At 48.6% G+C, this 115,343-nt stretch carries 106 protein-coding genes and 1 tRNA gene (1 of these 107 running past the window's edge); 87 read left to right on the top strand and 20 right to left on the bottom strand.

All coding sequences use genetic code 11. The features are described from left to right. Positions 1-53: 53 nt before the first annotated feature. The 6 genes from C0068_RS09140 (at position 54) to C0068_RS09115 (ending at position 7,750) form a co-directional block, all read left to right on the top strand. Positions 54-2,528 carry a TonB-dependent receptor gene (locus C0068_RS09140; protein ID WP_103684178.1) on the top strand — a complete coding sequence of 825 codons (2,475 nt, stop codon included), beginning with the start codon at positions 54-56 and terminating at the stop codon, positions 2,526-2,528. Between the two features lie 97 nt (positions 2,529-2,625). After that, on the top strand, positions 2,626-3,291 hold the full coding sequence (locus C0068_RS09135; protein WP_103684177.1) for an SRPBCC family protein: 666 nt from the start codon (positions 2,626-2,628) through the stop codon (positions 3,289-3,291). A 209-nt stretch (positions 3,292-3,500) separates the two neighbouring features. After that, positions 3,501-4,358 (top strand): metal-dependent hydrolase, encoded by an 858-nt coding sequence (locus tag C0068_RS09130; RefSeq protein WP_103684176.1) that lies wholly within the window; start codon positions 3,501-3,503, stop codon positions 4,356-4,358. After that, entirely contained in the window at positions 4,355-5,356 is a 1,002-nt protein-coding gene (locus C0068_RS09125) for an alpha/beta fold hydrolase (RefSeq protein WP_103684175.1), read from the top strand. Before C0068_RS09130 ends, C0068_RS09125 begins: the two co-directional genes overlap by 4 nt. 3 nt (positions 5,357-5,359) lie before the next feature. After that, entirely contained in the window at positions 5,360-6,895 is a 1,536-nt protein-coding gene (locus C0068_RS09120) for a flavin-containing monooxygenase (RefSeq protein WP_103684174.1), read from the top strand. Between the two features lie 12 nt (positions 6,896-6,907). Further along, positions 6,908-7,750 (top strand): SDR family NAD(P)-dependent oxidoreductase, encoded by an 843-nt coding sequence (locus C0068_RS09115; RefSeq protein ID WP_233208779.1) that lies wholly within the window; start codon positions 6,908-6,910, stop codon positions 7,748-7,750. Positions 7,751-7,781: 31 nt separating this feature from the next. Here C0068_RS09115 and ygfZ read toward each other — a convergent pair whose 3' ends face one another. Beyond that, positions 7,782-8,825: a CAF17-like 4Fe-4S cluster assembly/insertion protein YgfZ gene (gene ygfZ, locus C0068_RS09110; RefSeq protein WP_103684173.1), complete on the bottom strand. Its 1,044-nt coding sequence runs from the start codon at positions 8,823-8,825 to the stop codon at positions 7,782-7,784. 149 nt (positions 8,826-8,974) lie between these two features. Between ygfZ and C0068_RS09105 the strand changes: the two genes are divergently transcribed. Beyond that, entirely contained in the window at positions 8,975-9,235 is a 261-nt protein-coding gene (locus C0068_RS09105; RefSeq protein WP_103684205.1) for an FAD assembly factor SdhE, read from the top strand. Continuing rightward, complete coding sequence (locus tag C0068_RS09100) at positions 9,198-9,650, top strand: protein YgfX (RefSeq protein ID WP_332908288.1); 453 nt, start codon at positions 9,198-9,200, stop codon at positions 9,648-9,650. Before C0068_RS09105 ends, C0068_RS09100 begins: the two co-directional genes overlap by 38 nt. Here C0068_RS09100 and nadB read toward each other — a convergent pair. Then, complete coding sequence (nadB, locus tag C0068_RS09095; protein ID WP_103684171.1) at positions 9,647-11,242, bottom strand: L-aspartate oxidase; 1,596 nt, start codon at positions 11,240-11,242, stop codon at positions 9,647-9,649. The genes C0068_RS09100 and nadB overlap by 4 nt on opposite strands. A gap of 216 nt (positions 11,243-11,458) precedes the next feature. Here nadB and rpoE point away from each other — a divergent pair, with 216 nt between their 5' ends. The 10 genes from rpoE (at position 11,459) to recO (ending at position 19,736) form a co-directional block, all read left to right on the top strand. Further along, complete coding sequence (rpoE, locus tag C0068_RS09090; protein ID WP_103684170.1) at positions 11,459-12,055, top strand: RNA polymerase sigma factor RpoE; 597 nt, start codon at positions 11,459-11,461, stop codon at positions 12,053-12,055. Beyond that, on the top strand, positions 12,052-12,630 hold the full coding sequence (locus tag C0068_RS09085) for a sigma-E factor negative regulatory protein (protein WP_103684169.1): 579 nt from the start codon (positions 12,052-12,054) through the stop codon (positions 12,628-12,630). The genes rpoE and C0068_RS09085 overlap by 4 nt, the downstream gene beginning before the upstream one ends. A gap of 1 nt (position 12,631) precedes the next feature. Continuing rightward, positions 12,632-13,549 carry a MucB/RseB C-terminal domain-containing protein gene (locus tag C0068_RS09080; protein ID WP_158249960.1) on the top strand — a complete coding sequence of 306 codons (918 nt, stop codon included), beginning with the start codon at positions 12,632-12,634 and terminating at the stop codon, positions 13,547-13,549. Further along, positions 13,546-14,037, top strand: a complete 492-nt coding sequence (locus C0068_RS09075; protein WP_158249959.1) for a SoxR reducing system RseC family protein — start codon at positions 13,546-13,548, stop codon at positions 14,035-14,037. The genes C0068_RS09080 and C0068_RS09075 overlap by 4 nt, the downstream gene beginning before the upstream one ends. Before the next feature lie 89 nt (positions 14,038-14,126). Continuing rightward, the gene (gene lepA / locus C0068_RS09070) at positions 14,127-15,926 is read left to right on the top strand and encodes a translation elongation factor 4 (RefSeq protein WP_103684166.1); all 1,800 of its coding nucleotides are present in this window, start codon (positions 14,127-14,129) and stop codon (positions 15,924-15,926) included. Positions 15,927-15,941: 15 nt separating this feature from the next. Beyond that, on the top strand, positions 15,942-16,997 hold the full coding sequence (gene lepB, locus C0068_RS09065; RefSeq protein WP_103684165.1) for a signal peptidase I: 1,056 nt from the start codon (positions 15,942-15,944) through the stop codon (positions 16,995-16,997). 15 nt (positions 16,998-17,012) lie between these two features. Next, entirely contained in the window at positions 17,013-17,390 is a 378-nt protein-coding gene (locus C0068_RS09060) for a DUF4845 domain-containing protein (protein ID WP_103684164.1), read from the top strand. 2 nt (positions 17,391-17,392) lie between these two features. After that, positions 17,393-18,070, top strand: coding sequence for a ribonuclease III (gene rnc, locus C0068_RS09055; protein ID WP_103684163.1), 678 nt, complete (start codon positions 17,393-17,395; stop codon positions 18,068-18,070). Continuing rightward, positions 18,067-18,987, top strand: a complete 921-nt coding sequence (gene era / locus C0068_RS09050) for a GTPase Era (RefSeq protein ID WP_103684162.1) — start codon at positions 18,067-18,069, stop codon at positions 18,985-18,987. The genes rnc and era overlap by 4 nt, the downstream gene beginning before the upstream one ends. 2 nt (positions 18,988-18,989) lie before the next feature. Beyond that, the gene (gene recO, locus C0068_RS09045) at positions 18,990-19,736 is read left to right on the top strand and encodes a DNA repair protein RecO (RefSeq protein ID WP_103684161.1); all 747 of its coding nucleotides are present in this window, start codon (positions 18,990-18,992) and stop codon (positions 19,734-19,736) included. Positions 19,737-19,752: 16 nt separating this feature from the next. On the opposite strand, the gene C0068_RS09040 is transcribed toward recO, so the two are convergent. Next, the gene (locus tag C0068_RS09040) at positions 19,753-22,356 is read right to left on the bottom strand and encodes an ATP-binding protein (protein WP_158249958.1); all 2,604 of its coding nucleotides are present in this window, start codon (positions 22,354-22,356) and stop codon (positions 19,753-19,755) included. Between the two features lie 213 nt (positions 22,357-22,569). On the opposite strand from C0068_RS09040, the gene cysM reads away from it, so the two are divergent. From cysM to mazG, 3 genes are read left to right on the top strand one after another with little or no spacing between them, the layout of a single operon-like run. After that, positions 22,570-23,463 (top strand): cysteine synthase CysM, encoded by an 894-nt coding sequence (gene cysM, locus C0068_RS09035; RefSeq protein WP_103684159.1) that lies wholly within the window; start codon positions 22,570-22,572, stop codon positions 23,461-23,463. Between the two features lie 56 nt (positions 23,464-23,519). Beyond that, positions 23,520-25,754, top strand: coding sequence for a GTP diphosphokinase (relA, locus tag C0068_RS09030; RefSeq protein ID WP_103684158.1), 2,235 nt, complete (start codon positions 23,520-23,522; stop codon positions 25,752-25,754). Beyond that, positions 25,755-26,564, top strand: a complete 810-nt coding sequence (gene mazG / locus C0068_RS09025) for a nucleoside triphosphate pyrophosphohydrolase (RefSeq protein WP_103684157.1) — start codon at positions 25,755-25,757, stop codon at positions 26,562-26,564. Positions 26,565-26,600: 36 nt separating this feature from the next. Here the strand turns inward: mazG and C0068_RS09020 are convergent, their stop codons facing one another. Further along, complete coding sequence (locus tag C0068_RS09020) at positions 26,601-26,936, bottom strand: type 1 pili tip component (protein ID WP_103684156.1); 336 nt, start codon at positions 26,934-26,936, stop codon at positions 26,601-26,603. Between the two features lie 413 nt (positions 26,937-27,349). Here C0068_RS09020 and adk point away from each other — a divergent pair, with 413 nt between their 5' ends. The 3 genes from adk (at position 27,350) to C0068_RS19525 (ending at position 30,081) form a co-directional block, all read left to right on the top strand. Beyond that, positions 27,350-27,997: an adenylate kinase gene (adk, locus tag C0068_RS09015; RefSeq protein WP_103684155.1), complete on the top strand. Its 648-nt coding sequence runs from the start codon at positions 27,350-27,352 to the stop codon at positions 27,995-27,997. Between the two features lie 103 nt (positions 27,998-28,100). Beyond that, entirely contained in the window at positions 28,101-29,099 is a 999-nt protein-coding gene (hemH, locus tag C0068_RS09010) for a ferrochelatase (protein ID WP_103684154.1), read from the top strand. Positions 29,100-29,205: 106 nt separating this feature from the next. After that, on the top strand, positions 29,206-30,081 hold the full coding sequence (locus tag C0068_RS19525; RefSeq protein WP_158249957.1) for a hypothetical protein: 876 nt from the start codon (positions 29,206-29,208) through the stop codon (positions 30,079-30,081). A 57-nt stretch (positions 30,082-30,138) separates the two neighbouring features. Here the strand turns inward: C0068_RS19525 and mobA are convergent, their stop codons facing one another. Beyond that, positions 30,139-30,729: a molybdenum cofactor guanylyltransferase MobA gene (gene mobA / locus C0068_RS09000; protein WP_103684153.1), complete on the bottom strand. Its 591-nt coding sequence runs from the start codon at positions 30,727-30,729 to the stop codon at positions 30,139-30,141. A gap of 113 nt (positions 30,730-30,842) precedes the next feature. Here mobA and tsaB point away from each other — a divergent pair, with 113 nt between their 5' ends. From tsaB to C0068_RS08980, 4 genes are read left to right on the top strand one after another with little or no spacing between them, the layout of a single operon-like run. After that, on the top strand, positions 30,843-31,526 hold the full coding sequence (tsaB, locus tag C0068_RS08995) for a tRNA (adenosine(37)-N6)-threonylcarbamoyltransferase complex dimerization subunit type 1 TsaB (RefSeq protein WP_158249956.1): 684 nt from the start codon (positions 30,843-30,845) through the stop codon (positions 31,524-31,526). Between the two features lie 24 nt (positions 31,527-31,550). Then, positions 31,551-32,351 (top strand): undecaprenyl-diphosphate phosphatase, encoded by an 801-nt coding sequence (locus tag C0068_RS08990; RefSeq protein ID WP_103684151.1) that lies wholly within the window; start codon positions 31,551-31,553, stop codon positions 32,349-32,351. A 12-nt stretch (positions 32,352-32,363) separates the two neighbouring features. Continuing rightward, positions 32,364-33,266: an NAD(P)-dependent oxidoreductase gene (locus tag C0068_RS08985; RefSeq protein WP_103684150.1), complete on the top strand. Its 903-nt coding sequence runs from the start codon at positions 32,364-32,366 to the stop codon at positions 33,264-33,266. After that, positions 33,259-34,560: a M18 family aminopeptidase gene (locus tag C0068_RS08980; RefSeq protein ID WP_103684149.1), complete on the top strand. Its 1,302-nt coding sequence runs from the start codon at positions 33,259-33,261 to the stop codon at positions 34,558-34,560. Before C0068_RS08985 ends, C0068_RS08980 begins: the two co-directional genes overlap by 8 nt. A gap of 42 nt (positions 34,561-34,602) precedes the next feature. Here the strand turns inward: C0068_RS08980 and C0068_RS08975 are convergent, their stop codons facing one another. Then, positions 34,603-35,397, bottom strand: coding sequence for an enoyl-CoA hydratase/isomerase family protein (locus C0068_RS08975; RefSeq protein ID WP_103684148.1), 795 nt, complete (start codon positions 35,395-35,397; stop codon positions 34,603-34,605). 103 nt (positions 35,398-35,500) lie between these two features. Here C0068_RS08975 and C0068_RS08970 point away from each other — a divergent pair, with 103 nt between their 5' ends. Together C0068_RS08970 and C0068_RS08965 are read left to right on the top strand one after the other, a co-directional pair. Next, positions 35,501-36,598: a tRNA-queuosine alpha-mannosyltransferase domain-containing protein gene (locus C0068_RS08970; RefSeq protein WP_103684147.1), complete on the top strand. Its 1,098-nt coding sequence runs from the start codon at positions 35,501-35,503 to the stop codon at positions 36,596-36,598. A 112-nt stretch (positions 36,599-36,710) separates the two neighbouring features. Beyond that, the gene (locus C0068_RS08965; protein ID WP_103684146.1) at positions 36,711-37,715 is read left to right on the top strand and encodes a tryptophan--tRNA ligase; all 1,005 of its coding nucleotides are present in this window, start codon (positions 36,711-36,713) and stop codon (positions 37,713-37,715) included. Between the two features lie 5 nt (positions 37,716-37,720). On the opposite strand, the gene C0068_RS08960 is transcribed toward C0068_RS08965, so the two are convergent. From C0068_RS08960 to C0068_RS08945, 4 genes are all read right to left on the bottom strand, one after another. Further along, complete coding sequence (locus tag C0068_RS08960; protein ID WP_103684145.1) at positions 37,721-38,005, bottom strand: hypothetical protein; 285 nt, start codon at positions 38,003-38,005, stop codon at positions 37,721-37,723. 137 nt (positions 38,006-38,142) lie between these two features. Further along, a complete protein-coding gene (locus C0068_RS08955; RefSeq protein ID WP_103684144.1) occupies positions 38,143-40,188 on the bottom strand; it encodes a TonB-dependent receptor in 2,046 nt (681 codons plus the stop codon). A 13-nt stretch (positions 40,189-40,201) separates the two neighbouring features. Further along, positions 40,202-40,810: a PaaI family thioesterase gene (locus C0068_RS08950; RefSeq protein WP_103684143.1), complete on the bottom strand. Its 609-nt coding sequence runs from the start codon at positions 40,808-40,810 to the stop codon at positions 40,202-40,204. A 161-nt stretch (positions 40,811-40,971) separates the two neighbouring features. Beyond that, a tRNA-Leu gene (locus C0068_RS08945) sits at positions 40,972-41,058 on the bottom strand. A 162-nt stretch (positions 41,059-41,220) separates the two neighbouring features. On the opposite strand from C0068_RS08945, the gene queA reads away from it, so the two are divergent. Genes queA through C0068_RS08920 form a run of 5 tightly spaced genes read left to right on the top strand, consistent with a single transcriptional unit; the run spans position 41,221 to position 44,461 of the window. Further along, on the top strand, positions 41,221-42,285 hold the full coding sequence (gene queA / locus C0068_RS08940; RefSeq protein ID WP_103684204.1) for a tRNA preQ1(34) S-adenosylmethionine ribosyltransferase-isomerase QueA: 1,065 nt from the start codon (positions 41,221-41,223) through the stop codon (positions 42,283-42,285). An 11-nt stretch (positions 42,286-42,296) separates the two neighbouring features. After that, a complete protein-coding gene (tgt, locus tag C0068_RS08935; RefSeq protein ID WP_434061419.1) occupies positions 42,297-43,406 on the top strand; it encodes a tRNA guanosine(34) transglycosylase Tgt in 1,110 nt (369 codons plus the stop codon). Beyond that, on the top strand, positions 43,399-43,710 hold the full coding sequence (locus tag C0068_RS08930; protein ID WP_103684141.1) for a YqfO family protein: 312 nt from the start codon (positions 43,399-43,401) through the stop codon (positions 43,708-43,710). Before tgt ends, C0068_RS08930 begins: the two co-directional genes overlap by 8 nt. 29 nt (positions 43,711-43,739) lie before the next feature. Next, complete coding sequence (locus C0068_RS08925; RefSeq protein WP_103684140.1) at positions 43,740-44,270, top strand: gamma carbonic anhydrase family protein; 531 nt, start codon at positions 43,740-43,742, stop codon at positions 44,268-44,270. Then, the gene (locus C0068_RS08920; protein ID WP_103684139.1) at positions 44,267-44,461 is read left to right on the top strand and encodes a DUF1289 domain-containing protein; all 195 of its coding nucleotides are present in this window, start codon (positions 44,267-44,269) and stop codon (positions 44,459-44,461) included. The genes C0068_RS08925 and C0068_RS08920 overlap by 4 nt, the downstream gene beginning before the upstream one ends. A gap of 18 nt (positions 44,462-44,479) precedes the next feature. Here C0068_RS08920 and C0068_RS08915 read toward each other — a convergent pair whose 3' ends face one another. Then, on the bottom strand, positions 44,480-45,748 hold the full coding sequence (locus tag C0068_RS08915; protein WP_103684138.1) for an HlyC/CorC family transporter: 1,269 nt from the start codon (positions 45,746-45,748) through the stop codon (positions 44,480-44,482). 74 nt (positions 45,749-45,822) lie between these two features. Next, positions 45,823-46,620 (bottom strand): cytochrome C assembly family protein, encoded by a 798-nt coding sequence (locus C0068_RS08910; RefSeq protein WP_103684137.1) that lies wholly within the window; start codon positions 46,618-46,620, stop codon positions 45,823-45,825. Positions 46,621-46,822: 202 nt separating this feature from the next. On the opposite strand from C0068_RS08910, the gene ffh reads away from it, so the two are divergent. The 12 genes from ffh to C0068_RS08850 all read left to right on the top strand — a co-directional run bounded on the left by ffh (position 46,823) and on the right by C0068_RS08850 (position 57,720). Beyond that, entirely contained in the window at positions 46,823-48,196 is a 1,374-nt protein-coding gene (gene ffh, locus C0068_RS08905; RefSeq protein WP_103684136.1) for a signal recognition particle protein, read from the top strand. 307 nt (positions 48,197-48,503) lie between these two features. Beyond that, positions 48,504-48,755: a 30S ribosomal protein S16 gene (rpsP, locus tag C0068_RS08900; protein WP_103684135.1), complete on the top strand. Its 252-nt coding sequence runs from the start codon at positions 48,504-48,506 to the stop codon at positions 48,753-48,755. Beyond that, positions 48,756-49,301 carry a ribosome maturation factor RimM gene (gene rimM, locus C0068_RS08895; RefSeq protein WP_103684134.1) on the top strand — a complete coding sequence of 182 codons (546 nt, stop codon included), beginning with the start codon at positions 48,756-48,758 and terminating at the stop codon, positions 49,299-49,301. A 25-nt stretch (positions 49,302-49,326) separates the two neighbouring features. Beyond that, a complete protein-coding gene (trmD, locus tag C0068_RS08890) occupies positions 49,327-50,067 on the top strand; it encodes a tRNA (guanosine(37)-N1)-methyltransferase TrmD (RefSeq protein ID WP_103684133.1) in 741 nt (246 codons plus the stop codon). A gap of 48 nt (positions 50,068-50,115) precedes the next feature. Then, complete coding sequence (rplS, locus tag C0068_RS08885; protein WP_103684132.1) at positions 50,116-50,478, top strand: 50S ribosomal protein L19; 363 nt, start codon at positions 50,116-50,118, stop codon at positions 50,476-50,478. 307 nt (positions 50,479-50,785) lie between these two features. Next, entirely contained in the window at positions 50,786-51,550 is a 765-nt protein-coding gene (locus C0068_RS08880) for a DsbC family protein (RefSeq protein WP_158249955.1), read from the top strand. Between the two features lie 257 nt (positions 51,551-51,807). Then, complete coding sequence (locus C0068_RS08875; protein WP_103684130.1) at positions 51,808-52,953, top strand: acyl-CoA dehydrogenase family protein; 1,146 nt, start codon at positions 51,808-51,810, stop codon at positions 52,951-52,953. Positions 52,954-52,989: 36 nt separating this feature from the next. After that, the gene (locus C0068_RS08870; RefSeq protein ID WP_103684129.1) at positions 52,990-53,763 is read left to right on the top strand and encodes an SDR family NAD(P)-dependent oxidoreductase; all 774 of its coding nucleotides are present in this window, start codon (positions 52,990-52,992) and stop codon (positions 53,761-53,763) included. Positions 53,764-53,835: 72 nt separating this feature from the next. Then, positions 53,836-54,618 (top strand): enoyl-CoA hydratase/isomerase family protein, encoded by a 783-nt coding sequence (locus C0068_RS08865; protein WP_103684128.1) that lies wholly within the window; start codon positions 53,836-53,838, stop codon positions 54,616-54,618. 57 nt (positions 54,619-54,675) lie between these two features. After that, positions 54,676-55,440 carry a crotonase/enoyl-CoA hydratase family protein gene (locus C0068_RS08860; protein WP_103684127.1) on the top strand — a complete coding sequence of 255 codons (765 nt, stop codon included), beginning with the start codon at positions 54,676-54,678 and terminating at the stop codon, positions 55,438-55,440. Between the two features lie 32 nt (positions 55,441-55,472). Next, positions 55,473-56,708: an acetyl-CoA C-acetyltransferase gene (locus C0068_RS08855; protein WP_103684126.1), complete on the top strand. Its 1,236-nt coding sequence runs from the start codon at positions 55,473-55,475 to the stop codon at positions 56,706-56,708. A gap of 28 nt (positions 56,709-56,736) precedes the next feature. Next, positions 56,737-57,720, top strand: a complete 984-nt coding sequence (locus C0068_RS08850; RefSeq protein ID WP_103684125.1) for an NAD(P)H-dependent flavin oxidoreductase — start codon at positions 56,737-56,739, stop codon at positions 57,718-57,720. Between the two features lie 123 nt (positions 57,721-57,843). Here C0068_RS08850 and C0068_RS08845 read toward each other — a convergent pair whose 3' ends face one another. Continuing rightward, positions 57,844-59,142: a PepSY-associated TM helix domain-containing protein gene (locus C0068_RS08845; protein ID WP_103684124.1), complete on the bottom strand. Its 1,299-nt coding sequence runs from the start codon at positions 59,140-59,142 to the stop codon at positions 57,844-57,846. Positions 59,143-59,272: 130 nt separating this feature from the next. Next, entirely contained in the window at positions 59,273-61,360 is a 2,088-nt protein-coding gene (locus C0068_RS08840) for a TonB-dependent siderophore receptor (protein WP_103684203.1), read from the bottom strand. Between the two features lie 347 nt (positions 61,361-61,707). On the opposite strand from C0068_RS08840, the gene C0068_RS08835 reads away from it, so the two are divergent. From C0068_RS08835 to C0068_RS08810, 6 genes are all read left to right on the top strand, one after another. Continuing rightward, positions 61,708-63,015 carry a homoserine dehydrogenase gene (locus C0068_RS08835; RefSeq protein ID WP_103684123.1) on the top strand — a complete coding sequence of 436 codons (1,308 nt, stop codon included), beginning with the start codon at positions 61,708-61,710 and terminating at the stop codon, positions 63,013-63,015. A gap of 136 nt (positions 63,016-63,151) precedes the next feature. Continuing rightward, positions 63,152-64,549: a threonine synthase gene (gene thrC, locus C0068_RS08830; protein WP_103684122.1), complete on the top strand. Its 1,398-nt coding sequence runs from the start codon at positions 63,152-63,154 to the stop codon at positions 64,547-64,549. Continuing rightward, entirely contained in the window at positions 64,476-66,299 is a 1,824-nt protein-coding gene (gene recJ, locus C0068_RS08825; protein ID WP_233208778.1) for a single-stranded-DNA-specific exonuclease RecJ, read from the top strand. The genes thrC and recJ overlap by 74 nt, the downstream gene beginning before the upstream one ends. 121 nt (positions 66,300-66,420) lie before the next feature. Continuing rightward, positions 66,421-67,519, top strand: a protein-coding gene (prfB, locus tag C0068_RS08820) for a peptide chain release factor 2 (RefSeq protein WP_103684121.1) whose coding sequence is annotated in 2 segments (ribosomal slippage) — positions 66,421-66,495 and positions 66,497-67,519 — 1,098 coding nt in all. Because the reading frame shifts where the segments join, the coding sequence is not laid out codon by codon here. A 163-nt stretch (positions 67,520-67,682) separates the two neighbouring features. Continuing rightward, positions 67,683-69,179, top strand: coding sequence for a lysine--tRNA ligase (gene lysS, locus C0068_RS08815; protein ID WP_103684120.1), 1,497 nt, complete (start codon positions 67,683-67,685; stop codon positions 69,177-69,179). A gap of 156 nt (positions 69,180-69,335) precedes the next feature. Then, positions 69,336-69,989, top strand: coding sequence for a Crp/Fnr family transcriptional regulator (locus C0068_RS08810; protein WP_103684119.1), 654 nt, complete (start codon positions 69,336-69,338; stop codon positions 69,987-69,989). Positions 69,990-70,129: 140 nt separating this feature from the next. On the opposite strand, the gene xseA is transcribed toward C0068_RS08810, so the two are convergent. Continuing rightward, positions 70,130-71,473 carry an exodeoxyribonuclease VII large subunit gene (xseA, locus tag C0068_RS08805; RefSeq protein WP_103684118.1) on the bottom strand — a complete coding sequence of 448 codons (1,344 nt, stop codon included), beginning with the start codon at positions 71,471-71,473 and terminating at the stop codon, positions 70,130-70,132. A gap of 109 nt (positions 71,474-71,582) precedes the next feature. On the opposite strand from xseA, the gene guaB reads away from it, so the two are divergent. From guaB to C0068_RS08780, 5 genes are all read left to right on the top strand, one after another. Further along, entirely contained in the window at positions 71,583-73,049 is a 1,467-nt protein-coding gene (guaB, locus tag C0068_RS08800; protein ID WP_103684117.1) for an IMP dehydrogenase, read from the top strand. 103 nt (positions 73,050-73,152) lie between these two features. Beyond that, positions 73,153-74,736, top strand: a complete 1,584-nt coding sequence (gene guaA / locus C0068_RS08795) for a glutamine-hydrolyzing GMP synthase (RefSeq protein ID WP_199176141.1) — start codon at positions 73,153-73,155, stop codon at positions 74,734-74,736. 641 nt (positions 74,737-75,377) lie between these two features. Further along, entirely contained in the window at positions 75,378-76,133 is a 756-nt protein-coding gene (locus tag C0068_RS08790; protein WP_146047866.1) for a hypothetical protein, read from the top strand. A 445-nt stretch (positions 76,134-76,578) separates the two neighbouring features. Next, positions 76,579-77,676 (top strand): hypothetical protein, encoded by a 1,098-nt coding sequence (locus tag C0068_RS08785; protein WP_146047865.1) that lies wholly within the window; start codon positions 76,579-76,581, stop codon positions 77,674-77,676. Between the two features lie 682 nt (positions 77,677-78,358). Then, positions 78,359-79,087 (top strand): methyltransferase domain-containing protein, encoded by a 729-nt coding sequence (locus tag C0068_RS08780; protein WP_103684114.1) that lies wholly within the window; start codon positions 78,359-78,361, stop codon positions 79,085-79,087. Between the two features lie 216 nt (positions 79,088-79,303). Here C0068_RS08780 and C0068_RS08775 read toward each other — a convergent pair whose 3' ends face one another. After that, positions 79,304-81,547, bottom strand: a complete 2,244-nt coding sequence (locus tag C0068_RS08775) for a TonB-dependent receptor (protein WP_269844893.1) — start codon at positions 81,545-81,547, stop codon at positions 79,304-79,306. Positions 81,548-82,022: 475 nt separating this feature from the next. On the opposite strand from C0068_RS08775, the gene C0068_RS08770 reads away from it, so the two are divergent. From C0068_RS08770 to tadA, 5 genes are all read left to right on the top strand, one after another. After that, the gene (locus C0068_RS08770) at positions 82,023-82,514 is read left to right on the top strand and encodes a hypothetical protein (protein WP_103684112.1); all 492 of its coding nucleotides are present in this window, start codon (positions 82,023-82,025) and stop codon (positions 82,512-82,514) included. Between the two features lie 483 nt (positions 82,515-82,997). Continuing rightward, on the top strand, positions 82,998-83,744 hold the full coding sequence (locus tag C0068_RS08765; RefSeq protein WP_103684111.1) for a nuclear transport factor 2 family protein: 747 nt from the start codon (positions 82,998-83,000) through the stop codon (positions 83,742-83,744). Between the two features lie 625 nt (positions 83,745-84,369). Beyond that, positions 84,370-85,242 (top strand): metal-dependent hydrolase, encoded by an 873-nt coding sequence (locus tag C0068_RS08760; RefSeq protein ID WP_103684110.1) that lies wholly within the window; start codon positions 84,370-84,372, stop codon positions 85,240-85,242. Between the two features lie 75 nt (positions 85,243-85,317). After that, complete coding sequence (locus C0068_RS08755; protein ID WP_103684109.1) at positions 85,318-86,151, top strand: hypothetical protein; 834 nt, start codon at positions 85,318-85,320, stop codon at positions 86,149-86,151. A gap of 262 nt (positions 86,152-86,413) precedes the next feature. Further along, positions 86,414-86,899: a tRNA adenosine(34) deaminase TadA gene (tadA, locus tag C0068_RS08750; RefSeq protein WP_103684108.1), complete on the top strand. Its 486-nt coding sequence runs from the start codon at positions 86,414-86,416 to the stop codon at positions 86,897-86,899. Positions 86,900-86,922: 23 nt separating this feature from the next. On the opposite strand, the gene mltF is transcribed toward tadA, so the two are convergent. Next, the gene (mltF, locus tag C0068_RS08745) at positions 86,923-88,383 is read right to left on the bottom strand and encodes a membrane-bound lytic murein transglycosylase MltF (RefSeq protein WP_158249953.1); all 1,461 of its coding nucleotides are present in this window, start codon (positions 88,381-88,383) and stop codon (positions 86,923-86,925) included. Between the two features lie 141 nt (positions 88,384-88,524). Between mltF and purL the strand changes: the two genes are divergently transcribed. From purL to secF, 3 genes are all read left to right on the top strand, one after another. After that, on the top strand, positions 88,525-92,412 hold the full coding sequence (gene purL / locus C0068_RS08740; protein ID WP_103684106.1) for a phosphoribosylformylglycinamidine synthase: 3,888 nt from the start codon (positions 88,525-88,527) through the stop codon (positions 92,410-92,412). 135 nt (positions 92,413-92,547) lie between these two features. Continuing rightward, positions 92,548-94,419 (top strand): protein translocase subunit SecD, encoded by a 1,872-nt coding sequence (gene secD / locus C0068_RS08735; protein WP_103684105.1) that lies wholly within the window; start codon positions 92,548-92,550, stop codon positions 94,417-94,419. A 9-nt stretch (positions 94,420-94,428) separates the two neighbouring features. Continuing rightward, positions 94,429-95,352, top strand: coding sequence for a protein translocase subunit SecF (gene secF / locus C0068_RS08730; RefSeq protein ID WP_103684104.1), 924 nt, complete (start codon positions 94,429-94,431; stop codon positions 95,350-95,352). Positions 95,353-95,393: 41 nt separating this feature from the next. On the opposite strand, the gene C0068_RS08725 is transcribed toward secF, so the two are convergent. Continuing rightward, positions 95,394-96,197: an inositol monophosphatase family protein gene (locus C0068_RS08725; RefSeq protein WP_103684103.1), complete on the bottom strand. Its 804-nt coding sequence runs from the start codon at positions 96,195-96,197 to the stop codon at positions 95,394-95,396. 188 nt (positions 96,198-96,385) lie between these two features. Between C0068_RS08725 and pyrG the strand changes: the two genes are divergently transcribed. From pyrG to rpoS, 11 genes are all read left to right on the top strand, one after another. Next, on the top strand, positions 96,386-98,008 hold the full coding sequence (pyrG, locus tag C0068_RS08720) for a CTP synthase (RefSeq protein WP_103684102.1): 1,623 nt from the start codon (positions 96,386-96,388) through the stop codon (positions 98,006-98,008). Between the two features lie 35 nt (positions 98,009-98,043). Beyond that, complete coding sequence (gene kdsA, locus C0068_RS08715; RefSeq protein ID WP_103684101.1) at positions 98,044-98,895, top strand: 3-deoxy-8-phosphooctulonate synthase; 852 nt, start codon at positions 98,044-98,046, stop codon at positions 98,893-98,895. 33 nt (positions 98,896-98,928) lie between these two features. After that, positions 98,929-100,212, top strand: coding sequence for a phosphopyruvate hydratase (gene eno / locus C0068_RS08710; RefSeq protein WP_103684100.1), 1,284 nt, complete (start codon positions 98,929-98,931; stop codon positions 100,210-100,212). Between the two features lie 114 nt (positions 100,213-100,326). Next, complete coding sequence (locus C0068_RS08705) at positions 100,327-100,605, top strand: septum formation initiator family protein (protein WP_103684099.1); 279 nt, start codon at positions 100,327-100,329, stop codon at positions 100,603-100,605. Between the two features lie 44 nt (positions 100,606-100,649). After that, a complete protein-coding gene (gene ispD, locus C0068_RS08700; protein ID WP_103684098.1) occupies positions 100,650-101,360 on the top strand; it encodes a 2-C-methyl-D-erythritol 4-phosphate cytidylyltransferase in 711 nt (236 codons plus the stop codon). Positions 101,361-101,365: 5 nt separating this feature from the next. Next, entirely contained in the window at positions 101,366-101,848 is a 483-nt protein-coding gene (gene ispF / locus C0068_RS08695; protein WP_103684200.1) for a 2-C-methyl-D-erythritol 2,4-cyclodiphosphate synthase, read from the top strand. After that, the gene (gene truD / locus C0068_RS08690; RefSeq protein ID WP_103684097.1) at positions 101,838-102,848 is read left to right on the top strand and encodes a tRNA pseudouridine(13) synthase TruD; all 1,011 of its coding nucleotides are present in this window, start codon (positions 101,838-101,840) and stop codon (positions 102,846-102,848) included. The genes ispF and truD overlap by 11 nt, the downstream gene beginning before the upstream one ends. Positions 102,849-102,915: 67 nt before the next feature. Further along, positions 102,916-103,557, top strand: a complete 642-nt coding sequence (locus tag C0068_RS08685) for a protein-L-isoaspartate(D-aspartate) O-methyltransferase (protein ID WP_103684096.1) — start codon at positions 102,916-102,918, stop codon at positions 103,555-103,557. Between the two features lie 42 nt (positions 103,558-103,599). Beyond that, positions 103,600-104,502, top strand: a complete 903-nt coding sequence (locus C0068_RS08680) for a DUF368 domain-containing protein (RefSeq protein WP_103684095.1) — start codon at positions 103,600-103,602, stop codon at positions 104,500-104,502. Between the two features lie 214 nt (positions 104,503-104,716). Continuing rightward, positions 104,717-105,499 (top strand): peptidoglycan DD-metalloendopeptidase family protein, encoded by a 783-nt coding sequence (locus C0068_RS08675; RefSeq protein ID WP_233208777.1) that lies wholly within the window; start codon positions 104,717-104,719, stop codon positions 105,497-105,499. Positions 105,500-105,575: 76 nt separating this feature from the next. Continuing rightward, the gene (rpoS, locus tag C0068_RS08670; RefSeq protein WP_103684094.1) at positions 105,576-106,568 is read left to right on the top strand and encodes an RNA polymerase sigma factor RpoS; all 993 of its coding nucleotides are present in this window, start codon (positions 105,576-105,578) and stop codon (positions 106,566-106,568) included. 75 nt (positions 106,569-106,643) lie between these two features. Here rpoS and fdxA read toward each other — a convergent pair whose 3' ends face one another. Further along, positions 106,644-106,967, bottom strand: coding sequence for a ferredoxin FdxA (gene fdxA / locus C0068_RS08665; RefSeq protein ID WP_103684093.1), 324 nt, complete (start codon positions 106,965-106,967; stop codon positions 106,644-106,646). Positions 106,968-107,279: 312 nt separating this feature from the next. Between fdxA and C0068_RS08660 the strand changes: the two genes are divergently transcribed. The 6 genes from C0068_RS08660 to C0068_RS08635 all read left to right on the top strand — a co-directional run bounded on the left by C0068_RS08660 (position 107,280) and on the right by C0068_RS08635 (position 111,837). Further along, on the top strand, positions 107,280-107,639 hold the full coding sequence (locus tag C0068_RS08660; RefSeq protein ID WP_103684092.1) for a response regulator: 360 nt from the start codon (positions 107,280-107,282) through the stop codon (positions 107,637-107,639). 14 nt (positions 107,640-107,653) lie between these two features. Next, positions 107,654-109,726 (top strand): chemotaxis protein CheA, encoded by a 2,073-nt coding sequence (locus C0068_RS08655; protein ID WP_199176140.1) that lies wholly within the window; start codon positions 107,654-107,656, stop codon positions 109,724-109,726. 18 nt (positions 109,727-109,744) lie between these two features. Then, complete coding sequence (locus tag C0068_RS08650) at positions 109,745-110,257, top strand: chemotaxis protein CheW (protein WP_103684091.1); 513 nt, start codon at positions 109,745-109,747, stop codon at positions 110,255-110,257. A gap of 6 nt (positions 110,258-110,263) precedes the next feature. Next, complete coding sequence (locus tag C0068_RS08645; RefSeq protein ID WP_103684090.1) at positions 110,264-110,722, top strand: STAS domain-containing protein; 459 nt, start codon at positions 110,264-110,266, stop codon at positions 110,720-110,722. 104 nt (positions 110,723-110,826) lie between these two features. After that, on the top strand, positions 110,827-111,219 hold the full coding sequence (locus C0068_RS08640) for a hypothetical protein (protein WP_103684089.1): 393 nt from the start codon (positions 110,827-110,829) through the stop codon (positions 111,217-111,219). Between the two features lie 30 nt (positions 111,220-111,249). Further along, complete coding sequence (locus tag C0068_RS08635; RefSeq protein WP_103684088.1) at positions 111,250-111,837, top strand: chemoreceptor glutamine deamidase CheD; 588 nt, start codon at positions 111,250-111,252, stop codon at positions 111,835-111,837. Positions 111,838-111,880: 43 nt separating this feature from the next. Here C0068_RS08635 and C0068_RS08630 read toward each other — a convergent pair whose 3' ends face one another. Next, entirely contained in the window at positions 111,881-112,735 is an 855-nt protein-coding gene (locus tag C0068_RS08630; RefSeq protein ID WP_158249952.1) for an HDOD domain-containing protein, read from the bottom strand. 185 nt (positions 112,736-112,920) lie between these two features. Between C0068_RS08630 and C0068_RS08625 the strand changes: the two genes are divergently transcribed. The 4 genes in view from C0068_RS08625 to C0068_RS08610 are tightly spaced (at most 41 nt apart) and all read left to right on the top strand, a layout consistent with a single transcriptional unit that may run on beyond the window. After that, positions 112,921-113,280 (top strand): response regulator, encoded by a 360-nt coding sequence (locus tag C0068_RS08625; protein WP_103684086.1) that lies wholly within the window; start codon positions 112,921-112,923, stop codon positions 113,278-113,280. A 31-nt stretch (positions 113,281-113,311) separates the two neighbouring features. Continuing rightward, a complete protein-coding gene (locus tag C0068_RS08620) occupies positions 113,312-113,773 on the top strand; it encodes a hypothetical protein (RefSeq protein ID WP_146047864.1) in 462 nt (153 codons plus the stop codon). A 41-nt stretch (positions 113,774-113,814) separates the two neighbouring features. Next, entirely contained in the window at positions 113,815-114,654 is an 840-nt protein-coding gene (locus tag C0068_RS08615; protein WP_103684084.1) for a CheR family methyltransferase, read from the top strand. A gap of 30 nt (positions 114,655-114,684) precedes the next feature. Beyond that, positions 114,685-115,343, top strand: the 5' portion of a protein-coding gene (locus C0068_RS08610; RefSeq protein WP_103684083.1) for a methyl-accepting chemotaxis protein. 2,098 nt of this gene lie beyond the right edge of the window; the window shows 659 of its 2,757 coding nt (coding positions 1-659); its start codon is at positions 114,685-114,687; its stop codon lies beyond the right edge, outside the window.

Genomic DNA, 115,343 nt, shown 5'->3' with positions numbered 1-115,343 from the left:
TGTTACATAGTGGTGTGTAGTATAACAATAAAATTGATAGCAGGTCTTGAATTATGGGTAGTCGCAATACGTCCGTCTCTTTTTGTTTGTTGGCCATGACTTTGGTGCCAGCGGGGGCTATTGCCGCCGTTTTAGAGGAGGTGGTGGTCACGGCCCAGCATCGAACTCAAAGTCTCCAAGATGTTCCGGTTTCGGTTAGCGCCATAGGTGGCGAGAAAATGATGGAAGCGGGTATCAACCGCATGGAGGATCTTCAGGCCTATGTACCCAATCTCACGGTAACCGAGAGCGGTATCAGTACGGATATTTTCATTCGCGGTATTGGTACCGGAATGAATCAGGGGTTTGAGCAATCCGTGGGCATGTATGTGGACGGCATTTATTATGGCCGCGCTCAGCTCGCAAGAGCACCATTTCTGGATTTAGCTCGAGTAGAGGTTCTGCGGGGCCCGCAAAATATTTTGCATGGAAAAAATAGTATTGCCGGTGCGGTGAATTTGATTACGGCTAATCCATCGGATTATTTCGAGGCCTTGTTTTCTACGTTGTATGAGCCTAAGTATGACGAGAAAGTTGCCGATATTATGTTGTCTGGCCCTGTTACCGATAACTTAGGTTTGCGATTCTCTGCCCGTCTGAGGGAGTATGGCGGTTTTGTTGAAAATATCTTTTTAGATCGCGATGAACCTCAATATGATCAGGCGACTTTTAGATTAAAAGCGGCTTGGGAAATTGATGATAAAACGACGCTGCTAGCTAAAATTGAAACAGGTAAGTTCGATAGTTTGGGACGTCAGGCTGAAATTGTTAATGACGAGCCTTCAACTTCAAGTGTGTTTTTGTTTACCGGTAAAACGGAAGCAGAGATTTTGAATAACACCCAATTTCCTGGGGTGGTAGACGTCAATATCGACGATTCGGTTTTAAATAATTATCAAGATTTTAAACGCACGTCTAATGGTGATTATAGTAATAACGACACCTTAAATTTGACCGCGAATTTAACTCGCGTTACGGATAGTGGGCATGAATTCACAGCGATAACTGGGTTTTTGCAATACACCTACAGCGACCTGTGTGACTGCGATGCGACTGCCGCAGAATTGTTTAAATTGGCATTGGGGGAAGATTACACCCAGTACAGCCAAGAGCTTCGTTGGGTGTCGCCGGCAGATCAGGATATTGAATATATTGGTGGTCTTTACTTCCAGCGCAATGAACTCGATTTCCGTGACAAGCTAATTCAAGACTCAGCAACGGTTGTGCAGCTGCTCAATGCAGCTGACCTTATGGAGGCGGGCGCGCGAGGTGATATCGATCCACTTCAGTTAAGTGGTACCCCTGAAGAGGTGCTTGGTGTTGGTGATGCAGGTAATGCGGTGGCGAATATTACTGCGCCCCGTAAATTTTTAAGTACCTCCAATATATTTTCTGCGTTTTTACAAACCACTTTCCATTTTGGCGACAGCCTTCGTTTGACCTTAGGTGGACGCGGAACCCTTGAGCAAAAGACCGGTAGTCGTAAACTTGAGTTTGCCGATCTAGACGGCAATATTCTGCCAATAGGTGAGGTAGATACAGTTTCTGCGATCACCTTCTCTGCCGAGCGCCACGATCTCAAAGGGAAGAGAACCGAGAAATCCTTCTCGCCACTGCTGAATATTCAGTGGGATTATTCCGACGAGGGCATGGCTTATTTTACCGCGACCAAAGGTGTTAAAGCGGGTGGTTTCGATGCCCGTTCTAATATGTCGCCAAGCACAGACCCTACGCCGCGAAATCCAAATGCACTGATTGCCAACCAACAGGTCTTGGTGGGTACATTTGAGTACGAAGAAGAAGAGGCCACCAGCTTAGAGCTAGGTTTGAAAACGGGACTCTTAGACGGCGCAGCCGAATTCAATATCGCCGCGTTTTATACCCAGTATAACGATCTTCAAATTAGTCTTTTTGATGGCACCCTCGGCTTTAATGTAGGTAATGCGAAAGAAGCCATTACCATGGGTATTGAGATGGATGGCCGTTGGCAGCTTACTGACTATCTCAGCATTGGCGGCGCGCTAGCGATACTTGATTTTGAGTTTACTGATTTTAAAAATGGTCAGTGTCAGCAGGATCAAGTTCCCACCTCGGAGGACGGTTTGTACTGTGATTACACCGGCATGAGTAATCAGTATGTGGCGGATTGGTCGGGCACCTTTCTTGTTGGTTATGTGCGTCCTATTAGCCCCACAATGGGTATCGGTATGGGCTTGGATTTCGTATTTACCGATAATTACAACCCTTCTTCCAACCTCGATCCACGGGTTGAACAAGATGCCTTTGTTAAAGTGAATGGTCGTATTGGTATTGGTCCCATCGATAAGCAGTGGGAATTGGCACTGGTCGGCAAAAACTTAACTGACAAAGTGGTTGTGGTGTATGCGGCTGATACCCCGCTGTCCAAGACTATTTTTGGCGCCACAAGCCATACCGCCTTTGTAGAACCACCGCGTTCGATTGCGATGCAATTTACTTACCGTATGTGATGTTGCTGTTTATGCAAATAAACCCGCTGTTTGCTGATGTTGCAAATGGCGGCATGCTGAACAATCTAATCTGTTTGATTTAAAAGGCTGGGGCGATATGAAAAAGCTAGTAGGTCAATGCTTGCTGCTACTTGCATTTATGGCAATGAGTTTGTCGCTGGTGGCTGCTGAATGGCGGCTGGAGAAGGATGACGACGGTATTCAGGTTTTCACACGAGCGGTTGAGGGTTCTGACTACCGAGCGTTTCGCGGTGAAACCCTTATAAATGCAGAGCTGAATCAATTGATGGCGGTATTAGATGATACCGAGGGCTTTGTGCATTGGATGTTTAAGTGCAAAAGTCCAAAGTTACTTTATAAAGCGAGTTTATTGGATCGCTACCAGTATTTGATTAATGACTTCCCGTGGCCTGCGGCTGATCGGGAATTGATTTTGCGTAATGAAATCTCACAAGATCCCGTCAGTCGTATTACCACTGTAAAGCTCACCGGCGTTGATATTGATTCACTGCCAGCCAATGCTAAAGCAGCGATGCCTCCAAAAGTGGAGGCGGTGCGAGTAGAAGAGCTTGAGGGCTTTTTCGAGTTAAGCCCCATTAGCGATACCCAAACCAAGGTGGTTTTTCAATTGCACTTAAATCCAGTGGGTTCGCTGCCCTCTGGCTTAGTGAATGCCATGATTGTTGATAATCCATTCGAAACCTTAAAAGCGCTACGTAAGCGCGCTGCTTTACCCGAATACGCTAACTTCAACCCCTTCTGATTGGGGCGGGTATGGCCTTCCCACCATAAGCCGCTGATGGCGCGTATAAGGCCAGTTCTATTTAAAGAAATCTGGCTTGGCGTAGTGATTTTCTGTGAATGACCTAACTCTAAGAAAGGTGTTCGAATTTACTTGACATTATTTGATGTCACGCTTAGTGTGACATTAAGTGATGTTACATAATAAAATGATTCATAAAGGAGTGCTTTATGAAAACGATAGTCCAGCCAGTACGCCGTAATCTTGAATTCCATTTGCCAAAAGATCGCATAGGTGATTGGCATGCAGGTGGTGCTCACATTAGTCATTTCTTTAATGCTTTGTCGATATTCTTCCCAGACGGTGAGCGCTTCTTTATTGATAGTGTGCGTCACTATCGAGATCGCATTCATGACCCCGAGTTAAAAGAGTCGGTGAGAGGATTTATTGGCCAAGAGGCAATGCACGGTAGAGAGCATGAAGAGTATAACGACGCCTTGGTCGCAAAGGGGCTGCCTGCAGACCGCTACGGCCGTATTGTCATCCGCTTACTGAAATTTCTTACGCGAATTACGCCAAAATCCATGCAGTTAGCCACCACAATTGCATTGGAGCATTTGACGGCGATTCTAGCCAATATGGTGTTAAGCGAGCCGCGCAGTTTAGAGGGCGCTGAGCCACGTTACGCCGCTATATGGAAGTGGCATGCGCTGGAGGAAACAGAACATAAGGCCGTCGCTTACGATGTCTATCAGCAGGTGTTGGGTGGTGGCTTGCTAGGGTATTTGCATCGTTGTGTGGCACTGCTTGCCGCGACATTTATCTTTTGGATGATGGTTATCCCATTTCATATTGGTTTAGTTCGCCGTGAAGGCCAACTCTTCAATATTCGAGGCTGGTTCAAAGTGGCAAACTTTTTATGGGGATCTCCGGGTGCATTGCGTCGAGTGATTCCTGATTGGTTGGATTACTTTAAGCCGGGTTTCCATCCATGGGATCACGACAACGCGCATTATTTAGCAGAGCTTGACACTCTTGCTGAAGAAGTGGGTGCCTACGATGGGCAGGCCGCGGGTGCAATGGCATGAATAGCGTGAGTGGCGTCGCAAGGATAAATGATGCAATTTTGGCTGAGCTTGACGACATGCGTGCGCGTTATATGGCGACACCATTGGCGAATATTGATCACAGCAAACTAGCGAAGTGGCGGCCCAAATTTACTTTATGGCGATGCTTACAGCCGTTGATGGAAATACAAGTTGGCTTGAAGCGTCGAGTTGAGCAAGTCGGTGACCACAAAATTTGCTACTGGGCGGGCGGTAATAGTGCTGGGCCGGTGTTGGTGCTGCTGCATGGCTTTGGTTCAAGCAAAGAGAATTGGAGCTTTTTGGCGGCAAAATTGCGCCGCGATTACTACCTGCTCATTCCTGATTTGGCGGGGTTTGGCGATAGTGACTTTAATCCAGATGCGGATTACCGAATGGCTGCGCAAGCAGATCGCATTGCGCAGTGGTTGAAGCAGCTTGGTGTAGAAAAGGCCCACGTAGCCGGCAGTTCAATGGGGGGAGCAATAGCCGCACAACTTGCATCGCGTCACGCCCAATTGGTTGACACTCTGTGCCTAATGAATGCTGCGGGTGTGCCAGGTAGGCATTTAACGCAAATGGAGAGTGGGATAGCAGCTGGCGTAAATTATCTTGCTCCTACACGGGCTAGGGATACCTATTTAGTTTTCGCTATAGCCTTGCATAGACGGCAAAGAATGCTTGGCATGTTGTTAGGCTTTTTTATGGCTGGCGTTATGAGTCATCGTAAAGTAGTAAACGATTTTATATTTTCGCAATTAATAGATTCCTTAAAAGATACTTATTTAAACCTTGGCGCGATTAATGCGCCGACTTTGGTGTTGTGGGGGGATTCTGATCAAGTGTTAGATGTGAGCTGTGCTGATCAATTTTGCGAACAAATTAGTGGCGCAAAGGCAATGATTTTACCGTCGGTAGGTCATTTACCTATGCTCGAAGCCCCGACTTTAACTGCGCGAGTCTTGGGTGACTTTTGGCGTGCCGGAACGAGAGTGATATAGACGATGGGTAAAGAAAAAAATAATAGCAAAGAGCAAGGCGCGATTGACGAGGTTGCCATTATTGGCGCTGGATTCGGAGGTTTAGGTGTTGCCATTCGTATGCAGCAGCAGGGGCTTAATGATTTTGTGGTTTATGAAAAAGCAAGCGATGTTGGTGGGGTGTGGCGTGATAATGTCTACCCTGGAGCGGCTTGCGATGTGCCGTCGCATTTGTATTCTTTTTCCTTTGAAGCAAATCCAGATTGGGGCAGAACCTTTGGCCCGCAGGAGGAAATCCATCGCTATTTGCGACACTGTACAGACAAATACAATTTACGCGACAAAATAAGGTTCAATACCTCGCTCAGCTCTATGGCATTTTGTGAGCAGAGTGGCGTTTGGAAGCTGGCATTTGCTGACGGTAGCACGCGACAGGCGCGTGCGGTTGTGATGGCCATTGGGGCATTGAATATTCCCCAGTATCCAGAAATTACCGGTATCGACAGCTTTACCGGCAAGGTGATGCACACAGCGGAATGGGACCAAAATTATACGCTTGATGGCAAGCGCGTAGCGGTTATTGGCACCGGAGCAAGTGCTATCCAAGTTATTCCATCTATTCAACCTCAGGTAAAAGCGCTTAATGTATTTCAGCGTACGCCGCCTTGGGTGCTACCAAAACATGATAAGGCGCAAAGCCCTCGTCTCCAGCGGCTGTATAAGCGTCGACCATTTATTCAGCAAACAGTACGTCGTTTTCAATATGTAATGATGGAGAGCTTGGTGCCTGCGTTTATGTGGGACAGTTTTCTCACCCGTATTGGTGAGTCGATGGGATGTCGCTATTTGCGCAAGGTGGTGAGGGATCCGGTTTTACAGAGAAAATTGTCGCCCAATTATGCGATGGGTTGTAAGCGCGTTTTATTGTCAGACGATTATTATCCTGCTTTGACAAAAAGTAATGTGAATGTTTGTGTCGAGGGCATCGATAAGATTGATGGTTCGGCGATATGCACTAGCGATGGTCAGCGCCATGAAGTAGATGCGATTATTTTAGCGACGGGTTTTAAAGTCCCGGTTTCCGGTGCGCCAATTCCCATTCGCGGTGTGGGCGGTCGTTTGCTTGAAAAAGACTGGGCTATTGGTAGTGAAGCATATAAAGGTATTGCGGTTTCAGGCTATCCGAACATGATGTATGTCATGGGGCCAAATACCGGGCCCGGAAATACCTCGGTTATTTTCTATATCGAGTCGCAAATTAATTATATTTTGAAATATTTAAAGACGCTGCGGAAAAATCAGAACAAATACTTCGATTTAAAACCGATGGTTCAGCGTGAGTTTAATGCTGACATACAAGAGCGTTTTAAAGGCACCACGTGGACATCGGGCTGTAATAGCTGGTATTTAACCAAAGACGGTAAAAATACTACTTTGTGGCCGAGTTTCTCTTGGCAGTACCGTCTAACAACACGACATTTTTCCGCCGCCGAATACGAGCTCGTTAGTATTTCTAGTCAGGCGCCGACATATGAAAGCAACGTCGCTACAGCGAGTTGATGATAGGGGTAAATGGTGAAAAATTTTAATAATAAGGTCATTGCCGTTACGGGTGCCGGTTCGGGTATTGGTAGAGCCTTGGTAATCGGTTTGCGGGCGGCTGGTGCTCGGGTAGCTGCGTCAGACATCGTCGAAGCAAACTTGCAGGTTTTGCGTGAATATGGCGATGAATCGGAATTATTTTTAGCAAAATTAGATGTTAGCGACAATGCTGCAATGAAGGCGTGGGCAGCTTCCGTAAAGGCGCATTTTGGGGTGGTCGATGGCGTGATTAATAATGCGGGTGTGGCGCTCAGTTGTCACGCCGGTGATCAGCCGCGAGAGCAAATGGAGTGGGTGTTCGGGGTAAATTATTGGGGTGTGATTAATGGCGTCGAGGCATTTTTACCCGAATTACTTACGCGCCCTGAGGCTTGCGTGGTAAATATTTCGTCTTTGTTTGGTTTGATGTCGGTGCCCTCGCAGTCCTCCTACAATGCCACGAAATTCGCGGTAAGAGGGTATTCCGAATCACTGCGTCAGGATCTACGCGATACCAATGTAAAAGTAGTTACCGTGCACCCAGGGGGGATAAAAACCAATATTGCGAATAATGGCCGCCACCTAAATTCGATAACGGGTAATGCCGCCGACGTGGAGAAAACCGCCGACTTATTTAACAGTATTGCAGTTACCACACCGAAAAAAGCCGCTGCAGTGATCATGCGAGGAATGCGAAAGTCTAAGCCGAGGGTGCTTATTGGCGGCGACGCAGTATTACTGGATATAGTTCAGCGCCTATTCCCTAGCTGCTACGACCGCATATTGGTGCCGCTCATGAATGCCGGTACGCGAATGGTACTAAAGCGGATATAAGGCGCGCGCAGCGCATCAGGCTGCGCCAGGCTTATTCTTTGTTCGGTATGGAGTAGGGCAGTTCCAGAATTTCTAACATCGCCGTGTCGTTAGCAAAGTGAATATTATTGCTTGCCACGGCGTCTTCGGTAAGTACGGCTAGCAGCTCGGTCTCGCCATTTTGGCTGACTGCAGATACCAGATTGCCGATACTCTGTGAATCTTCTCCACTGAATAACTCCGCACCCGGAGATTGAGTAAATGCGTCATTACCATTTGCAATGCGTGCGCGGTACAGGCGGCGTTTTAGCTTGCCGCGATACTGCATGCGTGCAACAATTTCCTGCCCCGTGTAACAGCCTTTATTAAAGCTGACACCGCCAATAACTTGGTAATTTAGCATTTGAGGAATAAAGCTGTCTTGGGTGTTGGCGCAGACTTCGCCAAGACCGGCGGCAATGTTTTGAGCCTCCCAATAGCTTGAGTCAACGGCGATGGCTTGGCTGCTGAGTTTGCTCCACAAGTCAATTGCGGCGTCTGTTGGCACCCAGCATTCAAATCGTTCAGCGCTGTCGTCCATCTGCACCACAACGATTTGGCCGTCACTTGCTTGCATCATTTTTCCGGCGGGTGCGATACCTGTATGTTGCTGAATATGTTCTTTGGCGCGTTTGCCGAACACGCCAATTGCGATGAATTCTGCAGTTGCATCGCGAATTTTGGCTTTCGAAAAGACAATGTATTTGGCCAGCGTGGAGCAGGCTGATTCTGCGGTATCGGCGCGGAGTCTGAGTAGTACCGCTTCGCTGCTGCGCATACCGGCGATAAAACTCATCACCATGCGACCTTTAATATTGCAGTAGCTTCCTAGCGCCGCGCGCTCGGTATCTATGTTGCGCCAATCACAGGTGGTCTGCCCCTGTAAAAACTTGCTGCTGTCGGGGCCTTCAATGGCGAGAAATCCGTATTGGCCTAGCGCGCTGATATTACAGTCGCCCAGGGCTTGGCTGGGGTTGCTGCCGTTTGTCCAATATTGTCCCGCCGTGTGGCTGCTCTCAGCATATTGAGTGCGTAGAAATTCCCAAAATGTATTCATAGATTCTCAGCAGTATAGGTATTGCGGTTGTGCGCTAGTTTGACTGGGTACTCGTACAAATTTGTTGCGGTGTGATTGCCGCCGATAGCCGTTATAATACGCTTTTTTGTGGCCGCTTAATGCAGGCTACCGTTACGAAGTGGAAAATAATGGTTTCGGAAAACGAGTTCAAGCGTATTTGCTGGGCCTGCCGTCGCGGCATGCTGGAGTTAGACTTGGTGATGGTGCCCTATGTGGAGGGGCGGTTCAGAGATTTAGATGCGGACAATCAGCAGCGCTTTATTAGCTTACTGGAATGCGAGGATACGGATTTGTTTTCTTGGTTTCTTGGCCGGAATCTTCCTGAAGACCCCGATCTGGCGATAATCGTTGATGACATCAACACGTTCACCAAAACCCCTAGACCTTAAGTTTCGTCGCTCACGGCTGTTGTGCGGCTATTTTGTGGCTGTGCACAGCCTTGCGGTGCTGAGCTTGTATTTATTTGTGCCGACGCTAGTTGCCGCCCTTATGACGGTGCCACTTATTCTAAGCGCGGGCTTTTATATTTTTCGCGATGTTTTCTATTTACACCATAGCTCGCTGGCGCATATCGCTTTTGCCGAGAATCGCTGGCGGGTTTTTCTCAGCGAGATAGGGTATTCCTCCGCACCGGAAGTTCAGCCGCTGGAGTGCTTAGACTCGGTGGTATTGCCTTTCGGTGTTGTCTTACGTTTTAGACTTCTCGGTGGTCGGAAGAGATCGGTGTTCGTATTTCCAGATCATCTGAATGCAAACGAATACCGAAAACTTCGTCAAATCGCCAATTTTGCTAGCGCCACCTAAGTGTGGCGATGCCTGTGGAAGTTGTCCGGTATTAGGATTGTGTCTTCGGCGGTTTCGGATTGCTCAGGGTAATCCAGCGTGTAATGAAGGCCTCGGCTTTCGGTGCGCTGTAGGGCCGAGCGGATAATCAGTTCGGCGACCATCGCCAAATTTCGTAATTCTAATAAGTCATTGCTGACTTTGTAGTTGGAGTAGTACTCGTCTATTTCCTGTTGGAGCAAAGCTGCTCTATTTAGGGCGCGCTGCAGGCGCTTATTGGTGCGAACAATACCTACATAGTCCCACATAAAACGTCGTAATTCGTCCCAGTTATGAGAAATTACGACGTCTTCATCGGAGTCTGTGACTTGCGATTCATCCCAGGGAAGCGCTATTTGCGGCGAGGGCAGCTCAGCTAGGCGCTTGCGAATATCCGCTGCCGCCGAGGTGCCATAAACAAAGCACTCTAGCAAAGAATTGCTCGCGAGGCGGTTAGCGCCGTGCAGCCCTGTAAATGACGTTTCGCCAATGGCGTATAGCCCTGGAATATCGGTTTGGCCGTATTGATCTACCATCACTCCGCCGCAGGTGTAGTGCGCGGCAGGTACAACGGGGATGGCTTCGCGGCTTATGTCTATCCCCAGTTCAAGGCAGCGGGCCTTGATGGTGGGGAAGTGCTCTAGCAAAAAATCCGGTGACTTATGACTGATGTCTAGGTAGACACAATCACTGCCGATGCGCTTCATTTCATGGTCTATGGCGCGGGCAACTACATCCCGTGGCGCGAGTTCGCCGCGTTCATCGTAGCGGAACATAAAACGCTCACCGGTGGCGGAAATCAGTCGACCGCCTTCGCCGCGAATAGCCTCAGTAATGAGAAATGATTTTGCTTTGGGGTGGTAAAGGCAGGTGGGGTGGAATTGGTTGAATTCCATATTGGCTACTCGGCAGCCCGCACGCCAAGCCATTGCAATCCCGTCACCACTGGCGCCATCGGGGTTGCTGGTATACAAATAGGCCTTGTTAGCACCACCAGTTGCTAACACAATTGCTTTTGCGTGGAACAATTCGACATGGCCGCTGTCTCTGTTCAGCACGTAAGCACCGTGACAGCGATGCTGTGCAATAATTAAGTCCACGGCGACGTGTCGCGTAAAGATTTCGATATTGGGATTTTCTTTAGCGCGATTGGTGAGGGTTTCAGACACCTCGCGGCCAGTGGCGTCGGCGGCGTGAATAATACGGCGCTGGCTGTGTCCGCCTTCACGGGTTAGGTGAAAGGCGTCGCTGCTTTGCTCGTAGCGACTGAATTGGACCCCCTGCGACAGCAGCCATTTTATGCTGTCGCTACTGTTTTTAACGGTAAAGCGCACGCTATCTTCGTGGCAAAGCTGGGCTCCTGCAGCTAGAGTATCTGCAACGTGGGCGTCTACGGTGTCGCCGTCGTGAAGCACCGCTGCAATACCACCTTGTGCCCAATAGGTGGAGCCCGCATTGAGTTCGCCCTTGCTGATTACAGCAATGCGCGCACTGTCGGCCAGTTGCAGCGCTAAAGTGAGACCTGCGGCGCCGCTGCCTATCACCAGAACATCGTGTGAATGGTAGTGGGTCATGTTGTTATTTGCTCCTGCCGCAGTGCAGCTATAATATGCCGCTCGGGATATAAATTGGCGCAAAGTATACTGATAGAAAGTCGCCTTACCAATATTTGCCTGTGTAACCATCGCATTAAGCGGCGGATATGCTGAAAAGGGATACGATGAGAGAACTTCTTTTAGCCGTGGTGGTCTATTCAACAGATGCTGCCGAATGGCTTGCGGTGAGGCAATATGGCCGAGCCTAAACAGACGGATCAGCAGCTGGTTGAACGGGTTCAAAAGGGCGATAAGCGCGCATTTGACCTACTCGTTCTAAAGTATCAGCACAAAATATTCGGCTTGATTTCACGTTATGTGAAAGATAATGACGAAATTCAGGATGTGGCGCAGGAGGCGTTTGTAAAGGCCTACCGAGCCCTACCTAAATTTCGCGGTGATAGTGCGTTTTATACGTGGCTTTACCGGATTGCGATTAATACGGCTAAGAATTACCTTGTAGCGCGTAATCGTCGTCCACCTGGCGTAGATGTTGATGTAGCCGATGCAGAATATTTTGAGGGTCCCTCGGGTCTGAAAGATATAGAAACGCCGGAAAATCAGCTTTACGGTGAGGAGCTGAAGAAAGTTGTACAGGATGCCATTAGAGCGTTACCAGAGGATTTGCGTTCTGCATTGAGTCTGCGTGAGTTTGATGGTCTGAGTTATGAAGATATTGCATCGGTAATGGATTGTCCGGTCGGTACGGTTCGGTCGCGTATTTTTCGCGCCCGAGAGGCAGTCGATCTGCGAGTTAAAGCCCAGATAAGTGGCGAAGAGGTGGAAGTATGAACGATACCGTCAGAGAATCTCTCTCAGCATTGATGGATGGTGAAGCCAGCGAGCTTGAGCTTCGGCGTATTCTAAGTGCTGACGAGAAGGCAATTCGTACCGAATGGGCAGATTTGCACCGCTCGCAGGAATTGCTCAAGAACGAAAGCAATCCGTTTATCGGTTGGGATATTTCGTCACGAGTTATGGCTGAAATTGCTGACGACGAGTTAGTGAATAGCGGCGGAACGGGCTGGAAACAGGCTGTGTCTGGGCTGGCTATTGCTGCAAGCGTTGCTGCGGTGGTGGTTATCGGCTCTATGGGCGGCAATATGTTTGGTGGCTCACCGCAGATGGTGGCAGAAAACAATGGCGTGAGTGGCCGTGTTTATCCTGCGCAAGCATCGGCGGCTGTGGGTGGGGTTGCGGTAAGCGCCCAGGCGCAGGCGTCACCGGCTGGCCCTTTGCTGAATAATGATGCCGAGGCTCGCAAGCGCTTTGAAGCATATTTGCGCAAGCACACGGATCGCGCGGCGTTTAATAATGGTCAGGGTATGGTGTCTTATGCCCGCGTGGTATCGCAGGAGTCTGAATAGCGTGCTCGTTCGCCTTGCATCTACGGCGCTGGCGGCGGCACTAGTTAGCGCGCCAGCCGCTAGTATCGAGTCGGGTAGTGAATTGCTTAATAGGATGACTCATAGTCATCGCGAGCTGAATTACCGCGCCATTGTGACCTATCAGTTAGGTGAGCAGCTTAGTAGTTATCGGATTACCCATACTGTTCACGACGGTAAGGAGTTCGAGGCGCTTGAGTCGCTAGATGGCGATCACCAAGATTTGGTACACCACGGGCATGATATAAATTGTGTCCACCCCGGTCCGCAGTTGATACGTCTATTTAATGCCGAGGAAGAGCAAGGTTTCTACCGCTACTACGATGTGGATATCGTAGGAGAAGATAGAGTTGCGGGGCGTGATGCAGTTACCTTGTCGATCAAACCGAGGGATGTCTACCGCCTTGGCTATAAATTATCTTTAGATAATGAAACCGGTCTGTTGCTGCGCTCAGATATTGTGAATCAGCAGGGCAAGGTTTTAGAGCGGTTTCAATACGCAATGTTAGATTTAAATATCCCTGATGATGAGTTACTCGTCGAAGGGGCTATCGAGGTAGAGCACAAAGACGTGTCGCTCGATAATCCAGCTACCACTCAGCTTCGAGTATGGCGCCCCGACTGGATTCCGGCGGGCTTTACTCCCTTAAAAGATACGGACGACGGTAGTGCTGCAATAAGTTATACCGATGGCCTTGCTGTGATGTCGGTGTTTGTTGAACCCCTTGTCACTGCAGATTCCGGTGCGGTAGCCGTTACCGAAGGTGGTATGCGGCGTGGCGCGTCGGTGAGTTATACCGTTGCCTTTCCCGATAATGGGATGTTTGCGACAGTGGTGGGTGAGGTGCCCATGCTAACTGCTAAGCAGGTGGCAAAATCATTAAGCTGGGACCAACGGTGATTACTGAAACTGGGCGCGTTGTGGGTGTTGAGGACAATGCGCTGTGGGTTGAAACAATTCGTCGTAGTACCTGCGGTAGCTGTTCTGCTCAAAAAGGCTGCGGCCAAGGTCTTATGAATAAAGCCACTGACGGTCGTCGCAATCAATTGCGGGTCTTACTCGGTTCTCAATCTGCAGAAAACTTCCACATAAACGATGAAGTCGAGATTAGTATTCCTGAGCGGGCGCTGATCGGCGGCGCCATGATGGTGTATTTACTGCCCTTAATCACGATGATTGTCGGTATGGGTGCGGCTTCGCAATACGCCGTAGGCGATGTGGCCGCGGCTGTTGGTGCGCTGCTTGGCTTTATGCTTGGCATGGCATTGGTGCGCTTACACGCGGCTTACATTCAAAATAAACCTGCTTTCCAGGCCACGGTTGTGGCTAAATCCCCGTCAGCTTTGATTAATTCCATTGCGATTAACGCTGCACCGTATTCTGAGTGAGTCTATTCATAGCCTAGAGCTGTGGCTTTGCGATACAATCGCGCCTCTGAAATTTCATCATTTTTGTTTCTCTGAGGTATAAGCCGAGCGTGTCCAGTCTCGATTTGATTCGCAATTTCTCGATAATTGCCCATATAGATCACGGTAAATCTACTCTTGCTGACCGTTTCATCCAAACCTGTGGTGGTTTGACTGAGCGTGAAATGTCGGCTCAGGTATTAGATTCGATGGATATCGAGCGCGAGCGCGGTATTACCATCAAGGCCCAGTCGGTCACGCTGAACTACACTGCCCTTGATGGTAAGACCTATCAGCTCAACTTTATTGATACCCCAGGTCACGTTGACTTTTCTTACGAAGTATCGCGCTCCCTTGCGGCCTGTGAAGGCGCATTGTTGGTGGTCGATGCGGCGCAGGGTGTAGAGGCGCAGTCGGTCGCGAATTGCTACACCGCAATAGAGCAGGGCTTGGAAGTGCTGCCTATTCTAAACAAAATGGATTTGCCGCAGGCAGATCCGGACAAGGTAAAGCATGAGATTGAAGAGATCATTGGTGTCGATGCCAGCGAGGCGGTTGCCGTATCGGCGAAGTCGGGCATGGGTATTATCGATGCGCTAGAGCATTTGGTTGCTAAAATTCCGCCGCCAGTAGGTGACCCTGATGCGCCTCTACAGGCCCTAATTATTGATTCATGGTTCGATAATTACCAGGGCGTTGTGTCACTAGTGCGGGTTAAACATGGCACATTGAAGCGCGGTGAAAAAATAATCACCAAATCTCTTGGCAAAGCCCAAGTCGTGGATGTGGTGGGTATCTTTACGCCAAAGCAAACCGCAACGGGAATTTTGCGAGCCGGTGAGGTGGGTTTTGTTATAGCCGGTATCAAAGATATTCACGGCGCCCCCGTCGGGGATACCTTTACCCATGCTGCTACCCCAACGGTTGAGTCCTTGCCCGGTTTTAAAAAGGTAAAACCACAGGTCTATGCTGGCTTGTTTACGGTGTCTACCGAGGATTACGAAGATTTTCGTGACGCGCTTAGTAAGTTGACCTTGAATGACGCCTCCCTGTTTTATGAGCCAGAAAGCTCTGATGCTTTGGGTTTTGGTTTTCGCTGTGGTTTCCTTGGCACCTTGCATATGGAAATCATTCAGGAGCGCTTGGAGCGCGAGTACGATCTTGATTTAATTACTACCGCGCCAACGGTTATCTACGAAGTATTGAAGAAGAATGGTCAAATAGTGATGGTCGACAACCCATCATCTATGCCGGACCTCGGAGAGGTTGAAGAAACCCGCGAGCCGATTGCCAAGGTAAATATTTTGGTGCCGCAGGAGCACTTGGGCAATGTCATCAGTCTTTGTGCGGAAAAGCGTGGTATTCAAAAGGACATGCAATTCCTAGGGCAGCAGGTGTCGCTGAATTGGGAAATTCCCATGAGCGAGGTTGTGTTAGACTTTTTTGATAGGCTAAAGTCTGTGAGCCGTGGTTTTGCGTCGCTAGACTACAGTTTTGATCGTTTTGAAGCGGCCAATCTAGTGAAGCTGGATGTATTAATAAACGGCGATCGAGTTGATGCTTTGGCGCTTATTGTGCATCGCGATGTGGCGCAAAGTCGCGGGCGGCAATTAGTCGATAAAATGCAGGAGCTTATTCCTCGGCAAATGTTTGATGTCGCAATTCAGGCGGCAATTGGTGGCCATGTTATTGCAAGGCAAACCGTTAAGGCATTGCGGAAAAACGTGACGGCCAAATGTTACGGTGGCGACGTGTCGCGTAAGCGCAAATTATTAGAAAAACAAAAAGCCGGTAAGAAACGCATGAAGCAAGTGGGTAATGTAGAAATTCCGCAAACTGCGTTTTTGGCTGTACTTAAAATTGATAGCTAAGGGATAAATAGCCGCATGGTGAATTTAATTCTGTTGGTGGTTGCGGCTGTTTCATTAGTCGTTTGGCTGGTTCAAGAGGTCAAAGGCCGCCGCCAAATACAGCAGGCTTTGCAGTGGTGTGCTGAAAAACGGACCGCTAGTGATGCAATAACGCTTCGCCAACAGGTTGTGCCCGGCTGGTTAGAATGGACTTATCGTCTGGTTGTATTCGCGTGGTTCATCTGGATTGCCAGCGTTGTGTTGATTAAGGATGGCGACTTTGCGCTAGCCTTGGTAGTTCTTACGATTATCGCGGGTATTATTGGCGGGATTGATCGCTTTGTGTTTGAAAAAGCGCGGCAAGCCTATGTGAGCGCCGGCAATGTAGCGGTCTACATCACTTATTTTGTGAAACAAGATCAAGAGACACTAAAAAATGAATTTGGTGGAATGCTGCCGATAGCTGAGAACGCGCGGTCTTTTTTCCCCGTTTTATTGGTTGTTTTAGTGCTGCGTTCATTCGTGATTGAACCCTTTCAAATTCCCTCAGCATCCATGGTCCCTAGCTTAGAAGTTGGTGACTATATATTGGTAAACAAATTCAACTATGGCCTGCGTTTACCCGTTGTCGGCACCAAAATACTTGAAGTCGGTGAGCCTGAGCGGGGCGACGTGATGGTGTTTTTCCCACCTAACGATAGCCGCTATTTTATAAAGCGGGTGATCGGGCTGCCTGGGGACGAGATCCGCTACATCAATAAGCAGCTCTACGTAAACGGTGAAATCGTTCAGCAATCTTTGATCGCAGAGGTGCCGCCTCTGCAGCCGGTTACACAGGTTTTAAGCGAGCAGTTGGGCGCGGTTAATCATTTGGTACATCACGACAAGCGAATTTATCGCGGTGACTTTGTCACCAAGGTTGATGCTGGTCATTATTTTATGATGGGTGATAATCGGGACAACAGCAGTGATAGCCGAGTTTGGGGACAGGTTCCTGAAGAGAATATAGTGGGACAGGCATTTGCTATTTGGATGCACTGGCATTCATTTAGTGACCTGCCAAGCTTTAATAGAGTCGGTCGTATTCGCTAGCGATAGGGCATAAAGATGAAAACAAAAGCAACACAGACTGGTATGGGAATGCTTCCAACGCTTGTGGTAGTTGGTGTCGTCATTGTATTTGCGACCATCGCCGTAAAGCTAATGCCAATATATGTTGATTATTGGACGCTGACGCGGGTTTTAAACGATGTGGTTGAGGAAGAGCGCAGCGATGATCCAACGCCGGCGGGGATCCGCAATGCTTTGTCTAACCGTTTTATCACCAACCGCATTGAGGCGATTTCGCTGCGTGATATTAAAATTAGCAGCGATAAAAAAGGTGTTGTTATTGATGCCCGCTACGAAAAAAGAACCCCAATAATGTTTAACATCGATGCGGTGGTTCGTTTTGAAGAAGCCGTATTTGTGGTTCCTCGGAGTTGAATTTGAAAACCCCTGACGAGCTATGTCAGAAGCTTGGCTACCAATTTAAGGATGAGTCATTGTTAGCAATGGCCATTACCCATCGCAGTTTTAGTGCAAACAATAATGAACGTATTGAGTTTTTGGGCGATTCGCTACTCAATATGATTATTGCGGAAGCGCTATATAAGCGATTCCCCAATTTGAGAGAAGGGGAATTAAGTAGAATTAGAGCATTACTTGTTAGCGGCAAGACCTTAGCTGAGTTGGCTAACGAGTTTAATCTTGGCGTATTTTTACGGCTTGGGGCTGGTGAAAAGAACACTGGTGGCCATCGCCGCAATTCAACCCTTGCCGATGCCGTAGAGGCGCTAATAGGCGCGATATATCTAGAATCAGGCTTTGATGTTTGTCGAGAGCGGGTGCTGTCTTGGTTCGAAGCTCGAATTGCGGTGCTCAATCCTGAATCAAGTCATAAAGATGCCAAAACGCGCTTACAAGAGTTTTTGCAGGCACGAAAATTACCCTTACCTGATTACCAGTTGCTAGATACTGAAGGCGCTGACCATCAACAAACTTTTATAGTGAGCTGTTCTGTGTCCTTGCTGAAATCAACAATATCCGCTTCCGGCAGTAGTCGTCGGAAGGCTGAGCAAGCCGCCGCTGAGAAAGTGCTAATTGCCCTAAAGGATACGGAATGAAAACGAACGAGCCAATTGATATGGATACACAGCGCTGCGGGTTTGTCGCTATCGTCGGTCGCCCAAATGTAGGTAAATCAACTTTGTTGAATCACATTCTGGGGCAGAAGATAAGCATTACCTCACGCAAGCCCCAGACTACTCGCCATCAAGTGCTGGGAATAAAAACCGAGGGTAATAATCAATTTATTTATGTTGATACACCCGGTCTCCATGTAAAGGAAGAAAATGCCCTGAATCGCTATATGAACCGTGCGGCGAGTTCGGCTATGAAAGACGTCGACTTGGTATTGTTTGTGGTCGATAGAGACCGCTGGACGGATGACGATGAGCTGGTGCTACGCAATCTTAAAAATGCTCGCTGCCCGATAGTTTTGGTTATAAATAAAGTCGATCGCCTCGATGATAAGGGACAGATTCTTCCCCTTATTGAAGCACTACAGACACGGCATAATTTTGACGATGTTGTGCCGGTTTCGGCATTGCGTGGTCATAATCGGGAAGAATTAGAAGGGGTGATAGCACGTTTTCTTCCCGAAAATATTCATATGTATCCCGAAGATCAGATTACCGATCGCAGTGAACGGTTTCTTGCAGCGGAATTGGTGCGCGAAAAAATTATGCGCCAGTTAGGAGAAGAAATTCCTTACTCGATGACCGTTGAGATTGAAGAATTTAAAGCCTCTCCACGTTTACTAGAAATTAGCGCACTAATTTTAGTTGAGCGCGACGGGCAAAAGAAAATTATTATTGGTGAGGGCGGTAGCCGTCTACGTCAGATTGGCACCGAGGCGCGAAAAGATATGGAAATCGCCTTTGATAATAAGGTCATGCTGCGGCTTTGGGTTAAGGTGAAATCTGGCTGGGCAGATGACGAGCGCGCGCTGCGCAGCCTCGGTTACAACGACTTTAAATAACAATGAATAGGGTAGATGGTGCGCCGTGCTTTGTTTTACATCTGCGGCCCTACCGCGATACCAGCGCCCTAGTCGATTTATTTAGTTTAGAACACGGCAGATTTACCTGTGTAGCAAAGGGCCTAAGAGGATCGGGGCGTTCTCGTCAGCAATGGCGAGCGGCGCTGCAAGTATTCAATTTAGTGTCGCTTAGCTGGCAGGGCAAGAATGAGCTAAAATCCTTGCTTGATGTTCAGCAGCAGCAAAGCTTTGCTTTAAAAGGCCGAGCCATATTCTGCGGTTTTTATATTAATGAGTTATTAGAGCGCTTGCTTTATCCCCTCGACCCCCATTCGGATGTCTTTCTTAATTACACCCACTGTATTAGTCAGCTCGCGGAAGGCGCTGATTTAGAACCAACGCTGCGGCGTTTTGAATTTAGTTTGTTGGAATCACTCGGCTACGGTATCAATTTTAGCTTTTGTAGCCAAAGTGATGAGCAGATTGATAGCAATCGCTTTTATTATTTTGAAGTCGGTGAAGGCTTGGTGCCAGTGTCGGAAAATACTGCTGGCGTGGTATTTTCGGGTTCAGATTTGCTGTGCTTAGCAGCTGATGATTTTAGTCAAGAAACCACCTTGCAGGCCGCAAAAAAACTGAGCCGCTTAGCCTTGAATGCTTTGCTAGGGGATAAGCCCTTAAGAAGTAGGGCTCTGTTTGCCTCTAGCACCGCTCCCTTAAAAGAGCATTTTCCGTCAGAAGATGTGTGATTTTTTACGTCGCCATTTAGACATCAAAGACTATATTTAGATCGTGCTCCTGTTGCCAGGCTATTAAGTCATCAATTGCACTAATCAAAGCTGAAAAATACTCGGCTCCTAGTTCTGATTTTTCTAATTGCAGTTCAAGTTCTGATACGCGCATTTTTAACATTGGCGTACCGGTATAACAGCAAGCGCCTTTGAGTAGATGATTGATGGCTGCAATTTCTGCTAGATCATTGTTTTGGAATGCCTCTTGAAGGCTTTGCTTCTGAGCGGGCAGGCCATCAAGTAGCATATTTAGCATTTCGGCGGCGAGCTGGGGGCGGTCTTTGGTAAGTTGTAGGCATTGTTTGATATCGACCGGCCGCGGGCATTCGGTGTCGTTTACGATTGTTTCTGGTCTTAGGTGTTGGCTGAGTAAACTGGCAAGTTGCGCTTCAGAAATTGGTTTGCTGAAGTAGTCATTAATACCCGCTTCCCGCAATTGAGCTGGGTTTTCTGGGGATAAATAGGCAGACAGCGCGATGATCGGGGTCTTGGTGTTTAAGCCATCATTCCGAATGCGTCGGCTAGTTTCTATGCCGTCCATATGCGGCATTTGTATGTCCATAAAGATTAAATCAAAGTGTTTTTCGCGGCACTGCTGCAGTGCTTCAGCACCGTTTTGAGCAAAATGGGTATGAACGGCCATATCCGCTAAAAAATTTCCCAAAATATGTAGATTAGAGGGATTGTCGTCTACGGCTAAAATATTAGCTTTAGAAAAACTGATTGGTCGCGGCGGTGGACTGCGTTGCAAGCCCTTGGCAAGGGCGTCGAATAATTTAATGTGGGAGAAGGGTTTGCTAAGGTAAATCCGCTCTTCGGTATCGCATTGATGCTCATGGTAGGGCGTAATAATAACGGCGCAGCGATTTAGCTGCTCAAGTAATGAAGGTAAATCGGCGTTATTGTCGCAGCAAATAATACAATAGTCGGCGGGTCTTAAATCACTAAGCTGGGTGTAATGCTGTACTTCTATACCCCATGACAACAGCAGCGATATTATTGCTTGGCTGTGAATCTCACTGCGATCATATAAGGCAAGGGTTTTACCTTTTAGCTGGCTAAAGTCTCTAAGTTTTATCGCATTGCTGCTGATGGGAAGTTCTAGGCTAAACCAGAATGTCGCGCCGCGCCCCGGTTCGCTGACTATGCCAATTTCCCCACCCATTTGCTCTACCAGCCCTTTGACAATAACTAGACCAAGGCCAGTCCCTCCGTACTGGCGGGTAATTGAGGCGTCGGCCTGACTAAAATCTTTAAAAACGCTCTGTTGCTGATCTTTCGATAAACCAATACCTGTATCGCTTATCTCGACGTTGATATTCGCAATATTTCGTTCTATTTCGGTGCTGGAAATAGTGATTTTAATGTGGCCAGCTGGCGTAAACTTGATGGCGTTGTTCAACAGATTGGTCAGAATTTGCCTTAGCCGAAGACCGTCGCTTAGCACCGCTTCAGGTGTGCCAGCTTGAATGATTAAAGCTAGCTCCAGTTCTTTTTCATTGGCGCTAGGGGCGAGGAGTTGCATGGTGTCTTCGACGACTTCGCGAAGGTTGACGGGCGCGGTGTCTAGCACCAATTTGCCCGCTTCTAATTTAGAAAAATCGAGTATGTCGTTGATGATGGCCAACAGACTATTGGCAGAGTTATGAATGGTTTCTATGGCCTCGCGTTGGCGTTGCTCTAGCTCAGATTTTAATAATATTTTACTGAACCCGATAATACCGCTAAGTGGCGTCCGGATTTCGTGGCTGGTATTGGCTAAGAATTCGGATTTTATACGGCTGGCATTGAGTGCTTCTCGGCGAGCCAGATCGAGTTCAATATTTTGTACTTCAACGGTTTCCAATGTTTCACGCAGATCAATATTGGTTTGTTCAATACTGCGTTGCAGTTCTTGTAACTCTAACTTATGAGCATCATTTAGTTGATTGAGCTCTTCTGCTATCTCATTGAATTCGTCATTTTCAGGAATATGGGCGTGAAAATTACGGGTGCCCGCCACCATTTTGCGTATGGTTTGGCGCAGAGTGGCTAGATCTGTGGCCAGTGATTGGTTGATATAACTCGTGAGGCTCACGCACATGATAAAGGCGATAACCAAAAACACCGTTCCAACAAAGAGCGTTTGGTATTGATGGATTTTAAGGTGACGCCAATCGAACTGCATTGCAACCCAGCCAATAATCGGTGACGCCGCTTGAGGATTAAACGAGTGCGAAACGATGGGCTGCAGTATTAGTAGTCCGTCTTTTAATATTTGGTGGTGAGCATTTTGCTCGCCGGGTCTTATTGGAATTGGGGATAAATTAGATTTTGGGCCGGCCTGCGTAATGAGCTGCATATCGGCTGCATAAATGGCAATAGATTTAACCGCAGTCTCTTCTAGGGCGGTAGTTGTAATACGGTCAAGAACGTCAGCGTGACCGTCGCTGATGATATGCTCTGCCAAGATGGCGAGTTGTTCGCTGGAGGTTTTCGCGCGTTCAGTCATCAGGTTGCGCAGTTCCTTTATCTGACTAATCATCAGATATGCACTGAGAGCCAGTGACAGGGCGAGAATGGGTATGAGACCCATCATCAAAATCAATTTTCTTATTCCCAGTCGCGCGCGCATTGCTTGGTGGAGCCTTGTAGTGTTGCGATGGTATTATCATGACCGAAAATCACCGTCGCTGCCATGCCATTGCCATAGGGTAAATAGCGCTAAGGGTGGGGCTGAAAGTCCATTTTGCAGCCAATGCAGTGTTAAAATGTCTAGGCGATAGCTAAATAAAAGGTTCAGGCTGTATTTATGAATGACTTTCCAACGATTGATCAATTTATTGGTAACACCCCATTAGTGCGCTTGCAGCGATTAGGGGGGGATACCAGCAATACTATTTTGCTCAAGTTGGAGGGGAATAACCCGGCTGGCTCAGTCAAAGATCGCCCCGCTATGAGCATGATTCAGCGGGCTGAACAGCGTGGTGATATTGTGCCTGGCGACACGCTGATTGAGGCCACGAGCGGTAATACCGGGATTGCACTGGCTATGGCGGCGGCAATCAAGGGCTATAAGATGATATTAATTATGCCCAGCCATATGAGCGCTGAGCGTAAATTGGCAATGTCTGCGTATGGTGCTGAGCTTGTCGAAGTCTCCCAAGAGTCAGGGATGGAGGGGGCAAGAGACCTCGCGCTAAAAATGCAGGCAGAGGGCCAGGGCAAGGTGTTAGATCAATTCTCTAATGCGGATAACCCCCAAGCACATTACGAGGGAACGGGGCCGGAAATTTGGCGTCAAAGCCACGGTCGCATCACTCATTTTGTAAGCTCAATGGGTACGACAGGCACCATTATGGGAGTGTCTAAGTATTTGAAAGAGCAAAACGCCGCAATCGAAATTATTGGCCTGCAACCGGATGGTTGTTCGAGCATACCTGGAATTCGGCGTTGGCCGGAGGCCTACTTGCCGAGTATTTATGACTCGGTTCATGTTGATCGTGTTATTGATATGGATCAGCGCAGTGCCGAGACCACAATGCGGGCATTGGCCGCTCAAGAAGGTGTTTTTTGTGGTGTGTCTTCCGGTGGTGCGGTAGCTGGAGCGCTGAGAATTAGCGAAGAAGTTGAGAACGCAGTGATTGTTGCCATTATTTGCGATCGCGGTGACCGCTACTTATCAACGGGCGTTTTTGACGCTTAAAGCGGGTGCCGTTGATATGACATTTATAAGATGTATTTGCTAGCGAGAACGTAGCGATGGTTAAGGTAAGGGAAGACTTTCCGAGGTTAGAAAACGGAAATGTTGATATTGCTGCTTGGATTGAGCGGCTACCAATAGATAAGCAGGTTATTCACACCGCCGAATTGCAGCGGGCGTTTGAAGTTGCCGAAAAGAGTGCGGCGGTTGCAAGTGATAGTTATACCAACGATGAAAATTTCGACAGTTTTTATACCGCATTAGAAATGGTTGAAATACTGGCGGACCTCCAGCTCGATCAAGATAGTCTTATTGCTGCCACGCTTTTCCGTGCAGTCCGTGAAAACCGATTTTCCATTGCAGACCTAGAGAAACAATTTGGCAAACCGGTAGCGAAGTTGGTCGATGGCGTTTTGCGAATGGCTGCCATCTCTAAAGTGAATGCCGAACTGGATGCCCCTGTACTAGGGCAGTCCGAAGCGCAAAGTGAAACCATTAGAAAAATGTTGGTGGCCCTAGTGGATGATGTCCGCGTGGCGCTGATCAAGCTCGCAGAGCGAACCTCAGCAATACGGGCAGTTAAAAACAGGCCGGATAAGCGTTATCGCGTTGCTCGCGAAGTAGCCGACATCTATGCGCCGCTCGCCCATAGGCTGGGTATCGGTCATATTAAATGGGAGCTTGAAGATCTCTCGTTTCGTTACCTGCAACCCTTGGCGTATAAAAAGATCGCTAAGCTTTTAGATGAAAAGCGCTTAGACCGTCAGCACTATATTGAAGACGCCATCTCGATTCTTGATAAGGCGCTAAAAGCAGACGATATTCAGGCGGATATCGCTGGACGCGCCAAACATATCTACAGTATTTGGCGGAAAATGCAGCGCAAGGGCATAGGGTTTTCTCAGGTTTATGATATTCGCGCGCTGCGAGTATTGGTGCCAGACACCAAATCTTGCTACGCCGCTTTAGGTTTGGTTCACGGCTTATGGCGGAATATCCCCAATGAGTTCGACGACTATATCGCCAACCCCAAAGACAACGGTTATCGCTCTTTACACACTGCGGTGATTGGTCCAGATGGAAAAGTATTAGAAATACAGATTCGTACGAAAACAATGCACGAAGAAGCTGAATTCGGGGTTTGTTCGCACTGGATGTATAAGGGCACCGACCGCAGCGCAAAAAGCACGAATAGTTACGACGAAAAAATTGCGTGGTTGCGTCAGGTCTTGGACTGGCATGAAGAGAGTGGCAGCAGCAGTGATGTAGCAGAGCAATTCACCAGTGCCCAGGATCGTGTGTACGTGTTTACGCCGGATGGTCATGTAGTGAACTTGCAAAATGGCGCAACGCCCCTAGATTTTGCCTACCATATCCACACCGAGGTCGGGAATCGCTGCCGTGGTGCCAAGGTTAACGGTCGGATTGTGCCGCTTACCTATACCCTAAAAACTGGCGAGCGGGTAGAAATTCTGACCGGCAAAGAAAGTGAGCCGCGTCGCGATTGGCTGCAAAGCAATCTCGGTTATTTGAAAACTTCGCGGGCGCGAACCAAGGTCCAGCATTGGTTTCGTTTGCAGGCAAAAGAAGACAATATTATTGCCGGTCGCGCCTTATTAGATAAGGAGTTTAAACGTCTTGCTTTAAATAGCATTGACTATAAATACCTTGCTGACCAGATGAACTGCGCCAGTGTAGATGATATGTACGCGTCGGTAGGTGCGGGCGAAATTAGTATGTCGCAGCTTATTCGCGCGGCACATAATATTGCCGGTAGAGACGATGATAACGCTCAGTCAATATTGCGTTTGCGGCCGGCAAGCAGCAAGAGCAATGATGGCAGTCAGATTCGTATTAGCGGTGTCGGTAATCTGATGACGTATTTTGCGCGCTGCTGCAAACCACTGCCAGGGGAGGCCATAGCGGGCTATATCACTGTGGGGCGCGGGGTGAGTGTGCACCGTCAAGATTGCAGTAAATTACTACAACTTCAGAGCGTTGAGCCGCAGCGAATAATTACAGTTGACTGGGCCGATGCGCAAATAGACACCTATCCTGTCGATATCGAGCTCGAGGCCTACGACCGCCAAGGTCTGCTTCGTGATATTACCCAGCAGCTCGCTACTGAGAAAGTAAACGTGATATCGCTCAACACGATTACCGATACTGCAAACCATATGGCGACAATGAAAATCAGGCTGGAAATTCGCGATTTAGCGACGCTGTCTGATGTGCTAAGCCGGCTCAATGGCTTGCCGAATGTAGTCGCTGTGAAGCGAATTCGGGAGGCGTAGATGAGTTATACCATTGAGGATTTGCAGTATTTAATGACGCGCTTGCGAGATCCAGAAACGGGCTGCCCCTGGGATCTAAAGCAAACCTCACTCAGCGTTATTCCCCACACTCTTGAAGAAGTCTACGAATTAGTGGATGCCATTGAACAGGGTGATAGCTCGCAAATCCAGCAAGAACTCGGCGATGTGTTATTCCAAATCATTTTTTATAGTCAGTTGGCGTCTGAGCAGGCGCAGTTCGATTTTTCAAATGTGGTGAATGATATTGTTGAGAAACTGTTGCGGCGCCATCCCCATGTATTTCCTGCGGGAACCCTAGAGTCACGCAGAGAGTCAGAGGCGCCAGACGATGCCGCTATTAAGGCTCGTTGGGAAGAGATTAAACAGGGCGAGCGTCTGCAAAAGTCCCAGCCAAGCGTTTTAGATGATGTGCCGCAGGCTCTGCCGGCGCTGACTCGGGCAAGTAAATTGCAAAAGCGCGCTGCACAAATTGGGTTTGATTGGCGTGAGCTGTCGCAGGTTGTTACCGCATTGCGTGAGGAGCTGGAAGAGTTAGAAGAAGCCATCGCTATTGGTGAACCAGCGGCGATAGCAGATGAGATGGGGGATATTCTATTTTCTGCCGTTAATCTTAGCCGGCATCTTGGTTTAGATGCGGAAACGGTAACGCGTCATGCCTGCCGAAAGTTCGAGGGCCGCTTCCGTTTTGTTGAAAACCGCTGCAAGGAATTGGGAATTTCAGGGGAAAGTGGGGCTGTAGACCCACAGCTAGATCTATTTTGGAATGAAGCAAAGGCGGCTGGGCTTTAGTTTTTGTACTAGAACCTAGCGCGCCGCTAATTGGATTTAATGCTTATCTAAACGCTTGTAGCGGTTTAGGTGCTTCTCTGTCAACGACAGATAGCGTGGGGTTGGGCCCACATCTTCGTAGAGCGGATCGCCCTGCTCATCAAAGGCCACGACCTTTGAGCCTTGACGGTATGGCATAACGCTTTCCATCTCGTCTAGCGCTGCCGTCATCAGGTCAGTGATAAGCTCTTCTACGTTGCGGCGCGGATAAAGCTCAGCAAGGGCATGAAGTCTGGCGGCGTCTTTAATAGAGAGGCGAACCTCGTAACTGTCTTCGGTCAGTGTGCCGCTAGCGGTTTGTTCCCAGAGTGATAACAATTCTCGAACTTTCATAATTAAGGTTCCTGTCATCTTGAGGCGAAAAGAAAAAGCTGCCTACGACTAAATAATACCTATCCTGTAGCTGCATTTACTAGCGTTATCGATGTAAATAGTATTTACAAATGCTGGGGAACTCTTTGGATTTTATGTGGAAATACTAGTGGCCAACGCCGTCGCTTTGGGCGGCTTGCGTTTGCCATGCAAATTTCCTTTTTACTGGCGTATAAGCAGATATTGGCACGTTGATTGCGACTATCACCGCAATAAATAGTGTTGATTTCGTTGATTTGACGGCGAGATCTGTTGCTTAGTAGGGCGCTAAGTCTTGTGTGGCGGGCGATTGCTGTGTATCGTTGTGCGCTTTTGCTGCGGCGGCCCCTACGCTGCAGGCTATTAATTCGTAACCTTTTGGGGAGTTTCCCGCTATGCGCGTTATATTATTAGGGCCACCTGGGGCAGGTAAGGGCACTCAGGCTCAGTTTATCTCTGAAAAATTCGCTATTCCGCAAATCTCTACTGGGGATATGCTACGGGCGGCTGTTAAGGCAGGTTCGCCATTAGGGCTGCAGGTAAAAGAAGTGATGGCTTCTGGCGGTCTGGTTTCAGACGAAACGATAATTGGTCTCGTTAAAGAACGGATTACACAAGAAGATTGTAAGAACGGCTTCTTGTTTGATGGCTTTCCTCGCACCATTCCACAGGCCGAAGCGCTGATCAATGCCGGCGTTGTGATTGACAATGTGGTTGAAATCGCTGTTGCAGACGAAGAAATCGTCACTCGTATGAGTGGTCGTCGTAGTCATGAAGGCTCAGGTCGCACCTATCACATTGTTTATAACCCGCCTAAGCAAGAAGGGATTGACGACGTTACTGGTGAGAAGCTAATACAGCGCGAAGATGATCAGGAAGATACTGTCCGCAACCGTCTTAAGGTTTACCACGAGCAAACTAAACCTCTGGTTTCTTTTTACGGGAGCTTAGAGGGCGAAAACGCACCGAAATATTCCCGTATTGAGGGGGTAGGTAGTGTCGCCGAGATTACTCGCCGGGTTTTAGACGCGCTTGATTCATAAAATTAAGCAAATGTTAAAAAGGCACCTACGGGTGCCTTTTTTGTTTTATTTAATCGAATATTGCGCATAATTCGTAATGAGACAAAACGGTAGCAGATTTGAGATGAAAGCAGCAGGTATTGTATTTATTAATTTGGGTACCCCCGATTCGCCAAGCACCGCTTCGGTAAGAAAGTTTTTGCGCGAATTTTTGTCAGACCGTAGAGTGGTAGAAGTACCGAGGGCAATTTGGGTCTTGATACTTTATTTAATTATTTTACCCTTTCGGTCACCTAGGGTGGCGCGTAACTACAAGCAGGTGTGGATGAATAATATTTCGCCACTGCGGTTTTTCTCTCAACGCTTGGTCGATGGCGTCGCGGCAAAGTTTGCTGAACACTACCCAGATGCAAAAATTCATACCCGTCTGGCGATGAGCTATGGCGACCCAAATATTTCCGCCGCGATTGATGAGTTACTTGCAGCCGGATGCGAACGTTTGTTTTTCCTGCCTTTATACCCACAGTATTCTGCTACGACCACCGCTGCGGTGCACGATCAAATCTGTAAAGTGTTTGCCGCGCGTAGGGATATTCCCCAGTGGGCATGGTTGAAAAGTTATTATGATCATCCCGACTATATCGCCGCATTGGCGAGTAGTGTTCAACAGCACTGGTCGGAGAATGGTCGTGGCGAATTATTACTTATGTCCTTCCACGGAATTCCAAAACGCAATGTTGAATTAGGTGATCCGTATCAGAGTCACTGCGAGAAAACCGCAGAGGCTTTGGCGGGAGAACTCGGTTTAAATAAATCGGAATGGGTATTGTCCTACCAGTCGCGTTTGGGTAAGGCTGAATGGTTGCAACCCTATACAAATAAAACGGTTATTGGTCTTGCCGAAACGGGTACTAAAACCTTGGATGTAATCTGTCCAGCTTTCGCTGTTGAATGTTTAGAAACGCTTGAAGAAATTGATGGTGAAGCCCACGAATTTTTCATAGAAAAGGGTGGCGAAGCCTTCCGTTATATTCCCTGTTTAAATGACGAAGAAAGTCATCAAAATCTAATGTTTTCTCTTTGCAGGCCATTTTTGGAAGAAAAAAACGTAAATTTTCGATAAATATTAAGAAAAAGGCATTAATTAAAAGACTTTTTTTTGCGTTGGTTATTTTATGTGCTATTTTTACCGTCGTAAATACCAGCATCGTCATCGTCAAGGAGAATAAATGATGCCAGCCAGAAAAACGAGTGTAAAAAAAGTGCCCGCTAAGCGTAAGCCGCGTGCGAAAAATGTAATCCTAACAAACCCGATTGTGACTAAAGCAGAAGAAGGTTTGAAAAAGGTTGAGGCGATGGTGGCGAATGAGCGTAAAGCGCTTGCAGCTGCAAAAGCGAAAGTTGATGAAGCTCGTGCGAAAGCTAAAAAGACCGCCCGTGCTGCTGACAAAAATGCAGTTAAGCGTGCAGCCGCTGCGGCTGAAAAATTAAACGCTAAACTGAAAGCAAGCCGCGCTAAAGTTGCTGATACTAAAGCAGCGGTTGCCAATGCTAAAGCTTTGGCGCGTATTAAGGCGTCTGAAGCGGCAGTTAAGCAAAAAATTGAAGAGCGTTCTACTGCTCTGGCCAGCAAAGCAGATGCTGATCTAGCAAAAGCAGTAAAACTGTTCGAACAGCGCTTTAAGAAAAAGCGTTTGGCTGCGAATAAGCTCAAATTAGCATCTATTGAGAAAAAACTGCTGGCTAAACACAAGCAGGCTGTAAAACAGTTGGGCGCAAAAATTAGCGACCCAAAAGTAGCAGCAGTAGCTAAAGTTAGCGCAAAAGCACCGGCGAAGAAGGCCGCAGCTAAGAAAGCGGTAGCCAAAAAGGCGCCAGCTAAAAAGGCAGCAGCTAAAAAGGCTCCGGCTAAAAAGGTAGCCGCCAAAAAAGCACCAGCCAAAAAGGCTGTTGCTAAGAAAGCGGTAGCAAAGAAAGCGCCAGCAAAAAAAGTAGCGGCTAAGAAGGCTCCGGCCAAAAAAGCAGCTCCAAAAGCTAAGGCAGCTCCTGCGGCAGCGGCACCAGTAGCAGCGCCGGCAGCTGAGGCGGTAAAGTCAGAATCATAATTGAATAATTATGGTTTGAGCAGAAGAGGAGGCGAAAGCCTCCTTTTTTTATGCTTGTTAATTAAGATCGACAAGATCTTCGCGTCGATTCACGTTTCTAAAAGCGCGTTGTTGCTCACTTAGGTTTGCTTCTACAAATTGGTGTTGCTTGTACCAGCGATGCACCTGTCGGTTTCCCGCGGCTAAATAGTCCTTTAATGACGGTTTAAGGCTAGTGCGTATCAAGGCAAATAAATATTGCTTCTGTATTCCGTCGTCTACGTAACATATATCTGCCTGGCTGATTTTTAATGCGGCAGCCAAATGCTGGTAGAGGTCTTTTGGTAGCAGTGGGCTGTCACAGGGTAGAACGAATATAAACGGGGTAGAGGCAACTTGCATTGCGGCGTAGATGCCGGCAAGGGGGCCTTCGTACCTTGCGTCATTATCTTGAACTGTTTCACCGTACTGCTGGTACTGATCAATATTGCGGTTGCAGCTAATCAGTGTGCGGCTGATGTCGCTAGGTACAGCGTCTAATGCGTACTCGATAAAGGGGCGCTCTTGCCAGTGTATTAAGCCTTTGTCCTGTCCTCCCAAGCGGCGTCCTTCGCCGCCGGCAAGGATCAGCGCGGTAACGTCTTGTGGGTTAATATTATTGCTCGCCATTATGCTTCCTAAATTGCGGCTTTGCTGAAAGTCTACAGCGCTCAAGCTTGTGCGGTATGCTATTATTCTGCGGCATTAGATGTTCTAACAGAAACTGCTCCACGGCTGAATTAATGACAAGTTTACTCGCGATTGAGGCTTCAACAGAAGCCTGTTCCGTTGCTTTGCTCCACAATGGCCGGCAAAGAGAAGATTTCCGCCTTTTGCCCCGTGCCCATACCCGCTATTTGCTGCCAATGGTTGATCAGATCTTGTCTGAGGAAGGTATTCGCCTTAGCGATGTAGATGCCATTGGTTTTTCAGCTGGCCCGGGTTCTTTTACTGGGCTGCGGGTGTGTGCGGGCATCGTGCAAGGACTGGCGTTTTCTGTAGATAGGCCAGTGGTGGCGGTGTCTACATTACAGGCCATTGCTCAGGGAGAGGCAGATCAATTGCAGGTGAATGAGGGTGATGTGTTGCTGCCGGCTTTAGATGCTCGCATGGATGAGGTCTACTGGGGCGAGTATTGTTATCAGAGCGGTTTTGCTGAGCCCTTAGCTGCAGATAGTTTGCGAGCACCCGAGTCGATTGAGGTGCTTGCAAATAGTAGTGAAATATTTGGATTTGGCAGCGGCTGGTTATATGCGTCGCGATTTCGTCAGGCCTCCCCGTTAAAAAGTGTAAATACGGATGTTTATCCGCGAGCGCAGGCAGTACTAAAACTCGCAGTGCGTGCTTATGAGCGAGGTTATTACGCGAGTGCAGAGCTAGCCCAGCCTGTGTATCTACGTGAAAGTGTCGCTTGGCAAAAATCTTAATTTATTATTTAGGACGGTATAGTCATGGATTCTTTACGTGCGGTCATTCTCGCCGCCATTCAGGGTTTGACGGAATTTCTTCCGGTATCGAGCTCTGGCCATTTGGTGTTGCCGCAAACGCTTTTAGGCTGGGAAGACCAAGGGCTTGCCTTTGATGTAGCTGTGCATGTGGGGTCTCTGCTTGCGGTGCTGTGGTATTTCCGCAGTGAGGTCATGGCGATTTTAAGCGACTGGTTTGGCAGCCTTGCATCGCGGAAACAAACAGAAAATAGTCGCTTAGGTTGGATGGTCATCGTCGCGACGATTCCAGCGGTCTTAGCGGGGCTAATATTTAACGATTTTATTGAAGCGCATTTACGCTCTGGCTATGTCTTGGCGACGACGACGCTCGTATTTGGTGTGTTGTTGGGTGTGGTTGATCGCTACGCAAAGCATGGCAAGCAATTGGCAGATATCGGATTACGCATTGCAATTATTGTTGGTATTGCACAGGCAATTGCGCTTATCCCCGGTACCTCCCGTTCTGGTATTACTATTACCGCCGCATTGATGTTGGGGTTAAATCGCAGTGATTCAGCGCGATTTTCATTTTTACTTTCTATGCCCATTATTGCGGCTGCGGGTTCTTATAAATTATTAGAATTGATTGAAAGTAGTGATCCGGTAGCATGGAATTACTTGGCAATTGGTGCGGGAGTGTCGGCGATAACCGCTTACGCTTGTATTCATTTATTTATGAGTTGGGTCGAGCGTATGGGGATGATGCCCTTTGCGATCTACCGTGTTTTGCTGGCGGGTTTATTATTCGCTGTACTCGCATCCTAAACGGAGAGCCACATGAAAGTCGCGTTTATTGGGCTAGGCACGATGGGATATCCGATGGCGGGGCATTTGTGCCGTGCCGGATTTTCAGTTTCGGTATTTAATCGCAGCGCCGTGAAAGCTGAGAAATGGTCAACGGAATACGGTGTCGCCGCCAAGTCCACCATTGCGGCAGCAGTTGCTGACGCAGCAGTGGTTATGGTGTGCCTAGGCGCAGACGAAGATGTGCGCGCAGTATTGTGTGGAGATGACGGCGTGTTTGCACATATGCCCGCGAATGGCGTTGTTGTAGACCATTCGACTACATCCGCAGAGTTGGCCCGAGATATGGCTAGAATCGCACATGACTGCGGCCAACAATTTATTGATGCCCCTGTTTCCGGTGGTCAAGCTGGCGCAGAAGGTGGCCGTCTAACGGTAATGGCTGGCGGTGACGCAGATGCCTTTGCTGTGGTGACACCGCTATTTTCGGCATACGCTGCGCGATATCAACTCCTGGGGCCGGTAGGCTCGGGGCAATTAGCCAAGATGGTGAACCAGATTTGTATTGCTGGCTTGCTGCAGGGCTTAGCCGAAGGCATTCATTTTGGCGAGCAGGCTGGGCTAGATATGCCAGCGGTTATTGACGTTATTAGTGGTGGCGCGGCGCAATCTTGGCAAATGGATAATCGCGCTAAGACAATGCTGGCAAAGGAATTTGATTTTGGCTTTGCAGTAGACTGGATGCGTAAGGATCTAGGCTATGTCTTAGATGAGGCGCGTAAGCGCAAACTGAGCTTGCCGGTCACGGCTTTGGTTGACCAGTTTTATACTCAAGTCCAAAACCTTGGCGGCGGGCGTAGCGATACCTCTAGTTTATTATTAGCACTACAACATTCGATGCCGAGTGAGCATCGAGGGAAACGCGGTAATGAGTGATTTACAGGAATTTAATAAGCGTCTGCGTGAGTTTTTAGACGCGAGTCCAACCCCATTCCATGCGGTTGAGGAAATGCGTTTACGCCTTCAGGAGGCAGGTTTTAGCGCCTTGGACGAGCGCGGTGAATGGCAGCTTGAGCAGGGCAAGGGCTACTATCTTATTCGCAATGGCTCATCGATCGTTGCTTTTCGCTGCGGCAAAGATCCGGTTCATGAACGGGGTTGGAGAATGGTGGGCGCGCACACCGATAGCCCTAATTTGAAGGTTAAGCCGACACCCGAATTGCACCGGCATGGCTATTTTCAGCTTGGTGTAGAGGTATATGGCGGTGCATTGCTAAATCCGTGGTTTGATCGTGACCTAGGTTTGGCAGGAAGGGTAAATTACGAAAACGCACAGGGTCAGTTGCGTAGTGCCTTAATTAATTTGAATCGCCCCGTGGGTGTTATTCCCAGCTTAGCGATTCATCTTGACCGCGACGCCAACAACAACCATTCAGTTAACCCTCAGCGTGATCTTCCGGTCGTTATTTTACAGAGTGAAGAATCTAGCGATTTTCGTGCATTGCTCGCTGATGCTCTGGGCGCACACGGCTACAAGGATGTCTCTGCGGTGCTGGACTTTGAACTGAGCTTTTATGATTGCCAGCCTGCGGCAATGGTGGGTTGGAATGAAGACTTTATCGCCAGTGCACGCCTCGACAACCTGCTGTCGTGTTATATCGGCTTAGAATCCTTGTTAACGGCAGATACCAGCGAACATATGGTCTTGGTGTGTAATGATCACGAAGAAGTGGGCAGTCAGTCTGCCGTTGGTGCGCAGGGGCCCATGCTAGAGTCGGTATTGCGGCGTATTGCGGGGGATGAGATCACGTGGCAGCGGGCGATTGCAAATTCGATGATGATTTCTGCTGACAATGCCCACGGCATCCACCCTAATTTCAGCGATAAGCACGACGGCAATCACGGCCCCTTGTTAAATGCCGGGCCGGTTATTAAAAACAATGTTAATCAGCGTTACGCGACCAATAGCGAGACAAGCTCTCTATTTCGCCGCCTGTGCGTGAGTAGCGATGTTGCGGTGCAAAGTTTCGTGGTGCGCAGTGATATGGCCTGTGGTAGCACGATAGGGCCGTTGACGGCGTCTGCTATTGGGGTGAAGACCCTAGATATTGGCGTGCCGACCTTTGCTATGCATTCAATTAGGGAGCTGGCTGGCAGCAAAGATGCGTACAACTTAAGGAAAGTATTGACCAAGTATTATCAACTAGACTCGGTTGTCGATGCTGTCTAGCCTTGAGAACCAGCGTTGGCTTTCAAGGCTAAATCAGGGGCTTTAGCTTACCGATTTAAAATCGGGCTTACGTTTTTCAGAAAATGCCAGTAGGCCTTCGCGGCCTTCTGGGCTACTAACACACTTTGCTATGCCGCGACTTTCAATTTCTAGCTGGGTTTCTAGTGAGTTAGAGTAACTCCCCAGTAGTAATTGCTTGATTTGACCGTGGGCCATTTTAGGCCCGCTGGCAAGTTTGCTGGCAAGGGTTTCGGCTTCGACCATCAGGTTTTCTGGCGATACCACTTTTGTGAGTAAGCCCCAATCCAGCGCTTCTTGAGCAGACAATACGCGGTTGGTGAACATCAGTTCTTGGCTGCGCCGTAAACCAATAAGACGCGGTAAATACACGCTGGCGCCGCCATCAGGGCTGGCACCAATACCGGTATAGGCCATAGTGAATTTTGCGGTGTCTGCGGCAAGGGCGATGTCACCAGAAACCGCTAAACTAAAACCGGCACCGGCAGCGGTGCCGTTAATAGCAATGATGAGTGGCGCTGTCATGCGGGCAAAGCGGGCATTAGCGGAGTGCAGGCAGGCTGTTACATCTTTAAGTAATAAGCCAACATCGTCGCCGGCTGCTTTAAAACTGGGGACGTCGCCGCCCGCACAAAACATATTGCCAGTGGCGGTTAAAATTACAGCGCGAATGCTGCTGTCTTCGTCGCACACCATGGCTGCGTGCATAAGCTCCTGTGCCATTTCAAGGTTAATGCTGTTGGCCGCGTCGGGACGATTTAAAGTGATTTTGGCAATGCCGTTGGTATTTTCCCACTGCAGGGTTGTGTATTGGCGCATATCGGTTGCTGAATCCAAATAGTTGTTTAGCCGACGAGGGTAATGGAGCGATAAGCATGCGTCAATTTACGAAATAGTCATTGAGTGGAACGGTTTGAATAATATGAGAGTGCTGGTTTTATCCGCCTACCATGCTGACAGCCATCGCCATTGGTTAGATGGCCTAATGCGATATTTGCCGAATATTGAGTGGACGGTATTAAGTTTACCGGCGCGCTATTTCAGTTGGCGTATTCGCGGTAATAGTTTGAGCTGGGCCATGCAGCAGCGGACGGTGTTAGCGGCGGGGTATGATATTGTGCTGGCGACTTCCATGACTGACTTGTCTGCCTTGCGTGGCTTGGTTCCGGAGTTAGGCCGAATTCCGACCGTGGTTTATTTTCACGAAAATCAGTTTAGCTATCCCCAAAACACCCAGCAGCGTAGCGGGGTAGAACCGCAAATTCTCAATATTTATACCGCCTTGGCGGCTGATAAAGTACTTTTTAACAGCGATTATAACCGCCGCACTTTATTGGCGGGTGCCGACAGTCTGTTGGCAAAACTGCCCGACTTTGCACCCCGTAGCGAGGTGGCGACCCAGCTCGCAAATTCCCAAGTATTGCCGGTTGGAATAGAACTTCACGACTATTCCCCTCGTCCCGCGGGGGCGCGATTAAGCGTCTTGTGGAATCACCGCTGGGAGTACGACAAGGGGCCAGACCGCTTATTGGCATTAGTTAAGGAATGTGTCGAGCACTCTCTGCCGCTGGATTTTTATATTGCCGGTCAGCAGTTTCGGCATCATCCCCAAGAATTTACAAAAATTAAGGCGATGATTGAAGGCAGTGAGACATTGGCGCTGTGCCAGTGGGGCTATGTTGCGGAGGCTAGCCGTTACGGGGAGTTGTTATCGCGCTGTGATGTGGTTTTGTCTACCGCCATACATGACTTTCAGGGCTTGGCGGTATTAGAGGCCGTTGCTCAGGGCTGCACGCCACTCGTTCCAGATCGTCTTTGCTACCCAGAATGGTTTGGTGAAGAGTATCGCTATGCTGTGAGTGATGATGTGCAGTTAGAGGCTAGCGCCTGTAGAGCACAACTACAAAATCTATTGATTAAAAAAGAGCAGGGTAACTTAGCGTCAGTAGATGTGAGCACCTTAAGTTGGCAGCACTTGGCGCCGCGCTATCAGCAGATATTTGACGATTTATTAGGATAGCTTCTGGGTGCAGGGATTACTGACACCGCAGTGGCGAGCCAGTATCATAAGCGCCTTTATTCAGAGCAGCGGCTAATTGCAAGGCCGCCTCAAAATCGAACAGGAAAAGACTATGGCTAAGCAGCGGGTACTTACCGGCATTACGACCACCGGAACGCCGCATTTAGGAAATTACGTTGGCGCAATTCGTCCTGCTATTGCAGAAAGCCAGCGCGGCGAGTTTGATGCATTTTTCTTTCTTGCTGATTATCACGCTCTTATCAAAAGCCATGAACCTGCAAAGGTTCATCAATCTAGCCGAGAAATCGCAGCGACGTGGCTGGCCTTGGGGCTAGATACCGACTCGACGACTTTTTATCGGCAGTCAGACGTTCCCGAGATTACCGAGCTGAGCTGGATTCTTACCTGTGTGTGCGCAAAGGGATTAATGAATCGCTCCCACGCCTACAAAGCGGCGGTACAAGCCAATGAGGAAAACGGCGATGACCCAGATTTTGGCGTAACGATGGGCTTGTTCAGCTACCCGATTTTAATGGCGGCAGATATTTTAATGTTTAATGCCAGCAAAGTGCCGGTGGGTCGAGATCAGATTCAACACATTGAAATGGCCCGCGACATGGCCCAGCGCTTTAATCATTTGTACGGTGACACCTTTATTCTTCCGGAGGCGGTTGTTGACGATGTAGCGGTGTTGAGTGGTTTAGATGGCCGCAAAATGAGCAAAAGCTACGGCAATACTATCCCGCTTTTTTTGCCAGAAAAGAAACTGCAAAAGCACATTAATAAGGTTAAAACGAATTTGCTAGAGCCAGGCGAGCCCAAAGATCCAGATAGCTCGACGGTATTTGAAATTTGGAAGGCCTTTGCTACACCTGCAGAGGCAGTGGGAATGCGTCAAAAATTTGCCGATGGTATTGCTTGGGGCCAGGCGAAAAAGGATTTGTTTGAATTAATTAATACACAGCTTGCTCCCGCGCGTGAGCGTTATGAGGCGATTTTAGCCGATGGCGAGTTTTTAGAGGCTGAGCTTAAAAAAGGTGCAGAAAAGGCTAGGGCACAGGCTGCGCCGATGTTGGCAAAAGTGCGCAAGGCAGTTGGTTTAGCTGCTTTTCAATAAAAGGCTTAAAAGCGCGAATTCAGTGACATACCTACAGGGCTGATGGTGAGAACCATTTTATCGCCCTTGCGTAGTTTAAATTGGCTTGCTTGAGTTTCAATATGAAAGCGCGTGCTGATTTTTGGTAGTTCTGGCCACGCGCTGCTCTCTGCTTTTGGTTTGAGATCCTTAATCCAAGATGACCACATGGCTATAAGTGAGTGGCTCTTGGTGTCGTGCTTGGGATCGGCGAGAGCACTGTGGCTGATAATCAGCGCTGAGGTGACCGTTAGTATTTTTATGAAACCCATTGCAGTGACCTAATATCATTGAATGTGGTTTAAATATAACGAGTTTGCTCAGCGGCTGTATAAGTGTTTGGCGCAGCTGTGAACGTCGTCACACAAACACAGCTAATTAGGCGCGAAATTTTAAAATTCCGCCCCTCTTAAAAGTCCAGTCCGAGCTCTAGGTAAACCGCACGCGGCTCGCCAACAAAGTAGCGGTAGTCGCCGAAGGCGTAGTCTGCCCGTTCGGCATAATCAATATCACTAAGATTGTTGATTCTAAGCACCGAATATAACTGTTCGCCGTACTGTTGACGCCAGCGCAGGTTGCTGAGGGTGTGGCCTGGATAGCGGTGTAGATTGTCTTCTTCAAGGAAGTATTCACCTTGGTGTTGAATTTCTAGCTCAATACGGGTGTTGGTAAAAGGCGACCAGCGAATCAAAGTTGCCGCGAGTTGCCGTGGCGCGGTATCAATCTCATTTCCCTTCGCGGTTAAGGCGTCGTTGTCGTATTGATGTTTGCTATAGCTGGCTTGCAGCTGCCACATTAAACTTGGCGTTATATGCCAGCTGAAGTTGGCTTCTAGGCCGCGATCAATTGTCTTGCCGCCGTTGGCGTTGCTGCGATTACTATCTTGAATAATGACGTCGTTTTTGTGCATCCAGTAAGTGGATATACGATATTGGAAAGTGTCCCAGCTGCCACGCAGACCAATTTCGACACTGTTTAGTGATTCTTCCTCAAGATCAGCATTGAGTTGCTGGGCTTGCAAGCGATACAGCTCGGCGGCCTGCGGCGCTCGAAAGCCGTGAGCGGCATTGGCAACAATATCGGTGTGTTCGCTTAAGCTTTGAATCACGCCAAGATTAAAAGAGCTATTACGGAAGCGTTCTTTATCATCCGCTGGGCGTGCGTAACGACAAGTGCCAGACGGGCAGGGGCTACCGTCAGCAGCCGAGTTGCCGTCGATCATAAGATTGTCGTAGTCATAGAACTGAATATCGTAGCGGCCGCCAAAATTAATTTTGGTGCTGCTAGTCGCTTGCCAGTCACCACCGATAAACCATGCGCCGTATAAGGCGTCTACTTCATAATCGTAGTGCTGGCCAGTTGGAAAAGACGCAAAGCTGGCTTGGTTCTGTGACTGTTTTAAATAGGCTTTGGTTGCCTCCATATCAAAACCGTTATAGAGCGTGACGTTCTCGCTGTAGTTCTGATAAAAGGCGCTTTGTAGACCTGCTGTGCGTTCACCGTTTTCTTCAAGCGGTGTGCCAGGTAAAAAATGTTGCAGAAATTCCATCTCGGTGTAGCGCAAATATGGTGTAACGATGAAGCGACTGTCCCGTTCACCCTCGCGCTCAAAGCGGCTGTAATAGCGGGCGCTGCTGCTGTTCCTAAAGGCCTCAGGATTTGGGTTTTCTCGCTTACGGCTTTCATCTTTGTAGGCGTCTTTACCTAAAATATAGCCGGCGGTTTCTTGGTTAAGATTACTCGCCGCCAGCATAGATTGAATAGTCCATGTCTCGCCGCGATAGTCATGGCGCAAATTCATTTTTTGCTGATCATAGCCAGATTCGTCTTTATACCCGTCGTCATGACTGCCTTGCAGGCTAATGCGGTAACCGTGTTTGCCATTGGTATCGCTATGGCTGGCTTTTACGCGGCCGTATTTGTCTGGGCCGGCCTCAAGGGAAAGGTGGGTTTCGGCCTCGGCAGCGGGGGCTTGGCTAATTACATTGATGACGCCATTTAAAGCGTTCGTTCCGTGAACTGCTGTTCCTGGGCCGCGAATCACTTCTATGCGGGCAGCTTGCTCAGCGTTGACGTCAAATAGCTGATTTACATTGCAAAAGCCTGGTGCGCGGAGCGGGATGCCGTCTTCGGCAAAGTAAAAGGCGCCACAGCTGCCGGTGCCTGTAAGAACGCCAGAGCGCATGGCCGTAAGGCTTTCTTGGCCGTTGCCGCGGCTAATTGTTACGCCCGGCACTTGATTCAGTGCTTGGCTGATATGGGTGTGACCTATGCTTTCAATATCTTCTTGGCTGATGATAGTGAGCGCCAAGCTTTGTTCATTGATTTGTTTTTCAATGCGGTCTGCCGTGACCGCAACGGTTTCCGGTGTTGTCGGTGAATTCTCAGCCGCCAGTGCTAAGCCAGATGCGAGGCTAATGCCTAATGCCAGCGGGGTAGCGTATTTTGTCATCATGTTTTGCTATTCCTTAATTTCCCGTGCTGTTCTTCTTATACATAATAAAAAGGCCTTCTGCGCTGCTTAGTAGCATATCACCACTGTGGCATTCGCCATGAATGATGATGTGGCGATCCTTGCGCTTTTCTAACCATGTGGTGAAGCGTACTGGCTTTAGCAATGGTGTCGGTTTGCGATATTTCACCGTCAGGCTGGCAGTTAAGCTGGGTAGCTTATTCGCTAATGCTGCAAAGGCCAGAACCTGATCATAGACCGCGCTGATAATACCACCGTGTACACAGTCTGGCGGACCTTCGTGAATTTTCCCAAAGCAGCCCTCTGCGTATACGCGATCCTGCTCTTGCCAGATGCGTAAATCCGGCGCAATAGGATTGAAGTAACCACTGATAGGGCTGCAGGGAAGAATATTGCGGAAGTCACCGGCAAAATCAGGGTTGTAAAACTCCAGTAATTTGCGATCACGCAATGCCGTCATTTTGCTATTCAACGTGGACAATGCAGCTTCAATTTCGGCAAGCTCCCCATCGCTGCCGCCTAAGGTCTGGCTGCTATCAAGGATTTCGCTTAGCTGGGTGCTAATGCGACGCAATTGTTGACGCTGTTGATCACTGACTGACATCAGCAAAATGCCTCATGGCGTTATTGAATTGCGCAAGAGTGTAAAGGGCGGTGGCTCTTATGGAAAGAAAAGCGATACTGGAGCAGATTAGTAATTTTAATTTAGCAGAGATTGTAATTTTAGAGGGGACTTGCGAGGACTGCTGACTTGATTAGCTTACATGGTACCAGTGGGCGGACTCGAACCGCCACTCCCGCAAAGGAACCAGATTTTGAATCTAGCGTGTCTACCAATTTCACCACACTGGCATGTAAGTGGGGCGCGATTATAACAAGCTTTTTCGTGGGGTCAATCGACGACGGGGTTTTATTTAATAAACTGCCTAAAGCTGGTTATAGAATGATCTACTCTGGTGGAGTCCTTTGGGTTTTTCCGCTAATCTTGCGCCCTTTCGAATGAAAGCAGACATTATGCGGCGCAGCGATTTCAATTTTGAGCTTCCCGATAGCTTAATAGCCTACTACCCAATGCCAGAGCGCGATGGTAGTCGCTTGTTGGTGCTTGGCGAAAATCAAGCTTGTGAGCATCGCCAATTTAAGAATTTGCCCAGCTATTTACGGGCGGGGGATTTGCTGGTTTTTAATAATACTCGCGTTATTCCTGCGCGTTTATTTGCTCTGAAGAGTACCGGTGGTCGCATTGAGATTTTGATTGAACGTTTACTCGACGAGCATAAGGTTTTGGCCCATGTTCGCTCTAGTAAATCGCCAAAAGCGGGCGCTGAATTGCAGCTATGCGCGAGTGCGGAATCATCAGCGGGTGATGATGTTGCGACAGTGCTGGGCCGTCATGATGCTTTGTTTGAATTGCGTTTTGCATCACCGGTGCTCGAGGTTTTAGATCGTATTGGTCATATGCCATTGCCGCCCTATATTGAGCGCGAAGATGCCGCAGATGACCGCGAGCGTTATCAGACAGTGTATGCCAGTCGCGATGGCGCTGTAGCGGCACCAACGGCGGGCTTACATTTTACCGATGCGCTAATGCAAGAGTGTCGTGATGTAGGGGTGGATATCGCCTTCGTGACGCTCCACGTTGGCGCCGGGACGTTTCAGCCGGTTCGCGCCGATGATATCCGCGACCATCAGATGCACGCCGAATACATAGAAGTGAGCGATGAGGTTTGTGAGAAAGTTAAAGCGACCCGTGAGCGGGGCGGGCGTGTAGTGGCGGTGGGAACCACCAGTGTACGCAGTTTGGAGTCGGCTTCTCAGTCTGGTGAGATTGCGCCATTTTCAGGCGATAGCCGCATATTTATTTACCCCGGTTACCAATTCCGCAGTGTTGATGCGATTGTGACCAATTTCCATTTGCCAGAATCTACGCTAATTATGTTAATTAGCGCCTTTGCGGGGCGCGACGCTGTTTTGGCGGCTTACCGCGAGGCGGTGGCTGAGCAGTACCGATTTTTTAGTTACGGCGATGCCATGCTGGTGTTTCCGTCTAGCATTACAGAGACAGGATCCGTTTTATGACCGAGTGCCGAATGCGTTTTGATGTGAAAGCCAGTGATGGCCTTGCGCGTCGCGGAACCTTAGACTTTCCTCGTGGCAAAGTGCAAACCCCTGCGTTTATGCCGGTAGGCACTTACGGTACGGTGAAGGGCATGCTGCCGCGTGATATTAAAGAGATCGGCGCGGAGATTATTCTTGGCAATACCTTCCATCTTAGTTTGCGCCCCGGCACAGAGGTGGTTAAAGCCCACGGTGATCTTCATGATTTTACCGGCTGGCAGGGGCCAATACTCACCGATTCCGGCGGTTTTCAAGTCTGGAGTTTGGGTAAGTTACGTAAAATTAGCGAAGCAGGGGTGTCCTTTAAATCACCTGTTAATGGCAGTGATGTGTATCTCGACCCCGAAACATCCATGCAAATTCAGCGGGATTTAGGTGCCGATATCGTCATGATTTTTGACGAATGCACTCCGTATCCCGCGACCGAGACGGAAGCGCGAAGCTCTATGGAGCTATCTTTGCGCTGGGCTGCACGTAGCAAGACCGCACATGAGGGTAATGATGCTGCGCTGTTTGGTATTGTGCAGGGTGGTATGTATCCGGAGCTGCGCAGGGAATCTCTGCAGGGTTTAAAGGATATTGACTTTGATGGCTTTGCGATTGGCGGCTTGTCAGTTGGTGAGCCTAAAGATGAAATGTTGATGGTATTGGATTCTCTAGCCGAGCATATGCCAGAGGATAAGCCGCGCTATTTGATGGGGGTGGGTAAGCCCTCAGATATTTTAGAAGCGGTTATGCGTGGCGTTGATATGTTCGACTGCGTAATGCCGACCCGCAATGCACGCAATGGCCACTTGTTTACCTCGACCGGCGTTATTAAAATTCGCAATGCTAGCCATCGCTTCAACGATGCGCCTTTAGATGCTAAGTGCGACTGCTATACCTGCCAAAACTTTTCCCGCGCGTATTTGCACCACCTCGATAAGTGCAAGGAAATATTGGGCGCCCAGCTCAATACCATTCACAATCTTCGCTATTATCAAAATCATATGGCCGCCATTCGTCTGGCGATAGAAGAGGGGCGATTGGCGCAATTTGCCGAAGAGTTTTACCGCGAGCAAGATGGCAGGGCAGATGTATAAACTTGTGTTCTTTGTACCGGCGGAGCATTGCGAGCAAGTAAAAGCCGCTGTGTTTGAGGCTGGTGCGGGGACGCAGGGCAATTATGCCTGTTGTAGCTGGCAGGTTTTGGGGCAGGGCCAGTTTTTACCGCTAGACGGCAGTCAGCCGTTTATTGGTGAGATGGGTAAAGTCGAGCAAGTTGATGAGTATAGGGTCGAAACCCTGTGTCCAGAAGAGCGTGTTCGCGATGTGATTACAGCGCTAAAATTAGCTCATCCCTATGAAGAGCCCGCATTTGAGTTTTATCAACTGGTCACAATGTAATTTGTTATGTCCGTGTGGAGGCGAAAGATATGCTGTACCAATTAGGCGAGCGTCGAGTGCAAGTGGAAGGGCAGGGTCATTTTATCGCTGAGAATGCGACTGTTATTGGCTCGGTAGTTTTAAAAGAAGATGTAAGTGTGTGGTTTAACGTGGTGATTCGCGGCGATGTCGATGACATTGTGATTGGCGCGCGCAGCAATATTCAAGACGGTTCGGTACTGCACACCGACGCGGGCTTCCCTATGCATATTGGTGAAGATGTCACTGTTGGGCATAAAGTTATGCTGCATGGCTGCACGATTGGTCAGGGCAGTCTTATCGGCATTAATGCGGTTGTGCTCAATGGTGCCCAAATTGGTAAAGGCTGCTTGATTGGCGCAAATGCCTTGGTAACCGAGGGAATGGTGATTCCAGATGGCTCTATGGTGCTAGGTTCTCCGGCGGAGATTCGCCGAACTTTAAGTCCTGAAGAGCAAGAGGGACTGATGTTGTCAGCGGCGCATTATGTTGAGAACGGCCACCGTTTTGCGGCTGAGCTTAAACCGCAGGATATGCCATGACGCTCAAAGAAAAGCCTGTCGCCTCGCCCTGTGTATCGGTTTGTGCCTTAGATGATCAAGATATCTGCACGGGCTGTTACCGCAGTTTGCAAGAAATTGGCGACTGGTCTGAAATGAATAATGAGCGCAAGCGCGAGGTGATTATATTGGCAAATCAGCGCTGCCGTAGCCGCTATGGTGATTTGGGCTAGAGAATATTGACCGGCGTATTAGCGCCGGCCTTTGCCCTTGCTATACGCGCGAACGGATTGAATTAAGTTGCCTTTCATTTCCAGAATTTCAAAATAGTAACGATCAATCGTCAAGCCGACAGAGCCCTCCGGAAATGACTCCAGCTTTTCTAGCAGCAGGCCATTCAGGGTTTTTGGCCCGTCGGTGGGTAGATCCCATTTCATGCTTTTATTGATGTCGCGGATCGTAGTGGTGCCGTCGACCAGGTAGGTTCCGTCAGCTTGGTGAACAATGTCATCGGTGTCGGTGCTGAGGTTGGAGGTGAATTCGCCAACAATCTCTTCGAGCAAATCTTCCAGTGTCACAATTCCCTGCATGACGCCGTACTCGTCAACCACCACCCCAAGCCGGCGCTTTTGCTTTTGAAAATTGAAGAGCTGGGTGTTTAGCGGTGTGCCCTCTGGGATGAAGTAGGGGTCTCTAATGGCTTGTAGCAAGGCGTCCCGCTGAACGCGGCCCTGTTCATCTACGCTATTAATAATGTCGCGCTGGTGAAGAATGCCGACGATATTGTCGATGTCGTTTTGATAAACGGGAATGCGGGTGAATTCCGCATCGCGTAATTTGCGAATAATAATGTCGGTGTCGGCATCAATATCAATACCAAAGACCTCGTTGCGGGGAATCATTATGTCATCCACCGTAATTTGTTCGAGATCGAGGATGTTCATTAACATCCCCTTGTGGTGTTTGGGGATTAAATGGCCGGCTTCGCCAACGATGGTGCGCAGCTCGTCTAGGCCGATGTGCTCTGAACCATCATTTTTTTCAATGCCGGTCAGGCGCAGTACAAAATGGGTGATATGGCTGACCAGCCAGATAGCCGGAAAGAGCAGTTTTTTCAGTGGCAGCAATATATGGCTGGCGGCGTAGGCCACGGTTTCTGATTTATAAGCGGCGATGGTTTTGGGAATGATCTCAGCGAAAATCAAGAACACCAGTGTCAGTAAAACTGCAGCGGGCAGAGTGGCGTTTTCGCCATAGAGGCGTATTGCGACAAGGGCGGCAATGGTGGCGGCAAGGTTGTTGACTAAGTTATTGCCGATCAGGATGGTGCTGATCAAGCTGTCTGGCTCTTCCAGTAGTTTCGATGCGCGTTTGGCGCCGCGATGGCCAGACTTGGCGCGGTGGCGGAGGCGATATCGATTGAGAGACATCATTCCAGTTTCTGAACCGGAAAAGAAACCGGACAGGACGATTAATGCAGCTAAAATGCCAAAAAGAAGACCCAGCGGTGCCTCGTTCAAAAAGCCAAAAACTCCTTAGTTACCAAAATAAGCGCCAATCTTGACCAAAAAAGTCGGGCGCGACAAGCGTAATATCAAGTAGCGGTGATATGAATGATGATTGATAGCGCAATTTTGGTGCCGAGGTAGCCGAGGAGCAGGCAGGCGAAGGCCCACAGCGTCCAGCGAATCGCGACTTTACCGCGCCAGCCAAGAGCAATACGGCCGCAGAGTAAAATCGCCAATAAAATCCACGAAAGTACCGAAAACACGGTTTTATGTAGCAGGTGCTGGGCCAGCATGTCATCAACATAGATGCCGCCGGTAACAATGGCCATGGTTAAAAGAATGAATCCCGCCCAAATTAATTCAAAAAGCATGGCTTCCATTGTTTGCAGCGGCGGAAGAATGCTCGGTAGGCCTTTTAAATGGTGGTCGCGCAGCATGCGGTCTTGCAGGGCAAGGACCATCGCTTGTGTGGCGGCAATGGTGAGTACGCTGTAGGCGAGGATGGATAGTAATATATGGCACAGCACACCCAGCGGCTGGTGTTGCAATAGTTGTTGGCGCTCGGGTATCAATAATTCTGCAATTAGGCTGATGGCCGCCAGTGGGTATAAAGGAATAAGTAAATTGTGCAGGGGGCGGCGCAAACTGGCACTGACTGTAATTAAGCAGATTAGCCATGTGATAAGCGACAAGACCTGAACTACCCCAAGGTCCATTCCGTCGGCGGTGTGGATTGCCGTGATAGCCGCTATGGCGTGGCACAACACGGCAGCTAAGCCAATAATCAGGCTGCTTTGGTTTAAGGTGCGATTCAGCGCACGGTATTGTATGCCGGTGGCGATGGCATAAAAGATGATGGCGGCAATGCTGCTGTATAAATTCATTGGTAAGTGTGGCCGTTATATCCGTATTGTGTGTACTGAGCGTTGGGTCTGCCTGATGACTCGGTTATACTGCGGCATAATTTTTGTTCGGCATAGCAATGTAGTGCTGCACAGCGACCAGATTGTAAGCGGGTTCACGACAGTATGTCGACTTGAACCGTGCTTTCAATAAAATCACCCTTAGATTTTAGAGAGTTTAAGCATGTTTGAGAATTTAACCGAACGCCTTTCGCAGACCTTGCGCCATGTCACTGGTCAGGCGCGGTTGAGTGAAGACAATATTGCCGACGCAATGCGCGACGTGCGTATGGCCTTACTTGAAGCCGACGTCGCCTTGCCGGTTGTTAAAGATTTTGTCGATGCAGTAAAGGCGCGTGCGGTGGGACAGGAGGTCAGTAAGAGCCTGAGTCCAGGGCAGATGTTTATCAAGATCGTCCAGCAGGAGCTGGAGCGGATCATGGGTAGCCAAAACGAAACCTTGAATTTAGCCACCCAGCCACCAGCGGTAATGCTGATGGCAGGTTTGCAGGGTGCTGGTAAAACCACCTCGGTGGGTAAGTTGGCAAAGTTTTTACAAGAAAAGCACAAAAAGAAAGTCTTGGTTGTCAGTGCGGATATCTATCGCCCTGCGGCGATCAAGCAGCTCGAGACCTTGGCGAAAGACATCGGTGCGGGTTTCTTCCCCAGTAACATCGACCAAAAACCAGTAGATATTGCCAATGCCGCCATCGCTGAGGCGAAACTGCGTTTTTACGACGTTGTTATTGTCGATACCGCCGGTCGCTTGCATATCGACACCGATATGATGACCGAAATTAAAGATCTACATGCTGCCATTAAGCCGATAGAGACCTTGTTTGTTGTCGATGCCATGACCGGCCAAGACGCGGCGAACACCGCCAAGGCCTTTGGTGAGGCACTGCCATTAACCGGCGTGATCTTGACCAAGGCTGACGCGGACAGCCGTGGCGGTGCCGCACTGTCGGTGCGCCATATCACCGGCAAGCCGATTAAATTTATTGGTGTGGGTGAGAAAGCCGACGCACTTGATCCCTTTTATCCAGATCGGATCGCATCGCGTATTTTGGGTATGGGCGATATTTTGTCGCTTATCGACGAGGCGGAATCCAAGCTCGATAAGGACAAGGCTGAAAAGCTGGCCAAGAAGCTTAAAAAGGGTAAAAAGTTTGACCTAGAAGACCTTCGTGACCAATTGCAGCAAATGCAAAATATGGGCGGCATGAAGGGCTTGCTGGATAAATTGCCGGGCATGGGCAATATGGCGCAAATGGCCCAAAGCCAAATGGACAATAAAATGTTCACCCGCATGGAGGCCATTATTAACTCCATGACGCCGGCGGAGCGCCGCAACCCTGATTTACTAAATGGTTCGCGTAAACGTCGGATTACCCTTGGTTCTGGTACTGATATTCAGGATTTGAACCGCCTGCTTAAACAACATAAGCAAATGGCGAAAATGATGAAGAAAATGGGGCAGAAAGGTGGCATGACAAATATGATGCGCGGCATGGGTGGAATGATGCCGCCTGGTGGTGGCCGCTTCCCTGGGATGTAATCTTCTGCTCAGCCATCCAGATACCGAGTCGAGCGCGGTATCTGGATGACTGGTTTAACTTTAAGTTGCCGCGTTAAGCTATTGAAAAATAATAAAAGATAAAGCTGTTCTGCGTGTGGCTTTTATGGTTTAAGTTGCGGTGCTTGTCGGCATCGCTACGGCACAAAGAAAAACTGCGCTAAGTGTTTCATATATCATCGTTTTCCCTTATAATTCCGCGCCTTTATGGCTTCGGCCGTATAATCGCTTCGAATTTTTCGATAAGCAGGCGTGAAACCCTGCCCAAATGCTAGGAAATGAAACAAGAATGGTCACTATTCGTTTGGCACGTGGCGGCTCTAAAAAGCGCCCATTTTATCATCTGACAGTTACTGACAGCCGCACTTCACGTGATGGTCGTTTTATTGAGCGCGTTGGTTTCTTTAACCCAGTAGCTCGCGGTAACGAAGAGCGTCTACGCGTAGACAATGCACGCGTTGATCATTGGGTTGCTCAAGGCGCTCAGTTGTCTGATCGCGTTGCAAAGTTGCTTAAAGAATCAGCAGCTGCTGCCGCTTAAATGACGGCATTTACCCCGGAAAATCGGGTCGTAATCGCTAAGATTTCAGCGGTGTACGGGGTAAAGGGATGGGTGAAGATACACTCTTTTACCGATCCCATTAGTAATTTCTTTGATTACAGCGATGTTTACTTTTGCAAGTCGGGAAAGTGGCAGCGTGCAGAGTTTGATGAGTGCCGAGCACATGGCAAAGGTATCATCGCTCACCTTAAAGGTGTTGATGATCGCGATGTGGCGGCGGGCTACTGCGGCTTGGAGTTGTCGGTTGCAGAAGCGCAGTTACCTAAATTAGAAAGCGATGAGTTTTATTGGCATCAGCTGACGGGTTTAAAGGTAGCCACGCTGTACTCATCGGCAGAGCCGGTTTTGCTTGGTGAGGTAAGCCACCTCCTAGAAACTGGTTCGAATGATGTTCTCGTGGTGCGTAAGTGCGCGGGAAGCTTGGACGATAAGGAGCGCTTGATTCCTTATGTGCCAGAGCAGTTTGTAAAAGATATCAACCTAGAGACTGGGATGATATTGGTGGACTGGGATCCTGAGTTCTAGTTAAAAGGGCAAAGGAGACAGCGTTTTGGACATATCGGTGGTGAGTCTGTTTCCCGAAATGTTCGCTGCGGTAAGCGACTACGGTGTAACTGGTCGCGCAGTTCAAAATGGTTTGCTGAAAATACAGTGCTGTAATCCGCGAGATTACACCACGGATCGTCACCAGACAGTGGATGACCGACCTTATGGCGGTGGCCCAGGAATGGTGATGAAAACAGCCCCGCTGGAGCAGGCAATTCAAGCCGCGAAGGCATCAGTGGCACCAGGGGCGACGGTTATTTATTTGTCGCCGCAGGGTAGGCCGCTAGACCAAGAGGGTTTGCTTGAATTAGCACAAAGGCCGTCGCTGGTGTTATTGGCGGGGCGGTACGAAGGTGTAGATGAGCGCTTAATAGAAGCCGAAGTCGATGAAGAATGGTCGATAGGTGATTATGTGCTTAGCGGTGGTGAGCTAGCTGCGATGGTGATGATCGACGGATTAAGTCGATTGTTACCGGGTGTGTTGGGGCACCATTTGTCGGCAGAGCAGGACTCATTTGCCGAAGGATTGTTAGATTGTCCGCATTACACGCGGCCTGAGCATTACCGAGGTAGGGCAGTGCCAGACGTGTTGTTAAGTGGCAATCACGAAGTAATACGGCGTTGGCGGCTTAAGCAGTCGCTAGGCCGAACTTGGTTACGACGCAGAGATTTACTGCAAAAAGTAGAGCTGAGCGACGAACAAAATACATTGCTGGCAGAATTTATCCGCGAGCACAACGATTAACTGACATCTAGCTGTGAAGCTATAAACTTTCGAATTTAGGAGCATGCCATGAGCACCAACAAAATTATTGCCGAACTGGAAGCAGAGCAGGCCACCAAAGAGCTGCCGGAATTCAGCCCCGGTGACACCGTTGTCGTTCAGGTAAAAGTTAAAGAGGGTGCTCGTGAGCGTCTTCAGGCTTTTGAAGGTGTTGTAATTGGCATTCGTAACCGTGCCCTGAACTCTGCCTTTACCGTACGTAAAATTTCTCACGGTGTAGGTGTAGAGCGTACTTTCCAAACCTACAGCCCGCTGATTGATAGCATCCAAGTTAAGCGTCGCGGCGACGTTCGCCAAGCTAAGCTTTACTACTTGCGTGAGCTGAGCGGTCGTGCAGCACGTATCAAAGAGAAACTGGGCGCAAAAGCCTAAGTTTTTTAAGTATTTAAAAAGGCAGCCATTGGCTGCCTTTTTTGTTTGTGGGTAGGCTAAATTGAGTTTAGTGAGCCGCTAAACCGCTGTACATTGAGTATTACTGGACATTAGTTAAGTTTCTGGCCTAAAAGCGGGTGCCATGGGGGAATTTTCATCGCATACTTTGGGCCTGTGCAGTGACGGTTTTTGTACGGTGGCCTGTTTGCGTTGATAAATTGCGGAGAAGGCTGGAGTCGATGAAACTTGTTGTGACAAAATCGCTCCTAAGATGATCGATGTTGTTAGCGGAATTTGGAGAAGTTGTTTGAATAATTACATGAGAGTTATATTGCGTCGGGTACTTGTGATACTGGCCTTTAGCGCTGTGTTGCTTCCATCCGGACAGGCAATGGCGTCGCTAGTCGTTGATAAAGCGGCCGACACGGCGATTCGTGCGGCGTTTAAAGCAACGCGTCCCGATATTGTTATTACCCAAGTTGAACCAAGCGGCGTGGCGGGGCTGTATTTAGTTACGATGCAGAATGGCCCAACCGTTTATGCTAGCGCCGATGGTCGTTATTTTATCGCTGGTGATATGTTCGAAATCAGCGCCGCCGGAATAGAAAGTGTGGCGGAGAAAAAACTTAAGCCGGTGCGTAAGGAGCTGCTTACGGATATTAAACGTGAAGATATGATTATTTTTAGCCCCAAAGGCAAAGCTAAGGGAGCTATTTATGTCTTTACCGATGTTGACTGTGGCTATTGCCGCAAGCTGCACGAAGAAGTCCCGCAGCTAAATGCGATGGGTATTGAAGTGCGTTATTTAGCTTATCCCCGCGCAGGATTAGGAACGCCAACCTACGATAAAATGGTATCGGCTTGGTGTGCTGATGATCCAATAGCGGCGATGAACTCTCTGAAGTCGGGATCGACGGTGGAGCCTAAGAAATGCGCCAACCCAATTGCTGCTGAATACCAACTAGGTGCGCAAATGGGTGTGACTGGCACGCCAGCGATTGTCTTGGAAGACGGCAGCATGATTCCAGGCTATAAGACCGCAGCTCAGCTAGGTGTGATGGTGCTGAACTAATTTGTGATTGCATAGAAGTTGAGTAGAAGGGGCGTAAAGCCCCTTTTTTTCGTCTGTATTTTCTTGCAAGCTGCGAATTTGTTGATCAATTAACTGGCAGTGTGGCCGCGTAGTGTAACCAAATGTCATTTTTTTTGTTGCCTATCGGCATGGCTCCACCTGCTTACTCTGTTTAAGAATGACTCCCGAATTTTTAACGCAGGCGATGCACAAGGTATTGCTTATATTGTGTACGGTTTTGTCTAGTGGGTGTTTGAATGCTAAGAGAGTGTTTTACAGAAGATCAGCAACAGTTCCGCGATGCTTATCGGCGATTTTTGGAGCAGGAAGTTGTGCCGCATAGAGAAGAGTGGCGCAAAGCCGGTATAGTGCCCCGCGATATCTTCCTCAAAATGGGTGAGCAGGGCTATTTGTTGACCTGGGCATCTGAAGAATTGGGCGGTCTGGATCTCGAAGACTTCCGCTATCAGCAAATTATGATTGAAGAAGACGGTCGCTACGGCGAAGTGGGCTTGTTCCATACTTTGCACAGTCGTTTGGTAGCGCCTTACTTGAAGCATTTTGGTAATGCCGAGCAGCAACAGCGTTTTATCCCCAAATGCGTTTCTGGTGAGTGCATCCTCGCGATTGCAATGACCGAGCCCGATGCCGGATCTGATCTTGCCGGTATGAAGAGCCGCGCAGAGGACAAGGGCGATCACTGGGTGTTGAATGGCTCTAAGGTATATATCTCCAACGGTATTCTCGCGAACGCGGTGATAGTGGCGGCGAAATCTAATCCTGAAAAGCCCCGTGAAATGACCTTGTTCATTGTCGAAGAGGGGATGGAAGGTTTTGAGCGGGGTCGCAACTTAGACAAGCTTGGTTTAAAGGCTCAGGATACTGCGGAGCTCTTTTTTAATGATGTAAAAATCCCCAAGGCGAACGTCTTGGGTGAAGTTGGTCGCGGTATGCACCATCTGATGCAGGGCTTGGCGGAAGAGCGCCTGATTACAGCCTGTATCTCTTTAGCGGCGGCGCAGTGCGCTTTTGACCTCACTAAAGAGTTTGTAGAAGATCGCAAGGCATTTGGCAAGGCGCTTTCTGAACAGCAAAACACCCGTTTTAAAATGGCAAATATGCGCACCGAAATTGACGTGGCGCAGGCATTTATCGATCAGTGTGTTGCGCAACATAATCAGGGCAAATTAACGGCAACTTCTGCATCTCAGGCTAAACTATATTGTTCTGAGCTCGAAGGTCGTATGGTCGATGAAGGTGTTCAGCTTCATGGCGGTGCTGGTTATATGCAGGAATATGAAATTTGTAATTTGTATGCCAATGCGCGTATCAGTCGAATTTTGGCTGGAACCTCAGAAATTATGAAGGAAATCATCGCGCGTTCAATTTTTGAAAAGCGTTAATTACACTCTCAACCAAAACTAAACAGGAGAAAACGTATGGATATTAACGGTAAAGTAGCAGTTGTTACTGGCGGTGCTTCAGGTCTAGGTGAAGGCACTGTGCGCGCTTATGTCGCTAAAGGTGGCAAGGTTGCTATCTTCGATATGAATGCAGATCGCGGCAACGCCATTGTTGCTGAGCTGGGTGCTGACAAAGTTAGCTTCCACAATGTAAACGTTGCAGATGAAGACTCAGTGGCAACGGCAATCGCTGAAGTTATGGCCAAGTTTGGTGCTATCCATATTTGTAATAACTATGCTGGTATTGGTAATGCTGTTAAGACCTTGAGTAAAAACGGCGCATTCCCACTAGACGCTTACAAAACTGTTATCAATGTAAATTTGATTGGTACCTTCAACGTTGCTCGTCTTGTTGCTGAGCAAATGGCGAAGAACGAGCCTTACGACGGTGCAAACGCGCGCGGCGTTATTATTAACACGGCTTCTGTTGCTGCCTACGAAGGTCAGGTTGGTCAGGTCGCTTACAGTGCCTCTAAAGGTGGTGTGGTTGGGATGACGTTGCCGATGGCACGTGATTTGGCGTCTTACGGTATTCGCGTTAACACCATCGTACCTGGTCTGATTCACACGCCATTGTTTGAAACCCTACCAGAAGCGGCTTACAAGTCACTGGAAAACAGTGTTGTTAACCCGCAGCGTCTTGGCCGCCCAGAAGAAATTGCTCACCTGTCGGTGATGATTGCTGAGAACGAATATATGAATGGCGAATCTATCCGTTTGGATGGTGCTATTCGTATGCAGCCTCGTTAATAAGACGTTTAGCTGAACAAACTGTGGCCACTTGTTTTTAAGTGGCCACAACAGATTTTAGCTGGAGCGCTTATGTCTACTTATCAAACCTTAGAATATAGCAAAGACGGCATGGTGGCGGAGATACGTCTCAACCGGCCGGAGTCATTGAATTCTGTAAACCGCGAAATGCGTGATGAGCTGTTGAGCGCGCTGAGAGACGCCAATGCTGACACGGCTATTCGTGTGTTAGTGCTAGGAGCCAATGGCCGAGGTTTTTCCTCGGGAGCTGATCTTGCCGAAGGTTTACTGCCAGATCAAACGGTAGAAGACCAAATTTTAGATGAATACGGCCCAATTCTTCGTCTGCTTGGTGATATGGATAAAACTGTGATTGCCGCTGTGCCAGGTATTGTGGCGGGCGTCGGTGCGGCCATTGCCATGCGCTGCGATTTGATTGTCATGGCCGATTCGGGAAGTTTGATTATGGCCTTCAGCAATGTCGGTTTGGTGCCTGATGGTGGTGCCAGCTGGCAATTACTGCGTCACTTAGGCTACCAGCGCTGCTATCAACTTATGGCAGAGGGTGGTCGTTTAAGTGCAGATGTGTGTTTGTCGCTTGGCATTGCCAATAAGCTGGTACCGGCAGAACAGGTGATGGACGCCGCAAAAATATGGGCAGAGGCACTTGCACTTCGCGCCCCTGTAGCACTACGAGAAATGAAAAAAATACTGCGCCAAGTAGCGGATACCAGTTACGAGGAAGCGGTAGCGATTGAAGCTAAAGCGCAAAAAGTGTGCGTAGATACCGCTGATGCAAAAGAGGCGATGCAGGCATTTTTTGAAAAGCGACCAGCGGTATTTCGCGGCGAGTAGTGCGTACTTTCAAATTAGAGTGATAAGGGCGTAGAACGCCGAACAGAGGATAAATCGATGAGCGATGAAGTATTAGTTAGTGTTGAAGACGGCGTGATGATTGTCACTATCAACCGCCCAAAAGCAAAAAACTCAGTGAACTTAGCGGTAGCCAAGGGCATCGCGGCGGCAATGGAGGAGTTGGATAGCAATAACGATATTCGCGCAGCTATTTTAACCGGCGCAGATAATACCTTTTGCGCAGGCATGGATTTAAAAGCCTTTGTTTCTGGCGAAATGCCGATTGTTAAAGGCCGTGGCTTTGCAGGATTGTGCGAACAGCCGCCTAAGAAACCATTAATCGCTGCGGTTGAAGGTTTTGCTTTGGCGGGTGGTTTTGAATTGGCAATTTGCTGTGACCTGATTGTGGTTGCTGATAATGCGAAATTCGGTATCCCTGAAGCTAAGCGCGGTTTGGCTGCGGCTGCAGGTGGCTTGATGCGCTTACCACGTCAAATTCCTTCTCGTATCGCTATGGAAATGGCGCTGACCGGCGACTTTATTACCGCCCAACGCGCCTATGATTTGGGCTTGGTCAACAAAGTTGTCGAGGCGGGCAGTGCACTTGAAGGCGCTAAGGCCTTTGCTCGCAGTATCGCGGCAAATGGCCCGTTGGCTGTTATTGCCAGCAAGCAGGTTGTAATCAATTCGCAAGATTGGCAGCAAGACGAAATGTTCCCAGAGCAAGCCAAATTAGTTGATCCAGTATTTAGTAGTAAAGATGCCATCGAAGGTGCAACGGCATTTGCTGAAAAACGCGCTCCAAACTGGAAAGGTTGTTAATCGCCCGCAGGGCTCATAACGAGGACAAGATGATGAAAGAAGCATGGATTATTGATGCCTGCCGTACACCACGTGGTATTGGTAAAGTAGGGAAGGGTTCGCTGGCCGGTATTCACCCACATCAGTTGGGCGCGACCGTGTTAAAAGCACTGGCCGAGCGCAATAAATTAAACACTGCTGACGTTGACGATATTATTTGGGGCACTAGTTCACAGCGTGGTGAACAGTCTGGTGACCTAGGTCGTATGGCTGCATTGACTGCCGGCTACGACGTTAAAAGCAGTGCTGTCACCTTAGACCGCTTCTGTGGCTCAGGTATTACGGTAGTTAACTTGGCTGCTTCTTCCATTATGTCTGGCATGGAAGACGTGGTTATTGCTGGCGGCACCGAGATGATGTCTAACTACGGGCAAAACGGAAATGATCCGTCTATGTTCCTAGATAACGGTAATATGGTGTTGCGTGAAGCGCACCCTCAGCCACATCAAGGTGTTTGCGGTGATGCGATTGCAACATTAGAAGGGATTAGTCGTGAAGATCTTGATAAGCTTGCCTTAACAAGTCAGCAACGCGCCGCCCATGCAATTGAAAATGGCCACTTCGACAAGAGCTTGGTGCCCGTGTATCGCGCTGACGGCACGCTTGCTTTAGATAAAGAAGAGTTCCCACGTCCCGGCACGACGCTAGAAGGCTTGTCACAGCTGAAACCCGCTTTCGCTGAGTTGGCTTATTACCCGCTGGACGAGGCCGGTACCACTTACGCTGGCCTAGTAAACAAAGTTTATCCTGATCTAAAAATCAGCCATGTTCACCACGGTGGCAACTCGTCTGGTGTTGTTGACGGCGCCGCCGCGATTCTGCTGACGTCACCCGAGTACGCTCAGGCAAATGGTCTTAAACCCCGCGCTAAAATTGTTGCTATGGCAAATATGGGCGACTCACCAACCCTGATGTTGAATGCTCCAGTTCCAGCGACCTTAAAAGTTCTGAAAAAAGCCGGTTTAACCGTTGACGATATCGACCTGTTCGAAATCAACGAGGCCTTCGCCGTTGTTGCCGAGAAATATATCCGTGACCTAAAGTTGGATCGTGACAAAGTAAACGTCAACGGCGGTGCAATGGCACTGGGTCATCCTATCGGTGCGACCGGCGCAATCTTGATCGGTACCGTATTGGACGAGCTAGAGCGTCGCGGCCTCAAGCGTGGTTTGGTTACCATGTGTGCTGCTGGCGGTATGGCGCCTGCAATTATCATTGAGCGCATCTGAGTTACCAACAGATAATAGGATGTAGCTAATGAGGACTCGTATTACCGATATGTTGGGGATTAAATACCCCATTATTCAAGGCGGTATGCAGTGGGTCGGACGCGCCGAGCTTGCCTCGGCGGTGTCTAATGCGGGTGGCTTAGGGATTTTAACTGCTTTAACGCAGCCAAGTCCTGAAGACCTGTATCAAGAAATTCTTCGCTGTAAAGAAATGACGGATTTACCCTTTGGCGTAAACCTCACCATTTTGCCGACAATTAATCCGGTTCCTTATATGGAATATGCCGAGGCGGCAATTCGTGGCGGCGTAAGGGTAGTCGAAACCGCTGGGCGTAGCCCAGAGGATTTTATGCCCTTGTTTAAAGCCAATGGTGTGCGGGTTATTCATAAATGCACCTCGGTTCGCCATGCCTTAAAAGCAGAGCGGATTGGTTGCGATGCGGTCAGTGTTGATGGCTTTGAATGCGCCGGACACCCTGGCGAAGACGATGTGACCAATATGATTTTGCTACCTGCGGCGGCGGCTAAACTTAGCATTCCCATGATCGCTTCTGGTGGAATCGGTGATGCCCAAGGCCTTGTAGCCGCACTGGCACTGGGTGCCGAAGGTATTAATATGGGGACGCGTTTTGTTGCGACGCAAGAGGCGCCGGTTCATGAAAACGTGAAGCGCGCGATGGTCGAGGCGGATGAGCGTCAAACCACGTTAATATTCCGAAGCCTGAACAATACTGCAAGGGTTTTTCGCAACGCCATTGCCGATCAGGTGGTAGAAATTGAAGGGCGTGACGGCAAAACCGAATTCTCCGATATTCAACCCTTAGTCGCGGGCGCACGCGGTCGTGAAAACGTCTTGGAAGCTGGCGATATCGACGGCGGGATTTGGACTGCGGGTATGGTCATCGGCTTGATTAATGATATTCCAAGTTGCCAAGTGCTTTTGGACCGTATGGTGAGTGAGGCTGAAGCCATCATCAGCCAACGTCTGGTTGGCCTTTGCGGTGAGGACTGAATTTCAGTAATCAGCTTTAGAATACTGGCACTTAAAAAAGCCCTGGGTTTGCGTACACCAAACACGGGGCCTTTTTGTTTTTAAAACCTAGTAAAACTATGGCGTTTATATGAAGCCTACTTATTAAGGTGCGCTGGTGTTCGCAATCTTTGCGGACAGCTCACTAGGCAGATATTGCGATTGCTGCTTTCGGGCGAAGATTCGGGCTTGTCTTTTGCGCCACCAAATAATGATTCCCGTGACACTTAGTATGGCGACTACTACGCCCATAATAGAAATTAGAATACGACCGGGCAGGCCGAGAATTCTGCCAGAATGCAGTGGGAATTGTGCTTGCACAAATAAGTCGGCGGTGCTGCCTTGCCAAGGCTGCCAGTCACCTAGGTGCTCGCCGGTTTGGGCATCGATATACACGGCGTTGTGGCCGACACCGCCGGCACCGTGACCTTCCTCTGCGCTAAAAAATTCTAAGCGATAAATGCCGAATTCTCTCGCGTACCAGAGGCTGCCGACGGGGGATTTCCAGTTGCGTTGCCGGGCTTGCTCGGCTCCTAATGCGATAGCCTTTTCAAAACCGAAATTTGCTTCTATGGGTTGATGGTGTGGGGTAGGGGTGCGGCTGTCGATAGGTGTAGGGCTAACGTCCGAGACCAAGGTCATCAAGGGGAAAAATACTTCTCTATAAAGGTTTAGCGAAAATCCGGTAAAGGCGATGACAAACAATAATACCCAAGTCCACAAGCCAAAGGCGCGGTGTAAATCGAAATTAAATTTGTAGTTGCCAGCATTGCGACGAATTTGCCATGCTGGCTTCCAGCGCTGCCAATAGGATCGCTTGCGTTTGCTGTGAGGCGAGTTTGATTTTCGTGTTTGACGGCGGCGAGGCAGGGTTAAATAAAAACCGATAAAGCAGTCGATGGTCCACATTAATGCGATAACGCCGAGCAGTAGCACGCCCCAGTGAATGTCCTTAAATTCGGGAATGTGCAAACTGAAATGTAGCTTATAGAGAAAAGAAATAAAATTTTCGCTGCTGATCGGCCAAACCGCGCCCCACTCACGCTTACCTAAAATGTCGCCGCTAATTGGGTCTACGTAAACCTGATTAAAATTGGGTTTGTACAAGTCGCCATTTTCTGGATTGACTCGCGGTTCAACCCAGTAATAGTAACTGTGACCGGGCTCTGTTGCGGTTTCGTAGTAGGTGACTTGTATCTCTGGAAACTGCTTTTCAACCTTGTACGCCAGTGCGGTGGCGCTTTGCGGTGTGCCGAGGCTCGAGGTTTTTAAAAGATGTGGATTAAGGAATTCATCCAGTTCGTGATCCCAAGAGATAATTGCTCCGGTAAGCCCGGTAATAATTAAAAACACCGCAATGCTTAAACCAAGATAGCGGTGAAGAATGGTAAATAATGCGCGCATGAATCTGATTCCGCTTGCTCAGTCTGAAAATTAATGACGTCAAAATAATGCAGAGGCTAATTAAATAGCCTCTGCATCAAAAAGTGCTCCCCGAGTATTTGCTGGCGCAAGCAACGGGAAGGCTTAGTGCTCATAACTCCCAGTTCACCGAAAGACTGACATTACGCGGGGCGCCGAAATAGGCCTGATCCCAGTAGAGGCTGTTGTAATATTTTTCATCGCTAATATTATCAATATTGATCGCGGCACTAAGATTTTCGTTTATTTGGTAGCTTACAAGAAGGTCGAGAAGTGCGTAGCTTGACTGTTTAGCGTTCGCCGCAGCCGTGGCGATGTCGTCTTGCCATTTAAGAACGCCGCCAACTTTTAATTTAGGAAGGTTCGGAATTTGATACGAGGCAGAGGCCTTTATCATTTGCTCGGGAATATAGGGAACCTTTTCACCATTAGCATCTTGAATATCAACTTTGGTATAGCCGGCACTGATATTTAAACCGGCACTGAGCTGACCTGATATTTCAATCTCATAGCCGTCGCTTTCTTGGGTTCTGGGGTCGTAAGTGGCGACACCGCTATCCGTATCGTTTCCGATGAATACGCCGTAATTATCAATTTCTGATTGAAAGACGGCTACGGTAAGAATTGCGAGCTCGTTGTTAAATGACATTTTGAAGCCTAGCTCTGCACTTTTGCCCTCGATTGCGCCGAGTGGTTTTAATTGCGAATCGACAAAGACTTGTGGCGAAAACACTTCAGACGAACTGCCATAGGCCATTAGGGAGTCGGTGATTTGGTAGGTGAGGCCGTAATAAGGTACGGTCTTATTGGCTTCTTGTTCCGCCGATGCGCCGTAGCTGATACCGCTTTGTTTATAGTCTGCCTTGCGGGCACCAATAAGGCCCGAGAGTTGATCGCTAAAACTGATCCGAGCTGCTGCATAGAATGAGCGATGGTCTTGCTCGACCTCGCTGTCGCCGCTTGAATCTACGAAATCAGGGCGGGGAGAGTTACCCTGTGCCCAGTCTGAACCTAGCGTTGGGTAGCCGGTGGTGAAGTTGGCGAAACCTGCGCCGGTAATTTCTACATCAGCTTGGTTATAGCCCACCACAACTTGATGTTCACGTCCTGCCACGCTGACATAGCCGCTTGCAAACACGTCGATGATATCTCGTGTTGCACCGTTCAAATAGCGGCCAGTGTAAGCGCCAAGTCCCGATTCATCCGGCATTGGTGTGCCATCTACATAAAATAAATCCGCCTTAATATCGATATCCGAACGGGTGTACACCGCGTTCAGGGTCCACATGTCATTGAGCCGGTGTTTTAGTTCTAGAAAACTCTGATTTTGCTCGGTGTCTCGGAATGACCAGTCAGGCGCACTGCTAGTAGACACATCGTAATCAGTAGCGCGGCCGTCAGAGTAGATGAGCGGTAGGGCGCCCCACAAAATGCCGTCGGCGGCATTTAGATCGTAGCTGTGGCCGATGGTGAGTTGGGTTTTATCAGAGAGATCAAACTCAAGTACGCCGTAAAATAAATTGGTACTGTCTTCTAGGCGGTCGAGGTAAGACTCGGTGTCTTCGGTAGCCACGACGAGGCGTCCGCGAATGCCGTCACTGAAACTTCCCGAGATGTCACCGTCTAGACGGTAACCATTCCATTCATTTACCGAGGCTCTAGCGCTGGCCCGCAGATCTTCAGTCGGGCGCTTGCGAACGAAGTTGATGGTAGCGGATGGGTTGGCCAAGCCGGTGATTAAACCTGCAGCGCCTTTAACTACTTCAATTTTTTCGTAAATAGCGGTATCTGTTTGGCCTTGCACTAGACCAAAGGCAAACGGAGTGCCGACGCCATCATACTGAAAATTGACAATATCGAAACCTCGCGCGGTGTAATAAGTGCGATGGGTTTCGACTTCTTCTACGGTGACGCCAGGGGTGTAGTCCAGAACGTCATTCGCTTTGTCCAGCATGAAATCGTTCATCTGTGAGCGCGAAACGGCGGTGACGGTTTGCGGCGTCTCGAAGATAGTGAGATCAAGATTGGTGGCGGTATTGGTTCGGCCTTGTTCGCCATAAACATGAACATATTCAACGGTGGACCTGTTTGGTTTTGCAGTGTTGATCTGCTTGCTCTCAGTTTGAGCAAGTGCAGAACTAGCGATGCCAACGGACAGCAGGGCGACTGCGGCGCTAAAGGGGTGGAGGGTGTTAGTCATATCATCTCGCTGCATAAATAAGGTGCGGGGGGGGAGGTAAGCGGCTATTATATTTGTTAATAATCTAAATGCAAATCAATCTCATTTATATAGTGGCGAAAGCAGCTTTGCTTTTTGCTTGGGAGTTCAGGGCTTAATGGGTCTTGTGTATTTCGCTTTGTGTCCTCTAACACGGCTTTGAGTGAGAATAAACGTCGCTGATTCTCTACAGCCCATAGCCTTAATGCCCCAGCTTGACTAAAATGCACCCCTTTCGGGTACAAAATACTCTCGTGCTCTACGTATTAATTGACGTGAGGAGCACGAGCGACGCGCCCAGTGGTTTACCTGACGTTTAAGGAGCAGCGGTGGATTCGGTTAAAGTAGGAATATGTGGTTTAGGAACCGTCGGCGGCGGCACATTTGCGGTATTGACGCGTAATGCGGCAGAGATTGCGGCACGGGTGGGCGCAGATATTGTGGTGACGCAGGTTGGTATGCGTCGCGATAATCCAAATTGCGATATTGGCAATGTGGCCGTAGAACGCGATGTGTTTGCGGTGGCGGATAATCCTGAAATCGATATTCTGGTTGAGCTGATTGGCGGCACCACCGTCGCCAAAGAATTGGTGCTGCGTGCGATTGCTAATGGCAAGCACGTTGTTACGGCAAACAAGGCCTTGATTGCAGAGCACGGTAACGAGATTTTTGCGGCGGCGACCGAGAAGGGCGTAACGGTTGCGTTTGAGGCTGCGGTAGCTGGTGGCATCCCGATAATTAAAGCACTGCGGGAAGGTTTGGCTGGTAACAAAATTCAGTGGCTGGCGGGTATTATCAACGGCACCGGCAACTTCATTCTGTCTGAAATGCGCGAGAAAGGCCGCGATTTTGCCGATGTCTTGGCAGAAGCGCAGGCGCTTGGTTACGCTGAAGCGGATCCGACGTTTGATGTTGAAGGTATAGATGCCGCCCACAAATTGGTTATTTTGGCGTCTTTGGCTTTTGGTATTCCCCTGCAGTTCGACAAGGTATTTACCGAGGGCATTAGCCGTATCGCCCAGGAAGACGTGATTTACGCCGAAGAGCTTGGTTACCGTATTAAACACCTCGGTATTGCCCGCGACACTAGCGACGGTATTGAGCTGCGGGTTCACCCAACATTGATTCCTGAGAAACGCTTGATTGCCAATGTAAACGGCGTGATGAACGCGGTATTAGTGCAGTCTGATGCGGTTGGGCCAACACTTTATTACGGCGCAGGGGCGGGCGGCGAGCCAACGGCATCTGCAGTTGTGGCCGACATAATTGACGTGGCGCGTACCTTGAGTGCACAGCCTAGCAACCGGGTTCCGTATTTGTCCTTCCAAACCGAATCTTTGAGTGCACACCCTGTGCTACCTATTGATGCGGTGGAAACAGCCTACTACCTACGTATGGCTGCGGTGGATAAGCCTGGTGTGCTGTCCAAGGTGGCGCAAATTTTAAGTGATGGGGGCATCAGTATCGAAGCCTTGATTCAGAAAGAACCCGCCGACGGTGCCAACTTAGTGCCCATGATTATTCTGACCAACCGCACTGTAGAGGCAAAACTTTCTGCAGCGGTCACTCAGATTGAAGGGCTAGAGAGCATAGTCGGTGAAGTGACGCGGATTCGCGTTGAGTCGTTGGCAGGTTGATTTGGTCGGATGTCTGAAGTCGGGCGTCCGACATCCGACATCCGACATCCGACGTCCGACGTCCGACTTTGGACTTTGCACGTGCGTTAGTGTTGAAGAGCGCACTGAAACAACAATTAGCGATGAGTACAATTACGTGAAATACATAAGCACCCGTGGCAAAGCGCCCGCCCTGAATTTTGAAGATGTTTTGCTCACTGGCTTGGCGCCAGACGGCGGCTTGTATGTGCCTGAAACCTTACCCGAATACAGTAAAGAACAGATTGCCGCGTGGTCGTCGCTGTCGTATACCGATTTGGCTTTCCAAATTATTCAGCCCTTTATCGGCGGTTGTATTCCAGACGAAGATTTAAAAGCGATTATCGATGATACCTATGTGGATTTTCGTCACCCTGCAATTGCGCCTTTGGTACAGCTAGATCGCAATGAGTGGGTGTTGGAGTTGTTCCAAGGGCCGACCTTGGCGTTTAAAGATTTTGCTCTTCAAATGTTGGGGCGTTTATTAGACTACGTATTAGAACGCCGTCAGCAGAAAGTCGTCATCATGGGGGCGACCTCTGGTGATACAGGCTCTGCGGCCATTCAAGGTTGTAAGCGTTGCAGCAATATCGATATTTTTATTCTGCACCCTTATCAGCGTGTATCTGAGGTGCAGCGTCGGCAGATGACCACCGTTGTCGGCGACAATATTCACAATATCGCCTTACGCGGTCATTTTGATCACTGCCAAGCGATGGTAAAAGCCAGTTTTGCAGATCAGAGTTTCTTGCCGGAAGGGCGTCAGTTGGTGGCGGTTAACTCCATTAACTGGGCGCGGATTATGGCGCAGATTGTGTATTATTTTTATGCCGCCTACGCAGTTGGCGCGCCAAATCGCTCTGTGAGCTTCTCGGTGCCGACGGGTAATTTCGGCGATATTTATGCAGGTTATTTAGCTAAGCGCATGGGCTTGTCAATAGATCAGTTGGTAGTGGCGACCAATCAGAATGATATTCTGCACCGCTTTATCAGTGGCAATAAATTCGAGAAGCACGAGTTGCAACACACCCTGTCTCCAAGCATGGATATTGTTGTATCGAGTAATTTTGAGCGCATGTTGTTTGACTGTTTTGACCGTGACGGCGCAGCAATTGCTGACTTAATGGAGCGAATGAATACGGAAACGGTTTCTATTCCTGACAGTGCGTTTGCAAAAGTGCGTGGCTTGTTTGATAGCTACAGCGTTGATGATGCGGCAACCGTTGAGACTATCGCGTCGGTATATGATGCCAGCGAATACCTGCTCGACCCGCATTCAGCCATTGGGGTGAAGGCGGCACGTGAATGCCGCCGCGACGACAATACGCCAATGATCACCTTGGCAACGGCGCACCCTGCGAAGTTCCCTGATGCGGTTATGAAAGCGGGTTACCCAACAGCGCCGGCACTGCCCCATCACATGAGCGATCTCTTTGATTTGGATGAGCGCTACGAAGTCGTCGACAATAAAATTGGGGATGTTCACGCGTTTATCGCTGCAAATGTCCGCGCCTGAGTCGGTGACTGATTTTCCTAAAATAATATTGCGTAAACCCGCCGCCACAGCATTTTCTGCGGCGGTTCCTCCATTGTTGCAAAAGTTATATGGCGCCCGCGGGGTGCTCAGCGACAGCGAAATTGAAACTGGTTTAGAGCAGCTTCCCAAGCCTGAAATGAAGGGCTTGGCAGAGGCTAGCACGTTACTCGCCGATGCCATTCAAACGCAGAAGCGCTTATTGATCGTGGGTGATTTTGACTGCGATGGCGCGACCAGTACCTGTGTTGGACTTTTGGGTCTGCGGGCTTTAGGCGCGGCGCATGTTGATTATCTTGTGCCTAACCGTTTTGAATTTGGTTACGGTCTAACACCAGAGATTGTGGCGGTGGCGGCCGAGCGTCAGCCAGATTTAATAGTCACGGTAGACAACGGCATTTCCAGTATCGAGGGGGTGGCGGCAGCGGCTAAGCTCGGTATTCCCGTTTTAGTCACCGATCACCATTTGCCCGGTGATGCCTTGCCAGACGCCGCTGCGATCGTTAATCCCAATCAATATGGTTGCTCGTTTCCTGCAAAATCCCTCGCCGGCGTCGGCGTAATGTTTTACGTGCTGTTAGCTCTGCGCACGGAGTTGCGCGCGCGGGCTTGGTTTTCTGACGCGCGCCCCGAGGCTAATCTGGCGGAGCTATTAGATTTGGTTGCACTGGGTACCGTGGCCGATGTGGTACCGCTTGAGCAGACAAATAGAGTGCTGGTGACGCAAGGGTTAAGACGGATTCGCGCCGGTCGGTGCCGTCCCGGTATTAAGGCCTTGCTCCGCGTTGCGGGTAAAGATGCCAGTCGCTTGGTAGCGGCAGATATGGGTTTTGCGATTGGCCCACGTTTGAATGCTGCGGGTCGTTTAGGCGATATAAGCTTAGGTATTCGCTGTTTGCTGACCGACGACGAAGACGTGGCGCTGAATTTAGCGGCAGAGCTTGACGATTTAAATCGCGAGCGTCGCGCCATTGAGCAGAGCATGAAAGATGATGCGATGCGGGTCTTAGCGCATTTGCAATTGGACGCGAGCAATATTCCCAATGGTATTTGCCTATACGACCCGACCTGGCATCAGGGTGTGGTAGGCATATTGGCATCGCGGATTAAAGATCGATACTACCGCCCAGTTATTGCCTTTGCCGACGCGGATGATAACGAAATGAAAGGCTCCGCGCGCTCGATTCCGGGCCTGCATTTACGGGATGCCCTCGACCTATTAGCTAAACGCCATCCCGGTTTATTAAATAAATTTGGTGGTCACGCAATGGCCGCTGGTCTGAGTTTGGCCAAGGCTGATTACCCGCGTTTTGTCGACGCCTTCGATGCCATTGTCGCGGAATTAACGACTGAGGAGCAGTTAACGGCGGCGGTTCATAGTGACGGTGAGCTACAGCCCGAGGATTTCTCTATTGAACACGCAGAGTTGCTGCGTAGCGCGGGGCCGTGGGGGCAGAATTTTCCTGAGCCCAAATTTCATGGTTGCTTTCGCTTGGTTCAGCAGCGAATTGTGGGTGAGCGCCATTTGAAAATGGTACTGGCGCCAATCTCGGCGGCTGGAGATGCAGGTCAGCACATCATCGACGCTATCGCCTTTAATATCGACACTGCCCAGTGGCCCAATCCGCAGGCAGAGCAGGTCAAGCTAATATATAAACTCGATAGCAATTTATTTAGAGAGCGCTTGTCGGTGCAATTATTGGTCGATCATATTCAGGCACTGACAGATTAGGGCAGAAAGTAAGCATTTTCCGTAATTTGCTAGGCTACTAGCATTTATTGACTACGCTTTGCTCAGTGCCTCGCATCAGGTAAAATGCCCGCCTTTTCCACCTCTGACCGGATATTGCTTAATGTTAGAAGTAAACGCCATACGCCAATCCCTCAAAAGCATGAGCGACAGAACCGACGTGCTTCGGGGGTACCTTTGACTACGCCAACAAGAAAGAGCGCTTAACAGAGGTAGAGCTTGAACTTGGCGATCCAAAGGTTTGGGATGATCCAAAGCGGGCCCAGGAGTTGGGTCGGGAGCGGGCGTCCTTAGAAGCGGTGGTCGAGACCATTGACGAGTTAGACAGCGGGGTTGCGGACTGCAGCGAACTGCTCGATATGGCGGTAGAAGAGGGTGACGACGATACCATAAGCGGTATGCAGGTAGACGTTGACCGTTTAGAGGCGTCGCTGGCAACTTTAGAATTTCGCCGTATGTTCTCTGGTGAAATGGACCCCAATAATTGCTATTTAGATATCCAATCAGGTTCCGGCGGCACTGAAGCCCAAGATTGGGCGAATATGGTCTTGCGCATGTACTTGCGCTGGTGTGAAAGTCGCGGCTTTAAAGCAGAGTTAGTTGAATTGTCAGATGGAGAAGTGGCGGGCATTAAAAGTGCGACCCTTCATATTCAAGGTGAATACGCCTTTGGCTGGTTGCGTACAGAAACCGGCGTTCACCGCCTAGTGCGCAAGTCGCCTTTCGACTCTGGCAATCGTCGTCATACCTCATTTTGTTCGGTGTTTATCTCACCAGAAATTGATGACGATATTGAAATAGATATAAATCCCGCTGATGTGCGTACCGACACCTATCGCGCCAGCGGAGCGGGTGGTCAGCACATCAACAAAACCGATTCGGCGGTGCGCTTAACCCACGTACCCACAAATATTGTGGTGCAGTGTCAAAACCAGCGCTCGCAACATCAGAACCGCGACAGCGCGTGGAAAATGCTAAAGGCAAAACTCTACGAATTGGAAATGCAAAAGCGTAATAGTGCCGCGCAAGAGTTGGAAGACAGCAAGTCAGATATTGGCTGGGGCAGTCAGATTCGATCTTATGTGCTGGACGATCAGCGCATAAAAGATTTGCGAACCAATGTGCAAACCAGCAACTGTGGCGCGGTATTGGATGGCGATTTAGATTTATTTATTGAAGCAAGTCTAAAATTTGGCCTTTAGCCGGCCAAGTCGGGTGTCGGAAGTCTGGCGCCTGACGGAAAATTCGTACAAGTGTTAAGTGCGGCACTGAGATCGGTGTCTTAGTTTTCAAATACCAATAAGCAGCGCGCTGCTTTTAATACGTCCGGCGTCAAACTTCCGACGCCTGACCCAGGAACTTAAAATGTCTGAGAATCACAACGAAGTAGAGCAAATTCAGGAAGAGAATCGTCTTATTGCCGAGCGCCGCGCAAAATTGTCGGCTATTCGCGAGAAACGCAATGCCTTCCCAAATCATTTTCGTCGTGAGGATTATGCCGACCGTTTGCAGGCTGAGCTGGGCGATAAGGACAAGGAAGAGTTAGAGGCTTTAGATCGCCAAGCCAGTATAGCTGGACGTATCATGGCCAAACGCGGGCCGTTCATGGTGTTGCAAGACATGACTGGGCGCATTCAGGTTTACGTCGATAAAAAGCAATTTCCAGAAGAGTTGGCCGACGAAATTAAAACCTGGGATATCGGCGACATTATTTCAGCCACCGGCCCCGTGCATAAATCTGGCAAGGGCGATCTCTATGTTTATATGAAAGAGACCTCATTGCTGACTAAATCTTTACGTCCGCTGCCTGATAAATTCCACGGCCTGCAAGACCAAGAGATTCGCTATCGTCAGCGCTATGTTGATCTCATCATGAATGAGTCCTCACGACGCACATTTGCGATTCGCTCCAAAATGATTAGCTCAATTCGTAATTTTTTGCAGCAGCGCGATTTTGTCGAAGTGGAAACACCGATGATGCAGGTGATTCCTGGTGGTGCCAGCGCGCGCCCCTTTGTGACACATCACAACGCACTAAGTATGGATATGTATTTACGGATCGCGCCAGAGCTATATTTAAAGCGCTTGGTTGTCGGCGGTATTGAGCGCGTATTTGAAATTAACCGTAACTTCCGCAACGAAGGTTTGTCGACACGTCACAACCCAGAGTTCACGATGATTGAATTCTACCAAGCCTACGCCGATTACAAAGACTTGATGGATTTAACCGAAGCGATGTTGCGCAATACTGCGCAGGAAGTGCTGGGTACTACCACCATTAATTATCAGGGTAGTGAATACGATTTTGGTAAGCCCTTTACCCGTTTGTCGGTGTTTGATTCAGTTTTGCAATACAACCCTGATATTACGGCGGAACAGCTGTCTGATATGACACAAGCTACCGCTATTGCGAAAAAGCTGGGTGTCGATGTAAAAGACAGCTGGGGTCTAGGTAAAATTCAGATCGAAATTTTTGAAGAAACGGTTGAGCATAAATTGGATCAGCCGACGTTTATTACCGAATACCCAACTGAAGTTTCGCCGCTGGCGCGCCGCAGTGACGATAACCCCTTTGTCACCGACCGTTTTGAATTTTTTGTCGGTGGTCGCGAGCTGGCAAACGGCTTCTCGGAATTAAATGATCCTGAAGATCAGGCAGAGCGCTTTATGGCGCAGGTTGCGGAAAAAGAAGGCGGCGACGACGAAGCAATGCACTACGACGCTGATTATATCGCAGCGCTAGAATACGGATTGCCGCCAACAGCTGGTGAGGGTATCGGTATCGATCGCTTGGTAATGTTGTTCACTGACGCACCGTCAATTCGTGATGTGTTGTTATTCCCCCATATGAGGCCTGAGTAACTCAGGGGGCGGACGTCTGACGTCGGATGTGTGAAGAACCTTATTGCACGCGTCCGACATCCGACTTCTGACATCTAGCCAAATCCTTCCTAGACAGCTACTTACGCAACTATGCTATAGTCTCTCCACATTTTGTCGCCCATGGGGAATGTGGAAATGAGTATCGAAAACGTCGATTTATTTGACGGTCTGATGCCGGAAGAAATTCAACTTTTACGTGACACCAGTGTGGTGCGGGAGTTTGCAAAAAACACCGTGCTAATACACGAAGGCGATGTTGCCGATTCGCTTTATGTGGTGGAGTCTGGTCGCGTTAAGGTCTATTGCAGTGATAAAGGTGGTAAAGACTTTGTCTTGAATATTCTTGAGTATGGCGACTACTTTGGTGAGCTCGCGCTGCTTGATGACGATAAGCGTTCCGCGTCGGTGCGGGCGATGGAAGTCAGTAAAGTTCGCATTATTTATAAAGAAGATTTCAAGGCGATTTTAGACCTGCATCCGAATATTACCCGTATTCTGAATAAAAACCTTACCCGTCGAATCCGTAAATTGACCAATGACGTCAAAAGCTTGGCGCTGCAAGATGTGTACGGCCGTGTGGTGAAGGTGCTAACAAGCTTGGCGCAGCCAGCGGAAGAAGACGGCAGTATGCGTATTGATGAAAAGCTGACGCAGCAAGAAATTGCAGATCGGGTTGGTTCGTCGCGGGAGATGGTTGCCCGAATTTTGAAAGATCTCACCATCGGTGAATATATTGATGTCGACGGCCGTCATATTGTTATAAAGCGAAAGCTGCCAGAAAGTTATTAAGTTTTTACGGCAGAGCTAATATTAGTATGGCGCCTGTTTTTTGGCGTCATATTGATAAGGCCTCTATATAGATTTTTTATTGGCAAAATAAGAATCGCGTTTAGCAAACTTTTCTGTTGTCGCTATATCTACCTGCTTGGCTATTTCTTAACGATAAGCTCAGCACTTCCGCGATTAAATTTGGCGTGTAGTGACTCCCCGTTTTTTAATACACTCGCATCTCGGACAATCGCGCCGCTGTCATTGCTGATAATAGCGTAGCCTCGGTTGAGTGTTTGCTCAGGTCCTAGGGCTCTAAGTTGTTGTTCCATGTTTTTTAGTGCGATTCGCGGCCGCTGCAACTGCTGTTTAATCGCGTATTGCATTCTTTCCCGCAGGGCGCTCAATTCCTTTTGTTTCGTTTTTAACTGGCGTTCTGGGTTGAGTAGCGCAAGTTGCTGGTTGGCAGATACTAGGCGCTGCTTACGTTGGCGCTGGGCTTGCTGCCACTGTCTTTGTAAGCGTATTTCTAAATCGTCTAATTGCTGGCTTTGCTCTCGCAATTGGCTGCGCGGGTCACGCACGCGCCGTGATAGTGATAAGAGCTGTTCCTGCCAAAGGCGGATTCGACGACGCTGGCTATTGGCAAGTCGACCTTTGAGCAAGTTTAGTTGCGATACCAGTTCACTTTGGTCCGGACTAAGTAGCTCTGCGGCGGCTGAGGGCGTGGCGGCGCGAACGTCGGCAACAAAGTCGCTAATGCTAAAATCCACCTCGTGACCGACGGCGCTGACGACCGGCAGTGCAGAGTTGTATATTGCTTCCGCGACGATGCGTTCGTTAAAAGGCCAAAGGTCTTCAAGGGATCCGCCACCGCGAGACACTAAAATAACATCAAAGTCTTTGCGCCCTTGGCTGTGCCAAATATTTGCCTGTAGCACTGCCTTGGCGATTTGCTGTGCTGCCTGCTCGCCCTGTACCAATACCGGTAAAACGCTAATTTGCATGCTCGGCCAGCGGCGTTTAAGCACGGAAAGGATGTCGTGTATTGCGGCGCCAGTGGGGGAGGTTATTACGGCAATGTGCCGGATTGTGTCCGGTATCGGTTTTTTGTTGCTGGCGTCAAACCAGCCTGCGGCCATAAGCTCTTGTTTTAGTTGTTCAAAGGCTAGGGCGAGTGCACCGGCCCCAGCGGGCTGCATACTGTCGACGATTAATTGATAATCGCCACGTCCTTCGTACAAGCTGACTTTGCCGCGAACATTAACTTGCTGACCCGGTTCAGGAGAGAAGTTGACCCGCGTATTGCGGCCCTTAAAGAAGGCGCAGCGAATTTGGGCGCGTTCATCTTTGAGGGTGAAATACCAGTGGCCAGAGCTGGGGCGAGATAGGGTAGATAGCTCGCCGCTGACGTTTACTTGCGAAAAGCAATCTTCTAATAGTTGTTTAGCCAAACCGTTTAATTGGCTGACACTGAGTGTTTGTGGCGGTTCTTGTGTAGTCATCGGCGCATTATACCAATATATGGGATTTGGTCGCTAAGAATCGGTTTACTCAAGGGCGCCCATCAATTAAAATTGCGAGGATTCTAGCCACAGGCACCGGAATCAAAATATGTTACGCATTGCCCAAGAAGCTCTCACCTTTGATGATGTACTTCTACTCCCTGGTTACTCTGAAGTTACCGCGAAAGACGTCAGCCTAAAAACCCAGCTGACACGCAATATATCGTTGAATATTCCCCTAGTTTCAGCTGCGATGGACACCGTCACAGAAAGCGCATTGGCTATTGCCTTGGCGCAGGAAGGTGGCATCGGGATTATTCATAAAAGCATGACGATTGAGCAGCAAGCTCAAGAAGTGCGCGCTGTTAAAAAGCATGAAAGCGGTATTGTTAAAGACCCTATCACTATTGAAGCTAGCGCACCTTTGAGTGAGCTATTTGAACTGCGTCGCCGCCACAAAATTTCTGGTGTGCCGGTTTTAGATAAAGGGAATTTGGTAGGTATTGTCACCAGTCGTGATGTGCGTTTTCAAGAAGAATTAGACGTGACGGTGTCTAGCATGATGACACCGAAAGACAAGCTTGTGACTGTCAAAGAAGGCGTTGATATGGCGGTGGCACGTGAGCTGCTGCACCGGCACCGTATTGAGAAAGTACTGGTAGTCAACGACGATTTTGAACTTACCGGTATGATTACCGTTAAAGACATGAATAATGCCCAAACCTATCCGTTTGCGTGTAAAGACAGCTCTGGTCAATTGCGGGTGGGTGCATCGGTTGGCACCAGTGCCGACACCGATGACCGTGTGGCTGCGCTGGTTGCTGCCGGTGTAGACGTGTTGGTAGTAGACACCGCGCATGGCCATTCAATGAATGTGCTGAATCGTGTACGTTGGATTAAAGAACGTTATCCACAAGTCGATGTGATTGGCGGCAATATAGCCACTGGTGCTGCGGCCTTGGCCTTGATTGAAGCGGGTGCAGATGCGGTAAAAGTGGGTATTGGTCCCGGTTCTATATGTACCACTCGAATCGTGACGGGCGTTGGCGTTCCACAAATTAGTGCTATTGCCAATGTAGCAGAGGCCTTAAAAGGCACGGGCGTGCCCTTGATTGCTGACGGTGGTATTCGTTTCTCTGGTGATTTGTCTAAGGCCGTGGTTGCCGGTGCAAGCTCGATTATGATGGGTTCAATGTTCGCTGGTACCGAAGAGGCACCCGGTGAAGTTGAGTTGTTTCAAGGCCGAACTTACAAGTCTTATCGCGGCATGGGGTCACTCGGCGCGATGACTAAAACCCAAGGTTCCAGTGATCGCTATTTCCAAAGCGCTGACGACGGCGCAGAAAAATTGGTGCCAGAAGGTATTGAGGGCCGCGTTGCCTACAAGGGGCCTTTGTCTGCCATCGTTCACCAGTTAATGGGTGGATTGCGTTCGGCAATGGGTTATACCGGCAGTATTGATATGGAAACCATGCGCAGTGTACCGCAGTTTGTACGGGTGACTTCTGCGGGGATGAATGAAAGTCATGTCCATGATGTAAGCATCACTAAGGAAGCGCCAAACTACCCGACCTAGTAGGCGGGTGGTATTTGTGTCGAATTAACAAACCCGCTATCGCAGCGGGTTTGCTGTTTTATTTACGTTCACATCTGTTGTGAACCCTGTTGAGAGAATTGCTGTGTCCATCCCTGATATCCACGCTCATCGAATATTGATCCTAGATTTTGGCTCGCAATATACACAGCTCATTGCTCGTCGTATTCGCGAGATTGGGGTGTACTGTGAAATTCGCGCCTTCGATATCGATGATGCAGACATCGAGGAGTTTAAACCCTCAGGTTTTATCTTGGCGGGTGGTCCTGAGTCAGTAACCCAAGAGGGATCGCCACGCGCACCCCAAAAAGTATTTGAGTTTGGTGTGCCTGTGCTAGGTATTTGTTACGGCATGCAAACAATGGCCGAACAGATGGGCGGTAAAGTAGAAGGATCGCCAGTCCATGAGTTTGGTTACGCGCAAATTAAGCTGGAAACCAGCGGCGCTTTAACGGCAGATATTGCCGACCACATTGATAGCAAAGACGGTAAAGCCTTGCTGGACGTATGGATGAGTCATGGTGACAAGGTTATTCGCCTACCCGAAGGCTTTGAGGTCTTGGCCTCTACACCATCTTGCCCAATTGCAGCGATGCAGTGTGAGGAGAAGCAGTTCTACGGAGTGCAGTTCCACCCAGAGGTAACCCATACCCTTCAAGGGCAGCGTATATTCGAGCACTTTGTATTGAAATTATGTGCTTGCGAAGCACTGTGGACACCGGCAAATATTGTTGAAGATGCGGTAGAGAAAGTGCGCGCCCAAGTTGGTGATCAAAAAGTGCTGCTTGGTTTGTCTGGTGGTGTCGATAGCTCGGTAGTGGCCGCACTGTTGCACAAAGCAATAGGCGCGCAATTGACCTGTGTGTTTGTCGATAATGGCCTTCTGCGCAAAAATGAAGGCGATCAAGTGATGGACATGTTCGCTAAAAATATGGGTGTGAAAGTTATTCGCGCCGATGCCGAAGAGGCTTTTTTAAGCAAGTTAGCTGGCGAAGCAGATCCAGAGAAAAAACGGAAATTAATCGGCAATACTTTTATAGAAATTTTTGATCAAGAAGCCACTAAATTAAAAGACGTAAACTTTCTAGCGCAGGGCACGATTTATCCCGATGTAATTGAGTCTGCTGCGTCTAAAACCGGCAAAGCGCATGTGATCAAATCTCACCATAACGTTGGCGGTTTACCAGACGACATGGCAATGGAATTGGTTGAGCCGCTTCGCGAACTGTTTAAAGACGAAGTGCGTCGCATTGGTCTTGAGCTCGGGCTGCCCTACGACATGGTGTACCGCCATCCATTCCCTGGGCCAGGCTTGGGCGTGCGGATTTTAGGCGAAGTTAAAAAGGAATACGCCGACATTCTTCGCGAAGCCGATGCAATATTTTTGGAAGAATTGCACCGCGCCGATTGGTACCACAAAACCAGTCAGGCATTTGCCGTTTTTCTGCCAGTAAAATCTGTTGGTGTAGTAGGGGATGCCCGCCGCTACGAATACGTAATCGCCCTGCGCGCAGTAGAGACCATCGACTTTATGACGGCTCGGTGGGCGCACCTGCCATATGAACTCTTAGAAACGGTGTCTAATCGCATCATCAACGAGATCAAGCAGGTATCGCGTGTTGCCTATGACGTGAGCAGCAAACCACCTGCGACTATTGAGTGGGAGTGACAGAAACTAGCAGGCATTTTCCTGCGCTGTTTTGGTAACGGCAGGCTCTATGCGTGACTGCTAGATGAGGTTACAGGGTAACCCGCTCGACTTGTTAAGCTGAGCCTGCGGATAACTTCGCAGGGATGCGACCATGTTGCCATTGCCGGTCTGCAGGGAAACACCGAGTTGTCTCTGCACAGCCGTATGTGCACCATCGCGCGGCGCACACTATCCTTTATTAATTTGTAGACGAATACCACCCGTCGTTCAAGACGCATCTAGCGGTGCAGGGTGTGTCGACCAAGGGCTTGAGGTGTACCTGATGCGTGCGCCTAGAACATGGCTTCCTGCGGGCACGATTTGATAGCTGCCACACTGAGATATTGTCGCATTCAGCTAGCGGGGTTTCCGTCTCAGCAGTGGTGCCTAGCGTATGGCGGAGAGTGCTGCCTTGCTGGTCGACGAGGGATTTCGCGAGCGACCGTTTCGCCAGTGGGTAATGAGCATACCGTATTCACTGCGTTTAATGGATTGGCGATGAACGGTTTCCAGTGCATAGTAGCGGCTTTTACCTGATTGAGAGGCTTCATATGCTATCCCTTAAGCATAATCGTCATTGCAAGTACGTCTCTGCTTAGCTGTGTTTTGTGGTGGCTGTCGTGGTCACCGGCTGTGCTGTCACCCAACAGAAGGCCCTTGAGCCATTGGATTGGATTGATAAGGACGTGGAACGCTATTCGGTAACGGGAACGGGTAGCTGGGCGCGAATACGCAAGCAGCCGCTGACCGTAGGCCCCTTTACTGGGGATGTTGCCGCGCAGTCTGTCTGGAGTTCTTTGCCTGTGACCACGTCATCCGATGTTCAGATATCGGTGGGCAGCGACGATGCCAAAGGACACAGATTGGAGAGCGGTACCGTAGCCAAGGACAATGAGTCCGAATTGCAGTTTCGTCTTCTGGGGCCGTCCGGCGCCTTGGCAGATCTTCGTTGTCGCCAGCATCGCTACATTGAAGACCAGAAAACGGGGTTGACTCGTGGTGATGGCACTAACGGTTTCTCAGTGTCTGAGCAGGTAGCATATTCATCGACCTTCAACTGCAAAGCCCGCGGCGCAGACAAGCAATGGCCACAGTGGCAGCTGGATTTGGGTGGTGGCGAGGCGGCACCCATGCAGGGCTATCTGATTATTGACGGCGTTAAATATGAGGTGGCCGGTAGCCAGTCATCCAATATTGGCCGCTCACCTTATACCGTTAGCTATGAAATTAGTCGTGGCGGTAAGCCGCTGGTGCAGGTAGATCGCAGTGGCGATGGTTTGGTCAGCCTGATGATGCCGGTAGGTGACAAGCAGCATGTCGCCTTTGTGGGGGCAGCGGCTGCCTTGCTGCTGGCCAATGATCCGCTCGAACCCTGATTCTTTAGCGTTATGTGAACCGCGTGCTCGGTCTCAGTCTACGTGCAATTGAGGTCGTGGCTGCGGAGGCGGCGGACGAGTTGCTGCGTCGCAGTACTTTTTATTGAAGGAGGGCAAAGAGTTGCAAACCTTGTAAATCGTGCGCATTTCTGTTGTCTGACTCTCTCTTGCGTGGAGCAGGGGCTGCATGGAAGCAGGCGTTCTTATTTGTAAGCAGGTATGTTGAGAGTTGACGCGCTGCCTCCAAGTGCGAGTGCAGTAATACGGCAAGCTCGCAGTAACTACATACCTTACTTCTTAAGTTCAAAAGCAATGTAGCTACCTACCCCCCCTGCATTGGGGGGAGAACGGGTTTGTCCCTGACTTTATAGTGTCCTCTTGTAGCCTTCGATGTTTTTCTGGGGCGACTTCCTCTTGCTTTGTTAACTGAATTGAAAGGTACTTGATGATGAATAAGACGACTTTGGTGTCCGGCGCGCTGGTTTTGACTGGAATGCTGGTGGCCTGTGGCAGTCAGCCACCTAAAAAGCAGGAAGCGCTTAGCCTGAGCACTGATCCCGCCTCTGTTGCGGCAGAGTATGTTGCACTTGAAAATGGTACGACGCTTCCGCGTGGTGGCAATGTAATGATCACCAGCTGTAATGTGGCTTTTGGCAAGAAAACCCGCGCTGGCGCCTCTACTCAGGCGGGTGCACTTTACCGGGAAAGTGCTGACAAAACTCGTGTAGAAGCGAAGGTGAGTTCAGAGATGGTGCTGGAAGGGGTTGATGACAGCACCCTTGAGCGCCTTACCTCGGTGATCTGTCAAGATGCCAAACAGGCTCTGGTAGAGGCGGGCTATAACGTCATCAGTGGTCAGGACAATGCGCAATATCGAGAGCTGCAGGCAAACGGTAAGCCCTCGCCTCATGAATGGGATTACAACAAAAGTGAGTACGCGGTGTTTGCTCCGTCTGGGTATTCGGTCTGGGACAATCGTTTTGTTGGTGTGGCTGGCGGCTTGATGTCGGCGTTTAAAGCCGCTAAGGGAAACAGTTCGGATCAGTTGTTGACCGGCGCAGTGAATGCCAAGCAGGCCACCGGTGTTGCGATGCATTTCGTTGTGGCTTTCGCATCCTCGGAGGGCGATAAGGGCAGGAAATCCATGTTTACCCGTGACGATACGGCGGAGGTTTCTCACGACACCCGCATGATGGTGACCGGTGATATTAATTTCATGCCTGCTGCGCAACTGGATTGCTGGGAGCGGTTTGGTAAGACCGAGTGTATGCCGAAGGGTAAAACCCCACGGGTTGTTACTCGGAAGCCTCTGATCGCAGCCGAGCAGGCTTACGTGCGCATTCACGATATACAGTCGACGGGTTCGAAGATCGGTGAAGGTCTCGCCAATACGCTTAATATGCTGTCCGCCCTTGCAGGATCAAGCGGTACATCGACGATTGATATTGAGCAGTTGGGTGTTGAGGTTGACCCAGTCGTTTATGAGCGGGTTGCCCGAGAATACAGTCGCCGATTTATGAAGATGGCGATGTCCGTCAGGTAAGCCGCAAATCAGGCTTTTAATGGCTCAGCATTGACGCTCGCAGCACTTCGTGCTGTGAGCGTTTTTTTTATGAGTATCAAGATACTGGGCAATCAGCACCAGCGCCGCTCATATTTGCGAAAGGGTGTTACTGAAACACACTATCCCCCTTAGTGATGGGCATCGCAGTGTGTCACTTAAGGTCTCCGACAACATTAGAGCAGCGCGCAGGAAGATCAATCCCTGCGGACTCTGTCGAGCAAGGCATTATTGATGAACTGGGATCTATCGACGATAGCGTCGAGACGGGGCTCTATTTGCTAGGCTTGCTCTGCTGATTGCCGGATGCATTGAAGTTGTAGGAGGCGCTGCTGGGTGTATTGGGGTAGCCAGTGGCATATTGATGAAGCCTTCCTGCTCACAATCGATGAACGAGTCATGTTTTGTACTCGGAACAGTGATATTTCGCAAAGATGGCCAGCTCTGTATGTGTTCCAAGCGCTTTGCTATTGTCGGCGAAAACGATTGAAACCTCTTCGGGTTATAAGGGATAAATGCTGTAAAATAGTCAGCACTAGTAATTGAGTTTTTCTAGCCCATTCAGGGCGGCAGTAGATTCGCCCAGTACTTGTTGGCGACGTAAAAGATCTACTCGCGTTCCTAAGAAATTGATTCCTGTATTTATTGAAGGCAGAGGATAGAAATGAAAAAGTGCTTACGTGGTTTACTTGGTATTCGAGTGCAGCCAAATAAAACCATTGCGAAGCTGTGTAGGGGGGAGTGTATAGAGATTGGTGCCTTGTCGGCGCCAGCGGTTCTTCCAAAGGCTACCTCGATTAGATATGCAGATGTGGGAACAAAAGAGCAGACCAAGAATGCCTTGGAAAAAATAGGCTATTTCGGCTATCACAAGCGCAAGGAAGGGTTTGTCGATGTTGATATTGTGTTCGGCGCGAACGAACCACCATTGGCTAGCCTAGCATCCGCTAGTGTAGATACCGTCTTTTCATCTCATTCGCTGGAGCATTCCTCAAATCCAATTGCGGCTCTAATGGATTATTTAAGGGTGTTAAGGCCTGGTGGCATTGTGTACACGATTATTCCGAATAAGAAATATACTTATGACAGGAAAAGGGCGCTTACCCCGTCAGAAGTATTAATTGATAAGTATGTGAATGACCGCTGGGCTTATACCTTGGATGAGTACCGCGATGTATACCTCAATACTGAAAACCATGAGGTTTACGATAATCACACGGAGGCAGATATCCTCCAGGCTTTTGAAGACGCCGACGGCCATCACCATATCTATGTCTATGACGAAACAAATGTGATGGCGATGATCGCCTTTGTGGTAGAACGTAGTGGTGGTGAGCTTATTTATTTCGACTCTAGCAACAATAGCGAATTGCACTTTGCGATTAGAAAGTAGCTATCTATGGTTTTCGGGTTTTTTGTTAATACTGATATTTTTGGAGCATCCCATTTTTGGCAGTTGGGTGCCTAAGTTAGTAGGTCGTCTTTTGTGATCAGTAATAGACACTAATAAATGATGTAACTTGTTTTTAAATTGTCGAAATGCCTAGAAGAGTTGGGCAAAAAAAAGCCCGCTATTGCGGGCAAAAAATATTAATTTAAGTATATGAAATTAGTATTCCCATTCAAGACCTACACCCCACATCCGTGGGCGAGCGTAAGACTCACCAATACCAAAGTCTTGGCGGAAACGCTGCATGTGGCTAACTTCATTGGTAAGGTTTGAGCCCCAACCATATAGCTTCATGTTCGTTTTGGTGTCCCGAACGCTAAATCTTGCGTTAATTTTCGTGTACGCTTCTTCAGGAACGTTATTGGTTGGGTCGAACCAGAAACCAGAGTTGTGGTAAGCACCTAAACCAAGTTCATTCTCAAGACGGCCTATATCAAAGCGATAGCTCACATCCACTACACCGGAGAAGTCGGCAGTTCGAATAGTGGTGTTCCCTGAGCAGTCATAAGTAGCTTCTAGCCCTGTATCTGGATCGAAGTTAGTACATTCATAGTCGTCATATGAGCCATCAAGCCAAGTGCCAGAGAAAGTCACTACTAATCCGTCAATCGGAGTGTTGTAGGTCATTTCTAGTTCGGCACCATCGATGGTGTATTCCGCCGCATTTTCTAGGCGAGTTACACCGCCGCTTGTAAGCGATAGGATCTGAGCGTGGCCATTTTCAACTGTGGTGGAAAACAGGGCAGCGTTTAATCGAAGGCTACCATCTAGCCAATCTGACTTGATACCAACCTCATGTGACTCTGCTTCTTCAGGCTCAATTCTAGATGGGGGTGCATTGATGTTAAGTCCGTTGAAGTTACCGCTCTTAAATGCTGTGGTGTAACTGTAGTAGACCATAGCATCATCAGATAAGTCGAAGTCGATACCAAAGCTGGGGGTGAAGTCAGTCCACGTGGCGCTATCTTCCTCATAATCAAATGCCCTTACCCAATCGGTGGTGCCTAGGATTGGTAGGTTTTGAATTCGCGCGTCTACTGTAGAAGTCGGAATTACTCGGGTTTCGTCAGAGTAACGACCACCAAACTTAATAGATAGGTAATCGGTAATATCTATGTCAAATTCAGCAAAAGCTGCTTTTGCGTCGGTATCTACACCTCCATATAGTAAAAGGTGAACAGGATTTTCTGGCAGCCCAGTAAGCCCAAGCGCTCCCAACCCTAACGACTCAACTAAACCGTTAAGGAGGTTAGGGTCGAGTCCGATAAGCTGTTGGCCTAGTGTTAGGGCATCAACGTAAATCGGTGTTGTTTGATCTTTGTAAGTGTCTTCAATATAGATACCGGCAATCCAGCTTAACCACGATGGTCCCCAGTCAGAGCTGGTGAACGAGATGTCGATGGAGTCGGTGTCAGATGTATTTGGGATCGCCTCGATGATCAGTAATTTTTCATAGGCCATATCGTAATCCCAGTAAACGCCGCTCGTGGCTTCTGAGTGTCCGAAAATCGCCTTGGTATTGAAATACTGATTTGTAATATCAAATTCAAGCTTGGATGCCTGAGACTCCATCTCTGTAAAAACTTCTATTCCTACGCCAGTTTCCCAGGGGTCGGGATTCCCAGTGATTACTGATGCGAACAGGGGCGAGGGGGTGTCGTTGGTTAACGGGGCAGAGTCGCCAGAACTATGGCGGATCTTATAATGGCTTGCGTTTACTTCAAGCCAGTCGGTTGGGGCTAAGCGAGCTTCAAATTTAACGCCGCGATCATCGTAATCTAAGTGCTTTTGCGATGGGTCGGGCGTATAAATCATATACGTTTCCCGGTTTGTGTACAGTCCGGAAATACCTAAAGCGAAATTATCACCTACAGGGCCAGATAAATGAACTTTACCTTTTAGAAGGTTGTAATTCCCGCCTTCAACGGTGATGTTTGCTTGTACTTCTTCAAAGCTGGGTTTCTTTGTTTCGACTACAATCGCACCACCTACCGCATTACGACCATAGAGAGTACCTTGGGGGCCTTTTAGCACTGTAACTGATTGCACATTACCTAAAGATTGGGCTTGGTTCGATGTCAGTGTTATATATAAGCCATCTAGATATGTTGCGACACTTGAGTCTATTGGCCCCTGAAATGAGTCGGAGCCTACACCACGAATGAATATTAAGCTATATGCCGCCATCTCCGTAACGGTTAGGGCGGGTGTTACATTCATTAAATCCTTGATGTCGGCAACACCCATAGCGTCTAGGGCTGCGCCTGTATGTGCGGTCAAACTTGCAGAAATATCTTGCAAATTTTCCGTTTTTTTACGGGCCGTAACTACAACCTCCTCAAGTTGGTTACTGCTCCTTTTTGATTTATTAGTAGGGGTAATGTCGTCTTGCGCGTACGCCATTCCCCCTAGAACAAAGGGTAACGTCGATAACAACGTTATTATGTAGTTGTTTTTCATTGCTTAAAAATCCCCGCTTAATGAGGTTGTTATATAGTAAATACAAGAATTCTGCATAGTTGCATTACTCCTGTGTATGCCTTCTGACATGCGGTAGACACCGATTCAATGAGAGCATTTATTGATCTTAGAGTCAATAGCAGGGTGTGTCAAATCAAAAGAGTAAGTTCCATATTTTATGAAGAAATAAGAGGGATTTATTTTAACTCTTTATTTATCAGTGGGTTGGGTGTTTATTTTGTGTAATGACTTAAATTTTCCGTCTTGAAATTACTATTGAGTGGTACTTAGATAGCGGTGTGGTGCGAACAGGGTCACAATTATTACCAGTTATTCGCAACAAATATTATTCGTTATTGACTTGTAGGTCAGTTGGTGGGTAGACTGAATTGGTAATCAAATTTTTGGAGTGGTTGTTATGAAGAAAAATAAAATGTTAACGAGATTGGCTGCGTCAGCTATTTTGAGTGGCATGGTTGGTATGGCTAGTGCCCAAGATTTGCCTATTATTGGCGGTTTACTGGGTGGTGGTCTTCCTTCAACGGGTGGTTTAGGTGGTGGCGGCTCCCTTCCGTTGGTTGGCGGTTTGCCGGTTTTGGGTACCTTTTTGCCATTTGTTTTGGGTGAGTTGCCTATGAGTTTGACGGCAATTGATTTGCCTATTGAGAAAACTTTGGCGGGTCTTGGGCAGGTTGGCGGTTTGGTGGGGCCAATTTCTGGAAACCCTGAGTCACTTATACGTCCAGTTCAGCACCTGGCGCTTCCCGTAGCTTTTGATGTTATTCCTTTAACAGAGGTTTTGTTTAGTAATCCAGCTGGGCTACTTGACTTTCTAACAAGTGGGGGTGTGCTGCTTATGCCTGATATATCGCTGGTACCACGCATCCCCTTGGTAAATCAGCCGTTGTAAGAGATGTTTTGTGTTGGCTAGCTTGGGGTATTCTGAGCTAGCTAATGTTGGTTGGTGTGTCTTAAATGCCTGTATTTCTGATTTTATAGGGGATTTGGTTTTTTTGTTGTGTTGCTTGAAAACCCTGCTGGAATTATAGACTTTTTCATGGGGGGGGGACGATCTTGACTCAGGCCCTTAATGGCTCGGGTGGTAATTCTGTCGTTCCAGGAATACCACTTTTAACTCAGCCTTTGGATTTGTAAGAGTTTAGGTTGTTAGTGTTACAGGGCGACAAGCTTTTGCTTGTCGCCTTTTTTGTATTTAGTGCAGGCAATTGAAAGCAAATTTAAAGATATTTCAAGCGCTTAAATATTTACGTATATTTATCTGAATTAGCAATCTATCTTCATTTGACAGCGGCCTTTTATTGGTGGATTATTGGTATTGATTTTAAGGTCAATATAGATATATAACCATAAGATATTAATTGAGGTAAAAAACATGCATCTTGGATATTTAGAAGAAGGTCATAAGCTCGCGGAGCAAGCGAAAGAAGAGAGTGAAAAGGCTGGTCGCCGTTCATTCCTTAAGAAGGCCGGTGCGGCCATTATGGTTGGCGGTGTGGCTCCTTCTGTTGCGTTTGGTATGTCCTCGGCTGCAGAGGCGGATGACTCCGTTAAGGGGTTTAAAGGTAAGGGGCGTATGGGTATGTCCACCGGTGAGGATTGGATTGATACATTCTTCAATGAGGGGGCTGCCGGAATTATTCATTACTATGCAGATGATTTCGTTTTTGAAGATATCACTCTGTTCCAAACTATTACTGATAAAGAAGAATTGTATAACGCGTTTTTACCGTTTAACAAAGATTCAAATGTAGGTAAACATTACTTTGATGTGGTTCGTTACGATGGCGGTTTGGCGGGTGATAGAACCGCTCAGTTACGTTTGCAAATGCCCCCTCAATATCAGCCTGCTGAATGGGATATGTGGACAAAAGATACGCTAGAGGGCGCTGATCATTCTTATGATGAGTGGGGCGTTATGCAGTGGGTATGGAAGTCTGAGCACTATGTCGATTTCTTGGGTTTACCTGCTACAGGAAAGACAACACACACGCGCGGCATGACTTTCCATTGCTATAAGGACCGCAAGGTTGTTAGAGAGTATACGTATTGGAATTTCCGTGACGTGGCCATCCAGTTGGGCGTACTTCCAGCACCAAATAAGTTCTGGAAGAAAAAGTAATTGACTAGGTGCTCTATGAGCAGTTTGCCCAGCTTGTGCTGGGCTTTTTTTTGTCCAGGAAATTGCTTCAAGCGATCTTTGCGCAATTTTATTTCATCCTCTGCCAGCGTCGTGTATATCGCTTATTGTGGGCAAAATTGTAGCCAAAGCGCTCGATTCGCTAGCGTACCCACAGGGCATAAATACCCACTGGGCATAAAGGACAGGATCTACTCAATCGTTCCTTTATGCGTAAAACTCGCTCATTTACGATTCCTGTTGGTCGCACGCACAAGTGCGTGATCTCCGCCGCGCTGCGGTTCGTTCGATTATTTCTTGCCAGAGAATAAAATTCCGGCTCGTGCAAAGCGCTCTTTAATTTTGTATTGATACTAAATATGAGTATTTATTGTTAATATTGTCAATATAGTTAAATTGAGGGTTGGGGCGGTGTTTTTGGTGTTGAATATCAAGCATTTAGCGATTCATGTACCGAGCGGTATTTTGAGTTTCTTATATTGACCTGTAGGTCAATATGTGTTTGAATACAATCAAGAGGCCGAAGACGTTTGTCGACCACGCAGTAAGTGCAATCAGACTCCGTACCTAAGACTAATGCATAGGGGTCGAAATAGAGGGCAGGGCAATGAATATTAAACCAGAAGCGCGCAAAATCGAGTGTGATTTTTCGAAAGCAAGGATTGATTGGATACCTAAGGATCCTGAACTGGCACAGTTTTGGAACGCCGTGAGTATTGGTCTTCCTTTGTTGGAAGGGTATTTAATACGTGCTTTAGCTAAGTCTAAGAAACTGCTTCCTGAGGATAGAGAAGACCTCTACGCAGATTGTGAATTATTTTGTAAGCAGGAAGCTAATCACTCTAAAACCCATATGGCGTTTAACGATATGGTGAGAGGCTTGGGTTACTATCCAGAAATGGATAAGTACACCGATAAGCTGCGGGCTGACTACGAGCGTTTTGATCGTGAATACGGCCTGCGTCACGCGATGCTTTACGCAGAAGGTTTTGAGACCGCTGGTCCTATATTTGCTACATATTTTCTTGTGCAAGCGAATAAGCGTTTAAAAGACAATGACGTTGATTTAATTACCTTGTCGCTATGGCGCTGGCACCTTTCAGAAGAGTTCGAACACCGCTGCTGTGCGTTCAATGTTGTTGAGGCACTGTACGGTACCTACTGGGGGCGTGTCGGTGGAATAATGAAGGCAACTTTCCACTTGTTGGGTTTTGCTGTGCCGCTTAGCGAGTATATGCAGCGGGAAGATAAAAAAGCCGGTCGTATGGAGCGTGGGCCTAAGGCGATGTTGCGCAAATTAAGCTCGTACTCCGGTATGTTCTTTTTCATCACCCCTAGAATTTTGCGGGCTTGTACGCCTTGGTACAACCCTAAAAACCTCAAAGCACCTGCAGGTTGCGAGGAAGTGTTGACTATCGCTTCAGAAACTTTGGATCTGAATAAGATGGCTGAACGGGCGCGGGAAACTATACCCGCATAAGGACTGAACATTGCGTCGTTCTAAACGGCGCAAATCGTTCCAATAGATTTTAAAAAGCGTATAAGGAGAATAATAATGAGTCTTGTACCTCCAGAGGTCATGGCCGGTGAGCTAGATTTATTTTGGCAAAGTGTTTTTACATGGGCGAGTTGGGGCATTGTTCTTATCATGCTCATTATTGCTGTACGTATGGGCTTACGTCAGCGAACGCCATTTTATTTCATTGCGGTTTTGGCGGCGGGTGTCGGGGCGTATATCGAACCCTTGTATGACGTTGCTTTTGATTTGTGGTTTTACGACGTTGCCAATGGGCTTCCCGGCGCAATGTGGTCACACTTTACGGCGTTCGGAATTGTGCAGCCGAATTGGACTCATAGCGGTTACATGATTCTGTATTCCTCTGCCTGCTTGTATGCCGGCAAAATGTTATATGAAGGTCGTGCGACTAAATCTACCTTGTTTTTGATTTGGTTGGCGGAAATTACCGCGTCTTGTGTTTTTGAAATGATTGGGACCGGTACGGGCGTTTATACCTATTACGGCCCATACGTAATGCGTATTTGGAATTACCCTTTGGTGATCGGCGTTTTAGAGGGTACACAAGTTATTTTATATACCGTGCTTGCGGTTCAACTCTGGCGGCGCGTGTCGAGCTCCTTTGGTTTGCTAGGTTTATTTGCAATCTTCCCCGTTACAATGATGGGTGCGAATTGCGGATTAGGTGCACCTATTATTGTGGCCTTACATCTGTCTGATGCTGAATTCAGTCAGGGTATGATTTGGGCGGCGACCTTGCTGACAATGGGCCTCTGTGTAATTGCTGTTAATGGAGCGGCTAGGTTTATTCCTGAGCCATTGACCAAGACAAGAGAGGATTTTGTCGGTTCGTCTAAATTAGTTCACGCTTGATTCCTTTTCACCGTGTTCTGCTTGGCAGGGCACGGTGAAACTCCCCCACCAGTGCTTTTCTCCTAGTCATATTTTCTTTGTGCGATTATCGTTGTGCGCTCCACACTTCTTATTTTTATATGCTCTTTGTTGGTGCCGCAAAAATCTTCCTTAAAACTCCTCAGCCGAATAGCTTAGAATAGCTGCTTGGATTACATGCAACTACGAGTTATTGGTTGATGTGCATTATTTCGGTGAGCGAAATAGAAGATAGGAATTGGCTTTGGAAACTTTTGACGACGAGTACTGGATGCGTCAGGCGCTGGCATTAGCCTTAGACGCTGATGCGCGCAATGAAGTGCCGGTGGGAGCGCTTATCGTGCGTGATGGGGTGCTTATTGGAAAGGGCTTTAACCAGCCAATAAGCGAGTCTGATCCAACGGCCCATGCCGAAATTGTTGCGCTTCGTGAAGCTGCGCAGGAAGTCGACAATTATCGACTTCCTAATGCCACAATGTATGTCACCGTTGAGCCCTGTGCTATGTGCGCAGGTGCTATTATTCACGCTCGGCTCGCACGTTTGGTCTTTGGCGCGGCAGAGCCAAAAGCGGGGGCAGTGTGTAGTCATTTGCAATTATTTGAGCAAGCTCAAATGAATCACAAAGTGGCTTGGCAGGGCGGTGTGCTGGCAGAGGAGTCTGCAACAGTGGTGCAGGCATTCTTTACTCGCCGGCGGGAGGAGAAAAAGCGCGCGAAGCTGGCGACCTAAATTCGGTCTGTTGAATATAGAGTTCAGAGTGCGTCAAAACCACGTTTCAGTTCTGGCGGTAGGTAGTCTGACACAATACGGGGCGGGGGGACGCGATAGCGATTGAGCTCGTCCCAGGTTAATAGCGAATAGTAGTCGCGGATATTGCGGACATAGCGCGCTGCTTCGTCGCCTCTAGCGTAGCCGTATTTCGATGGTTTATACCATTTCTGTTGGCGTAGTAGTGGGAGGCTTTCTCGAACGTCATTCCACAGATTAGGGTTTCCACCACGCTTCTGGGTAATGATGCGGGCGTCTTCTACGTGGCCTAGACCGATATTGTAGGCGGCAAGTGCAAACCAGCTTCGTTCAGGGGGCTCTATTCCCGCAGGCAGACGGCTATATAATTTTTTATAGTAGCGAGCGCCACCCCGCAGGCTTTGCAGAGGGTCTAAACGGTCCTCTACATTTAGCTCTTCGGCGGTGGCTCTCGTCAGCATCATCATTCCGCGTACGCCTGTCGGCGAGCGTGCGTCTGCGTCCCAGTGCGACTCCTGATAACTAATTGCCGCGAGTAAACGCCAGTCTAGGTCGTATTCTATCGCCACTTGCTCAATCATGCCCTTTACGTCGGGTAGGCGATCTTGCTTCATTTGCAGGAATGTTTGGGTGCTAACAAAGGTCTGGCGTTCGTTAAAGGTGAAATTGCGATCAATCAGTCGCGCTAACTTTCCATTGTCAGTATAGGTTTTGAAAAAGTTTGTCATTTCCTTTATCAGGCTGGCATTGTTAGGTGTTGCAGTCATTGCCCATGCCAGTTTGCGAGGGCTGCCGGTGCTGAAAGCAATGCGGAAGCTGGGGTAAAAGGCGCGGTTTGCATAGTATTCGGTTGAGTTCACAATCGTGACATCGATTTGTCCGTCAACGAGCTGCTCAAGTAAATCGATGGTTTCTAGGTCGCGGCTTTCAATCCACTGCAATTCTGGGTGGTCTTTTTGTAAGGCTAGAAGTTGCTCAACATGGGCGCTGTTGCCAATAACGTGAATTTGTTTGCCGATTAAGTCCTTCGCCGAGCTTATTTTGGGGTTTACGTCGCGGTTGTATATAAATAGCTGCTTTACGCTGAGGTAGCTTGGGCCAAATAACAAGGTTTCTTGGCGAGCTGGTGTGATACTAAGACCCGCTGCGGCGAAGTCGGCGCGCTCTTCCATTAAGCCGCTAAAGACCTCGTCGAGGCCGACGACCGGAATCATTTCTAATTCCACATTAAGGTGATTGGCAAAGGCGAGGGCGAGTTGGTACTCAAATCCCGCAGGGGAGCCTTGAATTTCGTAATAAGTGGTTGAACCGTTGCGGGTGAGTACCCGCAAAACCCCGTCTTCACGAATTCTTTGTAGATTGTCGCTATTGTTTTTGCAGCCGCCGAGAAGGCTCGCGGTAAGTATTACGGATGCCGCACACAGCCAAATAGCTAGTAATCTCTGGGTTTTGTGGCTTGCGGGCAAGTTTGACGCTCCAATGAATAAGGCTTCAATTGTATCGGGATGAAGCTGATCGCACCATAAAGACTATTTGGGATAAAATTTCCCGCGTAAATCCTTTACAATGGCCGGCTTCAATCCATTCGATCGAGGTTGTCGCCCCGAATGCTTATTCTTCCTGGTGCTCCGGCGCTTTCAGATTTCCGTTTAGAAAAATTAAAGGCCGCGTTGGCTGCATCAATTCCCAGCTTGCGGGATGTTAGCGCGCAATATATTCACTTGGTCGATACGGCGGTTGATCTTGATCCCGAACGCAGTGCGGTCTTAAGTCAGCTACTGCACTACGGCCCCCGTGCTGAGTTTGTTGCTAGCAAAGGCCTGCAGTTTTTTGTGGTGCCTAGACCAGGCACTATTTCGCCTTGGTCAAGCAAGGCCAGTGATATCGCCCATAACTGCGGCTTGGATATGATCGCGCGAATTGAGCGCGGCGTGCAGTATATCTTTGATATTGACGGCGAGCTTGATGGTGATCAACGCGCTGCTTTATTAGCGGCCATTCACGACCGCATGGTGGAGTCGGTGTTGGCTGAACCCGCCGAGGCCGAAGTGCTGTTTAGTCGCCAAAGCCCCAAGCCTATGCAGGCGGTAGATGTGCTTGCCGGTGGTCGCCAAGCCTTGGTGGCGGCTAATAGTGAGCTCGGTTTGGCGCTGGCTGACGATGAGATCGACTATTTGCTTGAAAGCTTTACTCAGCTTGGGCGCAATCCGAGTGATGTAGAGTTGATGATGTTCGCGCAGGCTAACTCAGAGCACTGTCGCCATAAAATCTTTAACGCTAGCTGGACGATAGACGGCGAAGCACAGGCGCACTCCCTATTCGGCATGATCAAAAATACCAACGAGCTGGGTGGCGAAGATGTTCTAAGTGCTTATTCAGATAATGCAGCCGTGGTGCGCGGGCACCGAGCGGGGCGTTTTTACCCTGCGCCAGATACTGCTGAATACCAATATCATCAGGAAGATATTCACTTGCTGATGAAGGTAGAAACCCACAATCACCCAACCGCAATTTCGCCTTTCTCCGGCGCGGGTACGGGTTCCGGTGGTGAAATCCGCGACGAAGGTGCTGTCGGGCGCGGCTCAAAACCTAAGGTTGGTTTGAGCGGCTTTAGCGTATCTAACCTGCGGGTTCCCGGATTTGAGCAGCCTTGGGAAGCCGATTATGGCAAGCCTGGGCGAATTGTGTCTGCCTTAGACATTATGCTGGATGGCCCTATAGGCGGCGCTGCATTTAATAACGAGTTTGGGCGTCCCAATTTGTGTGGTTACTTCCGTAGCTTTGAAGAAAACGCGCCGGGAGCGAACGGCGACGAGCGACGCGGCTATCACAAGCCAATAATGATTGCCGGTGGTTACGGCAATATAAAAGAAGAACACGTAATTAAAACCGAGTTTCCCGCCGGTCATAAACTGGTCGCACTGGGTGGCCCTGCCATGTTGATTGGTTTGGGTGGTGGCGCGGCCTCTTCTATGAGTAGCGGTGCGTCTACTGAGGACTTGGATTTTGCCTCGGTACAACGTCAAAACCCTGAAATAGAGCGTCGTTGCCAAGAAGTGATCGACCGCTGCTGGGCGATGGCAGATAAAAACCCTATTGCTTTTATTCATGATGTAGGTGCGGGTGGTCTGTCTAACGCCTTCCCTGAATTGGTGAAAGATGGGGGTTGCGGCGGCGAGTTTGATTTGCGCAAAGTACCGAATGACGAGCCGGGAATGTCGCCGCTAGAAATTTGGTGCAATGAGTCCCAGGAGCGCTACGTTATTGCAATTGCGCCGGACGACCTCGCCGTATTTGAAGCTATTTGTGCTCGCGAGCGCGCACCATATGCGGTGGTTGGTGAGTCGACCACGGACAAGCGGCTGCGGGTAGGTGATACCCACTTCGACAATAATCCCGTTGATTTGCCAATGTCAGTGTTATTTGGCAAACCGCCAAAAATGCACAGGGAAATTACTCGTCAAAATTTAGTGCTGCCAAGTTTTGATCCGTCGGCTATTAATATTGATGAAGCGCTTGATCGCTTATTAGCCTTGCCAACGATTGCGGCTAAAAACTTTCTGATCACCATTGGCGACCGTTCTATCACTGGGCAAGTACACCGAGATCAAATGGTAGGTCCTTGGCAGGTGCCGGTGGCGGACTGCGCGGTGACTACCGTTAGCTACGACTCTTATGCCGGCGAAGCCATGTCTATGGGGGAGCGAACGCCGCTGGCCTTAATAGATGGCCCAGCCTCTGGTCGCATGGCGGTGGCGGAAGCGATAAGTAATATTGCGGCAACGCGAATTGCCAAAATATCTGACATAAAACTGTCTGCAAACTGGATGTGTGCGGCGGGTTATGGCGGTGAAGACGAGAAGTTATTTGATACCGTTAAAGCTGTTGGCTTGGAGTTTTGTCCAGCCTTGGGGATTACAATTCCCGTCGGAAAAGACTCAATGTCGATGCGCACAACATGGCAGGACGGCGAGCAGGACAAGGCTATTACGGCGCCGATGTCGCTGATTATTTCAGCATTTAGCCCCGTAGTTGATGTTCGCAAAACGGTAACGCCACAGCTACGTGCCGATGTGGCTGAGAACGCCTTGCTGTTGGTTGACCTCGGCGCTGGCAAACAACGTTTGGGTGGCTCATGTTTGGCGCAGGTATATCAGCAGGTCGGCAATACTGCGCCGGATATTGATGATCCTGCCTTGCTGCTAGGCTTTTTTAATACGGTTCAGCAGCTTTTAGAAGATCAAAAAATTATCGCCTATCACGATCGCTCAGATGGTGGCTTGGCTATTACTTTATTGGAAATGGCATTTGCAGGGCATTGTGGTCTTGAGGTGGAGTTGAGCGCTGAAGGCAAGGTACACGGCGCATTGTTCGCCGAAGAGGCGGGCGCGGTATTGCAAGTTAGCTGTGCCGATGTCGAGTTTGTGCTGGAACAGTTTGCCGCCAATGGTTTGTCTGCCTGCGTCCATGAGATTGGTCGAGCGGTTGCCGGTAGTGATATTTCCATTAGCTACGGTGGCGTAGAGGTAATACGCGAAGACCGCTTGGCTTTACAGCGCAAGTGGCAGCAGTTGAGCTATCAGATGCAAGCGCTGCGTGATAACCCAGAGTGCGCGCAACAAGAGTTTGAGTCGATTACAGAAGCTGATCCCGGTTTGAGTCAGTCACTAAGCTTTGATGCGCAAAATGATGTTGCTGCGCGATACCTCAATTTAGCTGTGCGTCCCCGCATGGCTATTCTGCGCGAGCAAGGCGTGAATGGTCAGATGGAAATGGCGGCGGCTTTTGATCGCGCCGGTTTTACCGCTGTTGATGTTCACATGAGTGATATTTTGAGCGGCCGTGTTAGTCTGCAAGACTTTAAAGGTTTAGCTGCCTGTGGCGGTTTCTCCTACGGTGATGTATTGGGCGCTGGTGAGGGCTGGGCAAAAACGATTCTGTTTAATGGCCTTGCTCGGGATGAATTTGCCGCTTTCTTTGCGCGCACTGACACTTTCTCGCTAGGTGTGTGTAATGGCTGCCAGATGATGTCTAATCTGCATTCATTGATTCCAGGTGCAGAACATTGGCCGCGTTTTGTGCGCAACCGCTCAGAACAATTCGAAGCACGTTTTTCTCTGGTTGAAATCCCAGAATCACCCTCCATATTATTATCGGGTATGGCGGGCTCACATTTGCCGGTAGCAGTTGCTCACGGTGAGGGGCGCGCGGAGTTCGCCGATTCCGCACAGTTGCAGAATTTGCAGCAGAGTGGAAAAGTGGCTTTGCAATTTATTGATAATCAGTTAAACGTGACCGAGCGCTATCCTGCTAACCCCAATGGTTCGCCATTTGGCATAGCGGGTGCCAGCAGTGCCGATGGTCGCGTTACAATAATGATGCCGCATCCCGAGCGGGTTTTCCGTACCGTGCAAAACTCATGGGTGGCGGATAATTCAGTAGAAGACAGCGGTTGGATGCGCCTATTCCGCAATGCGCGGGTTTGGGTGGATTAGTAGAGTCAGAGAGCGCCGGCCAATGCCGGCGCTTTTACAAGGGCGGGTCAGGGGTGTCCCGTCTGTTATTTACGTCGATTGTGGCGTTCCTTACAAATAGATACCGTCGCAACAGGCGGTTTTGGTGGAAATACAATGCTAAATAAATATCCGCTCTGGAAAAACCTGCTGATTATTGCGGTGCTGGGGATAGGTTTGCTTTATGCCGTACCAAACCTGTACCGCCCCGATCCCGCATTGCAGGTGTCCGGCGAAAGCAGTGGTGTGGTAATCGATCAAGCGCTGATGACACGCCTGTCGGCAGCATTAGATGCTGGTGGCATTGAGCATTTTGGCGAGAAGGCGAATGAAACTGGCAAGTCTGGTTTGATACGGCTCTATGAGACCGACGTGCAATTGCGGGCGCAGCGGATTGTGCAGCGCACCTTAGGTGACGGTTATGTGGTTGCCTTAAACCTCGCCTCTAATACACCGGCGTGGCTCAGTAACTTAGGTGCTCAGGCAATGAAGTTGGGGCTAGATTTAAGCGGCGGTGTGCATTTCTTGCTAGAGGTTGATACTGACTCTGCGATTGCTACGCGCTTGGAGCATTACAGCTCGGGTATTAAGAAAAAGCTACGTGAAGAGCGTATTCGCGGTTTTGTTAGCTTGGACGACGGCATTATTTCTGGCAAATTCGCTAGCGCCGAGTTGCGCGATACGGCGTTGGGATTGATTCGCAAGGAATTTACCGAGTTGACTGGCGAGCGTTTAGATTCTGCCGATGGCGATGACTCGTTCTATTTGCGGGCGATTATCGGCGAAGCGAAGCGCAAAGAAATTGAAGACTACGCGGTGAGTCAAAATTTGACGACCCTGCGTAATCGGGTAAACGAATTGGGTGTGTCTGAGCCCTTGGTGCAGCGTCAAGGTCGCAATCGTATTGTGGTTGAGCTGCCCGGTATTCAAGACACCGCCGAAGCCAAACGTATTTTGGGTAAAACCGCTAATCTTGATTTCCGATTAGAAGCGAAATATGACGCGCCGTTATCGGAGCGTGAGCAGTTTGAGTTCCGCAATCCTGGTCGTGGTGAGCCCAGTGCTTGGCTAGAGCGCGACGTTGTAATTACCGGTGAACGGGTCGCTAACGCGCAGGCCAGCTTTGATCAAAATGGAATGCCACAGGTAAATATCACCCTAGATAGTCAGGGTGGTACCTTGATGCACCGCATGACGCGGCACAATATAAATCGTCGTCTTGGGGTGCTTTTCATCGAGCGTAAAAGCCGTACTCACTACGAGCGCGACGTCGAGGGTGTAGAGCGTGCAGTTAAGGTGCCCTACGACGAGAAGAAAATTATTAGCTTGGCAACAATTAAAGACGCCTTGGGGGTGCAGTTCCGTATTACCGGTTTAGATGCGCCTGGTGAGGCGGCGGAGCTGTCATTGCTGCTTCGTGCGGGTGCTTTGGCGGCGCCAATCGACTTTGTTGAAGAGCGTACTGTAGGGCCGTCATTGGGAGCCGAAAATATTGAAAAGGGGCTTAACGCAGTTAAGATTGGCCTCGGTATGGTCGCCCTGTTTATGGTCGTGTATTACCGCGTGTTTGGTGTGATTGCGGTAGTGGCACTTGGTGCAAACATCATTTTGTTAACTGCCTGTATGTCCTTGTTAGGTGCGACATTAACTTTGCCTGGTATCGCCGGTATTGTACTTACAGTCGGTATGGCGGTTGATGCCAACGTGCTTATTTTCTCGCGAATACGTGAGGAGCTGCGAGCCGGCTTGTCGGTGCAGCATGCAATAGAAGCGGGGTATGGGCGGGCGTTTGTCACCATCATGGACTCCAATATTACGACCTTATTAGTCGCAGTGATTTTGTATGCGGTAGGCACTGGCCCTGTTCGCGGTTTTGCGGTGACCTTGTCGCTAGGTATTTTAACGTCGATGTTTACAGCGATCATGGGCACCCGCGCGATAGTTAATTTCGTTTACGGCGGTCGTCGTATTAATAAGCTGGCGATCTAGGGGAAACGTATGTCTGATAATGTAAAAATGATTAACTTCATGGGTGGACGTCGTATTGCGATGTTCATTTCTATCGCGATGATGGTTGCGTCAGTGGCGGTTTTAGCGGTGAAAGGCCTGAATTTTGGTCTGGATTTTACCGGTGGCACCCTGATCGAGGTTATTTATGAAGAGTCTGTGCCGCTAGAACAAGTGCGCGAAGAATTAAGCGCGGCTGGCTACGAAAGTGCCATTGTGGTGAATTTTGGTTCAGATACCGATGTTTTGGTGAGAATGCCTCAGGGTATGAGCCCAACATTGGGTGAAGAGGTTCTCGCTGTGTTGCAGGCCGGTACTGAGGCCGAGGTTGAATTGCGTCGTATTGAATTTGTCGGTCCGCAGGTTGGTGAGGAGTTGCGGGAGCAGGGCGGTTTGGCGGTGTTATTGGCGCTTGTTGTGGTGCTGATCTACGTCGCCATGCGTTTCCAGATTAAATTCTCAATTGGTGCCGTTGCCGCATTGGGGCATGACGTGCTGATTACCCTCGGTGTGTTTGCTGTAGTGGGTTGGGATTTTGATCTCACCGTATTGGCCGCCATCCTCGCTGTTATTGGTTACTCGCTTAATGACTCAATAGTTGTTGCTGACCGTATTCGTGAAAACCTTCGCAAATTGCGTAAACACGATGCGGTAGAAGTGGTGAATATCTCCCTAACCGAGACACTAGATCGAACCCTAGTGACATCGGGCACAACCTTGCTGGTATTGCTGGCGCTGGCGTTTGTCGGTGGCGAAATGATTCATAGCTTTGCCTTGGCGCTGCTAATTGGTATCGGTGTGGGTACTTATTCGTCGATCTATATTGTGGCCAGCTTATTGGTGACCATGAATATCAGTCAGGATGATTTGATCGTGGTGGAGAAAGAGGGCGCGCAGATTGATGATTTGCCCTAGGGCGAGTTACGCCAGACGTCAGACGTCTGGCGTCTGACGCATTAGCGAATATTTTCTAAATGTGGGCGAATCGCCTGCAAAATACCCTTCAAGCATTTCGGGTTCGCGGCGACGATGTTGCCGCTTTCATAGTAGTTGCCACCACCTTTAAAGTCGCTGACCAAACCACCGGCTTCGCGTACTAATAGTATGCCTGCAGCAATATCCCATTTGTTTAAACCAATTTCCCAAAATCCATCTAGGCGCCCGGCCGCTACATAGGCTAAATCGAGTGATGCAGCACCAGCGCGACGGATGCCGGCGGTTTCGCCTGCAATGGCTTCTAGGCTGCGCATATAGGCGGGAATGTGTTCTTCGCAACGCGCTTTAAATGGAATGCCGGTGCCTATGAGTGCGCCTTCGAGGCTGGCATTCATGGTGACACGAACTCTGCGACCATTTACTTGGGCGCCACGGCCACGGCTGGCGGTGAATTCCTCGCGGCGGATGGGGTCAAGAATAACCGCGTGTTCAATTTGGCCTTGGTGCATACAGGCAATTGATACGGCGAAGTGCGGAATTCCGCGAATGAAGTTGGTGGTGCCGTCAATTGGGTCGATAATCCATTGGTAGGGGCTATCTGCATTTCCAGTTTGGCCAGATTCCTCGCCCAAAAAGCCGTGGTCTGGATAGGCTTTTTGCAGGTGGTAAATAATCTCCTGCTCAGCTTTGCGGTCGATTTCCGTAACAAAATTATTCTCGCCCTTGGTTTCGATCTGAACGCGGTCGAGTTGTTCAGTGGCACGCGCGATAAGGTCGCCGGCTTTACGGGCGGCGCGCAATGCGATATTCAGCATGGGTTGCATAGTACTAAGGCCTTGATGTTGCAAGCAATTGGACGCGCATTATAACAGAGAGTCGGCGGCCTACGGAGGCCTAATTTCATTGTTTCGATATGGCCTTCCTGTTAGACTGACGTCCCATCTCGTGGGGGCGAATAAGCGCAGCTTTTTCAGACCCTATTATCTCTTCGTACTATCTAAAAAGGCATTACATGGCGCGTTTTATATTCGTCACCGGCGGTGTTGTTTCGTCCTTGGGTAAGGGCATTGCGTCAGCATCCTTAGGTGCCATTCTTGAGGCGCGTGGTCTCAAAGTAACAATGCTCAAGCTGGATCCATATATCAACGTCGATCCGGGTACCATGAGTCCGTTTCAACACGGTGAGGTGTTTGTTACTGAAGACGGGGCAGAAACCGACCTCGATCTAGGTCATTATGAGCGTTTTATCCGCGCTAAAATGGCTAAGGGCAATAATTTTACGGCTGGGCGAGTGTATGAAACCGTCCTGCGTAAAGAGCGTCGTGGCGACTACTTGGGCGGTACAGTTCAAGTCATTCCTCATATAACCGACGAAATTAAGCGCCGTGTTATGGCGGGCGCAGGCGATGCCGATATCGCGATTGTTGAGATCGGCGGCACCGTGGGTGACATCGAAGGTCTACCGTTTTTTGAAGCGGCCCGTCAGTTAAAAGTTGAGCTTGGCGCTAAGCGCGCAATGTTAATGCACCTTACCTTGGTGCCGTATATTGCCACCGCTGGTGAAACGAAAACCAAGCCAACCCAGCATTCGGTTAAAGAGCTTCGCTCTATTGGCTTACAACCTGATATTTTGCTGTGCCGCTCAGATCACGAAATTGACCAAAGCAGCCGTCATAAAATTGCCCTGTTTACCAATGTTGAATCTCGCGCGGTTATTCCGCTGCGGGACGTAGATTCTATTTATAGAATTCCATCGTTGTTGGCGGCGGAGGGCTTGGACGAGCTTGTTGTAGAGCGCTTTGGTTTAGATTGCCCAGCAGCAGATCTTACTGAATGGGATGCCGTAATCGAAGGCGATTTACATCAGGATAAGGCCGTGACCATTGCAATGGTCGGCAAGTACATGGAATTACTGGATGCCTATAAGTCGCTTAATGAAGCCTTAAAGCATGCGGGTATTCACAGCCGCACCAAAGTGCAGGTGCGCTATATCGATTCTGAACTCATTGAAAAAGACGGCGTTGAAATACTAGACGGCGTAGACGGTATTTTGGTCCCCGGTGGCTTCGGCAGTCGCGGCGTAGAAGGCAAAATTCGCACCGTGCAGTATGCCCGCGAAAATAAAATCCCCTACTTGGGTATTTGCCTAGGTATGCAGGTTGCTGTGATTGAGTTCGCGCGTAATGTGCTGGGCTTGAGCGACGCTAACAGTAGCGAATTTAATGACAACGGCAAAAATCCCGTTGTCGGTTTGATTACCGAGTGGGTAACGGCCGACGGTGAAGTTGAACAGCGCGCCCATGACGACGATCTTGGCGGCACCATGCGTTTAGGTGCACAACTTTGTCATTTGGTTGATGGTTCTGTGGTTGCCGGTGTTTATGGCAGCGAGACTATCACTGAGCGCCATCGTCATCGCTACGAGGTGAATAACACCTATGTAGAGCGGTTGCAGGCGGCGGGTTTAAGCGTTGGTGGTTGGTCTGCTGATAAGAGCCTCGTTGAGGTGGTAGAAATCGCAGATCATCCTTGGTTTATTGCCTGTCAATTCCATCCCGAATTTACCTCGACACCTCGTGATGGCCACCCTTTATTTACTGGCTTCGTTAACGCTGCAATCGCGCACAGCGAATAGCACTGTTGAACTGGGCGAGTTAAAGGAGTCGATTTATGAAAGATAAAGTGGTTAATGTTGCCGGCACCGACGTGGCAAATGACAAACCCTTTGTATTGTTTGGTGGCATGAACGTACTTGAGTCTCGCGATCTGGCAATGCAGATTGCGGAGCACTACGTTGAGGTGTGTGGAAAAATGGGGATTCCCTATGTTTTCAAGGCCTCATTCGATAAAGCCAATCGTTCCTCGGTACATTCTTACCGTGGCCCCGGCATGGAAGAAGGCCTGAAGATATTTCAGGAAATAAAGCAAACCTTCAATGTGCCAGTGATCACGGATGTTCATGAAGTGCATCAAGCCGGCCCTGTTGCCGAAGTCTGCGACGTGATTCAGCTACCTGCATTTTTAGCGCGCCAAACAGATTTGGTTGCTGCAATGGCGGCGACAGATGCGGTTATTAATATTAAAAAGCCGCAGTTTTTAAGCCCCGGCCAAATGAAAAATATTGTCGAAAAATTTGCAGAATGCGGCAATGAGAAAATTATACTGTGCGAGCGCGGCAGTAATTTTGGCTACGATAATTTAGTGGTAGATATGTTGGGTTTCAGAGTGATGCGTGAGGCCAGCGGTGGCGCGCCCATTATTTTTGACGTAACCCACGCCTTGCAATGCCGTGACCCTATGGGCGCAGCATCTGGCGGTCGCCGTAATCAGGTTGTTGAGTTGGGTCGCGCCGGTATGGCGCTCGGTATTGCCGGCTTATTTCTAGAGGCCCACCCAGATCCGGATCGCGCAAAATGCGACGGCCCGAGTGCTTTGCCATTATCAGCCTTGGCAGCCTTTTTAGAACATATGAAAGCAGTGGACGAGACAGTAAAGTCTTTGCCGGCGCTAGATATTAAATAATTTTATTTTTGATTTAAGACGGAGAAAACTCACATGGCAGAGATTGTCGATATTAAGGCCTTTGAAGTATTGGATTCACGGGGCAATCCCACGGTTGAGGCAGATGTGGTTTTAGCATCTGGCGCTGTAGGTAGTGCTTGTGCTCCTTCTGGCGCGTCGACAGGATCGCGTGAAGCTTTAGAGTTACGTGATGGCGATAAGTCGCGCTATTTGGGTAAGGGCGTATTAAAAGCAGTTGCTAATATCAATACCACTATTCGTGATCTATTGATGGGTATGGATGCTGAAGATCAGCGCGCTATTGATAATGCTATGATTGAAGCTGACGGCACTGAGAGTAAATCGGTGCTGGGTGCAAATGCTATTTTGGCTGTGTCATTGGCAGCGGCGAAAGCGGTGGCGATTGAGAAGGGCATTCCTCTTTATCAGCGCATTGCCCAAATAAACGGCACTGAAGGTCAGTACACTATGCCGGTACCGATGATGAATATAATCAACGGTGGCGAACACGCTGATAACAATGTCGATATTCAAGAATTCATGATTCAGCCTGTGGGCGCGGAAACCTTTGCAGAAGCATTGCGCCAAGGTGCTGAGATATTCCATTCATTGAAGAAAGTATTGGTTGCTCGCGGTTTGAATACCGCCGTTGGTGACGAAGGTGGCTTTGCGCCAAATCTGCCTTCAAACGAGGCGGCACTTGAAGCCATTGCCGAAGCTGTTGCCAATGCCGGTTACGAATTAGGTAAAGATATCACCTTAGCTCTAGATTGCGCTTCGTCAGAGTTTTACAAGGATGGTAAGTATTCATTGAGTGGTGAAGGCAAGGAATTTGACGCCGAAGGGTTTGCCGAGTATTTAGATGAGTTAAGTCAGAAATACCCGATCATCTCTATTGAAGACGGTATGGACGAAAGTGATTGGGACGGCTGGGCAGCATTAACTCGCCGTGTTGGCGATCGCGTGCAGTTGGTGGGTGACGATTTGTTTGTTACCAATACTAAAATCTTAAAACGTGGTATTGATAACAACATTGCCAACTCAATTCTGATTAAATTCAATCAGATTGGCTCGTTGACCGAAACATTAGACGCCATAAAAATGGCGAAAGATGCCGGTTATACAGCGGTTATCTCGCATCGCTCAGGTGAAACCGAAGATACAACAATTGCAGACTTGGCGGTGGCGACATCAGCAGGTCAGATTAAAACGGGCTCTTTATGTCGCTCAGATCGTGTTGCGAAGTACAATCGTCTGCTACGTATTGAAGCTGAACTTGGCGCGGCCTATCGCGGTCGGGATGAATTCCGAGCGTAATAAAAGAGGCGGCTATGGCCGCCTTCTTTGTTTTTGGGTGTATTTTAAAATGGGCTTTCTAGGATTTAATTCTGGAATAATAATGAACAATAAGACCATCTTACAGGGCGAGCTATGACTCGCCGCCGCCTGCTTTTTATATTGCTCGCGATATTGCTGATGTTGCAGCTGCGGTTGTGGACCGGCACCGGTAGCTGGGAGCAAATTGCCAGTTTGCGCCGGGATATCGCCGTTCAGAAAGTCACGAATAATGATCTACAAAAACGGAATGAGCGCCTGTATGGCGAAGTTCGCAGTTTAAAGCACGATTTAGACAGTATTGAAGAGCGTGCCCGTAATGATATGGGTCTCATTAAATCCGGTGAAACCTTTTATTTAATCGTTGATGAATAGTAATACTACACAGCAGAATAATAGCTTGATTCAAAACAGGCAGAATGATTTTGGTAAATAATGTGCGGCTATGGGCCGTTATTCCCGCTGCGGGAACGGGGTCGCGTTTTGGCGCTGCCACCGCAAAGCAATATCTTTCCCTTGGTGACAAATCCGTTATCGAACACAGTATGAGCAAGCTCTTGGGCCGAGAAGATATCGCCGCCCTTGTCGTTGCATTACACCCTGAAGATAGCCATTTTTCTTCGTTGCCTATTGCGAATGACCCACGGGTTCGCCCAGTCGTTGGCGGGGCTGAACGCTCAGACTCCGTTGAACTGGCATTGAATGCTTTAGCAGGGGAGGCAGCTGACACAGATTGGGTGCTGGTACACGATGCTGCGCGCCCCTGCGTGTCACAGCAAGATATTCACACTTTACTAGAGCGTGGCTGCGCTCATGCGGTAGGAGCAATATTGGCCTCTCGGGTGGTTGATACGGTAAAGCGTAGCAATGCTGAAGGCGAGATTGCAGAAACTGTAGACCGCAACAATATGTGGCGGGCCTTAACGCCGCAGCTATTCCGCTATGGGCAGTTGCGTGATGCCTTGGCGTATTGCCGAGAAAAGCATTTAAGCGTTACAGATGAAGCCTCAGCGCTGGAGCATTGTGGTCAGCGGCCATTGTTGGTGGCGGCTAGTCATCGCAATATTAAAATCACCTACCCTGATGATCTCGCGATTGCGGCGGTATTTCTGGAGGGAGAGCAACAGTGAGCGCCATTAGGATCGGTCATGGCTACGATGTTCATCGTCTTATAGAAGGCGAGGCAATTACGTTGTGCGGTGTAAAAATACCTTGCCAGTGGGGTTTGCTCGCACACTCGGACGGCGACGTTGCCCTGCATGCACTTTGTGATGCCATGCTTGGCGCTTTGGCCTTGGGTGATATTGGTAAGCATTTTCCAGACAACGATCCGCAATATGCTGGTGCTGACAGCCTAAAATTATTACAGCAGGTCTATGCCTTGGTGCTTGATCAAGGGTATCGACTTGGCAACGCCGATTTAACTATTGCGGCGCAGCAGCCGAAATTAGCCCCCTATATTGTTGCCATGCGTGAGACCATTGCCGCTGCTTTAGCTGTGTCGAGTAGCAGTGTCAGCGTGAAAGCGACGACGACGGAGAAGCTCGGCTTTGTGGGGCGAAGTGAAGGTATCGCCGTGGACGCAGTGGTATTGCTGGAGCGAATAAATGCTGCCTGATTGGCCGAGAGCATTGGGCCAACCTATGGTATCTGGATTATTAAAAGCCGAGCCTAAGGACTTTGTTGTTGAAGAAGTGTTTGACGTTGAATTCAGCAATGACGGCGAGTTTGATTGGCTGTGGATAGAGAAGTGCGGTGACAATACTGAGTATCTGGCAAAGCAATTGGCGCGCCTGGCGGGTGTGCAGCCGCGTGCGGTGACCTATTCGGGACAGAAAGACCGGCATGCGGTAACACGGCAGTGGTTTTGTGTTCACTTACCCGGCAAACATAAGCCGGAGTGGCGCGTTCCTGAAAATGAGACATGGCAGATTTTGCGCCAAGGTCGCCATCGTCAAAAACTGCGTTTGGGCAGTCATCGCTATAATCGTTTTATTCTCCGGCTAAGTGAGTTGAAGGGGGATATTGATGATCTGGAATCGCGGCTGGCATTTGTGAGGCAGGGTTTTCCTAATTATTTTGGCGAACAGCGCTTCGGTCATGGCGGCGGGAATATTGCCGCATGCAGACAGTGGTTTGCCGGTGAGTTAAGTCCTGGGCGTTTTGATCGCGGTATGTATTTATCTGCAGCCCGATCCTTGATTTTTAATACGGTACTGGCTCAGCGCGTTGACGATGCGAGCTGGAATCAGGGCTTAGATGGCGACGTGTTTTCATTGCGTGATAGCGCTAGTGTGTTCTTGGCAGATATCGATGCAGACATTATTGCACGCCTAGCTGTGGCTGATATTCACCCCACGGGTCCGCTGTATGGTAAGGCAGCTAAGCTAGGGGTGGATGGCGTCGTGGCAGATCTTGAAGAGCGTATTTATGCCGAGTTTTCTGATTTATGCGCAGGGCTGATGAAGAATAATTTGGCAATGGAGCGACGTGCATTGCGTGTCGTGCCTAAAGATTTGCAGTGGAAGTATGCGGAAGATGACTCGCTATCACTGGCATTTTCACTGCCTAGGGGCTGTTTCGCCACGGCGCTTGTGCGAGAATTGATCAATTACTAAGGGCTTGATCAGCCTTGATGTTTACTGAGACGACACGGTGACAATTTTAAATTTGCAAGGCATAGGGATGACGTCCCAGCGAACGAGAGATCGTTTGATTGAGCGTTTAACTGAACAGGGAATCACCGATAAAGCGGTGCTCAATGTTATTAGGGGCACGCCGCGCCATATTTTTCTCGATGAAGCGCTTTCACACCGCGCCTATGAGGATAGTTCGCTGCCGATTGGTTTTCAGCAAACCCTGTCTCAGCCCTATATTGTTGCCCGCATGACCGAGCTGCTATTAGCAAATGGGCCTAGAACCCGAGTATTAGAAGTAGGTACCGGTTCTGGCTATCAAACTGCTATTTTGGCGCAGATGGTTGAACGGGTGTTTAGCGTTGAGCGAATTCGGCCGTTACAAGAAAAAGCGCGTCAGCGTCTTCGTCAGCTTGGCTTGCACAATGTGCATTTGCGTCACGCCGACGGTGGTATGGGTTGGAGTGACCGTGGCCCCTTTGATGCGATTTTATCTGCGGCGGCGCCAGAAGTTGTTCCCGCGGAATTGTTAGAGCAGTTAGCAGTTGGCGGGCGCCTTGTTATTCCTGTCGGCCCAGTCGGTAAACAGCAGTCTTTGTATGTGTATGACAAAACGGAAGACGGGATTCAAGAGCAGCTGATTGAGCCGGTTTTATTTGTGCCGATGGTTGCCGGAGTCGTTGTCGCCTAATACTGCGTTATTCACTGCGCTTCAGAGATTATAGGAATATTGATGAAGGGATTTTCTCCTGGGGTATTTTTACGTGGTATGGCTATGGGGGCGGCAGATGTTGTTCCTGGCGTGTCCGGAGGCACCGTCGCATTTATTACCGGCATTTATGACGAGTTAATAGAAAGTCTAAAAGCCGTTAATATACAAGCCTTACAAACGCTCTTTAAATCTGGGCCTGCTGCTTTTTGGCAATATATTAACGGCTGGTTTTTACTGAGTTTAATGCTTGGTGTAGTGGCGAGTATTTTGTCCCTTGCCCGTTTGATTTCTTTCGGCTTACAAGAATATCCGCTACCACTGGCGGCCTTGTTTTTCGGTTTAATTTTGGCGTCTGCCTTGATTGTTTTTCAGCAAATTCCAGAAAGCAGACGGCAGTTAGTTTGGCTGATATGCGGTGCGGTATTTGCTGTTGCGATAGGGGAATTGCGTCCCGCAGAACTTAACGCGACACCACTTACCCTATTTTTGTCGGGAGCCTTAGCGATATGCGCCATGATACTGCCGGGAATCTCAGGTAGTTTTATATTGCTATTACTGGGGATGTATAAGCCCGTGATTGACGCGGTGAAACATTTTGAGCTTGTGTCACTCTTATGCTTTGTAGCCGGTTGCGGCCTAGGCTTGATGCTATTTGTTAGAGTACTGTCTTGGCTTATGCATCATCATCGGCCACCTTTGTTGGCGGTGTTGACTGGTATTTTGCTGGGTTCATTGACCATAATTTGGCCGTGGAAGTTTGATGCAGAAGGACTTTTATTGTCGGAGTCCTTGGCGCCTGGCTGGCAAAATGTGTCACCTTGGGAGTATGCGCAGCACGCAGATCCGCAGCTACTAGTGTCGTCAATCGTTGCTGTATTGGGTGTGGTGTTAGTATTGTCGCTTGAGAGAATTGCTAAACCATAATTGAGTGCCTGAGGAGTTGGCGACAGAATTAAGCTAAAGAATCGCTGTTTTTTTAAGAATATTTTTAGCTATGGCTAGCTTTTGAAAGTACATATAGTAATTAAAATAGCTTTGTATCATGGCGTTTTTTTGCAGTTTTTGTATCGTATATGTAGATTAGATTTTAACTTCTTTAGCTAAAAAGGTTTGTTTCTGTGCTTATCGGAATGCTGACATGAAGACGATGCTGATACGTTTGATCAGCATTTTTGTCTTTGCCGTTAGCTTTCAAGCTTGTACGACGGGCGGAAGTTCTGCGCCTGTTTCTGATCGTTATAATCCATCGGAAAGTCCGCCTTCACATTATATCGTTAGCGCCGGCGATACGCTTTTTTCAATTGCATGGCGTTATGGATTCAATGTTAAAGGGTTAGCGACTGCTAACGGCTTGGCGGCACCGTATACGATTTACCCTGGGCAGGCATTGGTGTTGCAAGAGAGCAGTCGGACTATTGCATCTGTGTCTAAACCCGCAGTGACCAAGAAAAGTTCTTCGCGAGACTCATCGCCCCGTACCAGCAGTAAGCCGATTAAGGCGCCTGCACCTAAGCCTGTTTCAAAGCCTACTCCGCAGTTTGTCGATTCTGGCGGCGCTTGGCGTTGGCCCGTAGAAGGGCCTTTGGTGCGACGTTTTGTTGCCACCGGCCAAGCGCATAAAGGTATTGATATTAAAGGCAAAATGGGCCAGCCTGTACATGCGGCTAAGGCCGGTGTGGTAGTGTATTCGGGAAGTGGCTTGGTAGGTTATGGCAATCTATTAATCCTTAAACATTCTGATCGCTATTTAAGCGCCTACGGGCATAACAAACGATTACTAGTAAAGGAGGGAGATAGCGTAAAGGCGGGTGCAGTTATCGCCGAGTTAGGTGACAGCGGTACCGATTCGCCAAAGTTACACTTTGAAGTTCGTATAGACGGAAAACCGGTTGATCCTTTAGGGCTGCTTCCTAGGCGCTGAACGCCGTTACGATCAGGAAATAATTGCCTTAAGTATCATCCAAGTCGAGCAATAAAACGAAAATAAGGATTCGACGATGCGGGTATATGAAGAAAGTAATAATTATCGTTCAACTTTAGTTCAAGTGAATGCAGATGAGGATCATGAAAGTGATGAGCTTAATACAGACGCTCCTCGTAAATTAAGCAAACCAAACAAAGCCACGGGCGCTCGACGGCAGAGCACCGACCTTGATGCGACCCAAATGTACTTAAGCGAAATTGGTTTTTCGCCATTATTAAGTGCTGAGGAAGAGGTTCATTTTGCTCGCCTAGCTCGAAAGGGTGACGAAGCGGGTCGGAAGCGCATGATTGAAAGTAATCTGCGTTTGGTCGTAAAAATTTCTCGACGTTATTTAAATCGAGGCTTGAGTCTTCTCGATTTAGTTGAAGAGGGCAATCTTGGCCTCATTCGCGCGGTAGAGAAATTTGATCCTGAGCGCGGTTTTCGCTTTTCTACCTATGCCACATGGTGGATTAGGCAGACCATCGAACGGGCAATTATGAATCAAACCCGCACCATTCGGCTGCCCATTCATGTAGTGAAAGAATTAAATAGCTATTTACGTGCAGAGCGTGAATTAACGCAAAAACTAGATCATATGCCGTCACCAGAAGAGATGGCGCTTGCGCTAGACCGGCCAGTCTCAGAAGCGAAGCGATTATGCGGGCTTAAAGACAGGGTGGGTTCGATAGACGTACCGCTTGCTCAAGATTCTGACCAGAATTTACTTGATACTATTGCTGACACCCAAGCCTTGAATCCTAGCGATATCCTGCAGGGCGAAGATTTGTCTAGCAGCATTGATGAGTGGCTCGACGAGCTGAGTGTTAAGCAGCGGGAAGTAGTCGTGCGTCGCTTTGGCTTGCGCGGCCATGAGTCGGCAACATTAGAGGAAGTTGGTCGAGAAATCGGCTTGACCCGAGAGCGAGTCCGGCAAATTCAGGTTGAGGCATTAAAGAGTATGCGCAGCTTATTTGAAGCCAATGGGCTCAGTGCTGAGTCTCTATTTGCCGAAGACTTTAGTTAAGACGGCAGTATGTATAGTCGTAAAAAAGCCCGCAGCAGCGGGCTTTTTTACGACTAGTACTTCATTTTAAGAAGCTTAGCGCTCTAAATACTGCAGTTTGTTAGGTTTGCCAGCCCACTCTTCAGCGTCAGCAGGCGCTTCTTTCATCTCAGTGATATTGGGCCATACTTCTGCGAGTTCTGCATTTAACTCGAGGAATACTTGCTGATCATCTGGCAGCTCGTCCTCTGAGAATATGGCATTTACTGGGCATTCTGGCTCGCACAGGGCGCAGTCAATACACTCATCAGGATGGATAACAAGGAAGTTTGGGCCTTCGTAAAAACAGTCTACCGGACAAACCTCAACACAATCTGTATGTTTGCACTTGATGCAATCTTCGCCTACAACAAAAGTCATTTCTGGTCAGCCCCTTTTAATCCTGACTTGGGTGGTAATTCTTTGAGGGGCGTATTGTAACACCAGTGAAAAAAATCGGTATAGCCTTAGTCTTAACAATTATTTAGTTGGGCGGGTCTGCTTTGGGTGGGCGGCCTGCTTTTGCGTATTGTGCCGCGCAGCACGGCCCTTGGTTCGACACCTCTGTCCGTACTTCTACGAATACACTTAGCTGGTGCGTAAAGTTCTACTAGCTAGGGCTTATTTAAACTAGATATTCCTCTTCACCCATCCCGTGTCGCCAGTAGCGGGGAAAATAAAAGGGCTTCCGGCATGGCTACTATTCTCGCAGTTGATGATTCGCCTTCTATTCGCCAGCTTGTTGCGATGACCTTAGAGGGCGGTGGTCATACGGTGAAGTTGGCGGAAAATGGTATAGGGGCGCTAGATATTGCAAAAGAGTGCGCCGCTGACTTGGTAATTACGGATGTTCATATGCCCAATATGGATGGTATTACGTTGACGAGTGAGTTGCGCGGCATACCGGAATATCGCTACAAGCCGATTTTGATATTAACGACCGAGTCGTCTCCGGAGTTTAAGGCGAGGGGAAAGGCCGCCGGTGCGACGGGGTGGATAGTAAAGCCGTTCGACCCCAGTGCTTTGCTGTCGCTACTAGATAAAGTTTTGTGAGTTGAGGAGCGGATATGTCTGACGATATGGATATGAGTGAAATTCATGACATCTTCTACGAGGAGAGTTATGAAGGGCTCGATGTCATGGAGTCTGGGCTGTTGGGGCTTGGCATCGGCCAGCCAGATTTAGAGATCGTTAATAATATCTTCCGAGCAGCTCACTCCATTAAGGGCGGCGCAGCTACCTTCGGTTTTTTGCCGATATCCAAATTCACACATGGCGTCGAAACCTTGTTAGATCAGGTGCGGGCTCAGGAACGCATTGTAAGCGAAGATGTTATCGAAGTTTTGCTTGAGTCTGTAGATTGTATTCGGCGCATGCTGGATATGTTCAAAGCTGGCAATGTGCCGGATGAAGCGAGTTCAATTGAGCTTAAACAGCGTATAGATACTATTCTAGCGCTGCCTTCAGGTGGGGCGATGAAGGCAGCAAGTAACGGCGAAGTAAGTGAGCCTGCCGAGCTAAAACAATGGACAATTCAATTTTCGCCCTCTGTTGATATCTTAAAAACTGGGAATGAGCCGCTTCGCATCTTTAACGAGTTGCGGGCCTTGGGTGAGTTGAAAATAGTATCCGATATATCCAAATTACCAGACATTCGCACTGTGGAGGCGGATAGTTGCTATACACAGTGGATTCTAATTTTAGATACAGATGCCGAGCGTAAACGCATTGAAGAAGTGTTTGATTGGGTGAGTGATCAAGCCGACATAATTATTGAGTGCAAAGAGTCTGATATCACCAATTCCCAAGCTCAAACAACGCCGATTGCAGCCGCCTTGGAATTACCTAGCAGTGAAGCGGAGTCCGCCGTTGCCGTTGGTGCCTCATCTAGTAATGGAAAAAATTCGTCATCTACCAAGGAATCTGGCTCTATTCGGGTGAGCATCGATAAAATTGATGCGCTACTTAACCTCGTCGGTGAGTTGGTTATTACTCAGTCAATGTTGGCACGTCATGCCGACGGAGCAGTTGCGGGCAGCGAGGCGCAGGGCTTAAAAGATGGGCTTTTGGTTCTTGAGCGTCATACCAGAGAGCTGCAAGAGAGCGCCATGCAAATTCGCATGCTGCCGATAGGCGCCAGTTTTAGCCGCTTTAAGCGTTTGGTGCGTGACCTGTCCCAGAAAACAGGCAAAAAAGTCGAATTAAAATTGTCAGGTGAAAATACCGAGCTTGATAAAACCGTATTAGAAAAAATGAGCGATCCACTTGTTCACCTTGTGAGAAACTCATTGGATCACGGTATTGAAAAGCCGGAAGATCGCCTAGCCGCAGGAAAGCCCGAGACCGGCACCCTGCATCTAAGCGCCTATCACGAAGGCGGTAATATCGTTATCCAGGTCGACGACGATGGTGCTGGCTTAAATCGGCAGCGGATATTGGCAAAGGCGATCGAGAAAGGGATCGTCAGTCCCTCTGAGCAGCTCTCCGACGATCAAATTAACAACTTAATCTTCCAGGCAGGATTCTCCACCGCAGAAGCTGTAAGCGATCTTTCCGGTCGCGGCGTTGGGATGGATGTTGTGCGGCGTAATATTAATGATCTGGGTGGTCGCATAGAAGTGAGCTCCCGCGAAGGCAAGGGCTCACGTTTCAAAATTCGGCTGCCACTTACCTTGGCGATATTAGACGGCCAATTGGTGAAGCTGGGCAGTGACGTTTATATATTCTCACTCTTATCGATTGTCGAAACGGTGCTTGTGTCGCCGGGTGAGGTTCGAAAAGTAGTTGGCAATGGCAATGTGTATCGCTTGCGGGACGACTATATTCCGGTCGTGCGTCTGCGTGATGCGTTTAAATTGCGCTGCAAGGATTCGATCAAAACCTATCTAGAGCGCGATGGCGAGTTGCTTGTGGTGGTTGAAAGCGACGGTCAGCGGATTGGCTTATTTGTCGATGAATTACTCGATCAGCAGCAAGTTGTGATTAAAAGCCTTGAGGAAAACTATAAGCCGGTGGCTGGCCTTGCTGGGGCGACGATTTTGGGTGACGGCAATGTCGCAATGATAATCGATGTGCCGAGTTTGATAAAAACATTAGATATCGCAGCAATCACCTCAAAAATTGAAGATTTCGCTGCCTAATATAAAGAGGAGAATACTATGTCTCACGCGGACATTATGGCTGGAAGCAATGCAGAGTCTGACAGCAAACAATATCTGACTTTTTATCTTAACGGTGAGGAGTATGGTGTAGAGATTCTGCGTGTTCAGGGTATACAGGGTTGGGATACCGTTACTCCCATTCCTCACTCTCCGGAATATATTCTCGGTGTGATGAATTTACGCGGTGCAATTGTTCCCATAATTGACTTGCGCAAGCGCTTTAATATGCCAGATATGGATATTGGTAAGACGACTGTGATCATCGTTGTTAAAACCCACAATGACGGCGAATCGCGCACCATTGGTATGGTGACCGATGCCGTATCCGAAGTGTATAGCATTGATGAAAACGCGCTTCAGCCGCTGCCAGATTTTGGCGGTTCGGTAAGTAGCGAGTTTGTGAAGGGCCTGTCTACGATTGAAGACAAAATGCTCATTTTGCTCGACATAGATAGGCTTCTCGATATTCGTGACAAGCTTGCTCCCAACTCCCAATCAAGCGCAGCGTGAGATCTTATGAGTGACGAATTTATTTTCTTGCTAAATGATCCCGAACCGGAACAAGCTCGTGACAATGGTGGAGGTAAAGAGGAATTTGCGATACTTCTTGATCCCCCCAAATCATCTGAGAAAGATGATGGCTTTATTATCTTACTGGGTGATAACGATGCGCCTGAGAAGAGAGGATGTAAAGCCAATCATAAGCTGAGTTTAGGCGAGACAGCAGGAATAGACTCAGCTGCAGATTTACACAAAAAATTAGTGGCGGCCTTAGATGGCGGGGAAGAGATAGGTATTGATGCCAGTTTAGTTTGCGTGATTGACACCCCAGCTTTGCAATTATTGATTTCGGCCCAGGAAGCTGCGGCGATTGCGGAACAAAAATTTTTGATTCATAAGCCTAGCAATGCCTTTAAAGAGGCGGCAAGAAACCTAGATTATGAACGAATACTGCGAAGCTCATATAGTGTATGACTTGGGCGTAAGAATGATCCTATTTAGGCTGTGTTGATAAATGAATTTTACTGCAAGAGGAGCACTATGTCGGGTTTAGTATACTTGACCTTGTGAGGTGAAAAATGTCGGAAAGTCGTGACCAACTTTTGATAGCTACTTCTTCAGTGCATTTGGCGCGCCTGCAGTTGGCAGATGCACTATCTGAGTCTGTAGCCGACGCAGACGCTATTATGTGCTCTTTTACTAGTTTACAAAAAGCACTGCAAATGAACGGGAATGCGAAAACGCAGCAGTTGCTCAATGATTTGATAAGAGACTTTCAGTACTTGGATCGCTTGAACCAGCGAGTAGAGCACGTTGTTGATTTTTTAGCAGATATAGAGCGCAGAACAAGTACGACAATAAGTAGTGAAGCAGAAGAGCAGCGTGCACTGCCCAATATGGAGTGCAGCACCGAACGCGAGCGCACGCTTAATCAACGCTTTCGTTCAGCCAATAATGTCACTTTATTCTAATGTTATGTGAATCTATTAGGATGTTGTCCTTTGACGGCCATTGATGAAATTCATAAGCATTGGGACCCTGTTATTGGGGCTTACACAGCACGAGTACTGCCTGGCCAATATTATGTTAGCGCAGGTGGCGACGAGTGTATCGGCACCGTTTTAGGATCATGCGTCGCGGCATGTGTGCGGGATTCCCGATTAAATATAGGCGGTTTAAATCATTTTATGCTCCCAGGTGACGAAGGGGGGGGTAGCGGCTTATCCCTTAACCGATTTGGTGCGTTTGCGATGGAGAACCTTATCAACGATATTTTAAAGTTGGGGGGCAGTAAGACGCGCTTGGAAATTAAATTATTTGGTGGTGGCAAAATCATGCGTGGTCTTAGTGACATCGGTCAAAAAAATATCGATTTCGTTAAGTCTTTCCTTAGCCTAGAAGGGTATCACATCGCGGCTGAAGACTTGGGTGGTGAATTTTCGAGAAAGATTCTTTATTTTCCCGCAACGGGAAAGGTAAAGGTAAAGCGACTTCGTTCAGTTCACGCGGCAACCGTTGCCCAGCAAGAGGCTAGTTACGAGAGCAAGATGCGTAATAATGTTGCTGGCAGTATTGAACTATTTGATTAGCGACGATTATTGATTTCAGGCTATAAGCTACTAGGGATGAATTTTAGTCATTAAACAAACTACTTAAAGATTGTATATCGCTTCGCGCAGCAGTGATTACTTTTTGAATTATTTCAGTGTCTAGCCTCAACTCGTCATAGACTTTGCTATTTATTGCAGGTGCATCCTCAATGTCATCGGAATCCAGTTCAATCAGCACGGATAGTGAATTGGCGACATGAATGATTTTTGTCAGCATGTGAGTGCCGACCTCGCTAGAGGGTGTGTGATGATGCAGAATACAGTCAATTAAACTATCAGGTAAGCTCCAATCTTTAGCCAAAGCGCCACCTACGTCCGCGTGTGAAAAGCCCAGTAGCCTCGTTTCAATTTCAAATAACTCTTCATGATTGGTGGGCAGCAGTGAAGTTTGCAGGCAAGCAGTAGATTCTTCTGGCAGTTGGCTAAACAGTATGAGTTCGCCAATATCATGTAATAGGCCGCCGGTAAATGCGGTATCAGGAGCCGAAATAGACAGGGTCTTGGCTAAGGTCTTAGCTAGTACTGCACAGCTAATACTGTGCTGCCAAAAATCAGCGATATTCCACAAATCATTATGAAGTTGATTGAAGCTGCGAGCAGCGTCAACGGCCGTGACGATTTCACCTACCTGCTTTTGTCCTAATTTAGAGACAGCCTTTGTAATTGAACTGATTTCAATGCCGGTATTAAGTGCAGCGCTATTGCTGGTTCTGATTACAGCTAAGGCAAGGGCTGGATCTAATTCTATTAATCGTACGATATCAGCCATCGTGGAGTCGTCGTCATTGATTACCCGCTGTATTTCAAGTGCAGCTTTGGGATAACTGATGAGGGTACTTGTTTTAGCAATAATGACATTAATGTCGTTTTGGCTCACGGCTATACCTCGACCCAATATAGATGTGATGGTTAGAGCTATGGGTAGCTTAATGATATTAACGGAAGTAGTTCGACGATTCCTATAGGTAAGATCACTAACTACGACTTTAAGTGGTGCTGTGCTGTAATTATCTGGTAGTGACTTTTTTATTCTTTATATGGCTTATCTTGTAGGGCAAAACTATGAAAATAATGGTTGTAGACGACAGCACTGCAATGCGAAATATGGTGATTCGTACTATTCGTCAGGCAGGCTTTGATACTGGTGACGTTGTGCAGGCAGAGAATGGTCTAGTAGCCCTAGATAAAATCCGCAAAGACATGCCAGATCTTATACTTGCAGATTGGAATATGCCAGAAATGACGGGTATCGAATTACTGCAAGCCATGAATGATGAAGGCTTAAAAACAAAATTTGGATTTATAACTACAGAGGCTACCGCCGTAATGCGAGAGCAGGCGACGGCTGGTGGTGCTCGATTTCTAATATCTAAGCCCTTTTCCGTTGAAAGCTTTGAAAAAATCCTTGGCGCCGTCATGTAGCCATAGTTGTCTCGCCTGATTTGGAGTTTGTGTGATGAAATACCTTAAGCCATCGGCCGATCATGTTTCTGAAATGTTAGGAATGTTGTATGACGGTGATGTCGATCCCATTGAAGTGAAGGATGTTGGTGATGCCGCGTATGTAGCGACATTCGTTAACCCTGAAGGAGAGGTCGTAGCGGCCTGCCTTAGCGATGCTGGTATGACCATCTTCTCCGGTGCAGCGCTAAGTATGCTGCCACCAGGCGGTGCCAAAGATATGGTGTCAGATAAGGAATTTACGAAAAGTGTATTAGACAATTTTTATGAAGTCATGAATATCTGTAGCCGTTTACTTATGTCGAATAGCACCCCTCATCTTAAGTTGGCTGAGCTTATACCTATGTCTACTGCTGCTCAAAGTTTGGGATCTCTGAGTAATGCAGTATCGATATGCTATGAATTGGGTATTCCAAAGTATGGAAAAGGTCGAGTCCAGTTTTTGGTTAGCTAAATGTTTAATCATATTTTTGTCTTATGTAACGGTATTAGTCTATGAATATGATTAGCAGCAATCCGAACGAAGATTTTCAGTATAGCTATTCTGACAAAGAATTTTCTCGGATTATTGAGCTGGTTAATCAATGGACTGGTATTCATCTAAGTCGTGAGAAGAAGCCACTTACATATAGTCGTTATTCGAAAATAATAAGACGGCGGCAACTTCACGGATTTGCTGATTATATCGCCTTAGTAGAGGAAGGTGATGATGAGGTCACCCGTGAGTTTATTAATTCGATTACGACTAACTTTACTAGTTTCTATCGTGAAGATCATCATTTTACATTCCTTCAAAACTATCTATTGTCGTCAACGACTAAGCGGCCTGTGAAAATTTGGTCGGCAGGTTGCTCCACCGGAGAAGAGCCGTATACGATTGCGATGACTATTAAAGAAGCTCAAAGGCGTGATCGTAGCGTAGATGCATGCTTGCTAGCGACTGACTTAGATCGCGACGTGCTCGCTAGGGCTGAGGCGGGAGTGTACACCGCTGATCGAATAGAAGGTTTAACGAAGGAGCGCAAGACAAGTTTTTTTCTAAAAGGTTGTGGGAATAAGCTGGGCATGGTCCGAGTAAAGCCCGAGGTCAGAAACCTAATTGATTTTGCCCAGTTGAATCTTATGGATAACTGGAGCTTGCCACACAATATGGACATTATTTTTTGTCGTAATGTCATGATTTATTTTAATAAAGCGACACAAAAGATGCTCATTGATAAATTTGCGAAGGTGCAAAGTGTTGGCTCTAAGTTGGTAATAGGGCATTCAGAAAATATTGGCATTGAAAATTCTCAGTACAAACTTATTGGTAAGACGATATATGAACGTGTCTGAGTTCGTAATTTATATAGTGAAGGGGGCGTGATGACACAGGCAGCTAGACGAAAATCTCCGATCAGCAATGCAGCAGCGGAGCTAGCAGGTTTACGTTCTGCATTTGATAAATTCCTAACACCAATTGCTTTGTTGGATTCAGAGTTTCGCGTAATTTATGCGAATGCTAAAGCGGCTGATTTAGGTGCCGAGTTAGGAGGTGTGCTTGACGGTGGAAGTACAGAGCGAATTATCTCGGATAAGTTAAAAATGGCAGCGACAGCAAGATCTGATCATAGCCGGCTATCTGAAGAAGATGTATTTCCAAGTACTCGTTATCTTACTAAAGATGGTAGGTATTACGTAGTAACACTGTCTTCATACTCTGCTGCGAATTCTCATTCCGGTTATATTGCTGAGTGGGTTGACGAGACAGAGAAAGTTTACGCCGAATTGGAGCTTGGCCATTTACAAGGTGTTTTGGAAAAGGCAAGCACAGCAATTTTATTGCTAGATCTTGATCTGAATGTCACTTATGCCAATCCAGCGATTGAAAAATTATTTGCTGATAAAGAAACGGAGATGCGGTCTTGCTACCCAAGCTTCAACGTCGATCAATTAAATCAAGGGCAATGCATAATTTTGAATGCCTTAAGCGATAAGCAGCGAGCTTTGATATCAAATGTTGATAATTTACCTCTTTCAACAGA

It is taken from the genome of Zhongshania marina (genome assembly GCF_002915595.1).
GTDB lineage: Bacteria > Pseudomonadota > Gammaproteobacteria > Pseudomonadales > Spongiibacteraceae > Spongiibacter > Spongiibacter marinus_B.
The sequence above is the reverse complement of the archived record's forward strand: the minus strand, read 5'-3'. Positions and strand labels throughout refer to the sequence as shown.

Coding starts and splice junctions, on each gene's coding strand:
- adk (WP_103684155.1), top strand. CDS start 27,350: ATGCGCGTTATATTATTAGGGCCACCTGGGGCAGGTAAGGGCACTCAG.
- C0068_RS08980 (WP_103684149.1), top strand. CDS start 33,259: ATGAGTGATTTACAGGAATTTAATAAGCGTCTGCGTGAGTTTTTAGAC.
- tsaB (WP_158249956.1), top strand. CDS start 30,843: ATGACAAGTTTACTCGCGATTGAGGCTTCAACAGAAGCCTGTTCCGTT.
- C0068_RS08785 (WP_146047865.1), top strand. CDS start 76,579: ATGATGAATAAGACGACTTTGGTGTCCGGCGCGCTGGTTTTGACTGGA.
- C0068_RS08860 (WP_103684127.1), top strand. CDS start 54,676: ATGAGCGATGAAGTATTAGTTAGTGTTGAAGACGGCGTGATGATTGTC.
- C0068_RS08975 (WP_103684148.1), bottom strand. CDS start 35,397: ATGCGCCAATACACAACCCTGCAGTGGGAAAATACCAACGGCATTGCC.
- C0068_RS08780 (WP_103684114.1), top strand. CDS start 78,359: ATGAAAAAGTGCTTACGTGGTTTACTTGGTATTCGAGTGCAGCCAAAT.
- C0068_RS19525 (WP_158249957.1), top strand. CDS start 29,206: ATGATGCCAGCCAGAAAAACGAGTGTAAAAAAAGTGCCCGCTAAGCGT.
- C0068_RS09040 (WP_158249958.1), bottom strand. CDS start 22,356: ATGATGGGTCTCATACCCATTCTCGCCCTGTCACTGGCTCTCAGTGCA.
- C0068_RS08950 (WP_103684143.1), bottom strand. CDS start 40,810: ATGTCAGTCAGTGATCAACAGCGTCAACAATTGCGTCGCATTAGCACC.
- pyrG (WP_103684102.1), top strand. CDS start 96,386: ATGGCGCGTTTTATATTCGTCACCGGCGGTGTTGTTTCGTCCTTGGGT.
- lysS (WP_103684120.1), top strand. CDS start 67,683: ATGTCTGAGAATCACAACGAAGTAGAGCAAATTCAGGAAGAGAATCGT.
- C0068_RS08655 (WP_199176140.1), top strand. CDS start 107,654: ATGTCTGACGATATGGATATGAGTGAAATTCATGACATCTTCTACGAG.
- mazG (WP_103684157.1), top strand. CDS start 25,755: ATGAGTTATACCATTGAGGATTTGCAGTATTTAATGACGCGCTTGCGA.
- secF (WP_103684104.1), top strand. CDS start 94,429: ATGTCTGATAATGTAAAAATGATTAACTTCATGGGTGGACGTCGTATT.
- C0068_RS09020 (WP_103684156.1), bottom strand. CDS start 26,936: ATGAAAGTTCGAGAATTGTTATCACTCTGGGAACAAACCGCTAGCGGC.
- C0068_RS08645 (WP_103684090.1), top strand. CDS start 110,264: ATGAGTGACGAATTTATTTTCTTGCTAAATGATCCCGAACCGGAACAA.
- rimM (WP_103684134.1), top strand. CDS start 48,756: ATGACGGCATTTACCCCGGAAAATCGGGTCGTAATCGCTAAGATTTCA.
- C0068_RS08925 (WP_103684140.1), top strand. CDS start 43,740: ATGCTGTACCAATTAGGCGAGCGTCGAGTGCAAGTGGAAGGGCAGGGT.
- C0068_RS09115 (WP_233208779.1), top strand. CDS start 6,908: ATGGTGAAAAATTTTAATAATAAGGTCATTGCCGTTACGGGTGCCGGT.
- C0068_RS08845 (WP_103684124.1), bottom strand. CDS start 59,142: ATGCGCGCATTATTTACCATTCTTCACCGCTATCTTGGTTTAAGCATT.
- C0068_RS08865 (WP_103684128.1), top strand. CDS start 53,836: ATGTCTACTTATCAAACCTTAGAATATAGCAAAGACGGCATGGTGGCG.
- rpoS (WP_103684094.1), top strand. CDS start 105,576: ATGCGGGTATATGAAGAAAGTAATAATTATCGTTCAACTTTAGTTCAA.
- C0068_RS08685 (WP_103684096.1), top strand. CDS start 102,916: ATGACGTCCCAGCGAACGAGAGATCGTTTGATTGAGCGTTTAACTGAA.
- fdxA (WP_103684093.1), bottom strand. CDS start 106,967: ATGACTTTTGTTGTAGGCGAAGATTGCATCAAGTGCAAACATACAGAT.
- C0068_RS08910 (WP_103684137.1), bottom strand. CDS start 46,620: ATGAATTTATACAGCAGCATTGCCGCCATCATCTTTTATGCCATCGCC.
- truD (WP_103684097.1), top strand. CDS start 101,838: ATGCTGCCTGATTGGCCGAGAGCATTGGGCCAACCTATGGTATCTGGA.
- ffh (WP_103684136.1), top strand. CDS start 46,823: ATGTTTGAGAATTTAACCGAACGCCTTTCGCAGACCTTGCGCCATGTC.
- C0068_RS08920 (WP_103684139.1), top strand. CDS start 44,267: ATGACGCTCAAAGAAAAGCCTGTCGCCTCGCCCTGTGTATCGGTTTGT.
- recO (WP_103684161.1), top strand. CDS start 18,990: ATGAATAGGGTAGATGGTGCGCCGTGCTTTGTTTTACATCTGCGGCCC.
- hemH (WP_103684154.1), top strand. CDS start 28,101: ATGAAAGCAGCAGGTATTGTATTTATTAATTTGGGTACCCCCGATTCG.
- C0068_RS09100 (WP_332908288.1), top strand. CDS start 9,198: ATGACATCAACACGTTCACCAAAACCCCTAGACCTTAAGTTTCGTCGC.
- eno (WP_103684100.1), top strand. CDS start 98,929: ATGGCAGAGATTGTCGATATTAAGGCCTTTGAAGTATTGGATTCACGG.
- C0068_RS08875 (WP_103684130.1), top strand. CDS start 51,808: ATGCTAAGAGAGTGTTTTACAGAAGATCAGCAACAGTTCCGCGATGCT.
- kdsA (WP_103684101.1), top strand. CDS start 98,044: ATGAAAGATAAAGTGGTTAATGTTGCCGGCACCGACGTGGCAAATGAC.
- C0068_RS08755 (WP_103684109.1), top strand. CDS start 85,318: ATGAGTCTTGTACCTCCAGAGGTCATGGCCGGTGAGCTAGATTTATTT.
- rpoE (WP_103684170.1), top strand. CDS start 11,459: ATGGCCGAGCCTAAACAGACGGATCAGCAGCTGGTTGAACGGGTTCAA.
- C0068_RS08970 (WP_103684147.1), top strand. CDS start 35,501: ATGAGAGTGCTGGTTTTATCCGCCTACCATGCTGACAGCCATCGCCAT.
- C0068_RS08615 (WP_103684084.1), top strand. CDS start 113,815: ATGAATATGATTAGCAGCAATCCGAACGAAGATTTTCAGTATAGCTAT.
- C0068_RS09125 (WP_103684175.1), top strand. CDS start 4,355: ATGAATAGCGTGAGTGGCGTCGCAAGGATAAATGATGCAATTTTGGCT.
- C0068_RS08955 (WP_103684144.1), bottom strand. CDS start 40,188: ATGATGACAAAATACGCTACCCCGCTGGCATTAGGCATTAGCCTCGCA.
- C0068_RS08760 (WP_103684110.1), top strand. CDS start 84,370: ATGAATATTAAACCAGAAGCGCGCAAAATCGAGTGTGATTTTTCGAAA.
- xseA (WP_103684118.1), bottom strand. CDS start 71,473: ATGACTACACAAGAACCGCCACAAACACTCAGTGTCAGCCAATTAAAC.
- recJ (WP_233208778.1), top strand. CDS start 64,476: ATGAGCGCTACGAAGTCGTCGACAATAAAATTGGGGATGTTCACGCGT.
- relA (WP_103684158.1), top strand. CDS start 23,520: ATGGTTAAGGTAAGGGAAGACTTTCCGAGGTTAGAAAACGGAAATGTT.
- lepB (WP_103684165.1), top strand. CDS start 15,942: ATGGTGAATTTAATTCTGTTGGTGGTTGCGGCTGTTTCATTAGTCGTT.
- C0068_RS08640 (WP_103684089.1), top strand. CDS start 110,827: ATGTCGGAAAGTCGTGACCAACTTTTGATAGCTACTTCTTCAGTGCAT.
- guaB (WP_103684117.1), top strand. CDS start 71,583: ATGTTACGCATTGCCCAAGAAGCTCTCACCTTTGATGATGTACTTCTA.
- C0068_RS09085 (WP_103684169.1), top strand. CDS start 12,052: ATGAACGATACCGTCAGAGAATCTCTCTCAGCATTGATGGATGGTGAA.
- C0068_RS08660 (WP_103684092.1), top strand. CDS start 107,280: ATGGCTACTATTCTCGCAGTTGATGATTCGCCTTCTATTCGCCAGCTT.
- C0068_RS08765 (WP_103684111.1), top strand. CDS start 82,998: ATGCATCTTGGATATTTAGAAGAAGGTCATAAGCTCGCGGAGCAAGCG.
- C0068_RS08775 (WP_269844893.1), bottom strand. CDS start 81,547: ATGGCGTACGCGCAAGACGACATTACCCCTACTAATAAATCAAAAAGG.
- C0068_RS08725 (WP_103684103.1), bottom strand. CDS start 96,197: ATGCAACCCATGCTGAATATCGCATTGCGCGCCGCCCGTAAAGCCGGC.
- C0068_RS08855 (WP_103684126.1), top strand. CDS start 55,473: ATGAAAGAAGCATGGATTATTGATGCCTGCCGTACACCACGTGGTATT.
- C0068_RS08930 (WP_103684141.1), top strand. CDS start 43,399: ATGTATAAACTTGTGTTCTTTGTACCGGCGGAGCATTGCGAGCAAGTA.
- C0068_RS08850 (WP_103684125.1), top strand. CDS start 56,737: ATGAGGACTCGTATTACCGATATGTTGGGGATTAAATACCCCATTATT.
- nadB (WP_103684171.1), bottom strand. CDS start 11,242: ATGACCCACTACCATTCACACGATGTTCTGGTGATAGGCAGCGGCGCC.
- C0068_RS08680 (WP_103684095.1), top strand. CDS start 103,600: ATGAAGGGATTTTCTCCTGGGGTATTTTTACGTGGTATGGCTATGGGG.
- C0068_RS08840 (WP_103684203.1), bottom strand. CDS start 61,360: ATGACTAACACCCTCCACCCCTTTAGCGCCGCAGTCGCCCTGCTGTCC.
- C0068_RS08870 (WP_103684129.1), top strand. CDS start 52,990: ATGGATATTAACGGTAAAGTAGCAGTTGTTACTGGCGGTGCTTCAGGT.
- C0068_RS08985 (WP_103684150.1), top strand. CDS start 32,364: ATGAAAGTCGCGTTTATTGGGCTAGGCACGATGGGATATCCGATGGCG.
- C0068_RS09130 (WP_103684176.1), top strand. CDS start 3,501: ATGAAAACGATAGTCCAGCCAGTACGCCGTAATCTTGAATTCCATTTG.
- secD (WP_103684105.1), top strand. CDS start 92,548: ATGCTAAATAAATATCCGCTCTGGAAAAACCTGCTGATTATTGCGGTG.
- mobA (WP_103684153.1), bottom strand. CDS start 30,729: ATGGCGAGCAATAATATTAACCCACAAGACGTTACCGCGCTGATCCTT.
- ispD (WP_103684098.1), top strand. CDS start 100,650: ATGATTTTGGTAAATAATGTGCGGCTATGGGCCGTTATTCCCGCTGCG.
- C0068_RS08625 (WP_103684086.1), top strand. CDS start 112,921: ATGAAAATAATGGTTGTAGACGACAGCACTGCAATGCGAAATATGGTG.
- C0068_RS09105 (WP_103684205.1), top strand. CDS start 8,975: ATGGTTTCGGAAAACGAGTTCAAGCGTATTTGCTGGGCCTGCCGTCGC.
- C0068_RS08965 (WP_103684146.1), top strand. CDS start 36,711: ATGGCTAAGCAGCGGGTACTTACCGGCATTACGACCACCGGAACGCCG.
- purL (WP_103684106.1), top strand. CDS start 88,525: ATGCTTATTCTTCCTGGTGCTCCGGCGCTTTCAGATTTCCGTTTAGAA.
- era (WP_103684162.1), top strand. CDS start 18,067: ATGAAAACGAACGAGCCAATTGATATGGATACACAGCGCTGCGGGTTT.
- C0068_RS08960 (WP_103684145.1), bottom strand. CDS start 38,005: ATGGGTTTCATAAAAATACTAACGGTCACCTCAGCGCTGATTATCAGC.
- C0068_RS09060 (WP_103684164.1), top strand. CDS start 17,013: ATGAAAACAAAAGCAACACAGACTGGTATGGGAATGCTTCCAACGCTT.
- C0068_RS08770 (WP_103684112.1), top strand. CDS start 82,023: ATGAAGAAAAATAAAATGTTAACGAGATTGGCTGCGTCAGCTATTTTG.
- C0068_RS08810 (WP_103684119.1), top strand. CDS start 69,336: ATGAGTATCGAAAACGTCGATTTATTTGACGGTCTGATGCCGGAAGAA.
- C0068_RS09135 (WP_103684177.1), top strand. CDS start 2,626: ATGAAAAAGCTAGTAGGTCAATGCTTGCTGCTACTTGCATTTATGGCA.
- tgt (WP_434061419.1), top strand. CDS start 42,297: ATGCGTTTTGATGTGAAAGCCAGTGATGGCCTTGCGCGTCGCGGAACC.
- C0068_RS08990 (WP_103684151.1), top strand. CDS start 31,551: ATGGATTCTTTACGTGCGGTCATTCTCGCCGCCATTCAGGGTTTGACG.
- queA (WP_103684204.1), top strand. CDS start 41,221: ATGCGGCGCAGCGATTTCAATTTTGAGCTTCCCGATAGCTTAATAGCC.
- C0068_RS09120 (WP_103684174.1), top strand. CDS start 5,360: ATGGGTAAAGAAAAAAATAATAGCAAAGAGCAAGGCGCGATTGACGAG.
- rpsP (WP_103684135.1), top strand. CDS start 48,504: ATGGTCACTATTCGTTTGGCACGTGGCGGCTCTAAAAAGCGCCCATTT.
- ygfZ (WP_103684173.1), bottom strand. CDS start 8,825: ATGAATACATTTTGGGAATTTCTACGCACTCAATATGCTGAGAGCAGC.
- C0068_RS08705 (WP_103684099.1), top strand. CDS start 100,327: ATGACTCGCCGCCGCCTGCTTTTTATATTGCTCGCGATATTGCTGATG.
- C0068_RS08675 (WP_233208777.1), top strand. CDS start 104,717: ATGAAGACGATGCTGATACGTTTGATCAGCATTTTTGTCTTTGCCGTT.
- C0068_RS09140 (WP_103684178.1), top strand. CDS start 54: ATGGGTAGTCGCAATACGTCCGTCTCTTTTTGTTTGTTGGCCATGACT.
- cysM (WP_103684159.1), top strand. CDS start 22,570: ATGAATGACTTTCCAACGATTGATCAATTTATTGGTAACACCCCATTA.
- C0068_RS08650 (WP_103684091.1), top strand. CDS start 109,745: ATGTCTCACGCGGACATTATGGCTGGAAGCAATGCAGAGTCTGACAGC.
- rplS (WP_103684132.1), top strand. CDS start 50,116: ATGAGCACCAACAAAATTATTGCCGAACTGGAAGCAGAGCAGGCCACC.